This window comes from Nocardia miyunensis NBRC 108239, from assembly GCF_001613065.1.
In the GTDB taxonomy this organism is placed as follows: Bacteria; Actinomycetota; Actinomycetes; order Mycobacteriales; family Mycobacteriaceae; genus Nocardia; species Nocardia miyunensis.
This window is the reverse complement of sequence record NZ_BDBQ01000047.1, coordinates 1-112,828: the sequence shown is the minus strand read 5'-3', so window position 1 is coordinate 112,828 and position 112,828 is coordinate 1. Positions and strand designations below refer to the sequence as shown.

Sequence of the window (112,828 nt, the reverse complement as noted above, 5' to 3'; positions counted from 1 at the left end):
ACTTTCTCACCGGCGTCCTTCAGATTCGATTTGACCTGATCGCCTTTTCCCTCGTCCCGAGTCTCGCGATCGCCGGTCGCCTCGCCCACTTTTTCTTTCGCCTTGCCGGCCAGCTCGTCGACCTTGTTCTTCGCTTTGTCTGTGGCACTCATCGCGTACTCCTTTCCGGTTGGAGCGCTGCGGTATAGCGCTCCACCGCCGCTTACCCGGGTGCGCGCGACCGAAACGGAGCATGCCCCGAACGCGTGGATTCGGGGCATGCCACTATGCGCAGTGCGGATCCGGGCAACAGGCCGTGAACACCGCCGCGACCGTCATCGAGCGACTCCGAGACCCGCCGCCGCCGGGTCGTCGGGCGCCGGTATACGCCGACGGGTGCGTGGTCCGAAGACAGCGACCACGATTGCGCCGACCATCCACGTCGCGGCGATGAAGTAGAACACCGACCGGTATCCGCTCCAGTGGTAGAGGTGGACGATGATCAACGGTCCGAGCGCGTTGGACAGCCGCCCGAGCCCGTAGGACACGCCGGTTCCGATCGATCGCGCGCGAGTGTCGAACAGCTCCGGCGAGTAGGCGTAACCGAGGGCGGTGTAGCCGCGTTCGAAGAGGTTCACCAGGAAACCGAAGGCCACGATCATGATCGGCGTGAAGGTCAGCCCGTACAGCAGGCCGGATGCCGCGATGATCGTACCGAACACCACCAGGCACCATTTGCGTTCGAACCGGTCGGTGACCAAGGCCGCGAGGTACGAGCCGAGCGGCGCGCCGACTGTCGACAGCGCCACGTAGAGGGTCGAGCTCTGCACGCTGAAGCCCTCTTTCGCCAGCAGTGAGGGCGCCCAGCTGGAGTATCCGAAGAAGCCGATCGACTGGGTCACCCACAGCACCGTCAGCAGCAGCGTCGGCAGTAGATACCGCCTCTGCCGCAGTATCGAAAGCGAGGCTTTCGCGGGCGGCTCGACCGCCGTGGGCGGCGCGGGCTCGGCCAGCGGCCCGTGCTCGGCCGTCGCCTTCGCCTCGAGGGCGCACAGCACCGCGTCGGCGGCCTCGTACTCACCCCGATTCTCGTGCCACAGTGGGGATTCGACCAGATACCGGACGAAGAACAGCACCATCAGCCCGAGCGCGCCCCACAGATAGACCAGCCGCCAGGACCAGGGCGCGACGCCGACCACCAGGCTGGCGATCAGGTTGGTGACCGGAGTTCCGCAGATGCCGATGACGATGGCGTATGCCTGATATTTCCCGCGCACGGCCGCCGGAAATATCTCGCTGACGTAGATCACGGCGACGACCGTCATGGCCGACAACGCCGCCGAGGTCAGAATCCGGAAGACCGCGAGCGATGTGATGTCCCAGGAGAACACCGCGGCCAGCGAGAAAACCGAGAATCCGATCGTGGTCCAGATCAGGGCGCGCTTGCGACCCCAGCGGTCGGCCAGCCAACCGGCGATCACCGATCCGATGAACATGCCCACGAACGACAGCGAGGTCACCCACGCGATCTGATCGACGCTCACCCCCCACAGCTTGATCAGCCGCGGCGCGGTGATCGAAAAACTGTTGATATCGGCGAATTCGAAGAAGTAGGCGATCGCGACGGCGACCAGAGTGATTTTGTGGAAACGCGAGATCGGCAGCCGGTCGAGCCGGTTGGACGCATTGCAGCGTTGCATGGGCAGTCCTATCGAGCAGTACTTGGCGAGCGAGACGTCAGCTGGCTTCGTCGGGCCAGTACAGTCGCATCGGATTGGCGACCAGCAGCTTGTGCTGAAGTTCGGTGGTGGGAGCGATGTGCGGGATGTGGTCGACCAGCAGCCCGTCGTCGGGCATGTGATCGGTGAGGTTGGGGTGCGGCCAGTCCGTGCCCCACAGCACCCGGTCGGGGAATTCCTCGACCACGCGACGGGCGAAGGGCACGACATCGGTATAGGCGCGAGTTTCGCCGTCGAGGGCGGCCGGGCCGGTGACCGACAGCCGCTCCGGGCAGCTGACCTTCACCCACACGTCGTTGCGATCGGTGAAGCGTAGCAAGCGCGAGAATTCGGGCCCGTCCAGCGGCTGTGTGACATCGGGGCGGCCCATGTGGTCGACCACCAGCGGCGTCGGCAGCGTGGCGAAGAAGTCCTCCAGCTCCGCCAGGTCCGCGGCCTCGAAATAGATGACTATGTGCCAGCCCAGCGGGGCGATCTTCGCCGCTATGACGGCGAGGTCGTCCTTCGGCGCGGCGTCGACGAGTCGCTTGAGGAAGTTGAACCGCACCCCGCGCACTCCGGCCCGGTCCAACTCGCGCAGTTCCGCATCGGTGACATCGGGGCGCACGGTGGCGATACCGCGGGCGCGGCCCTGCGCGGCGCCCACCGCGTCGACCATGGCCCGGTTGTCCGCGCCGTGGCAGGTGGCCTGGACGATGACGTTGCGTTCGAGCCCGAGGTGGTCACGCAGCGCGAACAGCTGGTTCTTGCCCGCGTCGCACGGCGTGTACTTGCGTTCCGGCGCGTACGGGAACTCGGCGCCCGGTCCGAAGACGTGGCAGTGCGCGTCCACCGCACCGGCGGGCAGGGTGAATCGCGGCTTCGACGGATTCGGGTACCAGTCCAGCCAGCCCTCGGATTTCGTGAACGTCGTCATGGTCACCGGCTCCGCTCGGCCAGGCGTGCGCCCAGCCGCGAGTAGACGGCGCGAGCGTTGTGCTCCAACACCGCGGACAGGTCGTCGCCGGACAGACCCGCGGCCTCCACATAGCGACGGGTGTCGTCGAAGTAGTGGCCGGTGCGCGGGTCGATATCACGGACGGCGCCGATCATCTCCGACGCGAACAGCACGTTGCGGACCGGAATGACGTTCAGCAGCAGATCGATGCCCGGCTGATGGTAGACGCAGGTGTCGAAGAAGACGTTGTGCAGCAGATGTTCTTCCAGCTCCGGCTTTTTCAGGGCCATCGCGAGCCCGCGGAAGCGGCCCCAGTGATACGGCACCGCACCGCCGCCGTGCGGCAGCACGAACTTCAGTGTCGGGAAATCGGCGAACAGGTCGCCCTGCAGTAGCTGCATGAACGCGGTGGTGTCGGCATTGAGGTAATGCGCGCCGGTGGTGTGGAAGGCGGGGTTGCAGCTGGTCGACACGTGCACCATGGCCGGGATGTCGTATTCGACCATCTTCTCGTAGATCGGGTACCACGACCGATCGGTGAGCGGCGGCGACGTCCAGTGCCCGCCGGACGGATCCGGATTGAGATTGAGCGCGACCGCGCCGTACTCCTCCACACACCGAACCAATTCGGGAACGCAGGTGGCGGGGTCGACGCCGGGCGACTGCGGCAACATGGCGGCCACCGCAAAGCGATCGGGGAACATCTCACCGACCCGATAGCAGAGCTCGTTACAGATCGCCGCCCAGGTTGCCGAGGTCTGGAAGTCACCGATGTGATGGGCCATGAACGAGGCCCGCGGGGAGAACACGGTCAGGTCGATGCCGCGCTCGTCCATCAGTCGCAGCTGGTTGTCCTCGATGCTCGCGCGCAGTTCGTCATCGCCGATGACCAGGTCGGCCGGGCTCGGCGTCGCGCTCGGGTCGTCCAGTGCGGCGATCTGCCGGTTACGCCAGAACTCCAGCGCCCCAGGGGCTGTCGTGTAGTGGCCGTGGCAGTCGATGATCATCGAAGCTCCAGAGTTGCTGGGACTGTTACTCCGCTAACATAACAGTTGACACGATTGTTGACAATATCGTTGACATGCGCTGGCGAGCGGTCACGATCCGGTGGCCACGCACATCCGGCGGGCAACCGTTTACCCGTGCGGTGCGCGGGTAAGGGCGCAGGTATCCGGTTCGACGCACACTCGACAGGAGACCACGGCATGACCGACGAAACTGCGGGCCACCCCGGAAACGGTGGCGAAACCCATCAGCAGGCATCCGGCCAGGACACCCGACTCACCACACAGCAGGGCGTGGTGGTCGGCGACGACCAGAACACACTCCGCGCCGGACAGCGCGGCCCGGCGCTGCTGGAGGATTTCCATTTCCGCGAGAAGATCTTTCATTTCGACCACGAGCGAATCCCGGAACGGGTGGTCCACGCTCGCGGGTTCGGGGTGCACGGCTACTTCGAGAACTACGAGCCGCTGGACGAGTTGACCATCGCGGACCCGTTCCGCGAGGCAGGCCGCCGGACCGAGGTGTTCGTTCGATTCTCGACGGTCGCCGGGAACAAGGGATCGTCGGACCTGGCCCGCGACGTCCGCGGATTCGCCGTGAAAATGTATACCGGGGAAGGCAATTGGGATCTGGTCGGCAACAACATCCCGGTCTTCTTCATCCAGGACGCCATCAAATTCCCGGACGTGATCCACGCGGCCAAACAGGAACCCGACCGCGGATTCCCCCAGGCCCAGACCGCACACGACAATTTCTGGGATTTCGTCTCACTGACCCCCGAATCGACCCACATGCTGCTGTGGATCATGTCCGACCGTGCCATCCCCCGCTCGTTCCGGTTCATGGAGGGCTTCGGCGTGCACACCTTCCGGCTGGTGAACGCGGAGGGACGGTCGACCTTCGTCAAATTCCACTGGAAGCCGAAGCAGGGATTGCAGTCGGTGGTGTGGAACGAGGCGGTGAAGATCAATGGGGCCGACCCCGACTTCCATCGCCGTGACCTGTGGGACGCGATCGGCTCGGGCGATTTCCCCGAATGGGAACTCGGCATGCAACTGTTCGACGAGGACTTCGCCGATCGATTCGAATTCGACATCCTCGACCCCACGAAAATCGTTCCGGAGGAACAGGTTCCGGTACGACGTGTCGGCAAGCTCGTGCTGGACCGGGTGGTGGACAATTTCTTCGCCGAGACCGAGCAGGTCGCCTTCTGCACGCAGAACATCATTCCCGGAATCGACTTCACCGACGACCCACTGCTGCAGGGCAGGAACTTCTCCTATCTCGATACGCAGCTCAAACGCCTGGGCAGCCCGAATTTCACCCATCTGCCGGTGAACGCGCCCAAATGCCCGTTCGCGACATTCCAGCAGGACGGCCACATGGCGACGGTGAACCCGACGAACCGGGCCAACTACGAACCCAATTCATGGCCGTCGGATATCAAGGGGCCGCGCGAGGATCCCGACCGAGGATTCCGGACCGTCCCCGAGGAGGTGTCGGGCCCCAAACGCCGGCTGCGCTCGGACAGCTTCGCCGATCACTACAGTCAGGCCCGGCAGTTCTTCGCGAGCCAGACCCGCGTCGAACAGCAGCACATCATCGACAGCTTCGTCTTCGAGCTCAGCAAGTGCGATCGCGTCGAGATTCGCGCGCGGGTGGTGTCCGCACTGCGCAATGTCGACGAGGATCTGGCCGCGGGGGTCAGCGACGGTCTAGGACTCGCCGAACTCCCCGAGCCCGCGACCGCGGCCCGGACACCTCGCACCGACCTGCCCGAATCGCCCGCGCTGAGCATCCTGCGCAACGGCCCGAAGTCCTTCGCGGGCCGCAAGATCGGGGTGCTGGTCACCGACGGCGTGGACGCGAAGCAGCTGTCCGAGCTGCGTGCGGCGATCAGCGCCGAGCAGGCGACCATCGAGATCATCGCCCCGAAGGTCGGCGGTGTCGTCGCGGACAACGGTGAGCAGATCGAGGCCGACCAGAAGATCGACGGCGCGCCCTCGGTGCTCTACGACGCAGTGGCCGTACTCGCCACCGACGAGACCGTCGCACAACTCGCGGCGCTGCCTCCCGCCCGCGATTTCGTCAACGACGCATACGCGCACTGCAAGTTCGTCGCACATCGTGAGGCCGCGGCGCTTTTGGCCGCGGCGGGCCTGCATGAGAAGCTCGATGCAGGCTTCGTCGACCTGGCCGGATCCGGCGTCTCGGCCACGGACTTCGTCGACCGATGCCGTGAGGTCCGGTTCTGGTCCCGGTTCGCCGGGTAACCCGTTCGCCCTCCGGGGCGGGGAGGATGCCTGTGGAGCAGCGCGATGTGCACGACGAGGCGGCCTTCGACGCGATCATCGCGACGGCCGATTACCCGGTGATCATCGTGACGACCGCGTCGGGGCAGGACAAGGCGGGTTGTCTGGTCGGTTTCGCCGGCCAAGTGTCCATCGAGCCCCGCAGGTTCCTCGTCGGGCTGTCCCGGAGCAACCACACCTATGCCGTGGCGCAGCGGGCCGAGTATCTGGCGGTGCATCTGCCGGGCCGGGACAATGCGGCCCTGGCGGCGCTGTTCGGTTCCGAAACCGGTTCCGCCATCGACAAATTCGCACACTGCGACTGGCGCACCGGGCCGCACGGCCTGCCGATCCTGACCGCTGCCGCGGCATGGTTCACCGGCCCGATCCTGCAGCACCACGACTTCGGCGACCATGTGGGAATCCTGCTCGGGCTCAGCGCGGCCAGCGCGCCGCACCGCGCGGTCACCGCCTCGCGATACAGCGACGTCGCCGACCTCTCACCTGGTCACCCGGCATGAACACGTCGACATAGCGCCCTTCCGTCCGCAGCCGTGCCGGTCCGAGAGGATCGGCACGGCTGCCCGCTGTTCGCTCGAAAAGGCCGGATTCCCGATTGATTCGCCAAAAGCCGGGTATCGCAACGCAACTGGATCAATCCCGGCCGTCAGGAGTGAATATGCGTCCGATCCGAGCGGTGACCGTCCTCACCGCAACGCTGGCAGCCCTCGCCGCGGTGACCGGTTGCAGCGCAAGCGGTTTGAGCCCCACCTCCACTTCGCCGACCCCACCCCCGCAAGTCACCATCACCTTCACCTCGCCGTCCGAGACCTCGGAAATCCCCCACCCGGATCAGATCACCCCGGAAACGGCAAAGCAGTTGTGCGACATGATCTCTCCGAAAATCGACGACTGGCGCACCGACACCTCCACGACCGCTCGAGCGGACTTCAACCTCGTCGTACACGACTGGGCGGCCCGCAGCGGCGGGCTCAACACGAAGGTGCTCACGGACCGCGCCCTCGTGGACCGCGTCACCACCCAGACCTGCCCCGACACCCGCCAACAGGCACTCCAAGCCCTGAAGGTCGGCAACCTCGCCGACGACCTGGTCGGCTTCGGCAAATGAGACACTGAACCCAGATGCCGCTGCCCCGACAACACTCAGGAGGAGCATGAGCGCCGGGATGATCGTTCTGACCGTGCTCAACGGCGTGGTCTCGCTGATCAGCATCGGATTCGCCGTGGTAGCAGCCCTGCGTCCGTCGGCCCTGATTCACGAAGCGAAACCCACTGCGGGAGAACGCTTCTACGCGCGGATGTATGCGGCCAGAGCGATCCCGCTGGGACTCCTCGCGGGTTCGGCGCCGTTCTTCCCGCATGGCATCCTGAGCGCTCTCGTTCTCGTGGTCGCCGCGATCGCCCAGGCCGGAGACGCCGCGCTCGGCGCTCAGCGCAGAGAGCCGGTCATGGTCGCCGGGCCCTTGTTCGCCTGCGTAGTGCATGTCGTCACCGCGATCGCGGTCTCCTAGGATCGTGGACTCCACCGAGGCGCTCGACAGTCGCCACACCCGGTTACCTCTGCGGGTCGGCGACCACTAGGCTGTAGGTAAACTACACGGTCCAGTATAGTTGCGATGAAGGACGATTCGATTCGCGGTCGACGGGCGGGAGTAGGGGCTGTGACGGAGGGTGAGATGACCGAGACAACCGAGCAGGCGCAATCCGAGCGGCCCGCACCCCGCAGCAAACACGAGAAGGTACTCGACGCGGCGGTGGAACTCTTTCTGGCCGGCGGCTTCGACCAGACCTCGATGGACGCGGTGGCAGCCCGCGCCGGCGTCTCCAAGTCGACCGTCTACGCACACTTCGGCGACAAGGTGAAGCTCTTCCACGCCGTGACCGAACGTGGCGGCGCCGCTTTGGATCTGGACCTCGACCGGGCCATGCTCGACCCCGCCGACGACACCGAGGAACGGCTCGCGCATATCCTGCTCGAGGTGCTGAAGGCGACGAGCGGCGCCCAGTTCCTGGCCTTCCTCCGAATCATGATCGCCGAGTCGGTTCGACGCCCGGAACTCACCGAGGCCATTCGCTCCCTCGGTGCACCGCACGTCGTCGACCTGGTGACCGCGACACTGTGCGAGGACGCGAATCGGCACGGCTATGCCCTGCCGGACGCCGAAGTATACGCGGGGCTGTTCATTCAGATGGCGGTAGCGGGTCTCCAGATGGACGCACTGCTCGCCGTGGGCGGCGAACACGACCCCGCGTTTCTCGAGGCACAGGCTCGTTGGACCACAGCCGTGTTCCTGCGCGCGCTGCGCAACAAGGAAGCCGGAGACCTGCCCAACGCCCCTTCCGGCGCCGGGGTCGTCTTCTCGTGGGTACCGCGCGAGACGTCCACGCCGATCGGGGCGTCACCGGAACAGCTTCCGTGACGGCACGGAGCCTCGCGGTGACACAACCGAAGGCCGCCCCGATGGATCGGGGCGGCCTTGCGGCTTCAATTCAGTTGTCGCTGAAGGTCTTCCATTGCGGCGGGAACTTCGGTAGTAGGGCGGCCAGGACGACGGCGATCGCGGTCAGCGCGGTGATGGTGAGTACCGGTCCCGCGTAACTCCCCGTCGCCGCCTGCACCGCGCTGACCAGGAACGGCGCCAGGCCGAGCGACAGGGTGGAGATCGCCAGCGTCAATCCCTGCAACTGCGCGAACGAGACGAGGCCGAAGTACCGTGCGATGAGGTAGGGCCCCAGGGCCGACTCCGCACCGGTGGCGAAGCCGAGAAAGATCATCGACAGGAACAGCAGCGGCGTCGAACCATGATTCGTCAACGCGATCACGAGCCCCGCCGGTACCGCCGCCAGGATCGGGGCGACCACCAAGGGCCGGTCGGTCCGGTCCAGGATCACCCCGCCGAGCAGAAGCCCGACGATCGAGGCGATGAACAGCGCGGACAGCGACACCGAAACCGTCGCCGCCGAGAATCCGCGCTCGCCGAAGAAGCCGACCGCGTTCTGCCGCACGGCCATCGGGCCGGTCGACGCGAACGCGAGGAAGATCGCGATGAAGATCCAGGCGCGCGTCGGCAGCGCCTTGCGCAGCGGGATCCCCGGAAGACCGGCCGGAATATCCGGTGGACCCGGCCGGCGCGGTGCTTGTTCGTCATTCGTCGAGTGCGGAATCTTCGGCTCCGAGATCAGGAAGATCGCGGTCGGGATCGCTATGACCGCGATCGCCACGGCCACGAGGAGATAGGTGCCACCCCACCCCAGGCCCGTGAACACATTCGCCCCCACCGACGGTGCCGGGGCCAATGCCGCCGCGCCTCCCGCCCCCGGGGCGCTGCCACCCGCCGCCGGTTCGGGGACCGCGACATCACCGTTGATCAGCCACTGGAACAACGGTGACAACACCGCCGACGCGAGACTCGAAACAGCCCCGATGAGGGCGAATCCGATGCCCTTGTGCTGCGGCAACCAGGTCGAGACCACCTTGAACACCACTGCGAGAGTCGTCATGAACCCGCACACGGCCGCCAGGATCAACACGACCGCCAGCATCGGCACGCTGGACCCGCAGACCGGAACCAGGGCCGTGACCCCCACGTACAGGACCGCGGAGGGAATCGCGACCCGGCGTGCGCCCAGCCGATCCACCCAGCGGCCGGCGAAAGGCAGCACGACCGGTCCGACAAGCAGTGGGAGAGTGACGAATACGAGCAGACCGTCAGATACCGAAACCCTGGTGGCCCTGGCGTACGCCGGGACGATGAACGTCGTCATCGCCGAGAGGCCGGAGGGACTCACCACCATGAGCAGCAGACACCCGGCCAGTGCCGCTTTGGCGCGCGGTGGCGCCTGCCAGAGATCTACGAGGTAGGACCGCCAGCCCGCCTCGGGCGTCGGCGGGACCATGGCGGTCGCCGGCACGGAATTGGTCATAGGAAATCCTTCGAGACGGATGCGTCGCCAAATCCGTTGGCGCGACGCGATATTCAGTGGAGAGTCAGTTCACACGGAGCGGGGTACCGAGACCGCCGGGATGCCGTTGGGGGCCGGGTGCGCGGGTGTCTTCGCGGGGGGTGGTGAGCTGAGTGCGGCGATCACAGGCAGCGGTTCGAGCCCGAAGATGTCCCGGCCGTTGATCTCGGCCATCGGGTCGATCCGGAACGCGCCATGAGTCGCCAGCACATGCACGTCGCGCACGAACCGCTGGAGCGGGTTGGACAGACCGACGGTCGAGGAACCCAGCGCCAGCTGCAGCCCGTCGATGACCTGCAGACACTGGTGGATCTGGTGAACCAGGTCCATCGTGATCTCCGGTTCCTCCCACGGGTGAATGTCCTCACCCGCCAGCGCCCGCCGGTCGATCTCGTCGGCCTGCCGCTCGATCACCGCCGCCGCCGTGTTGACCACTGCCCTGGCCTTACCGGCCACGACCTGGGTCGAAGCCATGTCGGCCATGGTCGGATACGGCAGATTGAACGGCGCCCGCTTCTTGGCCTGCGTCACGAAGGCCTCCAGAGCGCCCTCGGTCATCCCCAGAGCCAGCGCCGCGAACGCCACCGTCGTGGCGACCATGGTCCCGATCCCCGAATGCATGAACCCGAGCCCCTGGTACTTGCCGCGCAGGGCATCGGTGCGCGCGGGCACCTCCGCGGTGTGCACGACCCGGTACTCCGGGACGAACACCTCTTCATCGGCCTGCACCGTGTTGCTCGCGGTCGCACTCATGCCCATGACGTGCCAGTCGTCCACGATCGTGTACTGATCACGGGTCAGCATCGCCATCGCACGCCGGCGTTGTCCGGTGTCGGGGTCGTCGTACTCGAATCCGACCGTGCCCCATTTGGCGATCTTGCTGCCGCTGCCGTACGGCCACCGGCCTTTCACCATCCAGCCGCCGTCGACCTTGCGTCCGTCACCGACCTTGGGCGCGAAGACGGTGGCGCCGAACAGCAGCGGTCCTTCCCAGGTCGTGACGTCGGCGAAGATCTCGTCGCGCACCCGTTCCCCGAATACGAGGGCGCTGCGGACCGCGCTGGACACGATCACCGTCCACCCGGCCGACCCGTCGACGCGTCCCAGGGCCCGCACCACCTCCATGGTGTCGTGCGCCCCCAGCGCGAATCCGCCCAGCTCCACCGGAATGGTTATCCGGAACACCCCGATCTCGTGCAGCACCGAGACCGTCTCGAGCGTGAGCACGCCCTGTTCCTCCCCTGCCCGGGCGCGCGCGGCCAGGCCCGGGGCCGCCGCGCGTATCGCATCACGCATGCGCCGACCCTCCTCGCTCAGATAGGGCGACTGCGGGAATCTGCTCGTCGTGGGCGATGTCATGAGTTCTCCGGCAGCAGCGGGGCGGCCATCTTCTGGAAGGTGCTCCAGTGTTCGGCGAGCTTGCCGTCGCGCACTCGGAACAGCGTGATCATGTACCAGTCGTACGTCTCGCCGGGACTGACCGGATCCGGCATCGGCATCTTCATCATCACGGTGCCCAGATCGCCGTCCAGCACGACGCTCACCACCGGTGGTGGCGTGCCGCGGCCGATCGGAACGCGGCGGAAGTGCTCGATGAGATTGTCCAGTCCGTGGCCGGGCGCGTTCGGGTCGTGCTGGATGTAGTCCTCCACCACATACCGTTTCATCACATCGACGACGTTCTCCTGGACCGTGTCGTCCCGCACCATGCGCCCGAGATCCGCCTCGAACTCGACCAGCAGACGCTTGATCGCGGTCCGCTCGGGCGTATCCGCCTGGGCGACAGCGGCTTTGTAATCCTCACGGTCCAGCCAGGTCTCGTACAGGGCCGGATCGTGAATCTGTGCGACGCCGTCGATAACACTGAAGTCGTTCATGCGCGGATGGTCTCCTTGTCTCGCGAGTTGTCCGATGAGCCGCGGCGTTCGGGCACGGCGCTGCCGAACATCGCGAAAGGGGGCAGGCCCAGGACGCGGCGCCCGTTCTGCTCCGCCAGCGGGTCGATGCGGATCGCGCCGTGCGAGGTGAGCACCCGGACGTCTCGGACGAACCGCTGGATCGGGTTCGACAGGCTCATCGTGGACGAGCCGATCGTCTTCTGCAGCAGGTTGATCGCGTCTTCGCACATATTCGCCGCGTACGCGATGGACAGGCTGATCTCGGACTCCTCCTCCGGGGTGAAATCGAGTCCCTGCGCCGTCCGCGCGTCGAGCTGGTCGGCCGTGCTTTCGATCGTCGAGGCGGCGAGGTTGATCATCGCGAGCGCCTTGCCGGCCGCGACCTGAGCCGACGCCATATCGCCGATCGTGGGATAGGGCAGGGTGAAGGGCTTGCGCTTGGCCGCCTGCTCGGCGAAACAGCTCAGCGCTCCCCGCGACATCCCCAGTGCGACAGCCATATTCGCGAGTGTCGCGCACAGCAGCAGGGCCAGGCCGCGCTGCGCGAAACCGGCGCCGGTGTACCGGTCGCGCACCTGCTGCAATCGCAGCGGGAATTCGGCCAGGTCGAGGAAGCGGTGCGCCGGGGCGAACACCTCCTCCTGCACGCGCAAGCTGTTACTGGCCGATCCCGACAGCCCCATGACGTTCCAGTCGTCGAGAATCTCGTACTGCTCCCGGCGCAGCGCGACGATGCCGCGTCCGGAGCCCTGCCCGGTCTCGCCGGGGTCGTATTCGACTCCCACCAGCGCCCACTGCGCGTGCTTGCAGCAGCTGCCGAATGCCCACTGCCCCTTCACCATCCACCCGCCATCGACAGCTCGGGCCATGCCGACCTTGGTCGCGAACACCGAAGCGCCCACGACTGCCGGCCCGACCCAGCCCTCGGCGTCGGCGCGCACCTCCTCGACCACCCGCGGATCCATCGCGAGCAGATTCTTCAGGCCCACCCCCACGAAACCGGCCCACCCGGCAGAGCCGTCCCCCTCACTCAGCGCGCTGATCACCTCGACCAAATCCCGTGCCCCCAGGCCGTATCCGCCCCATTCGACCGGCATGGACATGCGAAAGACGCCGGCGTCGTCGATCGCGGCGAGCACGTCGGGAGTCAACGCCGCGATCTCCTCCCCCGCACGCGCCCGAGACCGGATGAGCGGGATCAGCTCTCGCACCCGGTCACGTATCCGGAGCCCCTCATCACTGATCCACGGGGAGGCAACGGGTGCGGCGGGGACCGGCGGTTGCCCCGGCGGCATCTCGGACCGACCCGAATTCGGCGGGAGTGTTGTTGTCATCGAATCTCCATCGTTCTATCGCCGCACAACTTCGCTGCGGCGTGCACAGCAGTCGGCGAGCGCGTTCAGGCCAACAACTAGACTGTACCGTATAGTTCGATCAGACTGTACCGTGCAGTTCTATTGACTCAGTTGTGACGCGCGCTATGGAGTCCTACATCACAGAGCGAAGCAATCAATAGCAGGACTCGATAAGTCGAAGGTGGCCAACCATCGGTTGGCGCCGAAGCAGCCGTACCCGTCGTTTCGGGACTGCGGGCCCGCTCTGTCCTGCCCCTCCCTCATCCCCGTGCCGGAGTTCTCCCGGCATGCCCCGAGCTGGGCAGGAAGCCCAAGTCTGCCTGTCGTCGAGGACCGGCAGACCCGGAAGGAGATGCGAAACAATGTCCACCACAACACGATTCAGCGCAATCGCCGTCATGGCGATTGCCGCCACCGCACTCGCCGCCGGCCCAGCGGTGGCCGCCCCCTCCGACTCCCCCGCATCGGCCCCGAACGCTGCCGCGCCCGGCCCGGCGCAGCCCGACCCCAACGACCCGCAGGCACGCGAAGCCGCGATCGACGCCGCGGTGGCCAAGGTCGGCGCGGATGCCGGCGCAGCCATGGGAGACGGAATCAAGGTCGGAACCGCCCTCGGCCTCGTGGTCGGGTGCCCACTCGGCGCCATCACCGGCGGAACGCTGACCGCGCTGGTCTCGGCAGGCACCCTGACCCCGCTCGGCGCGATCGGCGGATGCCTCGTCGGCACCGGCGTCAGCGCCACCCTCGCCACTCTCGCCGGGGCGGCCACCGGAGTCCCGGCGCTGGTCCAGAGCGGCACACAGCAGTACCAGAAGCTGCACTCCGAGGGCTATGTCGCGGCACAGGTCACTCCCGCCGGTTCGAACCAGTAGCCCCGACCAGTCAAGCAGAAGGCCAATCCCCATGAAGCACAACACAACTCGCGCTGTCGCGGTGACGGCGCTGACCGTTGCCGCACTCACCACCATGGCCGGAACCGCCACCGCCGACACCGGTTCGGTCCCGGCCGCCACCGCCCCCGACGCGGTGACCGTACAGATCCTGCCCGGCGTGCAATTCACCGAAAGCCCCAGCACCGGACGCGCCACCTACCGCACCCCCATGGGCTCGGTCGATGTCGACAACGGAAAGATGCGCCTGGAGGACGCGCAAGGCCGGACGATCAACACGCCGTTGACGGCGTCCACGCCGAGCACCCCGGAGACGCGACCGACGATCGCCGCCGACTCCCCGGTAGCCGTAGCCGTAGCCGTAGCCGACCATCCGGCTGCCCTCGTCGCCACTTCTCCGGCACCCGCGGCCGCGCCGCTTCCCGCCGACCCGACGGGCGACGCCTACCGGGCGTGGCGGGCCGCCGGGCCCTACACCACCCTGGCGGGCACGGTCGGCGGAATGGTCGGCGGGGTCGGCGGGGTGGCGATCGGCTGCCCGTTCGGCGCCGTGACCGGCGGCACGCTGATGACGCTCGAATCGCTCGGGTCTCTGACCATTGCCGGTGCGATCGGCGGCTGCATCGTCGGCGCGGGCGTGCTGGGCGCCGCGGGAAGCGGAGCTCTCGGGCTGCTGACCGGCGTGCCGATCGGCGTCGCCGTCGCCATTCAGAAGTACAACGAGATGCAGGCGAAGCGGGCCCAGGGGATCGATCCGAGCGTCACCGCGCCCCTCCCGGATCCGGCCGCCGGCTGACGACCGGCGATCGCCGCTGTGCCCCGGTCCCGATGTATATACGGGACCGGGGCACAGTAGTTCGAATTCCTTCTAACCTCGCATCATGCCGGCATGCCGCGCACGTGACATTCGATGAATCTCGGTGGTGACCGGGACTCGGCGGTCGCTGTAATCGCGCAGGGCGGCGGGAATTGCGGCGGGTTCCACTCCCCGCAAGCATTCGGCCAGCACGACCGCGTCCTGGATGGCCTGGTTGGCTCCCTGGCCCTCGGAGGGCAGGAATGGATGCGCGGCATCCCCCAGGAGCGTGGCGCGGTTGCTCGTCCACTGGGTGATCGGTTCGCGATCGTAGACGCTGAAAGCGGAGACCTCGGTCTCCGCCATCCGGCGCACGATTTCCGGTACAGCGGGGTCGAAATTCAGCAGTTTTTCCACGAGGGCATCGCGAGCCATCGTGCCGCGCCACGACTCCTCACCGGCCCGGGCAACGGGAAGCAGGGCATCGAAACCCACATGGCTGCCCTTCCCCAGCGGCATCACGATGAACATGGTCATGGATTCCAATATCTGCCACGCACAGGGAAGACGCTGCGGCAGGAGATCGCGCACCCGCTCCATCGGCAGCACACCCCGATAGCTTTGCAATCCCGAATACACCGCATTGTCTCGGCGCCCGCGAATCAAGGTGCGGATAACCGAATGGATGCCGTCCGCACCGATAACGGCCGAGGCTAGCTCCGAACTGTCATCGGCGAAACGAATTTCCACATGGTCCCCGTGATCCACCACGGTGCGACACTTGCGAGAGAGCTGGATGTTCTCGGCCGGAATCTGGGCGGCCAGCAGATTATGGAGGTCGGCGCGATGGATGGAATCCGACCAGTTATCCGCCGGATCGTCGGTTTCACTGGGAAATGTGATGTCTCCCATGGGGTGCCCATTACGACCGTCGAGTCCGTGGACGGCATCGAAACGTGCGGCGTATCGGCTGTACTCGTCTCCCAGTCCCCAGCCGTACAGGATCCGGACCGTTCGCGGGCGCAGGCCGATACCGCCACCCAGTTCGCGCAAGCGAGGCGCCTGTTCGTATTCCCGGACGGGAAAACCCGCACGCCGCAAGGTGATCGCGGCCGACAATCCCCCGATTCCGGCTCCGACGACGGCGACCGGCAATGACTCGGGTGTACTCATAGGTCGATGTTCTCTTCCGTGATCGGATGCGGATAGTGATACGGGAGTTTGCGCTCCACGAAGGCGGCCGGGCCGAACGTCGAAGGCTCATCCGGCTCACCCAACGGCGGCATCAGGGTGGTCGTGTCGAACACGCCGTCATCCAGCCGTCCGGAGAAGGAGGGAAGCCACCGAAGCGTCCCGAACTTCCAGATGCCGTCTTCGCAGACGTACTCGTTCTCGTAAACCCCCTCGGCCCACATATTGAACGGATTCCCTTCCGGATCCCTGACCGCGATCATGGTGATTTCTCGCCATCGGCCGCGAGCCGTCTTCCCGGAAGGGTCCGGGTCTACCACCCCTTGCAGCTGCATATGATTGTTCAGCTGCCCCGCCGGACGCCCGGATCTTCCCCCGCCAAGAATATCGCGATAAAAGGTGAGAATGCGCTCTTTCCCGCGGTAGACCCCGTTGTTCGCGATCTCGACGGCCGCGCCTTCGTCAACGAAGAGTTCGGCGATCTGATCCCACAGCTTGTAATCCAGATAGTAGCCGTAAGCCCTTTGTAGCTTTTTGATCGTTTCGATACTCTCGAGCCGATTCAATCGGCTTTCCAATTGCTGGATTCGCGATTCCATGGCCTCATGAGAGCGCGCGCCATCGCCAGTTGTCATACGTTCGGTCATCCTTCCGGCTGATTATTGTTTATTTCGCCGACGCGAAGGCATCCGCGAGCAGAGCGAATGCGGACCGGGTGTACGACGCGGCCGGCCGACGCCGTTCGTCGTCGTTCCAGTGATCGAAAGCGATCCGTGTGGCGATCAATGCGGCGCCTGCGATCAACTCGGCCTGCATACGTGCCGTCGGATCGCCGCCGAGGCGAACCATGACGACCTCGACGAGCCGGCTCTCGAACCGCCGCAACTGACCGCCCTGCCGGGCCGCCAGTGTGGGGGTCTGCGCATGCAACAGCAGCAGCCGCGGCAGGTCAGGGGACTCGTGCTCGACGCGGTCGGCGTCCGCCGCGAACATCTCGGCGAGCTCGGTCCACAGTCCCGCCGCGCCGCGGCCACCCGCCATGCGGGCCAGCTCCTCGTCGCCGACCCTCGGCAGATCGAGGAGTGCGGCATCTTCCTTCGTCTCGAAGTAGTTGAAGAATGTGCGAGTGGAAACCCCTGCGCGCGTTGCGATCTCCTCGACGGGCACGGCGTCGAGTCCACGTTCCAGAGCGAGCTCCAGGGTGGCGGATCGCAGCGCCTCCCGAGTGGCGAGCTTTCGACGCGCGCGCCCGTCCATCGGCTTCGCCGTCGTCTCCGTACCCACCGTTGCCATGCGGACCATTGTTACACTGACCGCAAGTTGCATCAAGTGCAAACACAAGGAGGAATCGGCCGTGCCGAAACTACACGTCATCATCGGGAGCACACGTCCAGGTCGACTGGGCCTGCCCATCGGGAGCTGGGCCGCCGAGGCGGCCGAGCGACACGGCGGATTCGAGGTCGAGCTGGTCGACCTCGCCGACTTCGAATTGCCGGTCTTCGACGAGCCGACGCACCCGCGCATGGGCAAGTACACCCATGACCACACCATCCGGTGGAGCGAAAAGATCAAGGAGGCCGACGCGTTCGTCTTCGTGACCCCGGAGTACAACTATGCTCCGCCACCCAGCCTGATCAACGCCATCGACTACCTGCACAACGAGTGGCTCTACACGCCGGTCGCATTCGTCAGCTACGGCGGCGTGGCCGCCGGCACCCGAGCGGTGCAGGTCCTCAAGCAACTGGTGACCACGCTCAAGATGGTGCCGATTCCGGAGGCGGTGTCGATCCCGTTCGTCTTCCAGGCGATGCGCGACGGCCAGTACCATCCCGCCCCTGAATCGGACCAGGCGGCATCGGCGATGTTCGACGAATTGCTGCGCTGGGCAACAGCATTGGCCGATCTGCGCGCGAACCCACCCGCACCGGTCATGCCGCCCGCACCGGCAGCGGCGAAGTAGCCCGCAGCACGAACGAACCCAGTCCCCGGCCGGTGAAATCCGCCCGGGGCTGTCTCGTCCCCGGCCTGCCGCGCACGACGATCAGAGCTGATAGTCGTCGAAATCGGCGGTCGCGGGCGGTTCGCCGCCGGCGGCGCTGAACGCGGTCAGGGCTCGGATCATGCCGTCGCGATCGGCGGCGGGCATGCGCTGGACCACCGCCGCGATCTCCTCGCGACGACGGTCGGTCACCGCGGCGACCACCTCGCGCCCGCGCGGGGTCAGTTCGATGATCAGCTCGCGGCGCGATTCCGGGTTCTGCTTGCGATCGATCAGGCCCGCGAGCACCAACCGGTCGACCATGCGGGTCGCGGTCGAAGGCTGCACCTTCAGCTCGGCGGCCAACGTCGCGATCTTCGACGGGCCGCGGCTGGACAGGATCACCAGAGTACGGAACTGCGGAATGGTGATCGTCTCGTCGACGTGGGCGATCGACCGAGCCGACAGGGCGACCAGAAGTCGCGACGCGGTCAGCAGCGCGTCGGTGAGTTCGTCCACCGACGCCTCTGCCAGCTGGTGGCGAACCCTTCCCGCCATGTCGACCTCCGTTGCCGCATTCCGTTCCCCTGCCATCCTGCCGTCTCGGCCCGGCCGGACGAAACCGCACCTGCGGCCGACCGGACTCCGCTGGTGTGTTCCCCCGGCGATATCGCGCCACACCTGCCCGGCGACCACGTGCGCCAATGGCCGGTGTGCGGCAAGTCCCCCGGTTCGCGAGATAATTCGAGCCTTATGCAATAGTTGCACTGTGCATGTGTCCATGCGTGTCGGAGGCAAGAGTGATGAGGGATCGACGATGACCGCCATGCGAATTCGGGCCGAGAGGCCCACACGACAATGGTCGCTCCCCGTGGACCGGCTGCGTGACAGCAGCGGCGGACTGGTCGTGCTGGCCGTGGTCATCGGCGCGGGATCCGGCCTCGGAGCGATCGTGTTCCGTTGGCTGATAACGACTTTCACCCAGATCCTGTCCGGCCACGCGGACTACTCCGCGGCGGGCCGAGTCGCCAATCCGCACATCCCGGCGCTGGGCATCTGGTTCGTGGTGCTGGCACCGGTGGCGGCCGGGGCGATCTACGGTCCGCTGGTCACCAAGTTCGCACCCGAGGCACGCGGACACGGCGTACCGGAGGTGATGTACGCGGTCGCCGCGCGAGGCGGTCGCATTCCGCCGCAGGTGACGGTGATCAAGGCACTGGCCTCGGCGCTGTGCATCGGCGGAGGCGGATCCGTCGGCCGGGAGGGGCCGATCGTGCAGATCGGCTCGGCCTGGGGTTCGAGCGTGGGCCGGCTCACCCGGGTGCCGGAGCACCGGCTGCGGATTCTGGTCGCCTGCGGTGCGGCAGGAGGCATCGCCGCGACGTTCAACGCCCCGATCGCGGGACCGTTCTTCGCGATGGAGCTGATCCTGCGGGACTTCTCCGCCGAATCGTTCGGCGCGGTGGTCCTGTCCTCGGTGACCGCCAGCGTGATCGGCCGAACCGCCTTCGGGGACAACCCTTTTCTGGATCTACCCGCCTTCCGCCTCGGATCGGGACGGGAGTACCTGATCTTCGCCCTGCTGGGCATCGTCATCGGCGCGGTCGGCGTCGCGTTCACCCACATCCTGTACCGAATCGAGGACGCCTGCGACTGGGCGTGGCGCGGACCGGAATGGCTGCGGCCCGCCGTCGGCGGAGTGCTACTGGGCGGGCTGCTGCTGGCGCTGCCGCAGATGTACGGGGTCGGATATCCGGTGCTGGCGCACGCGATCGACGGCAGGTACGTCGTGTGGATGCTGCTGGCGCTGATGGCCGGGAAGATCGTCGCCACCAGTCTCACCATCGGAATCGGCGGGTCCGGCGGCGTGTTCGCACCCTCGCTGTTCATCGGCGCGATGGGCGGTACCGCGTTCGGAATCATTGTGCACCAACTATTTCCGTCCGCTACCGCAGCACCCGGTCTCTACGGGCTGATCGGCATGGGCGCGGCATTCGCCGGGGCCACCCGAGCGGCGATCACCGCCGTGGTCATCATCTTCGAACTCACCGGCGAGTACGGCGTCATCCTGCCGCTGATGCTCGCCGTCGTCGCGGCCACCCTGACCTCACGACAACTGTCCCGAGAGACGATCTACACCCTCAAGCTGACCCGACGGGGAGTGAATCTTGATGCGGCACAACATAGTTCGACAGTTCGAACACAGCTGCTCGACGAATGATCATGCCCGATAGCTGTTCTCGTTCTCGTCGCGGGCTCGTACCGATCGTCCGTGCAGGGCCGCGAGACGTGCGTTGTACGCGTCCAACGCCGCCTGCTCGTCATCGATATCGCCACCACCGGAAGCGAATTCCCCCAGAGTGGCGCGCCGCCGCACGCCGTCGAGCCATGGGCCGAAGCTGCGAGCGCTGTCACCCGAACGCACCCAGAGTCCCGCGACCACGACCATCAGCAGCATCATCAGCCCGTCGCCGCCCAGCCACATGATCACCCCGGCGGTGTTCTGATCGGTCAGCGCATCGGGGCCCCAGGTGCGCGAGGCCGCGTAGGCGGGGGCGAGCACCGTCGAGGACATCATCAGCGTCACCCCGACCAGCGTGTCCGGACCCACACAGACCGCCAGGACCAGCAACCGCAATCCGTACGGCCACGGCGGCTCCACCGTCAGCTCATCCCCCACCAGGGGCAGCAACAGCAGATATCCGCTCACGAGATACAGCAGCAACTCCGCGTCGTGAATCCACATGTTGGTGGCCATCGCCTGCTGGAACCCGGTCAGATGGGTCAGCACCAACACCGCGGCGTACAGCGGGACGGTGAACCGCGCCGACATCAGCGCCCGCCACGGCCACCGCAACCGCGCCCGGTCGATCACCGTCCGGGTACGTCGTCCACTCCCCCTGTACAGCAATCGAATCGGCTGCGCCCACACCAGCAATGCCGGAACCACCGTGATCATCATCAAATGAACCACCATGTGCACGGTGAACAACTGACGCGCGTAGATCGCCAACGCACTGTTCGCAACCAGCACCAGGCACGCCAGCCCCGCGTGCCAGCTCACCATCCGGACCACCGGCCACCGCTCACCCCGCCGCCGCAGGCGCATCACCACAGCGGCGTACCCGATCGCGGCCAGCACGATCACCGCATCCACGACCGGCGAGAACGTCCACGTGGTCAGCACGCCGGCGAGCATCGACGGCTCTGCGCTCATCGGCATACCCACAAGAGCATTATGCAATAGTTGCTCACTGCACTTATCAGGCGCGTCCACACCACCGTCCGGCCGCACGCCATGAACCGCGGGCACCACGGCGTTCTCGTTGTCCCGCAACAGCAATCGTCGCTCGCCCGGAGGATGCGTCACCCCGACGGCAGCATGCCTCGAGGTTGCTCGCGCGGAAGGCGCGACGCTGGGCGACGAGGTGCCGCAACGGGGTCGTGCTGCGATGCGGCCGAGCTCGTGGTTTCCCCGGCGCGATTCGTGCGCACCCACCGATGGCCCGGACGTCCCGGATATCACCGCGACGTACTGGTATGCATTGCATTGCCGTAGAACCCACTCGACACAGCAAAGGAGCCGGGATATGACCGACGAACACTCCCACGTCGAGCCCCATACCCACCCGCACAGTCACGGCGCCCTGACCCACACCCACGCTCACGACACGCACGAGCACGACCACATCGAACACGAACACACCCACACACATGAGGACGGGACCGAACACTCACATCCCCATGTGCATCAAAGCGATCTCCCCGGCGATCACTCACACACCCACGAGTGAGCCGAACTCATGACGCGCCGGTCGCGATACCGGCGCCGGCGATTCGGGACGGTCACGCCGGTCCGGCGACCGCCCGAGCCGGAATATCTCGAAACGTGCCCGAGCGCGGCACGGGCCGGTGCGGTCCGGCGAGCTTCGTGCAGGTGAACTGAACGACGTCGAGCCGGCCGCCGCGGAACTGATCGGCACACCCGGTCATCTGGCTGATGTAGGCGTTGTAGGTGTCGCGCCCGGCGAGGTCGATCGCGCGGTCGCGGTGCTCGTGCAGAGCGGAGGCCCAGCACTGCAATGTGGTGGTGTAGTGCTGGCCCAGTCGCTCGAGTCTGGTGATAGTGAATCCGGCATCTTCCGCGTACTCGGTGACCCCCTTGGGATTGTGGCCGGTCGGCGGCAGGAGCCGGTCGACCGGGAACATGGTCTCGGGCGCGGACCAATCGCCGGCCCCGAAACGGTTCCGGTCGGAACGATCCGTCGCGACGACGGTCTGGATCAACAGCACGCCGTCCTCGGGCAGGGTCTGGTAGGCGAAATCGAAGAAATCGGGGTAGCGCTGCGGGTGGAGGTGTTCCAGCCTGCCGATACACACGATGCGATCCGGGTGACGGTCGAATTCCTCCCAGCCTTGCCGACGTACCCCGCCGTAGGGGTGGCCGCGGATCAGCCGGTCCACGAGCCGGTCACGGACATACCGGTACTGGTGGCGGTTGCCGGTCAACCCGATCGCGTTCACCCCGTAGGTGTCCATGGCGCGCAGCATGGTCGACCCCCAGCCGCAGCCGACATCCAGCAAGGTCATCCCCGGCCGCAGATCGCACTTGTCCAAGGCGAGGTCGATCTTCGCGAACTGGGCTTGTTCCAGGGTGTCGTCCGGATGAGTCCACAGCGCGCAGCTGTAGGTGCGGGTCCTGTCCAGGAACAGGTCGAAGAATTGATCCGGAAGCTCGGCGCGAGATCGGACCGCACTATGAAAGGTTGTGGCAGCAACAGTCATGATGGCGAATCTTTCTTACACTCGAGCACTAGCGGGTGCAGGCGTTGATAGAGCCTCGATAGCGGCCGATATCCCGTCGGCGGGGTATCGCGTTACGTCGATAGTGCCTGGCCGGACGTGTCGCGATAAGGGGCAGAAGACCCCAATCACCGCGACCCGGTGCTTCTGCACGCGCACCCGTCGCGGCACGTGCGCGTCGCTCGATCCGAACCCGTATTACCGACGATAAGCTGTGCCGGGCGAATACCCGCTCGGGATGCGTTGAATCTTCCGCGGCAGAACGGAGCGACATGTCCGATGACAATCCTCACGAACCCGCGACGGTGAATCGGCGGACCGCGCTCGGAACCGGCGCGGCCGCGCTGGGTGGCGCGGCGCTCGGGGCAGGTCTGACCACGGCCGCGGCCTGTGCCGGCACAACACATACCGGGCTGCCGAGCGCGAGCGACGTCGACGCCAACCTCAACACCTCACCCCATCTGTTCCACCTCACCGCCGCCGACCCGGACCACTACCACGGCGGCACGCTACAAGGCGCACACGAACAGAACTTCCCCGTCCTGGCCGGACAGAACGGCGCGGCCTACTTCGTCCGGCTCGAACCCGGCGGCATCCGCGAACCCCACTGGCACCCCACCGCCTGGGAACTCAACTACCACATCTCCGGCACCGCGAAATGGACCCTGCTCGGCACCCACCCCGACGGCAGCTACCACACCGACGTATTCGAAGCACACGCCGGAGATCTGGTCTTCGCCCCACAAGGGTTCTTCCACTACTTCCAGAACGCCCGCACCGACGCACCACTGGAATTGCTCATCGTCTTCAACACCAGCGCCCCCGAGACCAGCGACGACATCGGCCTGCTCGCCGCCCTGAACTCCATCCCACGCGAAGTCACCGCCACCGTGCTCGGCGTCCCCGCCTCGGCACTGGCGGCAATTCCCACCGAGGTCAAACCCATCGTCATCACCAAACACAGCTAGCGATCACGGACCCGTCAGATCGAGCGTCTACGACGACCGGAGTCGATGACCGGGATGCGTCCGGTATCGGTAATCGCCGCGCGGTAACGGCGAAGGATCTCGACACCAGCCGCGCTATTCCGTTCCCGTGTAATGGCGGGTGATGACGACCGGTTTGATCTCGTCGGGGATCTGGTCGAATGCCGATACGGGGACGCCGAACGAGGCGGCGAGTACCGACCGGGGCAGGCTGTTGAGTGTGCCGACGATACCGATATCGTCGTTGGGTTCGCGAGTGCTGGTGTTGAATACTACGAGAACATCCAAACCCTCTGTCTCGCTGATATTTTCGAAGTAGTGGAAGAATCCCTGGGGCGCGAATACCAGGTCGCTCGGGCCGACCTCGAACAGGTCGTTGTGGTAGGCGCCGTCGGGGTGGGTTCCGAGCACGGTCCATCGGGCGTGTCCGGAGACGACGAAGTTGAACTCCCATGCCGAGGGGTGCCAGTGGGGTTCGCGGATTCCACCGGGATCGAGATGGATCAGGTACACCGATCCGCGCTGATTCTCCAGAATGGGAAAGTTCTGCTCGTGCGCGCCTCGGATGTGGCCGCCGTCCAATCTGTTCGGCTCGGCCTCCGAGAAATGGAAGACATAGGGGTGATCGGTTGTCATGCCGGGCTCCTCGCTCAGAGTGCGGCCTTCTCCGGTTGGGTGGTCACCACGATGACCGTGGTCAGTCTGGACTCCAGCGCGAGCCGGAATTCCTTCTCGAGATCTCCGGTGGCGGTGACATCCACGGCGTGGCAGCCCAATCCTCTTGCCACAGAGGCGATATCGAGGCCAGGGAGGTCGAGGCCGGGCACGCCCGGCGTGTGTTCCAGATCGGCGAAGGATTTGAGGATGGAGTACTCGTGATTGCGCATCACGACGTACACGATGGGCACCTCGTGCTGCACCGCGGTCCACAGCGACTGCACCGAGTACTGGAAGGACCCGTCCCCGATCAGAGCGATCACCGGACGCGTGACACCCTGGTCGCGGTCGCCCAGCGCGACGCCGACCGCGGCCGGTGCGGCCCAGCCGATACCGCCGCTCGCGGTCGCGAACATCGAATCCGGCTCGAGTGCGGGCAGCCATTCGGAGTGCTGGGACATGGTCGAGGTCGACTCGTTGACGAAGACCGCGTGCTCCGGCCGGACTTCGCTCAGCGCCGCGTAGACCTCCGCGGGCGTCGGCGGGCTGTTCGGAGTTCGCGGCAGCGTCCGGGGACGCCGCAGGGGCTGGGGCGACTCACGTCCTGCCCCGTCGCCGACCAGCCCGGTGAGCAGCTCGATCGACAATCGCGCATCACCGAGGAGGCTGTCACCGACACGGGCGGCCGCGGCAACCGCGGGGTCGTCGGTGATCTGCAGCAACTCGGTTCCGGCGGAAAGGATTTCGCCGGGCACGTAGGGGTAGTAGCGGAAGACCTCGGCCCCGATCACCACGACCAGATCGTGCCCGGCGAGCCGCTCGCCGATGGCCTTGACCGACATGCCGACCGACCCCTGGAAGAACGGGTGTTCCTCGGGGAAGGAGGCGCGATCCGGAAGCGGCGGGCAGTACACCGCGGCCCGCAATTTCTCCGCCAACGCGATGCCCGCGTCCCATCCGCGGGCGCGGTCCACGTCCGGTCCCAGGATCAGCGCCGGTCGCCGACTCATCGTGATGCGCTCGGCGAAGTGCCGCAGACGCTCCGGGTCGGGCGCAACAGTCGTGCTGACATCGCGCAGCACGGCGGGTCCCGCCAGCGGCTGATCCCAGTCGTCGAGCGGGACGGACAAGAACACCGGTCCGGCGGGAGGCTGCACCGCCATCGCGTAGGCGCGCATGAACGCTTCGGGAACCGCCTCGGCGCGTGCGGGCTCGTAGGACCACTTCACCCACGGCCTCGGCATCTGCACCGCGTCGCGGTTACTCAAGTATGGGTCGCCGATCAACAATTCGCGGTGCTGTTGTCCGGCCAGGACGATCAACGGGGTATGCCCGTGATAGGCCGCGACCAGGTTACCGATGCTGTTGCCCAGCCCCGCCGACGAATGCAGATTCACCAGTGCGGGCCGCCGGGTGGTCTGGGCGAAGGCATCGGCCATCGCGATGACCGATGCTTCCTGCAACCCCAATATGTAGGTGAAATCATCCGGGAAGTTCTTGAGGAATGTCTCCTCGGTCGAACCCGGATTACCGAAAACCGTTGTCAGGCGCAGCGATCTCAGCAAATCGTATGTGACGGTCTGTACGGACGATTTCTCGGTCATGATGAATCGGTCAGCTCCTTCGTCGGTCGGCATCCTCACCAGTTCGCGGGCAGGCGTCGAGCCCGCCATCGCCGGAACCGGGGCATCGTGGCCAGATCGAACAACGTCCACAGCGGCTCCACCGTGTCCGGGTGCGCCGAGTCCTGGCCCGGATCATCGGTTGGAACCAAGATGAGTTCGCTGGCCCAGTGCAGTCGTATCCTGCCGTCGGGCCAGAGCTTGAAAACGGTCAGCATCGGTGCGGGCGAGCCGTCCGCACCGTCGCCGCCGTAGTCACGACGGAAATTGCTGTTCGCCGCCGACAGCACCGGGGTGTTTCGCCACCCCCGCGCCTGCGCGAACGCCGCGACCCGCTCGATCGGAGCCTTCGCCACGATCGCCAAATTGCTGTCCGAACCGTCGAAATGGGGTCTCGTGGCGTCCCACATATCGATCAGCGCGGTGCACGACGGACACGGTCCTTCGCCGGTGGGCAATTCCGAGAAGATTCCCTTCGTCGGCCTCGGCCGATGATCCTCCGGGTGACGCGGAAACATGTAGTGATAAAGCATCAGCGTGTCGCTGTCGCCGAACAGCTCGGACATCCGCACCGTCGTGACGGCGCCGTCGTCACCGATTCGGTCGAACACGTAATCTTCCGGCACCTCGCTGCCGGGTGGTAACGATCTGCGTTGCGCCGCAACGGCTTCCATCCGCCGCCGGAGGTCGACCTCCTGTCGAAGCAGCACGTCGCGCGCTTCGCGATACTCCTGCGACTCACTCGGAAAAGTTATCGGCATACGGGCCTCCTCGACCGAACATGGGGTGACCCGCGGACACACTGATCCGCGGGTCACCAGAAGTCGGCTACTGGCGCTGCAGCCTCTCCTTGTTCGAATCCCGGTCCTTCATGTCGGACCGTGGCTGCTTCCCCTCACGCTTCATCCCGCCGACCAGCTCGTCCATATCCCGCCGCTGGTCGTCGATCATGCGATCTGAATCGCGCTCGATACGCTGGCCCTGGCTTTTCGCGCCTTTTTTGGCCTTTCCGGCCATCTGGCCGGATTTCCTGCTCCGATTGCGATCAGACATCTAAACCTCCACATCGGTAGGTCTCGTCCGAACTGCGATATCGGACGCGGAATGCGCTGCGTCCGCCGAATCCTCGAGCGCTGCCGAACGATCTCAGCCTCTCGGCGAGAACTGTCGACAACCACGTACTCGCCGGCAACTGTCAGGACAACAATCGCGGCTCTTTCATCCTGACGATGATCACTCACTGATGTCAACGCATTGGGCCAACTGGAAAGATTCAAACCTTGTCCACAGCACAGCAACTCGTCACTGCTCAGCCACGCCCACGGCCGCGACATGCCCTGAATCGAAGCATCGGCGTCCTTGCGTCAGCGGGTGCCGAAGCTCATGCTTTTCGAATAGGAACACCACGCACGCGCTGATACCCGAGGAGGGCCGCGTTCGGATAGCTCCCACCTGCCCGTCACCCCCTCGGGGAGTTACCGTCCAAGGCAAAGGAGCAACGATGTCCACCATCCACTTCAAGGAGACCACGACCTCGACACCGGAGCAGTTCGTGGCGGCGCTGACCGATTTCGGGCCGGGCCGCTCGGAATTATTCGGCAACAGCGCCGACAACTACCTCGAGGTGCATGACCGCGGCGAGCGAGATGCCGACGTCACGGAGGGCTCACGCGGCATCTGGGAACGCCTGCACTACGACTGGTCGAACCCCAACCGCGTCGTCATGACGACCACCGATTCGAACATATGGGGCGGCCACTCGGGTCACACCTACACCTTCACACGCCGAACCGACGGGAAGACCGACGTGGATGTCGTCGTGGTGCGCGAGGGCAAGAACCTCAAGGGACGCGTCCTCGGCGTCGTGGTCGGGACCGTCGGTAAGCGCGTCCTGAAACAAGCCCTCGACAAAACCGTGAAAGCTATCGAAACCCGCGACAGCGGCGGGGGAACCACACAACGCTGATGAGGGGATCAGCCTATCCCGCTCTCCCGCAACGCAAATCCGGGTAACTCAGTCCTGCCCGCCCGCCACGCCGATGTCGTCGGTGCGGATGAGCACGGCGGCCAGGACCGCGCCGATGAACGCGACGACCGCGGCGATGAGCAGCAGGAGGTCCAGTCCGGAGACATAGGACTCGAGCCCCGCGGCGACGAGTTTCGGCCGAACTGCCGGGGGCGCCTGACCGGAGGCCTCGCGGACGCGGCCGGATGCGATCGCCTTGGTGAGTCCCTGCATCGCACCCGGCGGCAACCGCGTTCCGACCACGTCGTCCAACCGTCCCCGCACGTGAGCCTGCAGGATCGCGCCGTAGGCCGCGATACCGGCGGCGATACCGACCTGCCGGAACGTGTTGTTGACGCCGGAAGCCATCCCGGATCGAGCGGGTTCCACCACGCCGACCGCGAGCGAGGCCAGCGGCGGATTGACCGCGCCCGCCCCGAGACCGGCGACGATGAGCCCGGCGAGCAGTGCGGTCCAACCGGATCCGACGTGCACCAGCCGCATCAGCAACAGGCCGATTCCCGCGACCGCCAACGCCGTCGAGATCAGCCAGCGGTAGGGAATCCGTCCGGCCAGTTTGCCCGCGGCCGGTGCGATCAGCAGCGTCGAGACGCTCAGCGCGATCATCCGCAGACCGGCTCCCAGCGCGCTGTATCCCAGCACATTCTGCAGATAGAACGTCAGGTACAGCAGCATCGCGAACAACGACGCCGAGACAGTGAATGCCGCCACCTGCGCGCCGGTGAACGAGGGCCGGGTGAACAGCGACAGGTCGAGCATCGGGTACGCCATCCGCAGTTCGATCACCACGAACGCGACAGCGAGGATCAGCGCACCCACGAGCACGGCGACGATCGACCCGCTCCCCCAGCCCCAATCGGTGCCGCGAATCAGCGCGAAGACCAGAAGGCCCAGTGCCGCACTGAAAGTCAGCACGCCGGGGATGTCTATCCGGTGGGCCTGCGGATCGGCCGACTCGCCGACCTTCCACCACGTGATGACGGCCGCCAGTACGCCGATCGGCACGTTGATGAAGAAGATCCAACGCCACGAGAGCCCCGTCACCAGCACGCCGCTCACCACCGGGCCGACCGCGACCGCGGCCCCGGCGGTAGCTCCCCACACGCCGAACGCGGTCCCCCTGGCCTTACCGCGATAGGTAGCCCCGAGGATCGCCAGCGAGGTCGCGAACATGACCGAGCCGCCCACCCCCTGTACGAGCCGAGAGACGTTGAGAAACAACACATTCGGGGCGAGGCCGCAGGCCAGCGACGCCGCGGTGAACACGAGCAGGCCCGCCATGAACACCTTGCGTCGTCCGATCCGATCGCCCAGCGTGCCGAAGGTCAGCAGCAGCGTCGCCACACCCAGCGTGTAGGCATCGATCACCCACTGCAGGGCATCGAAATCCGCACCGAGATCCGACTGAATGGCGGGCATCGCGACATTGACGACGGTGACGTCGATGAGAAGCATGCCGATGCCCGCGCAGATCGCCGCCAGCGGCCACCACGATGGGCTTTCCGCGGACCGCGGCGCGGGACTCTCGATCTGCCCGCTCGTGTCTCCTCGTCGCTGTTGTGTCACCTCACCATTCCTTTCGCGTTCTCGGTCGGCCGGCAGCGCGCCGACGCTCGTAGCGCCGGTCAGCGGTCGTCCGGGCTATCGCGCCATACCGTCTCGTGTTCGCCCGCCCGGCGCGTACCCGGGCGTTCCCACTTCAATCGACGCCGTCCGCCGCCGAATCACCCGTGCGGCGGCAGTGCGGCAGTCGACGACAAACGACGTGTCCCGGAATCGTCAGCCGGTGGAGGCGACCTATCCGGAGTCGGTCGACGCGCTCGGCGCACAAGAACCGTCCCGTTTCGTTACGTCGACGCACCATGCCCGGTAATTCGCCCCCGCCGGGATGTGTCGATCGACGGTGAGCGGGTATCGCGGCCCTAGTTCCGGGCAGGCCCGAACCACGGGCCCCGCTATGTGAGGAGGTACGTCATGCCCCAGGCGTGGACCGACAAACAGGAACGCGAATACCAGCACATCCTCGAATCGGAGAAATCCCGAGGAACCAGCACCCGACGCGCGAAAGAGATCGCCGCACGCACAGTGAACAAGAACCGCGCCCAATCCGGACAAACACGCACCGCCAGCCGCACCACGGTCAAGGACATCTCACCGCAGCGGCGCGGCGGGCAGCGATCCCACTCCGGAGCACAGGGACCCACCTACGACCAGCTGTACAACGAAGCGCGCCAACGCAAGATCGAAGGCCGCTCGAAGATGAACAAGTCCCAACTCGCCCACGCCCTGGGCCGGGACTGACCAGGAGCCCTGACCGCGGTCAGGTCCCCCAATTCCGTTGTCGCCGTGCCCGATTCAGCTTCGACACCGGGCACGGTGAGCCGTTGTGCAAGGACTCAGCCGCTGAGACGAGAAAGGAATCAAATGGGAAACGACACCGACGCGACAGTCATCGATCTCCTTCTGGAACAACATGCTCAGATCGAGCAGCTGCTCCACCGCGTCTCCTCGATCCAGAGCACCGCCAAGCGGGAACCGTTCGAAGACCTGGTCCGGTTACTGGCCGTACACGAGAGCGCCGAAGAGGAGATCCTGCACCCCTTCGCACGTCAGTCCGGCATCGATCAGGGCATCGTCGACAACCGCCTGGCCGAGGAGAACCAGGCCAAGCACGTCCTGTCGGACCTGTACGAACTGGGCGTGGAGAACGTCGAATTCGACACCAAATTCCAAGAATTCGCCCACAACGTCATCGAGCACGCACGCAACGAGGAGAAAGAGGAATTCAATCACCTCGCCGAACACTGCGACCGCACCGAACTCACCCGCCTGGCCACGCTCGTGCGCGCCGCGGAGGCCATAGCACCCACCCGCCCGCACCCCAGCAGCGGAGAAAGCGCAGCCGCCAACCTGCTGGCCGGCCCGCCCCTGGCGATCTTCGACCGGGTGCGCGACATGGTCCGCGACTGGAACCGCAAAGCCGGCAACTGAAATATAGGAGAAACTCATGACCACGGTCACCGAATCGGTCGACGTCCATGTTCCTGTGACGACCGCCTACAACCAGTGGACCCAGTTCGAATCGTTCCCCGAGTTCATGCAGGGCGTGAACCGGGTCGAGCAGCGCGACGACACCCACACCCACTGGACGATCGAGGTAGCCGGAGCGACACGGGAATTCGACGCCAGGATCACCGAACAGCACCCGGACGAACGCGTTTCGTGGACCACCGAAGCAGGCCCGCGGCACGCGGGAGTCATTACCTTCCACCGACTCGACGACACCACCACCCGGGTGACCGCGCAGATGGACATCGATCCCGAGGGTTTCCTGGAGAACGTCGCGGACAAGCTCGGCGTGCTGGACCGCCGGGTCAAGGGCGATCTGAATCGGTTCCGCGACTTCATCGAATCACGAGAAGGCGAAACCGGGGCCTGGCGCGGTGACATCGGCCGGCCACGCCCCTGAACACGAGCTCCGGACCACGCCATCACCCGAGAAAGGGAGAGGCACGATGACATCAACCAGCGTTCAACCCATGAGCGCATCCGGCCCCGACGCCGAGCCGTTCACCACGGTGAACCCGTACACCGGAGAAACACTCGCCGAACTGCCCTATCTGGAGACCGAGCAGCTCGACGCACTACTCGAACGCGCGCAGGACGCCTATCACTCATGGCGCCACGTCCCGGTGGACGAGCGCGCTCGCGTGATTACCGAGGCCGCGCGATTGATGCGTGACCGCAAAAGCGAACTCGCGCAGCTGATCACCCAGGAGATGGGCAAGCGGATATCGGAGAGCGAGTGGGAAGTCGATCTGTCCGCGAGCATCCTGGAGTTCTACGGCGAGAACGGGCCCCGAATCCTGCGACCCACCACACTCGACGTCGAGGAGGGCCAGGCACAGATCGTCAATGCGCCGCTGGGCGTATTGCTGGGTGTCGAGCCCTGGAACTTTCCGCTCTACCAGGTGGTGCGTTTCGCTGCGCCGAATCTGATCGTCGGCAATACCATTCTGCTCAAACACGCCAGGAGTTGCGCGTCGACCGCGTTGGAAATGCAGCGGATCTTCGCCGACGCGGGTACCCCCGAGGGCGTCTACAACAACGTCTTCCTGAAGATCAGCGACATCGAACATGTGCTGGCGCACCCCGCCGTGCAGGGCGTGTCGCTGACCGGTAGCAATGCCGCCGGAGCGTCGGTCGCCGAAATAGCCGGTCGCCATGTGAAGCAATGCGTGCTCGAGCTCGGCGGTAGCGACCCGTTCATCGTGCTCGACGCCCACGACCTCGACGAGACGGTGGATGCGGCGGTCGCCGGCCGGATAGCGAATACCGGTCAGAGCTGCGTAGCGGCCAAACGCATCATCGTGCCCGACACTCTGCACGACGAGTTCGTGGCCGCGCTGGCCGCGCGGTTCGCGGCGCTGCGTCCCGGCGATCCGGCCGATCCACAGACGACCCTCGGCCCGCTGTCCTCCGCGAAGGCCGCCGACGACCTGCTCGACCAGGTGCAGGACGCCCGTGCCAAGGGCGCACGGTTGGTCACCGGCGGCGGTCGGCCCGAGATACCGGCGCCGGGCGTCGCGGACGCCTTCGTCGAGCCGACGATCTTGACCGAGGTCACCCCCGACATGCGGGCCTTTTCCGAGGAACTGTTCGGGCCGGTGGCAGTGGTCTACCGCGTCTCGGACGAGCAGGAGGCGATCGACCTGGCCAACCGGTCGAAGTTCGGACTCGGCGCGACAGTATTCAGCAGCGACCCGGAACGAGCACGCGCGGTCGCCGAACAGATCGACAGCGGAATGGTGTGGATCAACGAGCCGACGTCCACGCGGGCGGACCTGCCCTTCGGCGGTGTCAAGCAATCCGGGTTCGGCCGAGAACTGTCCGAACTGGGCATGTTCGGATTCACCAACCGCAAACTCATCCGCACACTGCCCGCGAAGACCGCGAAGGCCGACGTCGCGGGCTGATGCGAATGCGGCGGTGACTCGATCACTCCAATGGGCGATCGATCGAATCATCATGTGGGAGAAGGGGTCCGAGGGGGCCGAGGTCGATGTTGAGGTCCTCTCGGCTGAGTCCGAAGTGGTCGCGTAGTTCGTCCATGCGTTGTTCGAGCAGCATCAGGGTCGTCCCGATGCGATCGATCTGGGCGTCGCTGAGGTCACCCACGTCCACGCGGCGCAATGCTTGCCGCTCCATCAGTTGCCGCAGCAGCTCCACCAGCGTGAGGACGAGGGTGACCAGCCCGCGCTCGACGGATTCCGGATCGGTGTCGATTCGTGGTGGGATGCCGCCGAATTCAGTCATCGCGCGTCCCGGTACCGACCGGCACGGACAGGGTGCTGATCGAGGAGATCAGGGCTCGCAGCGAGATCTGCACCAGGTCGACATCGGCGATGGCGAGTTTGACGTCGCCGGAAATGACCACGCCACCGGCCAGCACCCGGTCCAGCAGGTCGACCAGCGCGACACGGCGCTCGGTGTCGACGGCGCGAGTCATGTCGGCCCTCGCTCCACGCCCGCGAACGAATACGGCGGCCAGGGACCGGTGAGTTCGAGGCGGATGCCGGGGAATTCGGCGCCGAGCGTGGCGACGGTCGCGCGGAAGTCGTCGACGCGGTCGTCGTCCACGAGATACGTCCCGTTGAGCACCATCCAATCCCGGCGGCCGCTCACCACCGGGTCGGTCAACGGTTGACACCGTCCCGCCGCCGCGTGGCGAACCAGACGTGTGTGGATCTCCTCGGCGCGCTGTGCCGCATCGCGTTCCACGGTCTCCCGTGCGGACAATTGTGCGCGTCGCCGGGCCAGGTACGCACCACCCGGCGTCGCCGCGCTGCCGTCGTCGGCAGCCTCGGCCACGGCGGCGGTGAGGGCAGCGCGATCGCCATAGGCTCGCACACCCCACTCGGTACGGCCGCTCACCAGCGTCAGCGCCGCGTCGAAGTCCGCTTGCCGCTGGTCGAGCAGCTCGCGCACCCGGTTGTCGTCGTGGAAGACGGTGGCCAGCCGGAGCGGTACGGCCGCGGCTCGGCGCACCACGGCCGACACGACCGCATCGTGTGCCCGTGCCGTCGCCTCCAGCCAGTCCAGATCCTCGAAGTGTGCGCGCAATGGTTCCTCCCCGAAGACGTCCAGCGGCACCGACCCGACCACTGCCGTCAGGTCGCCCGAGACGACCGTCCGCAAAGGCTCACCCGCGACCCCGGTCAGTTCGCTCGGCTCCGGCGCGCCGTCGCGGCGGGAGGTCACCGCGTACAGCCAGACCCCGAGCCCACCGGTCACGATCGTTCCGTCTTCGGCTCGCGGCGGCCTTCGATGGGTTGACGGCGTTCGGTCGCCGCCTCCAGCTGGGCGATCCGATCGCGGAGTTCCCGGTTCTCCAGTTCGAGGTCCCGATCCGACCGTTCCAGCGTGCGGGCCTTGCTGTTCAGCCAGGGGTCGGTCTCCCACCAGTCGATGCCCACCGCCTTGGCCGTCTCCAAGGAGGCGACGACCAACCGCAGTTTGATCGTGAGCAGCTCGATGTCCAGCAGATTCACTTGGATATCGCCCGCGATCACCAAGCCCTTGTCGAGGACTCGTTCGAGGATGTCGGCGAGGTTCGTGGACTGGTGCCCGCCCCCATAAGGCTGCGGCGCGGACGAGCCACCTCCGACGACCGTCATCGCCGCTGCCTCGTGCCGATGTCGGTGCTGCCGCGGTTGTACCGCTTGATTCTGTGGTAGGCCAGCAGGTTCTCGTCGAAGTCGATCTCCACCTCGTAGAGCGCGAGGATGTCCGCCGACGAGGGGATGCGGCGATCCTCGAGTACCTCGAGCTCCACCAGCCAGCCGTCCTCGGTCGGTTCCAACGACGTGACGCCCTGTACGTCTTTCGACGTCAGTTCCACGAGGAGTTCGATCGCCACCGTGGCGGCTCTCGCCGCGGTCAGGCCCGGCTGTTCACCGGATTCGAAATGAGCGTTTTCGGAATCGTCGGAAATGGTGTTGCGGGCCACGTGAGTCACTCCTTCCGGACTATCGTGATCACGTCTTCCTGGTCATGCGATCCAGTACCGCTTGGCGCGCCTGGTCCGCCTCTTGCTCGGACAGGTCACCGGCGGCCGCGGCGCGGTCGATCTCCTCTAGTTCGCGCCGCAGGACCACGGGATCATGTAGCTGCCGTTCGACTTCTTCCTGGATCACTTCGCTCACCCAGATCACGCCGCGAACCGGCGCGAGGGGCAAGGTCAATATCGTTGAGAGCAGACCCATGTCTCACTCCTGTGGCGCTCGCTTCATCACGAAGTCGTAGGCCGCCATCGGCCCGAGCAGGGTCAGCTCCACCCGGCCGTCCCAGTCCGCCATCAGCTGGCGCAACGAATCTTCCAGCTCTTTCTGCCGGGCCGCTTCGACCAGCACCGCCACGTGGACAGCGTCCTCCTCGTCGCTGGGTTCACGCTGATTGGTCAGTGCGTCGAATTTCTCGAGTTCGGAGATCACCTTTCTGGTGTCCTCGGCTCGTTTCGCCTCGATGGCCTGATTGATCATTTCCCCCAACGCGATTCGGGCATCGCGGGTGGCATCCGCCGGTTTGCCGCGGATCTCGTCTCCGAGCCGGGCGGCCTCGGCGTTCTCGTCGAGCAGTTCCCGCAGAATCGTGTCTTCGACATAACGCCCTCTGATCACGAACTGAACCCGGCCTTCCAGTTCCTCCAGAGCAGCGCGGAATTCTTCCTCGTTCGCCCCGAGCAGTTCGTTCTCCACCGCCTCCGTGTCGGTCATGACCGCACCGAACCGCAGCGGCAACACCGGAGCGACGACGGCCGACCCGTCCAGCAGGTCCTCGTGCGCCGTGAGGTCCCCGGGTGTGCCCAGCTGCCGATCGGATTCGAGCGGGCTGACCAGCGCGGCGACCTGGCCGTGCCGCACCACCGCGACCTCACCGTCGCGGACACCGGTGGCGTGCGGCTCGGGTTCGACATCGGCGGGCACGATGCCATAGACATAAACGCCGGTTACGTTGGCAGCCATCATCGGTCCTCACGTTTCGATGACCGGCGCACCGTCTGACGCTTGTCCTCGACGTCGCCGAGAAAGTCCGACACCTTCTCGCTGGCCGCCTCGAGCGCCCCCTTCGTCTTGTGCTTCGCCGCGCCCTCGGTGACGTCGCCGACGATATCGGTCAGCCCCTTCGGCTCGCTGCTCGAGATCTCGAGCCGGTTGACCGCTTCGGCGAAACGCAGATACGTGTCGACACTGGCCACCACGACGCGCGCGTCGATGGTCACCAGCTCGATGCCGACCAGCGACACTCGCGCGAATGCGTCGATGACCAGGCCTTTGTCGAGAATGGTGTCGACGACATCGGCCAGGCTGGAAGAGTTGGGCCGAGCCAGCGTGCCGGCTCCGCCACCCCCCGCGGGTTCGATACTCATAGTCTTGCTCCTCGGCTCACACGCGACCGGCGGATTTTCGGGCTCTGGCGCCGGGCGGCCGTTCGGCTGCCGGACGGGGCGAACTCTTCCTCCTCGTCCGCATCGCGCTCCTCGTCGGCATCGCGCCGATCCTCATCCTGCTCGTCGTCTTCCTCGGACTCGTCCGGCTCTTCATCGGCGAACTCGTCTTCTTCCTCGGACTCGTCCGGTCCTTCGTCGGCGAATTCCTCGTCTTCTTCCTCGGCGGACGCTTCGTCTCGTTCGTGATCGGTGTCCGCTTGTTCCCTGCGTCGTGCGGTCTCGTCGTCCTCGACGACCTGGTTGTCGTGGATCTCGCCGTGCCAGCCCACGATGTCGTCGCGGTGCAGCACGGACTCGGTCATGACGTGACGCTGGAAGTGCTTGAGCTCCAACCGGCATCGGCGACCTGCCGCGCGCCAGAGATTGGCGGTCTTCTCGAATACTCCCTGCGGGTGGTACTCGAGCACCACGATGATGCGGGTGAGGTCCGGCGTGATTTCGTGGAAGCTGATGGCGCCGTCGATGTAACCCTTGGCGCCCTTGGAACGCCACACGATCCTCTCGAACGGCACCTGCTCGAGGATGGTGGACTCCCAGGTCCTTCGCGACCAGAACACTTTGCCGGTCCAACTGAGTTTCTCGTCGGAGACCTGCTCGACCTGCTCGAGCTTCTTGGTGAATTTCGGAAAGTCCGCGAACTGGGTCCACTGGTCGTAGGCCAGATCGATCGGCACGCCGACGTCGATCTGCTCGACGATATTGGTCAGCTTCAGCTTCTTCGATCCGCCTTTGCCTTTCCCCTGGAACAGCGAGTCCTTGACCGCCCCGAACTTCTCCCGGACCGTGTTCCCGAGCTTGCTCACCCCCGCGCTCATCGCCGCCTGGAACGGCGAGGAGCCACCGGCCAGTTTCTCCGCACCGGTCACCGCCGCCAGCAGATTCCCGCCTCCCCCTCCGGCGTATTCATTCAGCCGCCCAGCGGTTTTCGATACCTGGTTCGACAGCCCGGCTACCGCGCGTTCGGCCACGGTCCCGGCGAGGTTCTGCACGGATTGCTGCAATGCGCCGGTCGGGGTGGATGACCGAGCTGCTTTGCCACCGGCCGCCCCGGCACGGGTCACGGTTTCCGCGACCCGGCCGACAGCCTCGCCGGCCACCTTTCCGACCCCATCGGTCGTGTCGCGCAACGTCTTTGCCATCTATCTCACCTCCGCGTGCGGCGCACGGGCGCTTCTACGTCGGCGTCGGCTCGACTACGGCGTCGCGTGGCCGAGACAGGCTTACGCTCCGCGGGTGCGGACCTGCGATCGGAGCTCCGGGAGACGGCTGCTTTACGCGCGCGCGAGGTTGTCGGCCGGCCGGTCGGCGTCCGCCTGGCGGGCTGCCTTCGGTCGTCTTCGTCGCGGTCCGTTCCGGCACCGCGCTCCTCCTCGACATCCGCGTCCTCGCGGGCGGGCGCTTGCTCGTAGTCCTCGTGGTTCTCCTCTTCGGCCGTATCCGCTTCACGGGACCGACCTCGCCCCTCCTCCTCGACAAGCGTCGAGCCCTGCTGTAGCCGGGCATTCAACGCGTCGATGCGGTTGCTCGCAGCGGTCACCGCGGCCGACCGCACCGCACCCGCCAACTCGCCGCGAACACTATCGGTAAGCTGCGCCAACTCCGGTGACGACTTGAGCAACGAAGTCCCCCGCTCCAGCAACTCCCCAGGCATCCCCGACGACCGCCTGGCCATCGCCGCCCCCGCCAACGACAACGCGAACCGCATCTTGCGTGTGCGGCCCAACACGTAACCGATACCCACCCCTATCGCAATCCTCGTGCCACCTTTCATGGCTCACTTCCTTGATTGCCCGACTGCTGCTGCGCCGACACTGCCGCGGATTCGGTCGAGCGATGACACCTCAATCTGTGAGGTAGGCCATATTGTCAACAGCCACTTGTCAGCGTATACCCGCCACCGCCCTTGTCGGCGGGCGACCACTTGACTCCCGAGCCACTTCGGGGACGCCCCCCAGCGCCCGAGCGGGAGAACGCTTGGTTGTTGAGCTGCATAGTTCGGGCCGGCGGTGATGACCGCTGCTACCGCTGCCATGCCCCGGCACCGAAGCACGGTTGCCTCGGCTGCGCACCCCTCGAGGCTGGCCCCCTCGCTCCCCACTGGCCCGATGCCGAAGGTGTCAGGTGCCGCGCCGGTGACGGCCGCGATCATCTGCCTGACGGTCGCCGTGATGGCCCCTTGTCATCGACCAGCCTCGCCGGAGTGTCGCTTGCCACATGGCGGCGCTTCGAAAACGATCGAGTTCGTCGACGCTGTCCATCAGGTGCCAATCGCCGTTGTCAGGGCTTGTATGAATGCGTGCGTGCCCGCCAGTGTGTGCGCGGGCATCAGGATGTCGCAGTACGGCAGGGCCGCCGCCATCGCTCCGGTGGTCGGCTGGAATCGCGGGTCGCCCGCGCGGGGATCGAGCCAGATGACTCGCCAAGCCCGGCGTCGGATCCGGGCCATCGCACGGCCCAGAACATCGGGGGTGTCGCTGTCCCAGCCGTCCGATGCGATGACGACGACCGCGCCGCGCACCGCGTTGCCGGACGGCGTCGCGAGTAGCGTGCCGAGGCACCGTCCGATATGCGTGCCGCCGTAGCGGTCGACCACTTTGTCGTTGGCGCGGGCTACCGCGGCATCCGCGGAACGGTGCGCCAGCACCGAGGTCAGCCTGGTCAGCCGGGTGGAGAAGGCGAACACCTCGGGGCGATCGGGCGAACGGCGTTGCACAGCGGCCCGCATCAGGTGCAGGTAGATCGTCGAATACGGCTGCATCGAGCGGCTGACGTCGCAGATCATGACGATGCGGCGCGGGCGGTTTCGGGGACGGGTGCGGACCAGCACCGTCGACTCCCAGCCGGTGCGGCGCGAGTTCTTCATCGTCGCCCGCAGGTCGATCCGTTTGCCGTGCGGATGGTTCACGTGGCGGCGGCTGCTGCGCTGCGGCCAGCGTGCCGATGCCCGCTCCAGCCATGCGCCGATCGTCCGCAGATCGTCCGGATCGAACCGGTCGAACGGTTCCTGTGCTCGCGCCGCGAACCGGCTCGGCAGAACGTCCGGCAGCGCCGGGCCCTGGTCTATCGATCGGTCGGCGGTGGTCGCCGATTGCAGTGTCGCCCAAGGGACTTCACCAGCGTGCCGATGCTGCCCCCGACCCCGCGGGCCCGCGGGCGACGCGCGTTCGATCGGCAGTGCGTGCGTTCGGCTCGGCGGGTCGACGCCCAGCACCGCGTCGGCGAAAACTGTCGCGAAGACCGCGTCGAATGCGGCCAGATCCTGCATCCGATCCACGAGCGTGAGCCGCGCGGCCCAGTAGAGCTCGGTGCGCGACCGCGGCGCCATGTGGCCCAGGGCCTGCACGAACAGCGCGGGCCCGCTCGGCGCGACCGCGACACCGCCACGCCGCAACCGCGCGACCACCGCGACGGCGAATGCGGCCAGATCGACACCGCGCAGCATCATCGCTCGTGTCATGACTTCGCGCGCATCCGCTTGCGTACCAGGATGATTCCGAGTGCTGCGGCGACCAGCCCGAGCGCGATCGCGGGCGCATATTTCCCGAGCATCGCGGGCCTGAGCAGGTCGGCGAGGTCCAGCGGTGCCGGCTCGGGTTGTACGACCGGTTGCGTCCGCATCCCTCGGCTGTCAGGCCCGGCCTCGGTCTGCGCGGCGGCCGTGTCGCCCGCCGCGAGTTCGGCTTCGAGGGAGGTGACGAATTGATCGAGCAGTTTCTCCGACACCTGCTGCAACATCCCGCTGCCGAATTGAGCGAGTTTGCCGACGATCTTGAGGTCGGTGTCCACGATGACGCGGGTCCGGTCGCCGTCTTCGCGCAGTCGCGTGGTGATGGTCGCCGCCGCGTTTCCGGATCCGCGTGAATCCCGGCCGCTGCCGTTGATGACGGCGCGATGATCGTGTTCGTCGCGCTCGACGAAGTGCGCCTTCCCGGTGAATTCGCTGGTCACCGGGCCGAGTTTGACCTTCAGTGTGCCCAGGAAGTCCTCTCCGTCCCAGCCGGTCATGTGCGCGCCGGGCATGAGCGGGACCACCTGCTCGAGGTCGGTCAGCACCTCCCATGCCTGCTCGACGGGTGCGTTGACGGTGAACTCGTTGGCGATCTTCATCGGAACATCCCTCTCATCCGGTCGCGAGACTTCGGGTGTATTCGACGAACTCCGCGTGCACGGCGGTGCGGTCGTCGGGTGTCTTCGCCAGTGCGCTCAGCGCCGCGACCGCCGCCGGCGCGGTGAGATCGGCGACGTCGAGCGTCGCCAGTGCGGCGATCCAATCGATGGTCTCCGCGACGCCCGGCGGCTTGTCGAGGTCGAGATCGCGGGCGCGGCCGACGAATCGGGTGGCGTGCTCGATCAGAGCGTCGGTTGCCCCGGGCACCGTGCGTCGCACGATCGCCACCGCCCGGGTCGGCTCCGGGTAGTCGATCCAGTGGTAGAGGCAGCGCCGCCGCAGCGCGTCGTGCAGGTCGCGACTGCGGTTCGAGGTCAGCACCGCGAGCGGAGGATGCTCGGCCGCGAAGGTCCCGAGCTCGGGGACCGTCACCGCGGCCTCACCGAGGAATTCGAGCAGCAGCGCTTCGAATTCGTCATCGGCACGGTCGATTTCGTCGACCAACAGCACCGGGGGCGTCGGACCGCGATAGCGCACACAGCGCAGGATCGGGCGGGCCACGAGGAATGCCTCGGTGAACAGGTCGGCTTCGGTGAGATCGGCGCCGCGCGCCTCGGCGAGCCGGATACTCAGCAGTTGACGCTGGTAATTCCAGTCGTAGAGCGCTTCGCTCACGGTGAGGCCCTCGTAGCACTGCAGGCGGATCAGCGGTGCACCGAGCACGGTGGCCAAGGTCTTGGCCGCCGTCGTCTTGCCCACTCCCGGTTCGCCTTCCAGTAGCAGCGGCCGACCCAATGTGGTGGCCAGATAGACGGCGGCGGCGGTCCCGGTATCGAGTAGGTAATCCTCGGCGTCGAATCGCCGGACCACGTCCTCGATATCCTCGAACGCCGACATCATGGCGAGGCCGCGGCGAGCAGGCGCACGTAGTCGTCCCAGGTGTCCACATCCACGGGCACCGGCGCGTCGACGTCGACTCGTGCCACCGCGACGCGGCCGGACTCGATGATCTTCCACACACCTTTGTCGCCGTGCAATCGAGCCAACTCGCCGAATACGCTGCGCCCGAGCCAGAATGGATGTCCGACACCGTCGCGGTAGCGACAGACCGCGATCGCGCTGTAGGTTCCCTCGGCGATCAGTCGGTCGACGGTAGCTGCCGACAGACCCGGCTGATCACCGAGCATCAAGACGATTCCGGCGGCACGGGGGTCCACCGCACGCAGGGCCGAACGCAACGACGACGAACAACCCGAAGCGAAGTCCTCGGCGAAGGCCACCTCCAGCCCGGCGAGATCGACCCGCTGCCGGACCGCCGTCGCCGCGCCGCCGAGGGTGACGATGATCTGGTCGAAAGCACAGCTACGCACCACGTCGAGGGTGGCACCGAGAACGGTCGTATTCCGGTACGGCAGTAGCTGTTTCGGAGTTCCAAGACGCCGTGAGACTCCCGCGGCGAGTACCACTCCGGTGACGAACCCGGTCGTCATGAGCCCGCCTTCGCCGCGGCGAAACGGGTGTGACAGCCCGAGCCGCAGAACCAGTAGTCGACATCGTCGATTGTGAGATGGGGTGTGTCCGGCCCGACCGTCACGGTCATGCCGCACACCGGGTCGAGCGCCTCGACCGCGGCCTGCACCGGGCGCGGCGGCACGGCCAAGCCGCCTCGGCGGATCGCCTGGATCACTTGCGCGACAATCGAGACGGCGATCTCCGCGGAGGTTTTGGCGCCGATCGGCAACCCCACCGGGGTGCGCACCCGCGCTCGCTCGGCGTCGGTCAACTCCAGCCCCTCGAGAATCGACGCTCCCCGAACCTTGCTGGCCACCAACCCGATATATTCCACGCCCGCGTCGAGCGCGGCGCGGATCATCTCGGCTTCCGGACCACCGTGGCTGGCGATCACCACTGCCGTCGTATCGGCCGGCGAATCCGGTGAGTCGGCTTCGGCGGCGGTGCGTTGCACCTCGAATCCGACCAGCTCGCACATTTCGGCCAGGACATCCGCGATGGGCGTCGCGCCGCAGATGCGCACCAGCGGCGCCGGGATCTGCGGCTCGAGGAATATCTCCAACGCGCCGCCGGACAGGCAGGGATTCACCACGACCGTCGCGCCGGGCGCTTCGGGAAACTGCAGATCGCCGTCGGGAAGTACCCGCAGCAGCACACTCTCGTGCGACTGCAGCGCACCCAGTGCCGCCTTGCGGACCGAGTTCTGGGCGCACTGGCCGCCGACGAATCCTTCGATCGTCCCGTCCTGCAACAGGATCGCCTCGTCCCCGGCGTGCGCCGAGGTCGGCTGCTGCGCACGCACGACGGTGGCGTGCACGAACGGAGTCCGGGTGCGGACCAGTTGCAGTGCACGTTCGCTCATCTTCATCGGTGATCCCATCGCTCACACCCACCTCAGATGGGCGGTCGGGCCCGCCCCTGCATGGCCTCCCACACCCGCGACGGGGTCAGCGGCATGTCGGCGTGCCGAACTCCGAACGGCGCCAACGCATCCACCACCGCGTTGACCACCGCTGCCGGCGATCCGACCGTCGCCGATTCGCCGATGCCTTTGGCACCGATCGGGTGATGCGGTGACGGGGTGACCGTGTAGCCGGTCTCCAGATGCGGAACTTCCAGCGCCGTCGGGATGAGGTAATCCATCAGGGATCCGCCGAGGCAGTTGCCGTCCTCGTCGAAGGCCATGATCTCCATCAGCGCCATGCCGATGCCGTCGGTGATGCCGCCGTGCACCTGCCCCTCGATGATCATCGGATTGATCCGGGTGCCGCAGTCGTCGACGGCCAGGAAGCGCCGCACCTTCACCACGGCGGTCCCCGGGTCGATGTCGACGACGCAGAAGTACGCGCCATACGGGTAGGTGAGATTCTCCGGGTTGTAACAGATCTGCGCATCGAGTCCGCCCTCGATGCCCTCGGGCAGATCACCGGCGCCGTGTGCGCGCATCGCGATCTGCTGGATCGTCACGGCCGCGGACGGATCACCCCTGACGTGGAACGAGCCCTTCTCCCACTCGAGGTCGGCGACGGAGACCTCGAGCATGCCCGACGCGATGATCCGTGCCTTGTCGCGGACCTTCCGCGCCACCAGGGCGGCCGCGGCGCCCGAGACCGGTGTCGACCGGCTGCCATAGGTGCCCAGGCCGAACGGAGTCTGATCGGTATCGCCGTGCACCACGTCGATATCGTCGGGCGGTATGCCGAGTTCCTCGGCGACGATCTGGGCGAAGGTCGTCTCGTGCCCTTGCCCTTGGGTCTGAACTGCAAGGCGCACAACAGCTTTGCCGGTCGGGTGGACGCGCAGCTCGCAACCGTCGGCCATCCCGAGCCCGAGGATGTCCATATCCTTGCGCGGACCCGCGCCGACGGCCTCGGTGAAGAAGGACATCCCGATACCCATCAGCTCACCGCGGGCGCGCTTGTCCCGCTGCTCCTTTCGCAGGGCGGCGTAGCCGATCATGTCCATCGCCAGGCGCATGGTCTTCTCGTAGTCGCCGGAGTCGTAGACCCAGCCCGTCTTGCTGGTGTACGGGAACTGTTCGGGGCGAAGGAGATTGCGCAGCCGCAGCTCGGCCGGATCCATCTTCAGTTCATGGGCCAGGCAATCGACCAACCGCTCGACGAAGTAGACCGCCTCGGTGATCCGGAACGAGCACGCGTACGCGACGCCCCCGGGCGCTTTGTTCGTGTAGACCGCGGTCATCCTGCAGTAGGCGGCCTCGATGTCGTAGCTGCCGGTGAACACGCCGAAGAAGCCGGCCGGATACTTCAGCGGCGCCGCCGTCCCGTTGAACGCGCCATGGTCGGCGAGCACGGTCGACCGGATGGCCAGGATCTTGCCCTCGGCGGTGGCGGCGATCTCGCCGACCATGATGTAGTCGCGGGCGAACCCGGTACTGGTGAGGTTCTCGCTGCGATCCTCCATCCATTTCACCGGCTTGCCCAGCAGCAGCGACCCGACGATGGCGCAGACGTATCCCGGATAGATGGGCACCTTGTTGCCGAAACCACCGCCGATATCGGGTGAGATCACCCGGATCTTGTGCTCGGGCAGCCCGGCCACCAACGCGTAGAGCGTGCGGTGCGCGTGCGGCGCCTGGCTCGTCGACCACAGTGTGAGCTTGCCCGTCACGGGATCCAGATCCGCGACCGCACCGCAGGTCTCCATCGGGGCGGGATGCACTCGCGGATAGACGATCTCCTGCTCGACGACGACGTCGGCGCGCGCGAACACCGCCTCGGTGGCGGCGGCGTCGCCGGTCTCCCAGTCGAAACAGTGGTTGTTCTGCTTGCCGTCGAGATCGTCGCGGATCACCGGCATTCCGGGCGCCAGTGCGGTCCGGGCGTCGATCACCGGATCGAGCATCTCGTACTCGACGTTGATGAGCTCCAGCGCATCACGCGCCGAATAGCGATCCTCGGCGACGACGAAGGCCACCTCCTGGCCCTGGAACCGGACCTTGTCCGTCGCCAGCACCGCCTGCACATCGTTGGACAGCGTCGGCATCCAGGCCAGTCCCTTCGCCGCCAGATCCGCACCCGTGACAACCGCTCTGACCTTCGGATGCGCCTGCGCCGCAGAGACATCGACGTTCACGATCCGCGCGTGCGCGAACGGGGAGCGCAGGATCGCCATATGCAGCATGCCGGGCAGTGACACGTCGTCGACGTAATTGCCGTGCCCGCGAATGAACCGCGGATCCTCCTTGCGGAGCATCCTGCCGTGACCGCACGGCTTGTGGTCGTTGTCGACACGGTCTTTCGGCCGGGACTCGACGGTGCTCATCACGTTCTCCCTACCGGCGTCGGCGTGGCGGCCGGTTCGGGCTGCGCCGCTTCGCCTCGTTGCCTCGCAGCGGCCCATTGGATCGACCGCACGATGGTGGTGTATCCGGTGCAGCGGCAGATCTGGCCCGAGATCGCCTCCCGGATCGTCTGCTCGTCCGGATTCGGGTCGCGGTCGAGCAGGGCGCGGGCAGTGATCATCATTCCGGGCGTGCAGAATCCGCATTGCAGCCCGTGACACTGCATGAAGCCCTCCTGCACGGGATCGAGCCGGCCGTCCACCTCGAGCCCCTCGACGGTGCGCACCGCACGACCGCCGGCCATGACGGCCAGCATCGTGCACGACTTCACCGGTTCGCCGTCGACCTCCACCACGCAGGTGCCGCAGTTGCTGGTGTCACAGCCCCAGTGGGTTCCGGTGAGCCGCAACTGATCTCGCAGGAAATGCACGAGCAGGGTGCGTGGCTCGACCTCCGCGGTCACCGGCTCGCCGTTGACGGTCATGGTTACCTGCATGGCTAATTCCCTTCCAGCGCAGGGGCATCGAGTACTCGCTCGACCGCGCTGCGCAGCACGCGAATCGTCAGTTCGGACGCGAGATGGCGCTTGTAGTCCGCGCTGCCGCGCGCATCGGAGACCGGTGAGCACGCCGCGCTCGCGCGACGGCCCGCCTCCGCGAATATTTCTTCGGTGGGCCGCTCGCCGATGAGCACGTCCGCCGCGCCGGCCAGCGCCGCCGGATCCGGGCCGACCGCCGTCAGGCCGATCCGCGCGGCCGCTATCGCCTCGCCGCCCAGTGTCACCGTCGCGCCGGACGCCGCGATCGCCCAGTCGCCGACCCTGCGCTCCACCTTCGCGTAGGCGCTCGATGTCCGATGCCGCACCGGAATTCGGATCTCGAGCAGAAGTTCGTTGTGCGACATCGCGGTTTCGTACGGACCGACCAGGAAGTCGTCCATCGCTATCTCCCGGTCGCCGGACGGCCCGCGGACCAGGCAGGTGGCGCCCAGGACCGTGCAGACCGTGCAGAGATCCTCGGCGGGATCGGCCTGGCACAGCGAGCCGCCGATGGTGCCGCGATTGCGCACGACCGGGTCCGCGATCACGCGCTCGGCGTCACGGAAGATCGGGCACACCTCGGCGAGCTCGGCGGACTCGAGCACATGCCGATGCCGGACCATTGCCCCGATGCGCACCAGGGTCGGATCGGTGACGATGTAACCCAGTTCAGCGGCCAGGTCGTTGATGTCGATGAGATATTCCGGATTGGCCAGACGCAGCTTCATCATCGGCAGCAGGCTGTGCCCGCCCGCGACGATGCGCGCCTCCTCCCCCAACCGGTCCAGCAGTCCGATGGCGTGATCCACGCCCGTTGCGCGCTCGTATTCGAATGGCCCAGGAACTTGCATGTGATCGACCTCACATCAGCGGGAACAAGCCAAGCCTCTGCCGAGCCGACGCAGCCGTCAAGACCGATTCAAGGAATCGCTTAATTCGCTGTTCGCGCTGGTCGTGTGGTGAATCCGGCCGCCTGTTCGGGTCAGTGATGCGCCGTGTCCGCCCCAGCGTCGCGCGATGATCTCGGCCGCGATGGAAACCGCCGTCTCTTCCGGTGTCCGACCGCCCAGATCCAGCCCGATCGGGCTGGCGAGCCGGGCGAGTTGCTCCTCGGTGAGGCCCGCCCGTCGCAACCGGCCCAGCCGCTCGTCGTGCGTGCGGCGCGACCCCATGGCACCGACATAGCCGATCTCCGGCGCGCGCAGCGCCACCTCGAGCAGTGGAACGTCGAACTTGGGATCGTGGGTCAGCACGCAGACGACGGTCCGCGAGTCGACCGCGCCCGCCGCGATCTGCGCGGCCAGATAGCGGTGCGGCCAGTCGATGACGACCTCGTCGGCTGTCGGGAACCGGGCGGAAGTGGCGAAGATCGGCCGCGCGTCACACACCGTCACCCGGTACCCGAGGAACGATCCCTGCTGGGCGACGGCGGCCGCGAAATCGATCGCCCCGAACACCAGCATCCGCGGCTGCCGGGCGTAACTGGCGACGAAAACGCCCATGCCCGCACCGCGACGCTGCCCGTCCGGACCGTAGGACAGCACTTCGGTGCGCCCCGCCGCGAGCAGCCCGCGTGCGTCATCGGTGACCGCCTCGTCGGCGCGCGCCGACCCCAGCGTGCCCTGCGCACTGTCCGGCCGGATCAGCAGCCGTCGCCCTGTCCGGCCGGCGTCGGGGTGCTCGATAACGGTCGCGATCGCGACCGGCCGGTGATCGGCGATGTCCGCGGCGACTTCGCCGAGTTCGGGAAACGTCTCCCGCGAGATGGCCTCGACGAAGATGTCGACGATGCCGCCGCAGGTCAGACCGACGGCGAACGCGTCCTCATCGGAGAGCCCATACCGCTGCAGCACCGGAGAACCGGTCCGGATGACGTCGGTGGCGAGTTCGTAGACCGCGCCCTCCACGCACCCACCCGAGACCGAACCGCCGACCGTGCCGTCCGGGGCGACGACCATAGCGGCACCGGGCGGTCGCGGCGACGAGCGGAACGTCCGCACGACCGTCGCCACCCCTGCCGTGCCCCCGGCGTTCCATGTTGTCATCAGATCCGTGAGCACGTCCTGCATGATGCGTCCTCCAGACGCGATGCAGCCGTCGGCGCTGCGTACACCTCCAAAGTAGACTCGGATCGTGACGCCCGCCCAGCTTCGGGCCTACTCGACCGTGGTTCGGCTCGGCTCCGTCCGTGCGGCGGCCAGAGAGCTGGGGATGACCGACGCCGGTGTCTCGACACACATCGCCCAGCTGCGCAAGGAGCTCGACGACCCGCTGTTCACCCGCAGGGCGTCGGGTCTGGCCTTCACGCCCGGCGGGCTGCGCCTGGCCAGCCGGGCGATCGAGATTCTCGGATTGCAGAGCCAGACCGCCATCGAGGTGAGCGAGGCAGCGCACGGCCGGCGGTTGCTCCGCATCGCGGCATCGAATGCGTTCGCCGAACATGCCGCGCCCGGCCTCATCGACCTGTTCGCCGCGCGGGCCAAGGATCTGTCGGTCGAGCTGAGCGTGCATCCCACCAGCCGGTTCCACAGCTTGATCGAGAGCCGTGCGGTGGATATCGCGCTGGGGCCCGGACAGGACGCCACCGACACGGCCATCAGCGCTCAGCCGTTCCTGAAGTATCAGATCATTTCGGTCACGCGACCCGACAGCCCGCTGGCCTGCGCCGCACCGTATCCGGCGTTGCTGCGGGAGCAGCAGTGGATGCTCGGGCCCAGCGCCGGCAGTGTCGACGGACACATCGCGACGATGCTGCGGGAATTGGCCATTCCCGAATCACACCAGCGGATCTTCCAGAGCGATGCCGCCGCCCTCGAAGAGGTCCGCCATGTCGGGGGCATCACGCCGATAATCGGCTTCGCCGTCTCCTCCGACCTCGCGACCGGCCGGTTGAGCCACATCAAGGGGCCAGGCCTGCAGATCTCCGATGAGTGGTGCGCGACCACCCTGCCGCCCGATACCCGCCAGCCCGCGGTCTCGGAACTCTTGCGGTTCATCACCACCCCACGGTGCATCCAGGCGATGATCCGCGGATCCGGCGTCGGCGTCACCCGGTTCCGCCCGAAAGTGCATGTGACACTGTGGAGTTGAACGCGGGCACGTATTCCTGGTTCGCCATGGCAGATGCACCAGGCGAAATCCCAAGGGCGCGACTGCTCGTCCCCGGCGAGCATGCCGACACGAATCAGTGCACGCCGGCATCGTTGCCCGAATCGCCGTGGATCCGCTCGCCGGGTTGTGCGCCTAGGCCATCGTGAGCACGTCGTGGACCAGTTGGTCCGCGTAGTCCCGGTCGACGGACAGGCCGAAGACCACGTGGTGATACATCGGTGCGATCACATGATCGAGGACCTGCTGCTCGGTCGGCACCCGCTCCCCGCGCGCCCTCGCCCGGTCCAGCATCACCTCGGCCTGCGCGCGGCGCTGCTCCCAGCACGGGCAGGTGCCCACCTCGTCCCGGGCGGAGACCATGGCGCGCAGGTAACGGGTCCGGCGCGGTTGGGTGATGTCGTCGACCACGATCCGAGCCCACGCCGACAGGTCACCGCGCAGTGACCCGGTGTCCGGCGGTTCGTCGCCGTCCTTGGTGAGCGCGGCGACGGCGACCTCCTCCAGCAGCGTGTCCACATCGCCCCAGCGGCGATAGATGCTGGTGGGATTGATGCCCGCCCGGTTGGCCAGCAGCGGGATGGTGATGCGGTCCGCCTTGCCCTCACCCATGAGCTGGCCGACGGCGGTGTAGACCGCGTCCCGGACCTTCGCGCTGCGCCCGCCCGGACGCCGGGCTGGTGTGGTGGCCGACATACGACCATTATTGCAGAAGTCTTTGCTTTAACCTTCACCCCGTGTACCGTCCACTAAAGCAACAGTATTCGCTTTAAACGACGTGGGGGTTCTCCATGCTGATCGCTCCGGCCACCCGGCGCATATCGTCCGGGCTGGCCACCGCCCTGCCCGCGGCGACCATGCTGACGTTCCTCGCCGCGTCCAGCGCGCCGACCCCGCTCTACCGTGTCTACCAGGCGCGCTGGGCGTTCTCCTCGGGCATGCTGACAGTGATCTTCGGCGTCTACGCGGTGTGCCTGTTGCTGGCGCTGCTGACCGTCGGGTCCCTGTCCGACCACGTGGGACGCCGCCCGGTGATCCTCGCCGCCATCGCGCTCGACGCGGTGGCCATGCTGGTGTTCAGCACCGCGGACGGCGTTGCGTTGCTGATCGCGGCGCGCATGGTGCAGGGCATCGCGACCGGCGCGGCGACCGGTGCGCTGGCCGCCGCCATCCTGGACGCGGAGCGACCACACGGGCCGATCGTGAACAGCGTTGCTCCGGTGGCGGGTCTGGCAGTCGGCGGACTCGGTTCCGCGGCGCTGGTCCAATTCCTGCCATGGCCGCGCCAAACCGTGTATCTGGTGCTGATCGTGTTGTTCGCGGTCGAGGCGATCGGCACGATCATGGTGACCGAGACCTCGCCGATGATGCCCGGCGCACGGCAGGCGATCCGGCCGCATGTCGGCGTCCCGGCCGCAGCGCGGAACGCGTTCGCGGCCACCGCGCTGCTGGACATCGCGGCGTGGGCATTGAGCGGCTTCTACCTCTCCCTCGGCCCGAGCCTGGTCCGTGTGGTCACCGGCTCGAACTCGATCCTGCTCGGCGGGTTGCTGGTGTTCACACTGGCCGGGGTCGGTGCGGCGACGATCTGGCTGCTGCGCACGGTCGCGGCCACCCGGGTGATGCGCTTCGCAGCCGCCGCGCTGGCGATCGGTATCGCGGTGACCATCGCGGCCATCCAAGCCGGGTCACCGACGCTGCTGTTCGCGGGCACCGTGATCGCCGGGATCGGCTTCGGCGCCAGCTTTCAAGGCATTACCCGCACCGTCTTCCCGCTCGCACCGGCCACCGAACGCGGCAAACTCGTCGCCGCGTTCTACGTGCTCAGCTACCTCGCATTCTGCATCCCGGCCGTCGCGGCGGGCGTCATCGCGACCAGCATCGGCCTGCTGACCACCGCGACCGGCTACGGCGTCATGCTGATCGCGCTCGCGGTCACCGCACTGGTTCCCCGGCGGTCGCGGTGATGAAGGCCAGGGCCCGCGGCTACCGGCGCGGACGTGTGCCAAGGTGAGACAAGGCTCGTCGCCGAGATCTCCACGCGCGTTCTCGGACTGGCGATTTCGCTGGCCGAAGTGACCGTAGGAGGTTCGTTTCAGGACCGAAGGCTCCTCAGGCCGGTGCGGATTTCGCTGACCAGGATTTCGGGCTGCTCGAAGGCTGCGAAATGTCCGCCCTTGTCGGCCTCGCCGTAGTGAATCAAGTCGGCATAGGTGTCTTCGATCCAGCTTCGCGGCAGGCGCGGGATGTCCCGTGGGAACACAGTCACCGCAACCGGCAGCGTGAGCTTCGGCCCGGCGAGGCTGGCCGACTTGTTCTCCCAGTAGATGCGGGCGGATGAGGCGGCACTGTTCGTAAACCAGTAGAGCGAAATTGCGTCCAGCATCTCATCGGTGCTGAGAGTGTCCTCGGCGAGTCCGTGATTGTCCGTCTTGGATTGAAACTTTTCGTAGATCCAGACGGCCTGGCCTGCCGGAGAGTCTGCCAGAGCGAATCCGACGGTCTCCGGCTTCGTGGCCTGAAGGTGGTTCGATCCGCCGAGTTCACCGGTGTAGAGGGCGAGGGTGTCGACGGCGTAGCGCTCTTCGGGCGACAACCTGTCGGGTACCTGTGCGGGAAAAGCGTATTGAGTGTTCAAGTGAATTCCGATAAGTCCCTCGGGCCGCAGGACCCCGAGGGCAGAAGTGACGACGGCACCCCAATCACCACCTTGAGCGGCCCAGTTATCGTAGCCGAGACGCGTCATGAGTTCCGCCCAAGCGGCTGCGATGCGGGAGACAGTCCACCCCGTCTCGGTCGGCTTCTGGGAAAAACCGAATCCGGGCAGCGACGGGACGACCACGTCGAAGGAATCTTCGACGTTTCCTCCGAATGCCACCGGGTCGGTCAGCGGGCCGATCAGTTTCAGGAATTCGACGATCGAACCCGGCCATCCGTGCGTCAAGATGAGGGGCATCGCATTCGGATTCTCGGACTTGACATGGATGAAGTGAATATCGAGCCCATCGATCGTGGTCAGGAAATGCGGGAAACGATTGAGTTCCGACTCGAATCGCCGCCAGTCGTACTCTCGCTGCCAGTAGTCGATCAGCGATTTGGCATTCTCCAAGCGGACACCTTGCGACCAGTCCGGGACGGTTTCCGGGTTCGGCCATCGCGTTCTGGCCAGTCGCTGCTTCAAGTCTTCGATCTCGGAGTCGGAGATCGCGACGGTGAATGGGCGGACGAGGCTTGGGGGTGCGGGCGTCGATGCGGTCATTGGCCTGTTCTCCAGAACTCTTGCTTCACGGTGCGGCGATCCGCTGCACACGAGTGTGTAATGCACACCGGTGTGCAATCTACTTCATTGCACACTGTTGTGCAATGATTGGAAGGTGCAGATCGAATCCGCCCGGGCGCGCTCCATGAACGACACGCGGAGTCTCATCCTCGACGTCGCACTCGAGGTCTTGGGGCAGAACCCGGACGCCGGCATGGGCGACATCGCCTCCGCCGCCGGCGTGGTCCGCCGCACCGTCTACGGCCACTTCCCCACCCGCGCCGACCTCGTGCGGAACCTCGCGCAACGGGCGGTAAACGAGATCGTCGCCGTGCTCACCGAGGTCAACGCGTCCGACGGAGGAGTCGAGGCGGCATGGGTCGATTTCATCGCCCGCGTGTGGCCCTTGACGCACCGGTACCGAGTGCTTCTGGCGCTTCGGCGTGGCGAGTACGGCGAGGAGATCCACGCCCTACTGGGACCGGTCGACAAGATCCTTGCCGACCTCGTGCAACGAGGCCAGGACACCGAAGTATTCGGACGACACCTGCCCGCGGACATTCTCAGCCAACTCGCCTATGCCGCTGTGTTCGCCATCGCGGACAACCACCGTTCCAATGAGACCCTCGACGCCGGCGCGGCAACAATTACCAGCCTGCTCATGCTGGGAGTTCCCGAGCCACGCGCACAAGCTCTCGTGGGCGGACAGCCGTGACGCGCAGCATCTTCCGGAGATGATGCCGTCACGCGGCACCCACACCTTGTCCCCGGCTTTCGCATCAAACATCGTTACCCCGAAACGGTCTACCGCATGAGGACGGAGATGCGCTGGTGGCAGTTCCCAGCTTGGAAGATGTCGATTTTGTCCTGCTCGGTGAGGAAGTCCAGCTCCGAGATCACCGGCACCAGATGAATATCAACCGCCACCGTGGATCTGCGGACGTACCCGGTCAGCATCGACGGCGGCGCCGTACATGTGGAAATCCCGGACTCGATACCGGCCGCATCGTCTCTCGCCGAGGACCGGATGAGTGACTAGCACGGGCGCACTCCCCCGCGCTCAGCTGCTCACCTGCCCCACAGTGACAGCGGATGGTTCTACTCGTCATCGGTGTTGGAGTCGGCGAGCCTTTTGTCCGGCAACACGAACGCCAGCACCAACCCGATGACGAAAAGCGGTGCCATGTAGAGAAAAATCGGGATCAGGGCGTCGTGGTAGGCGTCGATCACGATCCTCCGCAGGCGTGCGGGAAGCCCGTGAACCAGCGCCGGGGTGACGGCTTCGATCGGGCCGACAAGACTTCGGTCGCCTACCGACAGTCGGTGGCCCAGGTGCTCGACGACCCGGCTGGTGAAGGCCGCGCCGACGGCCGCGACGCCGATGGTCGCGCCGATCTCCCGGAAGAAGCTGTTGGCGGCCGTGGCTGTGCCCACCAGGGAATAGCCGAACGCGTTCTGCACGGCGAGCACCAACGTCTGGAACAGCAATCCCGCACCCACCCCGAGCACCAACAGGTAGAGACAGAAAACCGAAATCGGAGTTGTCGTCCGCAACGACGCGAACAGCAATGACGCAATCAACACGAACGCGGATCCGAGAATCGGGAACGGTTTGTATCGCCCGGTGCGGCTCATCAACGTCGCCGAGAGAGAGCTGGCGCCGAAGATGCCGGCGACCATCGGCAGCATGAGCAATCCCGAACGCGACGCGCTGTATCCGTACACCATCTGCATATATGTCGGCGAGTAGCTGATCGCGGCAAATGTGCCGACGCCGACGCAGATCATGCCGATGAGGGTCGCGATATCGAAAATGCGATTGGTGAACAGCCGCAAGGGAACTATGGGTTCCACCGCGCGACTCTGTGACCAGAGGAACGCGATCCATCCGGCCACCGCACCCGCGATCAGACCGAGGATCAGCGCCGAGGACCACGGATGGGCGGTGCCGCCCCAATCGGCTACCAGCACCGTGCATACGACGGCGATGGCCATCAGCACGATGCCCGAATAGTCGACGCGGACTCTCCCCGACCTGCGCGGAAGCTCGAGGGCGAAGACGCATACGGCCAGCGCCAGCAGGCAGCCCGGCACGTTGATCCAGAAACACCAGCGCCACCCGATGCCGTCGGTGAACCACCCGCCGAGCAACGGACCCGCGACGGTGGAAATGCCGAAGAGGGCCCCGACCGGCGCCAGATAGGTCGCACGCTTGCGCGGCGGCACGAGGTCCGCAACGATCGCCTGCGCGGTGATCATCAGCCCGCCACCGCCGGCGCCCTGCACCACCCGGCCGGCAATGAGCACAGCCATATTCGGCGCCGCGGCGGCCACCACGGAACCGACGAGGAAGATGGCGATGGCCCCGGCGAAGACGCTCTTGCGGCCGATCAGGTCGCCGAGCCGGCCGTAGACCGGCATCACGATCGTCACAGCGAGGATGTAAGCCGTTGTCACCCAAGACATCTGGTCGATACCGTGGAGATCGCCGACGATCGTCGGCAACGCCGTGCTGACGATCGTCTGATCGAGCGATGACAACAGCATCACCAGCAGGATCCCGGCGTAGGTCAACCGAAACCGGTTCGGCGCGACCGTCGGCTCCGCCGCCGCGCGTGTGTCTTGTATGTCTTCACTCATCCGGACTCCACCTCATCGACCCCTCGGAACCCAGCTGGTCCACACGCTCGATCCCGGTCCGCGACGGTAGTGCGCCGCGCATTGTTCGGACAGCGGGCCATCCCGCCGGACGGAACCGTGTTTCGTCGGCTGCCCTACGTCATCACGTTGGGACGCAACGTCTCTCGGGTCGGACAGACAGCGGCTATCGCTTCGGCAGCGGTGCTCTCACGTCCGCTCACCGAACCTGGCGGCGAGCTGGCTCAGCGCGGTCTCGACGTCGTGTGTCGCGCCGGCGCGCGCCGCTTCCTCGATCTCATCGGGCAGCACGAGCATGACCTCGTACCGGACGGTGCTGCCGCCGTCGTCGGGGGTGACCACGAAGGTCGCGGCCATCTCGGTGGACGGCACCGGTTGGCCCGGCAACGGTGAGTACGCATAGGTGCGTGCGCTGTCATCGCGGCTGACGACGCGGTCCAGGATCGTGCGCCCGCTCGTGAAATTCACCTCCCGCACCCCGTCGTCACCGACCCGCACCGACCCGATATGCGGTTGCCATTCGGCGTATCTCGAGAAGTCGCTCACGAACTCCCACACCACATCCGCGTCCGCGCTCAGCGAAAGAGCGCGCTCGACTCGTACCCGTCCCATCCGGCTCTCGGCTCCTTCATGTATCGGTTGTCCATCTCTGCCGGATCAGACCGGGTCCGACCCGAAGTAGACGCTCGCGAAAACGCGCGAGGCGGTGGTCGCCCTCGGGAACACGTTGGTGCGCGCCATCGAGAAGTCCCGGTAGTAGCGCTGCATGCGCGAGCCGTTCCGCGGGCCCTCACTGCTGCCCGCGGTACTGAAGAGCAATTCGACTGCGTCCCACGCGAGTTCGAAGATCACGAAGTGCGTCGACAGATCCAGGCGCGCCAATCGTTCGGGCCAGTCGCCGTCCGGATTCTCGACGCAGTCGCGGCAGCACTCGGCGAACTTCGCCGCGCCCGCCAGCAAGATGTCCTCGGCGGCATCGATCTTGGCGATCGCCTCGGCGAACCAGCGCTGGTATTGCTCGGCGGTGTGCCGCGGTCGCGGATTGGGACCGGCCGTCTTCTTCTCCCGCAGGAGGCGCTCGTACTCGTCGGCGGCGGCGCGGGCCGTGCCGACGAGGATCGCGCCGATCTCGAGCACTCCGTAACCGTCGGTGATACCGGCATACAACGGGTTGCCGTGCAGCTGATAGCCCGGCGAGTCACGTCCGGTGGGCACATCGCGGATCGATCCCGGCACCAGGAACTCGTCGGGGATCACGGCGCCTTCGACGGAAATGCTGTTCGACCCGCTCCCGGACATGCCGAGTACGGAAGCGGCCCAATCGTCGACGAGGGTCCACTGATCGCGCGGGATGACGACCGTACCCACGGGTGCGGTCGGATCGTCCGTTCCGATCCGCACGCCGAGCATCGCGTGCGTCGCGTACGGCGCGCCCGAGCAGTAGTCCCATCGACCCGAAACAGACCAGCCGTCGGCCACAGGTGTTGCCGTACCCATCGGAATGGGACGCAATGGTGCGGCGAAGTGACCCGAACCGTAGACCGCGTCCTGAGCCGCCCGAGAGAAGAAGCTCGCCATCTCGATGTGGTGTCCGGCGGCCAGGCACAGACACCACCCCGTGCCAGGACAGCCGCGGGCGATCTCGACGATCACCTTCAGGAACGAGGCGACGTCGAACTCGTAGCCGCCGTAGGCGCGCGGCTGCTGCATGCGGTAGAAGCCGGCCTTCGCGAACAGATCATGCGTCCGCGGCGAGTAGGTGCCGCGCGCCTCGGTCGCCGCCTGTTCGTCGCGAAGCGTGCCGCGCAGCGCACGGGCGCGTTCGATCATGACCGCCGCCGTCACGTCCGGCTCGGGCGTGGTGTGCGCCGCGACCGCCGAGATGTTCACGCCGACTCACGTGCGGCGGCGAGGTTCCCGTAACGGCCGCGGAAGAAGATGAGCGGTACCGCCTCCTCGGCGGCCTCCAAACCGAGTACCCGAGCCACGGCGATGGTGTGGTCACCGCCGTCGTATTCGGTCTCGAGCTCCACGTCGATCCATGCCACGGCCTCGTCGAGCCCGGGTCCGCCGATGCGTTCGTGCCAGCCCACGCCGTTGAATCGGTCGCCCTTACCGGCGAACTGCCGACTCAGCGGCTCGTGATGTTCGGCCAGCACGTTCACGCACAGCCGACCGGCCGCACGCAGGTCCGGCCAGGTCGAGGACGAACGCGCGGGACAGAACAGGATCAGGGCCGGGTCGAGGGACAGCGAGGTCACGCTGTTGGCCGCCATACCGATGGGCCCCTCGTCGCCGCGTGCGGTCAGCACGGTGACCCCGGTCGGCAGGTGGCCGAGGACTCGGCGATAGAGCTCGGGTCGAATATCCACTTTCGCGAATTCCGAAGGTGATCGGAGGTCCCGGTCAGGCAGAGACGGAGTGGGAGCGCTCATGGTGAAACCTTTCGTTTTCGTTGCGTCGGATCACGCCACCGCGGCCGTCGGTGCGTCCGCGGTGGCGGGCGAAGCACACGTCAGAACCCAGCCAGAGATCGTCGATGCCACCGTGTATCCGCGGTCGCTCAGCGATCGGGTGACAGCCTCGAGCAACGCGGGGTCCTCCGCGTGAGTCGAGTCGACCAACAGCAGGCCGTCGGCGATGTTCAGCAACCGCATGTCGGCGGCGAGACTCGCCACGGCTCTGGGGATCGCGCGAACGGTGACTCCCTCGGGGCGATCCGTTCGCACCTTGCCGATCAGCGAGACCCGCAGCAGCAGCTTGACGCTGTCGCCGTACTCTCCGCGCAACTGGCGGGACGCCTTCTGCGCGGCCGCGAGGTCGGGACAATCGAGGATCACCGGGCCGAGGTCGCCGCTCTCGGCCGTCGCCGGTACGAACGTGCTACGACGCGAACCGCGCATGAGGTAGATGTCAATCTCCATGGGAGCCTCCAATTCTCGGCATTCTCGATGTGATCACCGACGAGCCCGCGACCTGGCCAGCGCGAAAACCGGCTCGACCGAGTCCAGCTTCTCGGCCCGGCGGACCAGGTCGACCACCTCGTCGAGGGTCTCCTCGCCGCCGGGTAGGCCATCCGCTCCGCCGCGCAATCGCTCGGCCAGGACGTCGAATGTCCAGAGCATGTCGGCATAGTCGAGTGAGTCGGTGTACATGTGGCCGTCGAGCGTCTCCACCTCGATGGTCGGGGAGAACATCGGCTGTCCGTGCACCCCGATCAAGGTGAATCGCGTGAGATAGTCGAGAATCGTTGTGTCAGAAGCTATCCCGGCGCGCGACTGGCCCACGATCGGGTAGTCGCCGCTGAGCAGCACGTGCGCGACGTAGTACGGCGTGGAACCGATCCGCGGCGCGGAGACGTTCGCGATCTTCGGGAAAGCCGGGCTCGGATAGAGCGTCTCGAGATAGTTGAGGCGAATGGTCACCGACCGCACGTCCGTCGCGCTGAGTTCGTACTTCTGCTTCATCGCGCGGATCAGCTCGATGGGGCCCTGGTTGTAGCCCGAGCAGGCGTAGAGCCGGTACATCACCTGCAGGAGACGGTAATCGCGACCCAATCCGTCGGTGAGGCTCGCGAGATCGAGGGACAGCGGGCCGTCGAACACGTACGACAGCCGCCCGTCCCGGCTGCCGGCGAAGCCGTTGAGGAATCCGGCATCGCCTTCGATGACGGTCTCGGATCCCTTGATATCCCCGAGCGCCGCGGTCATGGCGGCGAAGGTGCCCTGCCGTGCCGCAACGGCCTCGTGGATGACCCGTTCGCCGCCGCCCGCACGGCCGTCCTCGTTGAGTCCGCCCGCACAGTTCGCCGCGATCGCGATCGCGGCCACCAGTCCGTCCTCGTCGAGGTCGAGCAACTTACCGGAGACCATCGCCGCACCCATGGTCGAGAACACCGGCGACGGCCGGAAACCGTGCGCGGACACGGTCGGGATGAAGTCGTGGGCGAGGCGGCATTCGAACTCGTAGCCGACCGCCAGCGCGGTGATGACGTCCCGCATGCCCTTTCCGGACAGCTCGGCGTTGGTGAGCGCGGCCGCGATCAGGGACGGGCCGGGGTGGGTCAACATGCGGTACGAGTCGTAGAGCCCCGCGCAGTGGAACAGCTCGCAGTTGGCGAACACCGCCCCGCCGCGGGTCACGGGCACCGAACGGCCGAAGACCGACGCCCCGCCGGGATGGTGTTCCTCGACCTCGATCTGCCGCACCAACGCCGTCCCGTGCTCGTCGGCCTGTCCGTGCAGACCGGCGACGAGATGTAACAGTATGAGCGACTTGATCTTTGCGACGACCTCGGACGGCAGGTCATCGAATGTGGTGGTGGCGGCCCAGCGGGCGAACTGCCGGCTGATCGACGCAACGGGCATCTCGAATTCTCCTATCCCGCAAGACTGTCCAGTGGCTCGTAGCCGTCGAGCCGCAGCCAGGACTGGATACGGCAGATGTCGGGCGTGCCGAATTCGTGCAGATGCCCCCACGCGCTGCGGATGTAGCCCTCGATCGGCAGGTCCTTCAATGCCCCTCGGCCGCCCCATATCTCGGCGGCGCGAGCGGCCGTGCCCGTCTGCACATCGTGTGCGGCCATGGCGCACAGGTTCACCCCGAGGGTGTCGAAGACCACCTTGCCGGTCTTGGCCGCCTCGTCGACCTCCCATGCCGTCCGGTACACCTTGAGCCGCAGGTCCTCGATCATCGAATGCATCTCGGCGAGTTTCATGCCGACGTTCGAGTGCTCATAGATGGGCTTGCCGCCCTGCACGCGCCGCTTCGCCTCGGCCTTGGTGAGCTCGTAGATCTTCTGGGCCTCGCCGACGACGCTCGCGGGCCACAGCAGGTTGTACACCGAACGGCCTTCCCAGATGAGGAAGCCCTTGTTCTCCTCACCCAGGAGATTGGCAACCGGAACACGCACATCATCGAAGAGGGGGTCTCCGTTGGGCCGCAGCCCCTCGGTCATGAATTCGTTGAAACGCTGTACGGAGTAGCCCTCGGTGGTCGTGGGCACCATGATGCAGCTCATCGAGCGGGACAGCGGTCCGCGCTTGTCGGTGCGCAGCCAGACGAACAGCAGGTTGGTCGTGACACTGCCGATGAAGCACTTCTCGCCGTTGATGACGTACTCGTCGCCGTCTCGGAAGGCGAATGTCGCCAGACCCGATCCCGGCGCGTCGTTCGCCAGCCGGGGATCGACGCCGTGACCGGGCTCGGTGCACGCCGAACCCATCAGGAATCCCGGGTCGCTCGCGAGCGTCGAGAAGATCCACTCCTTCTGCTGTTCGGTGCCGAACGCCGCCAGGTCACCGCACAGTTTCCACGACGACTGGAGGAACGCCGCCGCGACGCTCGCGTACTGTGCGATGGCCTCGGTCGCGACACATTGCGTCAGCAGATCGGCTCCGCCGCCGCCGTACTCCTCGGGCACCACCAGCGTCTTGAGACCGATGTCGAGGAGCTTGCGCATGAAGCCCTGCTCCCGCGCGTACGGCACCCGGTCGAGCGCGGGACGGCCCATGATCTCCCGGACGAACTTCTCGGTGACCTCGCGCTTGCCGAAGTCCTTGATCACCCCGACGAGATCCGACTGTTCTTCGCTCAGCCGAAAATCCATGTGCCCGTTCCTCTATCCCTCGATCGGCCGGTCGATCTTCGACAGCCAGCCGGTCACCACGTCCAGTACCTCGTCGTTGTTGCGCTCGAGCATCATCAGATGCCCGTTGCCGCGCACACCGTGGTCGGGCAGGAACAGATGATCGACCCTGCCGCAACCGGCCTGACGGAGATATTCGACGGTGCCCACGTCGGTCGCCGTCTGCGGCGAGCACTCACTGGTCACCACCGCCATCGGGATGTCGGCGAGGTTCGGCAGCCGTCGAGGCGGATCCGCCTGCATCCGGACGACCGCTCCCCCGATCGTCCGCTCGACGATGACGAGCTCGGCCGGATCGGATACCGGCGGATCGTAGGTGATCGGCGAACTGGTCAGCCCCCAGGCGAGCGGAGCACGGCCGCTCGGGCCGACGGGCTCGAGACCCACGAGCGCGCGGACCAGGTCCGGACGCTCGTCGGCCATCAGCCATCCCACCGGACCACCCGCGGAGTTCGTGATCACGATCGCGGGGCCGATCCGGTCCAGCAGTTCCGCGGCGCGCTCGCGCATCACCGCGTAGTGCGAATCGCGGTCGAACGGCGTCTGGCGTTGCGAGGCGAGCACTTGCGCGAGGGCTGGATCGTCGAGCTCTCCCGTGCCGGGCCACTGGGTGTGGGCGGCATCGTCACGTCCCGCGAACGCCATGCCGATGAATTCCGCCGCCGGAAGCGGTCCCGGCGGCCCTGCCGACTCTGCCTCGAATACGCTGCGCGGCGAGCGTCCGTGACCGACGCGGTCGACCAGATACACCGTGTATCCGCGCTGCAGCAGCAGCGTGCGCCACCCCGGTCGGCCGTCCGGTGTACTGATCCAGTCGACCGCCTGCCCCCCGCCGCCGTGCACCAGGACGATGGGGTACGGCTGCGTCTGTTCCTCGGGCACCTGATACTCGACGTACATCTGCGTGCCGTCGGCGATGGTCTGGCCGTCCTTCGACGTGTAATGCACGCCGACCCAGAAACACCCCTGATCGGCGAGACGCACCCCGGTCCCGGTCACGCTGTGTCCGCTGGGCACGACCGGGGGGCCTACGTGGTTACGCTCCGCTGCCGCCTCCGGCCCCGACCCGGTCATGCGGTGTCCGCTGGGCACGACCGGGGGGCCTGCGTGGTTACGCTCCGCTGCCGCCTCCGGCCCTGACCCGGTCATGCTGCGCTTTTCGGGCATGACCGGGGGGCCTACGTGGTTACGCTCCGCTGCCGCCTCCGGCCCTGACCCGGTCATGCCGGGACCCCGGTCGGCGCCACCGTGGTCGCGGAGTTCCGCTCGCGAAGGACCGGCATGACCTCCTGCGCGAACAGCCTCGACTCTTCGTCGGAGAAGCATTCGATGAGCAGGCGGCGGGTACCGGTCTCGTCGATGATGCCCTGCAGGTTCTCGATGATCTCGTCCGGAGTGCCCATGATGGCCAATTCGGGCAATGCGTTGTCCTGCTTGCTCATTGCCACTTCGCCGTCGGTTTGCGACAGCTTCCGGCCGTTCTTCTCGTACTGCCCGCGGAATCGCCCGAGGGCGCCGGCGAAACGGTCCAGGCGCTCCTTGATCTCGGCGCGTGTCTCCCCGATCGCGACGAACCGCTCGATCATGACGTTCGCACCGGAAAGGCTGTGCCCGTGGGCGATTCCCTCGGCGATATAGGTCTTGACCGCCGCGGCGTGCTGATCGTTGCTGCCGCTGTTGCGCATGACGTTCCAGCCGTAGCGAGCGGCCATCTTCATGGTCTCGTCGCTCGTTCCACCGACCCACACGGGCAGTGGTTCCTGCAGTGGCCGGGTCGCGATCGTGGTCGGGGTGTCGACCGAGTAGAACTCGCCGTCGTAGGTGACGTCGCGTTCGGTGAGCAGCAACCAGATCAGCTCGGCGGCTTCCAGCCATGCCCGCCGGCCCTCGTCGGGAGGTAGGTCGCGACCCGTCTGCGCGGCCCACTCACGGGGCGTGCCCCGGCCGATGCCCAATTCGAATCGGCCATTGCTGAGCAAGTCCAGCGTCCCGGCCTCTTCCGCCGCACGGATCGGCCGGTGCAATGGCACCACGGTGACCGCGGTGCCCAACCGGATCGAACTCGTCTTCACCGCCGCTGCGGCGAGCAGCATGTTCGGTGACGGACACACCATGCTCGGCGCATGATGCTCGGTGACGGTGAGACCGTCGTACCCGAGTTCCTCTGCCAGCCCCGCGAATTCGACGAAATTGTCGATCTGCCGTTGCTGCCAGCGGGGATCGTACACGTCGTAGTCCGGCTCCTGTGTGTGCAGGCCGACCGCGTAGGTGTGAATGAATTTGAGCTTTTCCGGCTCGTCGCTGATCGCGCTCATCGTGCTGCCCTGTCTCTGCCTAGACACCCTTGACAGCGGGTGTGTATTTACCGTTGATCTGCGGCGTCTGCCCCTCGAGTCCCTGCTGTTTGCGCTGGGCCCTGGACTCGCGCTTCCACTCGCGCTCGAGGTCGTCGCGCACCCTGACCTTCAGCCGTCCGAGCCCGGCGCATTCGAGCTCGATCACGTCGCCGTTCTGGAAGGGATTCAGGCCGCCGTGGTTGGTGCCGGTGGCGAGGATGTCGCCGGGCTCGAGCGGATGGATGGAGCTCACCCATTCGATGCACTTGGCGATGCTGTACGCCATGTCGTCGGTGTTGAAGTCCTGGAACAACGTCCCGTTGTTCCAGAGTTTGACGTCGACGTTCTGCGGGTCCGGAATCTCGTCCGCGGTGACCAGGTAGGGGCCGATCGGCGCGAACGTCTCGCGGGACTTGCGCCGGTAGATCTGGCTGCGCGGACCGCCCAACCCGCGGGCGGAACCATCGATGAAGTTGAGGTAACCGAACACGTGGTCCAGCGCGTCGGCCTCGGAGACGTGCGAGGCGGGCTTGCCGATGACCACGGCGAGCTCGGCCTCACCCTCGAATATCGTGAGGGGTTCGTCCGGCATGACCATCGTGTCGCCGTGTCCGATGATGGTGTTCGCCGATCTGAGGAAGGCATCGATCCGCGGCGGTTCGGGCCGGGTGCCGTATTCCAGGTAATTGGCGTGCATGCACACGAAGTTCGCCGGACGCGGCAGCGGGGGACGAACGCGGACCGATTCCAGGGGCACGCCGCTGCTGCGCGCGACGAACTCCTCGATCGGAGCTCGCAACTGCGCGAACTGCTCGATGACGCCGACGATCACGTCCTCGCGCCTGGCCCGCGGCACGGACGCCACGACGTCGTCGATGTCGACCACGGAGTCGCCATCCTTCAGGACGCCGAGCCGGAAGTCGTCGAAATACAGGAGCTTCATCGTTCCCCAATCCATCGGATGAGTTGTTGTGTGGATCTGATGCGGTTCATGCGAGCGCCCCGGTGAGTTCGTCGGAGTTCTTGATGCCGAGGGAAAGATCGGCGTAGGCCTGCGCTCGGGACTCCCAGTGCATCGATGCCTGCGCCAATGCCGTGTGGACGTCCCGCATCGCGCGCTGCAGCGGATGGGTGTCGAAAATGCCACTGGCCCCGACCGCGCCGTGCAGGCGGTCGATGCACTGCCGGGCCAGGCGCCCGACGTAGGCGGCGTCTCGCGTGAGACGCACCTGCAATTCGACCGGGATCGGCTCGGCGTCGCGGGCGTGCCGCATCACCGCCCGGGTATCGGTCTCCATCATGTAGCGCGCGGCGTCGGCCTCGGCCGCCGATTCCGCGAGAGCGAGCTTGACGGCCTCCGATTGAGCTACCCGGCCGCTCTTGCGGCGCAGGTCGCGAGCGACGTCCTCGAAGGTGTCGACCGCGCCCAACGCCATCCCGATCGTCGGCGCCGAGTTCACGAACGGGGCGACCTGCGACCGGGGCGCGCGCAGCAGGTCGAAAGCCGGGTGCAGCGCGATGCCCTCCCCGCGCGCCTCGTAGAGGTCGGTTCGTTTCATCACGCGATGGGCAGGGACGAAGACGTCCGACGCGACATAGGTATTGCTGCCCGTGCCGCGCAATCCGAGCACGAACCAGTCGTCGATCATCTCCAACTCGCTCTTGCGCACCAGGAGCAGATGCGGCTCCGCGGGCCCGTCGCCGCTGTGCGGCGGAACCATTGCTCCCAGGAGCAGCCACTGCGCATGGTCCGAGCCGCTCGCGAAGCCGAATCGGCCGGAGATGCGATATCCGCCGGACACTCGCGCCACCTGGCTCTTGGCGGGGTTCGCGGCCAGGCTGCCTGCGGCAACTGCGTGCGAGTTCTCGCCCCACACCTCTTCTTGGGCCTCGGCGGGATACATGGAGATGAACCAGCAGTGCTCGCTCAGGACCGAGTAGATCCAGCCCGTCGACGCGCAGCCGCGCGAGAGCTCCATGCCGATCTGGGTGTACTCGTAGAGGCCCAGCTCGAAACCCCCGTATCGGCGGGGCTTGAGGGTGTGGAACAACCCCGCGTCCTGAATCGCGTCGAACGACGCGTCGGGTACCCGTCGCGTGCGGTCCGTTTCGGCCGCGCGCTCTTTCAAGGCGGGGGCCAGCGCACGGGCCGCAGCGATGACGTCGTCGCTGCCGAGTTCCCGTGGCCCCGGCGTCATGTCGGCCCGGTCCGACCCAGTTGTGTTGTGACCCTGCATGTTTCGGCGCTTCCATTCCTTCTCGGCCGAGGAGGGCGGCTCGACCCGGCCTCATGTCAACACTGAAAAGTCGAATTAGTTTCCGTACAGTGGAAGGTATCGTCGAGCCCGGTGAAGTGTCAAGAACAATCCATCAAACGCAATGATATTCCTTCTAGTGGAATCTAGGGGTTATCATGCAGCGTCTCTAACTCACGAAAAAGGAGCTGCGATGGCCAAGATCAGCGGCCTGGGGCACGTCGGCCTCTACGTGCACGACATGCCCGCGATGCTCGAGTTCTACACCGAGGTCCTCGGCCTGACGGTGACCGACTGCGACCACGATGCAGGCGTCAGCTACCTCAGCCCGCGCCCGAAGGAGAAGCACACCGAGCTCGCGTTCATCCAGTCCGACGACCAGGAGACGCAGGCGGGCCAGGTCTCTTTCCACGTCGCGAGCCTCGACGATCTCAAGACGCTCTACCGCAAGGTGCGAGACCGCGGCTGCACGTTCGATCGAATCGTGAACCACGGCATCGCGCTGGGCGCGTACTTCCGCGACCTCGAGAACAATCGCGTCGAGATCTACTGGTCCACCGGCATCGACTACCCCCAGCCGTTCGCCATCCACATCGACCTCGACGCCCCCGATGAGGAGTTGCTGCAGCAACTCGACGAACTGCCCCCGCGAGAGGGTACCGGCCCGCACCTCTATGGCCGCGATGTCGGCAAGCGCATCCGGGCCGACGTCGCCACCGAAGCCTGACGAACGGAAGAGAGCTATGTCTGACAACGCACGGGTGATTTCCCTGGGCCATGTGGGTATCGGCGTCAAGGACCTGCCGATGATGATCGACTTCTACACCGAAGTCCTCGGTTTGACCGTCACCGATGGCGGCGCGCCCGGCGGGCACAACGTGTTCATGAGCGCCGATCCGCACAACGAGCACCATCAATTCGTCATGAGCATGCGGGGAGTCCAGGCGAATGCCCAGCCGGTGTCGTTCACCACCGACACCCTCGACGATCTGCGCGATCTGTACCACGCGGTGCGCGATCACGGTGGTTGCACGGACGTTCAGGTTGTCAACCACGGGATCTCCATCAGCTTCTATTTCCTGGACCCCGAGGGAAACCGCATGCAGGTGTACTGGCCGACCGGTGTGGACCATGTCCAGCCCGAATCCGTGGTGATCGACCTCGACCAGAGCAACGACGCGATCCTGAATGCCGTCCGGGCACTGCCGCCACGGGAGACCAGCACGGCGCACCACTACGGCGCCGATGCGGGCAAGCGCCTCGTCTCTGCCGGATAATTGCCCGCCACGAACACCGGTCCGGGCATCCCCGGACCGGTGTTCGTACTGCCGTATGCTTGCTGCACACAGGGAGATCAAGACTTTGCCACGACTGGTTGTGAGATGACGACGAAAAGACCGCACGTCCTGAACGGCGCACGCGTTGCCGCCGAAGGCGATTCGGCCACTCGCGTGCGGGCGGTCGAGCGTGCCGGCCAGATTGTCACGGCACTCGCCGAACACCCCTACCCGATGGGCATCGTCGAACTCGCACATCGGGTGCAGCTGTCCCCCGGCAGTGTGCACCGGCTGCTCGCGACGCTGATCCGAATCGGCTGGGTGGAACAGAACCTGCGAACAGCCAAGTACCGCTTGGGCACTCGCATGCTCGGTATCGGTACCACAGCGCTCATCACCAATCCGGTGATCCAGCACGGCAAGACCTATATCGCACAGCTGTCCGCCTCGACCGGCCACGACGCCCTGCTGAGCACTCTGGTCGGCCTCCGCGCCGTATACCTGGCACGGACCGCGGGCGTACACGGGCGTCTGGAGTTCGAACCCGGCGTCTCCCAGCCGGCTCACGCGATGGCCGACGGCAAGATGCTGCTGACCTATCTGCCCGAAGAGGAGCGGCGGTATCTGTACGGAACCGAGGGACTGCGGCGCTACACCGACCGCACGATCACCGACCCGGAAGAACTCGAGAAGGAACTCGACAAGATCCGGAAGCAGGGCTACGCGACCGATGACAGCGAGCGCATCGACGGTGTGCGCAGCGTGGCGGTGCCGGTGCTCGACCATGACGGACGGGCCACCCTCGCCATGCTTTCGCTCGTCACGGCCGATACTCCTCCGGAAGAGGACGTCGCACTCGCGAAACGGATGCTGACGATGGCGCGCGAATTCTCCGATCAGCTACAGATGATCGGAGATATGCCGATGCCGGCGGTCGACTTCGCGCGCTACAACCTCGAGTAGTCCCCCGAGGGGGGCCGCGGCTACTGCCGCGACCGGAAACCCTGCTCTGCTCGCTCGAGCATGTACTTACCCAGGTAAGGCCCCCCGTTCACGTCGATCACCGACCCGGTGACGTAGGCGGCCGCGGACGAGGCCAGATAAGCCACGGCATACCCCGTGTCCTCGGCGCGGCCGACTCGTGGCAGGAGTGAACCATAGTCCTGCTGCCAGGTCTGCGAATCGACGCCCTGAAGCGTGCCGGTCGTCGAGATGCCAGCGGGCAGAACCGCATTGACCCGGACATCGTGCGGCGCCATGAGCACCGACAGCGACTGCGTGAGACTGATCATGCCCGCCTTCGCCGCACCGTAGGCCACGTTGTAGGCGGTCGGATGCGTGCCCGCGCCGGACGCGATGTTGATGATGGACCCCTTCTTCTGTTCGATCATCAGGTTGCCGACATCCCGGCAGCACAGGAAGGCCGACTTGAGGGTGAGATCGATGACCGAATCCCAGGCGCGTTCGTCCATCTCCATCATCGACTGTTCGCCACCGGGCATTCCGCCGACGTTGTTGACCAGGACGTCGACCTTCCCGAACTTCTCGACGGTCCGGTCGACCATGCTGCGCACCTGGTCGCCGTTCGTGACGTCGACGCTCAACGGCAACGCCTCGCGCCCGAGTTCGTGGATCCGCTCGACAGCCGCGCCGCAAGCGGAATCGTCGAGATCGACGACGACCACATCCGCACCGGCGGCCGCGACGACGGCGGCGATGCCCTGGCCGATGCCGGATCCGGCCCCGGTCACGATCACGGTCATCCCCGCCAGGGACAGGTCCGAAGAATAAGTCGTCACTGCGCTCGATACCCCTCTGCGTAGCGGGCGGGTGAGGCCGGCCGGAAGACGCCCTGCTCGATCCCCTTCGGCCGTTCGCCGTCGATACTCGCCGCCTCGGCGACCGCCGCGAGTCCCAGGGCGTCGAGGGAGCCGTCCAGGCCGGGCAGCGCGCCGACCCAGGTGAGCCCCGGACTCGTCTCAGCTGCCGCATCCGCGTGACCGGATCGTTCGACGAAGACCACGCGCAGCAGTTCATCGTCGACGGTCAGGAAGACTTCGGGGTCGACGCCCTCGAAGAAGTTTCGTGACCAGTCCACGATGTACGGCCGGTACCCGGCCCACCCCCAGCCGGAAAGGTATTCGGGAGTGGTCAGCGCCTCGGGTGAATCCAGCGCGTACAGCGCGAGGTAGGTCACGCCGTCGGTGGCGCTCACTGCCGAGAAGCGCTGTCCGGCAATGAATCCGGGGCGAGAAAGCAGCCAGTCCTGCTTCTCGCCGCTGTACCAGTGCTCCCAGTCCGCGAGAACAGCTGGGTTCGAGAAGTTACATCGCACGGTGTACAGGCAGGTCATCTCAGCGACTCCCGACCGTTGCCGGAGCCGACTGCGAAGCCGCCTGATTCTCGGCCGCGATCGATTCCGCGGCGATCAGACCCAGCTCGATCGCGACCGCGAGGCCACCGACGTATCCGCCGTGCGGCCCGCCGTGCGCACCACCGGCCGCGCTCCCCACCGCGTACAGGCCGCGGATCGGAAGACCATCGGGCGTAACGACTTTCGAGTTCGCGTCGATCTTCGCGCCGCCCATCGTGAAGGTGACACCAGGCACGACCTTCGCGGCGTGGTAGGGCGTTGTCGCTATCTGCTTGTGTCCGGGGACGGCATTGTGCGCGGCGATCGCCTCCTCCAGCGAGATCGGCGGGACACCAAGTGCCACGGCGAGGTCCGCAAGGGTGTCGGCCGACACGAAATGCCCGCCCCGATCGACGAGGTCGGGATTGGGTACGGCGGTGTTGTACGGGTTGTCCTTGCCTGCGGTCTGCCACAGCTCGTCGTCGAATACCGCGGTGTACCCACGCGGGTCCTCAGCCCGGGCGAGCAGCGTCACCAGCTCCACGCCGGTCGTCGCGGTGTGTGCGAGCAGCCCGCCACTCCGGTCGATCAGCGCACCCTGCAGGCACAGTTTGTCCACCGCCGGATAGGGCCAGAACTCGTCGTCGTCCAGCGCGTTCACCGACACCATGTGCCCGTAGACGCGGCCGAGACCGACTGCACCGGCACCCTGTTCCAACAACATCTTCAGTCCGTCACCGGTCGCCGTCGCCATCGCACGCAGCGCACAGAGTCCCGCGTTGGGACCCACATATCGGCTCAACAGCTCGGAATTGGCCTGGAAGCCGCCGTCTGCGACGACGACGGTGCTCGTCCCGGCCTCGTGAACCGCGCCGCTGGGATCTCGATAGGTCACCAGCCACGTGCCGTGCTCATCGCGGGAGAGACCGGTCGCCGGCGAGCCCAGCAGAACCGTGCCGCCCGCATCGCGGAAGTTCGTGTAGAGCGTCGTGATCATCTTGTCGGGGCCGAACTCCGGCCGGATCCGGCGACCCGTACCCGGACGGTGTGGATACAAGGCGTGCTTCTGGTAAACGACATCGCCTTTCGGGCGGGTTTCGACCCCCTCCCCCGTCAGCCAATCGATCGACTCGCGCGCCTTGGCAGCAAGGGCATCGGCCAACGCCGGGTCGATCTCACCATCGGTCTCCGAGTCGAGCTTGGCCCGCAGATTCTCCACCGTGTCGTCCATCGCCGCCCACGCGAGGTGGACGAGCCCGCCAGAGATCCGGGCGTTGTTGAGCCCTCCGTCGACGTCGCCCTTCTCCAGAACCAACGGCTCGAGCCCGAGTTCTTGCATGCGCCGGGCAGCAGTCATGCCGCCGAGACCGCCGCCGATCACAACACAGTCGACCATGTCGGAAATCTCCTCCTCGATATTGCCTTTTCAGAATTTCATTCCATAGTATGGAAAAAACTTCCTCGGATGGGAAGTCCCAATCTCATCCGACGCGACTCTCGACACCTCTGCGACCACATCCAGATCCCTCTGAGGAGGACGAATGACCGGACATCAGACGACCGGGCCCCTCGCCGGACTACGCGTCGTGGACATGACGACGTCCTACGCCGGGCCGACCGCGGCCATGTACCTGGCCGATCTCGGTGCCGATGTCATCAAGGTCGAGCGGCCTCCGTACGGCGACGACGCACGAGCCTGGGGTCCCCCGTTCGTCGGAGACGACTCCGCGTGGTTCCTGTCGGCCAATCGCAACAAGCGGTCGGCCTCCCTCGACATCACCGAGCCGACCGGACGCGCGGCGCTGGAACAACTGCTCGAGCACGCCGACGTCTTCATTCAGAACCTCAATCCGTCCAAGCTGGAGCGGCTGGGCATCGACGGGCCGACCCTGCGTCACAGATATCCCCGGCTCATCCACTGCTCGCTGTCGGGCTTCGGCGCCGACGGACCGGCGGCCGACAAACCGGGTTACGACCTCGTCGCTCAGGCACGCTCCGGGCTGATGTCGGTCACCGGCCAGAAGGGCGGCACACCCCAGCGCGTCTCCACCGCCCTGTCCGATATCACCACCGGAATGTGTGCCGCACTTGCGATCTGCGCCGCAGTGGTCCGGCAACGGACCACCGGCGAGGGGGACCTCGTAGATGTCTCGCTGCTCGACTCCGACCTCGCGCTCATGGCACCGCGGATCGCCGCATATGTCGCCGGCGAACCCGAACCGGCGCCCAGCGGCGGCACCGACTCGGTCCTCGCGGTCTATCAGGTCTTCCCCACCGCCGACCGCGAACTCGTCGTCGCCATCGGCAACGACGTTCTGTGGCAACGCTTCTGCGACATCATCGGGCTCGCGGATCTCGGCCGTGATGCCACCCTCGCGGACAACGCGGGCCGCCGGGCACAGCGTTCTCGCCTGACCGAGGCGATCTCTGCCGTCCTCGTCACGCGTCCCGCGGACGACTGGGTGGCCGTCTTCGGCGAGGCCAAGATTCCTTGCTCGCTCGTCGCGCGACTCTCTGAAGTCGTGGCCGATCCGCAGGTGCGATCCCGACGAAGCCTGCTTCCGGTCCCCGGCACCAATGACGCTGTCTCCGTCCACAGCCCGTTCCGACTGGCGTCGATCGCCACACCGCGCAACGACGCCGCCCCCGCTCTGGGCGAACACACTCGTGAGGTTCTCCTCGAAGCAGGTCTGTCCACCGAACAAGTCGACGAACTGCTCCGGGCGGTGGCGTCATGACAACGCCGGAACTCGTACTGGAATACCCCCAAGACCGCGTCGCGACGATCCGGATCAACCGGCCCTCGGTCTACAACGCCCTGCACAGCAAGCTCATCGCCGAAATCGCAAGCGCGGTGGCCGATCTGGCGGCCGACACCATGATCGGCGCGATCGTGATCACCGGTACCGGCGAGAAAGCCTTCAGCGCCGGAGCGGATCTCGACGAGCTCACCGGGCTCGACGAACAGGCCGCCACCGAGATCCTGGCGAGCGGGCAGGCATGCTTGCGCGCCATCGAGCAGTGCGGCGTCCCGGTCATCGCGGCGGTCAACGGCCTCGCACTCGGTGGCGGGCTCGAACTGGTGCTCTGCTGCTCGTTCGCCGTGCTGTCCGAGCGCGCATCGCTCGGCCTTCCCGAAACAGGTCTCGGACTCATCCCCGGATACGGTGGCACACAACGACTCACCCGCGTCGCCGGTCCCGCGGTCGCCCGTTTCGCGATGCTCACCGGCCGCCGGCTCAGCGCCGAGCAGGCCTACCTGTGGGGAATCACCCCGGTGCCTCCGGTACCGGCGGACGAACTCATCGGTCGCGCGACGGAATTCGCTGGCGACATCGCCGCGCGCGGTCCGCGGGCAGCGGCCGCCGTGCTCCGGCTGACGGGGCTCGCCGGTGACCGGCCACTCGACGAGATGCTGATCGCGGAGACCGCGGCAGCCGCCGCGGCGGTCGGCTCGGACGAAGGCGCCGAAGGCATCGCAGCGTTCACGACGAAACGCGCACCGATGTTCGGCGGGGCACGATGACGAGCGCGGATCCGGGTCCGTTGTCCATGGACGTCGATGCGGACAGCTGGGTCGAGTTCTGGAACCGCCTCGACGAACCCCCCGCCGACGCCCTCACCGACGCTCGGGAGCAAGCCGTGCGGGCCCACGTCCGAGAAGTCGTCGGTCGCGATGTCGCACCGCGTGCCTCGCGCGCCGACCTCGAACACCGCTTCGTCGACGAGAGCATCGCGGCGCTCGCGCGGGCAGGGCTCACCGGTCTGCTCATCCCCGAGGAGTATGGGGGGACCGACGATTCCCACGTGTCCTACGCGCTCGCCGTCGAGGAGATCGCGCTCGGCTGTGGGGCCACCAGCCTGGTCTACATGACGCAGATGCACGCCGCCTATCCCATCCTCAGCGCGGGTTCGACCGAACTGGCCAAGCAATACGTCCCCGGCCTCGTCACCTGCGAAACCTACGGGTCGTTGGGGATCACCGAACCGGACGCGGGCAGCGACGCCGCCTCGCTCCGCACACGTGCGACGCCGAGTCCCGACGGCAGCCGCTATCAGATCCGGGGATCGAAGATCTTCATCACCACCGGCGACCGCGCGGACGTGATCATCTGCTTCGCGACCGTCGATCCCGCCGCGGGACACCGCGGCATCACCGCCTTCGTGATGACGGGTGATTCCCCGGGGCTGCGCGCCGGTGAACCACTGCGGAAGATGGGCATGCACGGCTCCTCGACCGCCGAGTTGTTCTTCGACGACGTCGACGTACCATCCGATCACCGGCTCGGAGCCGAAGGCGAGGCCTGGTCGATCCTCATGCGCTCGGTGGTCAAGTCGCGGATCAGCGCGGCTGCCCAAGGGGTCGGGCTCGCTCGCGCGGCATACGGCCGTGCGCTCGCGACACTGCGCCTCCTGCACGGGCGGTCGATCCCGCAGGACGCGCAGTTCGCCCTCGCCGACCTGCGCGGCCGGATTCTCCAGGGGCGCCTGCTGCTGCTGTCGGTCGCCCGCCGGATCGACACGACCGGAACCGCATCGACCGGGCAGGTCGGAATGATGAAGCAGCACTGCACCGATCTCGGCTGGCACGCCGCCGTCGAGGCCGTCCGCCTGCTCGGTCCGCACGGCGACCTCGTCGATCTGGGCGTCGAACGCTGCCTGCGCGACGTCAAGGTGACCCAGATCTACGACGGCACCAACGAGGTGCAGCGGCTGCTCATCGCTCGCGACACCGAACACACCATGAAGGAACTCCGATGACGAGCAAGCTGGACGGCAAGGTGGCGATCGTGACCGGGGCCGGCCGGGGCCTGGGCCGGGCGATGGCCCAGGCGTTGTGCGAGGCCGGGGCCGCAGTCACCGTCGCATCGCGGACGTCGGCCGATCTCGACGAATTCGTTGCCGCGCAAAAGGATTCTGGCCGCAGCGCACTCGCGTGCGCCACCGACGTCACGGACGAGCAGGCGGTCGAGTCGCTGATCGCCTCGACCGTCGAGAGGTTCGGCCGGCTGGACATCCTGGTGAACAACTCGGGCATCGTCGCCACCCGCCCGCTGCTCGACCAGGAGCCCGACGAATGGGATCGCGTCCTCGCCACGAACCTGCGCGGCACCTACCTGACCACGCGCGCGGCCGGACGACATCTGGTCGCGCAACGTTCCGGCAAGGTCATCAACATCGCATCGAACTTCGCGTTCCAGGGCGTGGCCAACCATGCGGCGTACTCGTCGTCGAAGGCCGCCGTCGTCGGCTTCACCCGGTCGATGGCGATCGAGTGGGCGCGCTACGGCGTGCAGGTGAACGCCATCGCGCCAGGCTATTTCGCCACATCGCTCAACGCCGAACTGCGTGGCGATGCCGACGCGGTGCACAAGGTCACCCGAGCCATCCCCGCGCGCCGATTCGGCGAGCCCACCGAACTCGCACCCTGGCTGCTGCTGCTCGCGGGCCCGGAGTCCGACTTCATGACCGGTGAAGTGATCGTGATCGACGGCGGGCAGACCGTCCGCTGACGGAAAAGGAGAAGAACATGAGCGACAAGATCGTGGCCGTTGTCGGAGCCGGCACCATGGGTTCCGGCATCGCCATCGTCATGGCTCGGAGCGGATACCGGACCATCCTCAACGACGTCGACGCCGACCGCGTCGAGAACGGCCTGGCAACCGTGCGCGATTTCCTCGCCCACAGCGCCGAACTCGGGAAGATGAGCCGACCGGAGGCCGATGCCGCCGCCGATCGCCTCGAGGGTTCGACGGACCTCGGTGATCTGGCCCCGGCCGACGTGGTCGTCGAAGCCGTCTTCGAGAACCTCGAGGTGAAGCAGGATCTGTTCGCGAAACTCGACTCGATAGTTTCCGGCCGAACGCTGTTGCACACCAACACCTCCACCCTGTCGGTCACCGGAATCGCTTCGGGCTCTTCACATTCCGAACGGGTGGTCGGCACACACTACTGCAACCCCGCACCTCTGATGAAACTGGTCGAGGTCGCCCCCGGGCGGCACACGGCCGACTGGGCGCTCGAGGCGACCCGAGAGTTCTTGACCTCCCTGAACAAGACATCGGTTGTCACCAAGGACCGTCCGGGTTTCATCGTCAATCGATTCCTCATCCCGTGGGAGAACAGTGTCATCGCGGCGCTCGACGCCGGGCTGGGCACCGTCGAATCGATCGATGCCGCGGTCACCGGAGCACTAGGCCATCCGATGGGGCCGTTCCGGCTGCTGGACATCGTCGGTCTCGACATTCACCAGCAGGTGGCGATGCGACTCTACGAGCAACTGCGCGACCCGAAGTTCTATCCGCCCCCGATGGTGGACCGGATGGTCGCCGCCGGTGATCTCGGCCGCAAGGTCGGGCGCGGTTTCTACGACTACGCCGACTCTCGGCAGCTGTTCGGCAGCTGACCCGAGCGGAAAGGAAATTCGATGGATCACGGTTTCAAGCGTGTCGCCGTGCTCGGCATGGGCACGATGGGCGCGGGTATCACACAGGTCATCGCGCAGGCCGGTTACGACGTCACCGCGCTCGAGGCGGACAGGGCCCGCGCGGACGCGGGCGTGGCACGCGTGCGCGCCTTCCTCGACGAGGGCGTGTCACGCGGCAAGGTCACCCCGGAGGAACGGGATACGACTCTCGCACGACTCACGATGGTCACCGACCCGGCGGATCTCGGCGAAGCCGACCTCGTCATCGAGGCGGTGTTCGAGGACCGCGACGTCAAATTCGCTCTGCTGCAAAGTGTTTGCGAAGCGATCGGCCCGGACGCGGTCATCGTCACCAACACATCCGCACTGTCGGTGTCGGATCTGGCCACCGCGGTACCGGCGACGACCGGCTTCGCGGGCCTGCACTTCTTCAACCCGGCGCCGCTGATGAAGGTCATCGAGGTGGTGCGCGGCCTGCAGACCGCCGACACGCTGGTCCACCGCTTGATCGCGTTCGTCGAATCACTCGGCAAAACCCCTGTCGTCGTGAAGGACCGGCCAGGTTTCCTGGTCAATCACCTGCTCATCCCCTACCTCAACGATGTGATCCAGGAGTACGACGACGAGCTGGCCTCCGCCGAGGACCTGGACACCGCGATCAGGCTCGGCCTCGGACACAAGCTGGGCCCACTCGAATTGCTCGACCTGATCGGCCTCGACGTACACCTGCACGCCACCGAAAGTGCCTATGCCGCAACGCATGACATCCGATTCGCAGCGCCACCGCTGTTGCGGAGCATGGTCGCCGCCGGACGTCTGGGCAGCAAATCCGGTTCAGGTTTCCGCACCGACGAGGAGACGGCTTCGTGACAACGACATACGACGACATCATCGTCGAGCACATCGATGAGACAGCGGTCATCACGATCAACCGCCCCGAGGCGGGCAACAAGTTCCGCCACCGGACATGCCTCGAACTCCTCGGCGCCCTACAGGATTTCCGGCTCGATCCCGTGCTGCGCGTCGCGATACTGACCGGCGCCGGCGAGAAGTTCTTCTGCATCGGCGGAGAACACGATCCGGCGACGTCACTCGACCAATCCCAGGTGTTGCCGATCGTCGACGTCTATCAGGCGATCGACACGATCGCGAAACCGATCATCGCGGCCGTCAACGGGTTCGCGGTGGGCGGCGGCAATGTGCTGCACACCGTCTGCGATTTGACGATCGCCTCGGACAACGCGGTGTTCCGCCAAGTAGGGCCCCTGGTCGGCAGTTTCGACGCCGGATACGGCACCTGGTACCTCGAAGACACCATCGGCCGCAAACGCGCGAAGGAGATGTGGTACCTCAACCGCAAGTACACCGCTGCCGAGGCGCTGGCGCGGGGTCTGGTCAACGAGGTCGTCGAACCCGACCAGCTGCGCGACCGCGCGCTGGAGGTCGCCCGCGAGATCGCCACCCGCAGCCCGCAAGCGCTGGGCGCGCTGAAGGCGGCCTTCTCCGCCCGGCACAACGGCGTGTCCGGCCAGGCACGAATGGCCCACGACCAGCAGCTGAGTCTCTACCTCACCACCCGTGAGGCCCACGAGGTGAGCGCCGCGTTCAACGAGCGCCGCGCACCCGATGAGAAGAAGTTCTGGACATGAGTCTGTGGGGTCGGACGCTACCGGCGGAACTCGCCCCGGTGATCGAGGTGCTCGACCAGGTCGCCGAGATCGATGACCGGCCGCTCCCGGATCTCGACGATGCCCAAAGCCACTCGCTGCGAGCGCAACTCGGTCGCCTCGGCCTGTGGACCGTCGGCTCGGACGAGTTGCTCGGCGGCGGCGGTGATCCCGTCGCCGCCGCGGCCGTCGTACGCCGGCTCGCCCACCGTTCCGCGGGCCTGGCGTGGGGGGCGGTCCAGGCGCATGCCGCCATCGGACTGCTCGGCCGCAACCCTCGGTGGACGCGCCTGCTGGACGACATCCACACGGGCACAGTGGGAGTGGCCGTCACGTCATTCGGCGTCACAGCACACGACTCGCCGGCATCCGCCCAATCAGGAGTGACGTTCGACGTAGCAACGCCCGCCGAGCCAGCACTCGCGCGATTCGAGCGGATCGACGGATGCGGGACAGAGCCATGGGTCCTCGCCCTCGACGGCGAAAACACCGCGTGGGTGATCCCACCCGAATCGATCGATTTCGACACTGTGCGCCGAACGGGCTTCTGCGGCACCGGAACCGGCCGGGCGACGCTCCGGCAGGCGCTGTCGACCGACAATCTGCTCGGCGACGTGGACGTCGAAGCGACGACGACCCTGCGGCTCGGGGCGGCGGCGATCGCGGTGGGGCTCGCGGAGGCAGGCGTTGCGGCGGCGTGGCGTTATTGCCGCGCCCGCACGCAGTTCGGTGCGCCCCTGACAGATCTGGTGGCCGTGCGGGAGTCGCTCTATCGCAATGCGCGAGACGCAGGGCTGCTCGACGTCACGAGCCTCGACCCCCGGGGAGTTGACGTCCGCCGCGCCGCGGCCCTTGCCGACGCGGCCTGCGAGGCAGCGGTCGATGTGACCGCGGGCGCGATCCAAATGCACGGGGGCTACGGATATCTCGTCGAATACGGAGTCGAGCGACTGTTTCGCGACGCCGTATCGCTCAGGGCCGCAATCGATATCCCCGCCACTCGGCGGCAGACGGCTCGCGCGCTCGTTGCCGGATGAGCGGCCCCGGCTCGAGCCACGGTGAGCCGGTGAGCGGACTCATCTCAAATGACAAGGAGAGGCACGCTGTGTCAGCTTCAACATCCGTGATCGGCGATCAGTACACGCCGATCAGTGCGGCCGAGGTCTCGGCATATCGCAGCGCGGGCCATTGGCAGGGAAAAACCTTGCGATCGCTCCTGTCCGAGGCCGCTGCCGCCGTGCCCGATCGGACCGCGGTCCGCGGTTATTCGAAGGGCGCCGAACCGATGCACCGCACCTACGCTCAACTCGAGACCGAGACACACCGGCTCGCGGTCGGTCTCGCCGGTCTCGGTGTCGGCCCGGGTGACGTCGTCGCGGTGATGATGGCGAACCGCGTCGAGTACACCGCCACCGCGTTCGCCATCAACGAGGTCGGTGCGATCTACACCGGCATACCGGTCGCCTACGGCGAACTCCAGGCTCGGGCGATCCTCGAGCAGAGCGGCGCCAAAGTGCTTGTGGTCCAAGCGAATTGGGGTTCGACCGACCTGCTCGACCAGTCGCGACGATTGCGGCAACACCTGCCCGCACTCGACACGATCGTCGTCGTCGACGCCGCCGGTATCGAGCTCACCGCGAACGAGGTCCCGTGGCCGGACCTCGCCCGCGAAGCCGACGGGGAGCTGCCCGAGCTGCATGCCGGGGATGTGTGCTACCTCGGATTCACCTCGGGCACAACGGGTGCGCCCAAAGGCGCGATGCACTCGCACGAGACATTGCACTACACCGCGGTGGCGATGGCGGACCACCTCGGGGCTCGGCTGTTCGGCGATCCGATGATCCAACTCGTCGCGTCGCCGATGGGTCACCACACCGGATACGCCTGGGGCATCATGTTCACCGCGCTGCTGCGCGGCACCGCCGTCCTCGTCGACCGGTGGGACCCGCAGTGGGCGACGGAGGTGATCCGCACCGAGAGCGTGACCGCATTCTTCGGCGCACCGACCTTCACCCAGGACCTCCTGCGCACCGACCTCGCCGGAGATCAGCGGTGTCCACTGTCGTGCATCGTCATCGCCGGGTCCACCGTGCCGCGCACCCTGCCGGGTCGCGCCGCGACGGCTTTCGGGGCGTACGTCGCGCCCGCATGGGGCATGACCGAGTGCGGAATCCTCACCTCGTGTACGCCATCCGAGGACGACGCGATCCTGCACACGGACGGCGCACCGTTCGAAGCATCCGCGGTCCGCGTCGTCGACGAGGACCTGCACGACCTGCCACCCGGCGAAGTCGGGGACCTGCTGATGCGCGGGCCCGGAGTCTCGCTCGGGTACTTCAACCGCGCCGAGGCAACGAAAGACGCTTTCGCCGAAGGTCTTTGGTTCAACACCGGCGACACCGCGACACTCGACGAGAACGGCTGGGTGACCATCCGCGGACGGACTCGCGACATCATCATCCGGGGCGGCGAGAACATTCCCGTCACCGATGTCGAGACGCTGCTGTTCGACCACCCCGATGTCATCGACGCCGCGCTGGTGGCCTACCCGGACGACCGGCTCGGGGAACGCGCGTGCGCGGTAGTGACCCTTCGTGAGAACGCCACACTGGCCTTGCCCGAACTCTGCGCCTACCTGACGGAATCGGGACTGTCCCGGCACTTCCTCCCGGAACGGCTACTGGTCCTCGATCGGATGCCGACCACCCAGAGCGGGAAGATCCAGAAGTTCGTCCTCCGGGACTTGGTGGTGGCGCAGTCATGACTGCCCCGCTTCCGCTCGAAGGCATCCGCGTCCTGGACCTGTCCACGCTGCTCCCCGGTCCCTTGGCCACGTTGACGCTGGCCGATGCCGGCGCCGACGTCGTGCGCATCGAACGTCCCCCCGTCGGCGACGAAATGCGCACCTACGAACCGAAACTCGGCCCGACGAGCGCGAATTACGCGATCCTCAACCGCGGTAAGCGCGCGTTCGCCGCCGACCTGAAAGATGCGCGGTCGCTGGAACGGGTACGTGCAATGGCGGCCGTCGCCGATGTGGTCGTCGAACAATTCCGGCCGGGCGTCGCGACGAGGCTCGGACTCGGTCCCGACGAGGTACGACGCCGCAACCCCGGCGTCGTCTACTGCTCGATCAGCGGATACGGACAGACCTCGCCCCAAGCCGCGAAGGCCGGGCACGATCTGAACTATCTGGCCGAATCCGGACTGCTCGACGTCGTACGGGACAGGACGGGAAGCCCGGCCCTGCCACCGAGCGTGCTCGCCGACATCGCCGGCGGCACCTACCCTGCGGTGGTCAACATCCTGCTCGCGCTGCATCAGCGGGACCGGACCGGTCACGGCGCCCATCTCGACATCTCGATGGCCCACAACCTCCAAGTGCTGGCCTACGGCTACTTCGCGACGTTCCAGGCATCCGGACGATGGCCACGTCCGGGCGGCGAACTGCTCACCGGCGGGAGCCCCCGCTACCGCATCTACCCCACGTCCGATGGCCGGCATCTGGCGGTGGCGGCGCTGGAAGATCGCTTCTGGCAACGGTTTCTGCAATTGGTCGACGCACCGGCCGACTGCTTCGACGACGCGGGCAACGAGAAGGCCGTCATCGAGACGCTGAGCAAGATCATCGAAATGCGCACCGCTGCCGAATGGCATGCGGTCTTCGACGGTCAGGATGTATGCGCATCCGTCGTCGCGACATTTTCCGAAGCCGTGACACAGCAGCTCGTCAGCACCGATTCGCCGCACCGCGTGACCGGTCCGGGTGTCGACATCGGCGCACTCCACAGTCCCATCGCCGCAGCGCTTCGTCCTGCGTCGTCGTCGGGTGCGATCCCCGGACTGTCGCCGCTGCCCGAGACAGCGGCCGACAATCCGTGGCCGTGAGGCGTTCCCGCCCGGCCGAGTGGCCCGTGCGACGGGCGATCACTCGGCCGGGTCGGGAGCGAATCGAACAAGAGCGCCCTTCCCGTCGTCCGTCGGATGGAAGACGACGTGTACCGGCAGCCCGCACCGGAGATCCGCTTCGGCGCAATCGACGACGTTCGTCATGACCCGGGGCCCCTCGGCGAGTTCGACATAGGCGAGCACCACCTCGGGGGCCTCGGCGAACGCCGGGTTGTGTGCACGGCCCCGGCGGCTGATCGTGTAGCTGTACACGACGCCTCGCCCCGAGGCCTCGAACCACTCGACGTCGGTGGCCTGGCACTCCGGACAGAAACCTCTCGGGTACCAGATGACGGTCGAACAACTCCCGCATCGGGGCAGCGTCAATTGGCCGGCGGCGGCGGCCTCCCAGTAGGGACGGGTCTCCTCGGTTATCGCGGGCGCGGGGGACGGCAGTGTCGTGGTCATCAGGCGTCCTCTCCGGCGAGGATGGCGGTCGCGCCGACATGGCGGCTACCGAGTCGGCCGCCGCTGCCGTGGACCAGTGCCAGTCCGCAATCCGGCACTTGTACCTGCGGGGCCGCTTCGCCCCGCAACTGACGCGTCGCCTCGACGATCTTGCTCATGCCGCCCATACCCGGATGGTTGTTGCACAGGCCGCCCCCATCGGTGTTGACGGGAAGGCGTCCGTACGGCGCCCGCAGCGCGCCGTCGGCCACGAATTTGCCGCCCTGGCCTTTCGCGCAGAAACCGAGATCTTCGATCGTCTCGAGCACGGTGATGGTGAACGAGTCGTAGATGGAGGCATAGTCGATATCGCCCGGCGCGACACCGGCCTCGTCGAATGCCCGCGGACCGGTCGATGACGCGGCCGTGGTGGTCAGATCAATTCTCCCGTTGTCGGTGTGCCGCACCGTTTCCGCGGCGCCGAGCAGCCGCACACTCCGGCGCGGCAGATCACGGGCGAGCTCCGGGCTCACCAGCACGACCGCACCTCCGCCATCGGATACGACGCAGCAATCCAGCCGGTGCAGCGGATCACTGACCATCGGTGACATGAGCACCTCGTCGACCGTCACCGGATTCCGCAGCAACGCATGCGGGTTGTGCTGCGCGTGGTGCGCCGCCGCCACCTTGATCTCCGCCAATTGCGCACCGGTGGTACCGAATTCGTACATGTGCCGCTGCGCGGCGAGTGCGTAGAGGGCGGTCGTCTTGCTCCCGTAGGGCTGTTCGAACGGGATGTCGGGCACATCGGCGCCATCGGCCAGGGCCTTCGCCGAGCGCGGCCGGTTGGCCAGCGTGAGGAGTGCGACCCGGCATCGCCCCGTGGCGATCGCCATCGCCGCGTGACCGAGCATGGCGACCGGTGACGAGCCACCGGTCATCGTGGTGTCGATATGACGCAGTTCGGTCAGGCCGAGGTACTCGGCGAGTGCCATGCCGGGCATTCGCATGTCGCCGCCGACCGCGAACAGCCCGTCGACCTCCGACATCGGCAGTCCGGCGTCGGCGAGCGCACCGTGGCACGCCTCGGCGTGGATCTGCGCGACGCTCTTGCCGGGCATCTTTCTGCCCGGATGTTCGAATGCCCCGACGATGCGGGCGGTGTCCTTGATGCTCATTCCGCCGGCTCCATCTCGACGACATCCGGGGAGACGCGGACATCCATGTCGGTGAGCGACAGGACTTCCTCGGGCGTGAAGCCGGGAGCGACCTCGTCGAGCCAGAATTCGCCATCCCTGCGGACGAGCAACGCCAGATCGGTCACCACCACGTCGACGCAGTGCGCGCCGGTGAGCGGATAGTCGCAGTGCCGCACCAATTTCGGCCGTCCCCTGCTGTCCTGGTGTTCCATCACGATGATCAGCTGCTTCGCGCCGCTGACCAGGTCCATCGCCCCGCCGATGCCGCCACCCGACTGCGCCGGGGTGGTCCAGTTCGCCAGATTGGCGTCCTGATCCACCTGGTAGGCGCCCAGGACCACCGCGTCGAGCTTGCCCGACCGCGCCATCTCGAACGACTCCACGCTGTCGAAGAAGCTGGCCCCCGAGTTCACCGCGACGAACTGGCTGGCCGCGTTGTAGACGTCGGGATCGATGTCATCCCCGGAGACCAGCCCGCCGTAGCCGAGAAAACCGTTCTCCGCGTGCAGGGTGACGTCTCGCCCATGGAGATGGTTGGACACCATCGTGGGCATCCCCGTCCCGAGGTTGGCGTACGCGCCTTCGTGTAGCAGCCGAGCGGCCCGACGGGCGATCCCCTCGCGAGTGAGCGCCGTCTTGTCGAAGTAGACCCTGGCCGAATCCGGCGCCCGGCGCCGGGCGGCGGCGCCTGCCGCGAGCTCCGCCACCGAAACCCGTTCGGTGGCACGTACGACGCGCGACACCCAGATCCCCGGCAGATCGATGTCTCCGGGGGCCAGCTCCCCCGGCTCGACGATATCCTCCACCTCGACGATCGCGCATTCCGCGGCCTTGGCGAAGCTCGGATTGAGATTCTGCGCGGCTCCCCGGAAGACCACGTTGCCCGCGGTGTCGGCCTTCCATCCGCGCAGCAGGGCGTAGTCCAGCGGCAGCGCGGTCTCGAGTACGTGGGGCCGGTCCCCGAACGAGCGCGTCTCCTTGCCTTCGGCCAGAACCGTGTCGGCGCCGACCGCGGTGAAGAAGGCGGGCACGCCCGCGGCGGCGGCCCGGCACCGCTCGACGAGGATGCCCTGGGGCACGAGCTCGACGTCGAGCTTGCCGGCGTCGATCAGGTCCTCGGCCACCGACCGTTGCCCCGGTCTCGACGAGAAGGCCGCGATGAGCTTGCTGACCTGGCCTTCCTCGATCAACTCCATCCGGACGTCCCGGCCCGCGCCCAGCGAGTTGCACACCAGCGTGAGTTCACGGCTCCCGCGACGCCGCAACGCGTGCAGGAGGCTCACGGGATAGCCGTGCAACAACCCGAAACCGGCGAAACCGACCACCGACCCATCGCCGATGTCCGCGACAGCCTCATCCAGCGAGGCGACAACCTTGTCCATCCCGTGCACAACCTTCCACAGTTCCGGAATGAGATTCCTCCTAGTAGAATACACATGTGATCCACGATGCCCAGTGGACAAGTCGGCCGTCTTGCCGGGTGAATGTCTTACATTTGATTTGGAGCTGTTGACATGCAGATCTTCCGGGTCTAAGAAGTGGAAGTATTACAAATCTCGCCTTCGGCCATTCCAGTCTCACGACTTCGACGTGAAGTCATAGATCCAGCCCAGTCTCGAAGGAGATGCCCGTGGGAGAACTTCTCGCGTTCGCATTCAACGGGTCGGCCAGCGGTGCCCTCATCGCAGGGCTCGCGCTCGGTGTCGTCCTCAACTACCGCGGATGCGGTGCCATCAACGTGGGCCTCGGAGCCGTCGCCACGTTGAGCGCGTACTTCTTCTACGGGCTACGCGGTCAGGGCGTGATCTTCCTGCCGCCCATCGCGGGCTTCGACCACATAAAACTCGGAGGTCCATGGGGGCTCGTCCCCGCGCTCGTCGTGACGCTCCTGTTCTGCGCGGCGATCGGCGCCCTGTTCGACGTGATCATCTTCCGTCCGCTGCGGAACGCACCGGCCATGAGCAAGCTCATCGCGACGGTGGGCATGATGGTGGCGATCCAGGCGCTCGTAGTTCTGCACTTCGGTTCGACCGCGCAGCTGGGAACGCCCGTCCTTCCCGGAATCGATCATTCGGTGACGATCGGGGACACCCCGGTCTCCATCAACCGATTCATCCTGCTGGGCATCGTCGCCGCGGTCACCGTGCCGCTGATCGTGATCTACCGGCGGACACGGTTCGGACTCGCGACACGCGCGGCAGCCGAGAACGAGCAATCAGCCCTGCTCCACGGCCACTCGCCCAACCGCCTGTCGCTCATCAACACGACTCTGGCGTTCACGCTCGTCGGCTTCCTCGGCATCATCGTCGCGCCGCTGATCAAACTCGACTCGAGCACCATCACCCTGTCGATCGTCCCGGCTCTCGCGGCGGCCCTCATCGCGGGCTTCACGTCGTTCGGCGTAGCGGCCACGGCCGGTGTGCTCATCGGCATGGGCGAGTCGATCATCACCTACCTGCAGACCATGACGTGGTTCCCGACCTCGCACGGCGTCCCGATCCAAGGCATCGCGGACGTGCTGATCCTCCTCGTCATCATCGTCACGCTCCTGACGCGCGGAAAGAGTCTGCCCCAACGCGGCGCACTGATCGCCGAGCGACTGCCGCGCTCCCCCCTGCCGAAAAACGCGGGACGGACCGCGCTGATCGCCGCGGTCGCGGTCGTCCTGCTCCTCACATTCGTCGTCGGCGCCCGCCAATCCCTGATCACCTCGGTGATCGCCTTCGTGACGGTCCTGCCGTTCACCATCCTCGTCGGCTATGTCGGCCAACTCTCGGTGGCTCAGCTCGCATTCGCCGGAATCTCCGGCCTGATCACCAGCCGGGTCTGTGTCGAGTGGGGCCTGGGTTTCCCGTTCGGGCCGATCATCGCCGTCATCGTCGCGACCGTGGTGGGCACGCTGCTCGCTGTCCCGGCGCTGCGCGTCCGAGGGGTCAACCTGGCAATCCTGACCATCGCCGTCGCCGTCGCCATCGGCAATTTCGGCTTCGGGAACTCCGCGTGGGGCGCCAGGCCCCAGGGTGACCCGGTCGAGCAGCCGTCGCTGTTCGGCATCCACTTCGGGACCAACGCTTCGTTCCCGATCGGCGACGGCAAACCCCCGAGCCCGGTCTTCGGCTTCTTCTGTGTGGTCGTCGCGCTCGTCGTGGGCCTGCTGGTGGTCAACTTGAGACGCAGTCACCTGGGCAAATGGATGCTCGCGGTCCGCGGCAACGAACGTGCGGCGGCATCGGCGACCCTCAGCGTCCCCGCGGTGAAGATCACCGCGTTCGCGTTGTCGGCAGCGGTCGCGGGCATCGCCGGCGTGCTCTACGCATACAACTTCAGTTCGGTGTCCACGGAACGATATGAGCTGGCCAGCGGCCTGAGCTTCCTGGCCTTCGCCTACATCGCGGGTGTCGGCAGCGTCGGTGGCGCGCTCATGGCCGCGGTGATGGCCGTGAGCGGAATCGGCTTCCTGGTAGTGAACCTGGTCATCCCCGTCTCGGACACCTGGCAAGCCGCCGTCGGCGGGCTGCTGCTGATGCTGATGGTCACCAAGACACCCGACGGCATCGTCAACGCTCCGGGCTCCAAGAAGATCCCGCCGCCGTTCAACTGGATCTTCGACGGCGCGGTCTGGGCCTACCACAGGTGGCGTCCCGATCGGCCCGCCGAACCCGAAGCCGAGCCGAGCAAGCAGGAAGTAGTGGCCCGATGAGTGTATTGACCGCCCAAGGCCTCTCGGTGAATTACGGAGGAGTCCACGCCCTGTCGGACGTCAGCTTCGACATCGGCCCCGGCGAACTGGTCGGCCTGATCGGCCCCAACGGCGCCGGCAAGACGACGTGCATCGATGCGCTGACCGGCTTCACCCGCAGCAAAGGCGAGGTGTTTCTCGGCGGCAAGAACATCTCCGGACTGTCCCCCCATCGGCGGGCCCGCGCCGGCATGGCGCGAACATTCCAGTCGGCCGAACTGTTCGTGGACCTCACCGTCCAGGAGAACGTCGCCGTACCGCTCGGGCAGACCGCTCTCTCGATGGGCAAGGAGCTGTTCACCGGGATCCCCGCCAAGGACGGCGCGGCCGAGGAGATCCTCGAGATGCTCGGCATCGGCCACCTCGCGGCCCTCATGCCCGACCAGCTCACGCTCGGGCAGCGCAAGCTCGTGGGCGTCGCCCGCGCGCTGGTGCGCTCCCCCGCGGTCGTATGTCTCGATGAACCGGCCGCCGGCCTGGACACCAGCGAGAGCGAGAAATTCGGCAAACAGATTTCTCGGCTCGCCGAAGCGGGCCAGTCGATGCTCCTGGTCGATCACGACATGGGCCTGGTCATGTCGGTGTGCGACAAGATCGTCGTGCTGAACTTCGGCCAGGTGATCGCGGTCGGCACCCCGGACGAGATCAAGAACGATCCCGGCGTGATGGAGGCCTACTTGGGCACCTCCACTCAGGAGCCGGACGACGCCGAGGCCCCGGCCGAGTCGGCACAGACGGTGGTGAGCGTCTCGTCGACCACCCCAGAAGCCGCGAAACAGACTGTGCTGCTGGAACTCTCGAATCTCAGTGCCGGATACAACGGTTATGCGGCGGTGCGCAACGTCGACCTCGAGGTGCGCAGCGGCGAGGTCGTGGCCCTGCTCGGACCGAACGGCGCCGGAAAGACCACCACCCTGCGGGCCGTGTCACGTCTCATCGGCGCACTCGACGGACAGGTGCGGTTCCTCGGCGAGCCGATCCACGAGGCGCAGCCGCATCATCTGCCCCAGCGTGGACTCCTGCATGTGCCCGAGGACCGTGGGGTCTTCTTCGCGCTCACGGTTGCCGAGCACTTCCGCAGCACGCCCGGCAAGACATCCGACATCGACGTCGCGTTCGCCTACTTCCCCGCCCTGACCCGGCTGAAAGACCGCAAGGCAGGCCTGCTCTCGGGCGGGGAGCAACAGATGCTCGCGGTGTCGCTGGCCCTGAGCAGAAAGCCGAAGGTCCTGCTCCTGGACGAATTGAGCCACGGCCTCGCCCCGGTGATCGTCCAGGAACTGCTACCCGTCATCCGCACCTACGCCGAGGAGACCGGCGCCGGCGTCCTGCTCGTCGAGCAGCACGTTCCCCTCGCCCTCCAGATCTCCGACCGCGCCTACGTCCTCGCGCACGGCGAGCCGATCCTCAGTGGCACCGCCGCCCAGTTGCGTGCGGACGAGCGGCTGCTGATGGCGAGCTATCTCGGCGAGCGAAGCACCGACGCCGCCGTGCTCTAGCTCGAAACGAGCGTGCACCGGTACCCGAACCATCGAAACAGGAAGTAGAAAAGCAGTGATCAAACGACCAAGGATCGCCGCCCTCGCGGCGATCGCGGCACTGGCGGCAACGCTCGCCGCGTGCGGCTCCGACGGCGGCAGTTCCTCGGCGGCCGCCCCGGCGCTGACCGACGCCAACCTGTCCGGCGCCCTCGCCTACGTGGGCGCCAAGGCCGGTCCGGCCGACAACTCGTTGAGCCCGATCAGCATCGGCTGGGTCAACCAGGAGGGTGGTGCGACCTCTCTTCCGGAAGCGACATCGGGCTTCAACGCGGCGGTGAAGCTGGTCAACGAGCATCTCGGTGGTGTCAACGGGCATCCGCTCGAGGTCGTCTCCTGCACTGTCGCGAGTACCGAGGAGCAGGGACTCACCTGTGCTCAGAAGATGCGCAACACCGAGGGCATCAGCATCGTGCTGACGGGTTCGGCCGGTCCCGCCGGGGCGCCGCTGCACCAACTCCTCGCGGACTCGGTTCCGATTCTCGGTGGAGTTCCCGCGTCCGCCGAGGACACGACTGCGAAGAACGCCTTCTACACGACCGCGGGCCCACTCGGGCAACCGGCGATCGTGAACTATCTGACCGGCGACATCAAGGCGAAGAAAATCGCCTTCATCGCTCCGGACAACCCCTACAACACCTCGGCGTACGGACAGATCAAGAGCGCTGCCGAGAAGGCCGGTGCCACGGTCACCGCGGGGATCTACCAGCCGGGTTCTGCCGACCTGTCCTCCGCTGTGCTCGCATCGCAGGCCCTGAAGGCGGATGCCATCCTGCTCGAGGAGAACTCGACGTCCGGCTGCGCGACAGTCGCGCAGGCGCTGCAACAGTACGGCGTCAAGGCGCCCGTGGTCAGTCTGTCCGGCTGCATCGACCCTTCGGTCAAGGCGGCCCTGGGTGACCTGCCGAAGTGGACGTACGCACTGACCACCCTCATGCCCGCGGCGAACGTCGACCCGCCCAGTGACGAGACGAAGGCCTACCTCGCCGCGATGTCGGCCTACGAGCCCAAGTCGACCGTGTTCGGCACCGCCGCGACGACCTTCGGAAACCTGCTCTTCGCGGTCAAGTCGATGAACAAGATCGGCGCCGCCGGCCTCGACGCGAAGTCCATCTCACAGGCTCTCGCCACCTCCCAGGGCCCGGTGTTCATGGCCGCTCCGACGCTGAAATTCGATGCCGCGTCGGCCGCTCCGGCCGTCGGTTCGAGCGCGTGGGTCTTCTACGACTACAAGGGCCAGGACGAGTGGACCGCAGCAGCAGGCGGCAAGTGGGTGTCGTAGTCACCTCGCGAATGTCCGACTTTTACCAAATAGATATATGTAACACATTGGCAGCGGCTCCGGCCCTGCCTGATCGGAAGGATCGAAACCGATGACCATCACCGCACCGGCTGCCCCACCCGCAGAGGACGCGGCAACGCGAGCAGCGACGGACGCGCTGATCGCACGTGCTCAGGAGTTGGCTCCGACCCTACGTGCGCGCGCGGCGGACGCCGAGGCCCTGCGTCACATGCCGAAGGACCTCATTCCGGAGGTCGAGAGCCTGATTACCGCTCTCGTGCCGAAGAAGTGGGGCGGTCAGGGGCTCGGCATCCGGGCCCTGGCCGAGGTGGCCCGCGAACTCGCCCACGGTGACGCCTCGATGGCGTGGACGATCGCGTTCCTCATGGATCACAGCTGGCTGGTGTGCCGCATGTCGATGGAGTGCCAGGAAGAGCTCTTCGCCGACCGGAACTATGTACTCGCCGCCGCGCCACTCTCCCCCGCCGGCCATGCCGAACGGGTCGAGGGCGGTTTCAAGGTCTGGGGCACCTTCCGGTACGCCTCGTGCGCCTGGAACTCGGACTGGACTACGGCGACCGCCCCGGTCGAGGAGAACGGAGAGCAGGTCCCGTACATCTTCCTGCTGCCGATCTCGGACGTCGAACTCAACGACGACTGGAAGATGTCGGGCATGTCGGCGACGGGCAGCTCGAGCGTGACCCTGGACGGTGTCTTCGTCTCGGACAAGTACTCGCTGCTGTGGGAGGACTTCATCTCCCACGACCGCCACGGCGGCGTGAGCCACGTCGAATCCTTCTTCCGGTATCCGGTGTACGCCAGCCTGCCGAACATGATGACGGGCATCGCGCTGGGCTGCGCCGAGGCGACGGTCGAGATCATCCGCGATCAGTTCCAATCCAGCACAGCGTCGTTCGGTGCCTTGCGCCGAGTGGATTTCCCACTGTCCCGGGCACGCTGGGGCGAGGCGCTGCAGAAGGTCCGGACAGCTCAGCTCCTCTGGCGCGAGACCATCAGCCAGTCCATCGAGAAGTCGGAAGCCGGCGCGCTCTGGAGCCTCGAGGAGATCGGTCAGATCGAACTCGACCACGTCACCATCGTGCGTCTGGCCCAGGAAGCCATCACCATCCTGTGCACCAGCATGGGCTCGAGCATGTATCAGACCAGTAATGCGCTGCAACGGTATCGGCGCGACATCGACGTCCTGGCCAGCCACGCCCTGATGGACCAGGACACCACGATGGAGCGCTCGACGCGGTTGATCCTCGGCATGGGCTACGGCCCCACCGATCCGCCGTTCCTCGGCTCGCTCTACAAGGAAGACGACAAGAAGAACGACAACGCGGAGGCCGGAAACCGATGAAGGCTGCGCTCCTCAACGAAGTAGGCGGTGTCCCCAGCGTCGGCGAGTTCGACGAGCCGGTCGCCGCCGACGGCGAAACCGTTGCCGACGTTCTCGTCGCCGCACTCAACCCCATCGACCGCCTGCTGGCGGCAGGTGGTCCGTACGGTGCTCCCCCGATCCCGTCGATCGTCGGACGCGAAGGGGTGGCCAGGCTGGGCGACGGAACTCGGGTCTATTTCAAGGACGTGCGGGCGCCGTACGGCTCGATCGCGGAACGTGCGCCGTTCAACGCGGCCGCGGCGATTCCGATCCCGGACGGTGTGGACGAGGCCGCGGCGGTCGCCGCCGGGATCGCGGGCACGACCGCATACGGCGCACTGAAGCATCGGGCTGCCCTGCAGCCCGATGAGACGGTTCTGGTTCTGGGCGCGAGCGGCGCCGCCGGCGGTATCGCGGTACAGGTCGCGAAGTTGCTGGGGGCCAAGCGCGTCGTCGCGGCAGCCCGCCACACCCCAGCGCTCGAAGCGTTGCGCGACCGCGGCGTCGCCGACGAGATCGTCACTCTGACCGGTGATGACGCGCAGGCCCTGAAGGCCGCGTCCGACGGTGGGTACGACGTCGTCATCGACCCGCTGTTCGGACAGCAGACACCGGCCGCGCTCGCCGCGACGAAGATGAACGGCCGCTGCGTGGTGTTCGGTTCTCTCGCCGGACGCCAGAGCACGGTGTCATACGGCGAGATCCTCGGAAAGAGCCTGCTGGGCTTCGTCGGCGCCCAGGTACCGCCCGAAGGACAGCGTGCGGGCTACCTCCAACTGCTCGACTGGATCGCCTCCGGTGACCTGGTGGTATCCACCCGACGACTGCCCATCGAACAGGTGTCGGACGCTTGGGAGGCTCTTGCGGCCTCCCCCCACCACAAGCTCGTCATCGAGCCGTGAGTTGACGCGGGTGGCCTGGGCCGTCGAACGGCGGCCCAGGCCACCCGCGGACGCACTCGCTCCCAACACAATTCAGGTTGCCATGCTTCGATTGATAGATTTATGACATGCGGCTGAAAGTCATACCGGTTGACCGCCCGCGCCAACAGGTCGAGCAACAGCTGCGAGAGGCGATCCTGACCTCGGTACTGCCTGCGGGAACGCGATTGCCCAGCGAAACCGAGCTAGCCAAGGAGTTTCACGTCAGTCGCCCGACCGTGCGTGAAGCCCTGCGAGCGCTCGCTGCCGACGGACTCATCTCCACACAACGCGGCGCGGGCGGCGGCAGCTTCGTCGGAACCGTCGACCACAAGTCGTTCGCCGCGACTCTCTCCGATTCGATGAACGCGATTCTCAAGCTCGGCCGGGTGACTCACGAGGAAGTCGGGAGCGTTCGCGAAATGCTCGAGGTGCCGGCCGCACGCCTCGCCGCGTCGCACGCGACACCCGACCAGATCGCCGAGCTGCAACGGATATACGAGAGTGAAACCGAGTTCGGACTCGAGGAGAGCCGACTGCTGCTCCTCGACGTGCAGTTCCACCAGTTGATCAGCGACGCGACTGGCAACCGGGTGCTGTCGGCTCTGTTCAGCGCACTCGTGCAGATTCCCAACGAGCCCACCCTCCTGGACTTCGCCCAGAAAGGACCCGACGTCCAGGCGAACCTGCACGCGCAGCACGAAGCCCTGCTGGCCGCGCTCCGAGCGCAGGACCCCGAGGCAGCCGAGAGAGCGATGGCCGAACATATCGCGTACTTCCATTCGGTGGTGCGCGGACCCGTGCCGGCGCACCTCGGCGCGAAGTTGGAGTCCGGCATCGCATCGGTCGAGGATCATTGATCTCGTCCATGACACTGCGCACGTACCGGACGGATGTGGCGCCGTGACCGTCGGTGAGGAGTATGACAACACCGACGGTGCGGCAGTCCAGAAGGACTCCGCTGTCGAGAAGGTCACCAGGCTGCTCGACGCCTTCATGGATTCGCGAACCCTGCACGGGGTCAGCGAACTCGCCGGGCGATCGGGCCTTTCGCGCTCGACGACACACCGCATCCTCGGTGAACTCGTGAAGAGCGGTTTCGTCGGCCACAGCGAAAACCGCTACTACCTGACACCGCGCATGTTCGAAGTCGGCAACTACACGATCGTGTCGCGCCCCAGAGGCCTGCGGGACATCGCACTCCCCTACATGGCGGAGTTGTTCGCGGACATCCGTCAGGTCATCCATCTGGCCGTGCTCGACGGAACGGACGTACTGCACGTCGAGAAGGTGCACGGCCTCAGTCGTCTGCCGTGTTCGACGGCGGTGGGCACCCGCCAGCCCGCGTACGCGACCGCGCTCGGCAAGGCGCTGTTGGCGTTCTCCGACCGATACACGGTGGACAAAGTGCTCGCACTTCACCGGACCGCGTTCACCGAGCACACCCTCACCGACCGACATCGGATCGAACACGTACTGCAACGCGTCTCCGACGAGGGGTACGCCACGAGCATCCAGGAGTCCGCACTCGGCCAACGGTGCATCGCCGTGCCGGTGCTCGGCCCGGACGGCCACGCGGTCGTCGCCCTCTCCATCTGCTGTCCCAGTGGACGTTTCGACCTCGGCTGGGTCAGGCCCCTGCAGAAGGTGGGCGGACAACTCGCACGCGAGTTGTCCCGCAAGCCGATCGGTCCTCCGCGTCCCAGCTGACGCCCGGACCCACGCGCACAGCACGATTCCGTCCGACGGGAAAGATGCTGTCCCTGCCTCGCCTCCGGATTGAAGGATGAGCCCATCGGTTCGACCTTCAAAGGAGACGGCATGGTTGATCACAAGGTGGCCGGCCTGGGCTACGTGGCGATCGAGGCAACTGATCTCGATGCGTGGCAAGCGTTCGGCACGGATCTGCTCGGATTCGAGGTCGCGGAGCGTTCCGACGACCGTCTGCGCCTGCGTCTGGACGGCAAATCCTACCGCTTCGACATCCGCAAGGGACCGACCGACCGGGTCAGCACCCTTGGTTGGGAAGCGCGGTCACCGCAGGCGCTGAGCGAGCTCACCGAACAACTGCTGGACGCCGGTTACGACGTGGATTCCGACACGGCGGAGCTGGCTTCCGAACGGCTCGTCACGGAACTCGTCACGTTCCGGGACCCGAGCGGGCTCGCCATCGAGGTCTTCTACGGCCTGACGAAGGAACAGCGGCAGTTCGTCTCACCGACCAGTGCCCGCTTCGTGACGGGTAACTGCGGGCTCGGCCATGCGCTGCAACTGGTCACCGATGTCGACGCGACGCAGCATCTGTACGCCGACATCTTCGGGTTCGAGCTCAGCGACCACGTCCTCGCGCCCGACGGATCGACGGCCACCTTCCTGCACTGCAATCCGCGTCATCACTCCTACGCCTTCGGCGGTGTCGGTCCGTTCTCCCCCGGCGTCGGCCACCTGATGGTCGAGGTCGACGAACTCGACATCGTGGGACGTGCCTACGACAAGGTGCTCGCCGGCGCCGCGCCGCTGTCGATGACCCTCGGGCGGCACACCAACGACGAGATGTTCTCGTTCTACGTTCGCACACCCTCGGGCTTCGAACTCGAATACGGCTACGGCGGAAGGCTTCTCGGCGACGACCACTGCCCCGATCGCTTCGCCGAGGCCAGCTGTTGGGGCCATCAGTGGGTCGGATCCGGACCCGCGCCGGCCTGAGATCCGACGACCACCGCACCCGAGCACAACCATGACCGGAAAGTGAATCCCGATGACAGAGGGCATCAAGGTCGCCAAGAACAGCGACATACCGGAAGGTGAAGGTCTCGCGATCCCGCGATCGATCACCGGCACCGACGATGACATCGCAATCCTGCACGACACCGACGGCACGTTCTGGGCTCTGAACGACACCTGCACCCACCAGGTCGCCTCGCTCGCCGAGGGCTGGGTGGAAGACGGCACGGTCGAATGCCCGATCCACGCGAGCAGGTTCTGCCTGAAGAGCGGCCGGGTCTCCGGGCTCCCGGCGACGCGGGGCGCGGTGTGTCACCGCGTCGAGGTGCGCGGCGAGGACATCTGGCTGTTCCCCGGCGAATCCCCGGCGGTGTGATCATGACCCACGTTCCTTCCTCGGTCGTGATCATCGGCGGTGGCGTGGGCGGCGTCGGGACCGCTGCCGCACTCCGCGCCGGCGGCTTCGCGGGAGAACTCACCCTCGTCGAAGCCGCCGAGGTTCCCTACGACCGGCCTCCGCTGTCCAAGGCGTACCTCGCCGGTGAACAGGACCTCGCGGACATCGCCCTGCAGCCACCCGACTGGTACGACGATCAGGGCGTGCGCCTCGTCACCGGCGAGACGGTGACCGCCCTGCGACCCGACGAGCGGCTCGTCGAACTCTCCACGGGACGCACCCTCGCTGCCGACACGCTCGTGCTCGCCACCGGTGGCCACGCCGCGCGGCCGCCGCTGCCGGGCGTCGACTCGCCCCTGGTCCATGTGCTGCGCGACCACGACGAAGCCGACAGATTGCGGTCCGCGCTCGTGCTGGGCGCACGCCTGCTGGTCGTCGGCGGTGGACTCATCGGCGCAGAGGCGGCGTCCACTGCCGCCGAGCTCGGCGTCGAGGTCACCCTGATCGATCCGGCGCCGATTCCGCTCGAACTCGCGGTGGGCGCCGAGGTGGGTGCGTGGCTGCACGCACGTCACGCCGAGCACGGCATCTCGACGAAACAGGCTGCACTGGTTTCGATCGAGGACAAGGGGACGGTCGTGCTGGCGACGATCCAGGACGATCCCGAACCGCTCGAGTTCGACGCCGTCCTGCTCGGTGTGGGGATGCGCCCGGAAACGACGCTCGCCGAGACGATCGGCCTGGAGGTCGACCGCGGCATCATCGTCGACGCCGAGCAACGAACGTCGCACCCGTGGGTGCTCGCCGTCGGGGACGCGACCCGCCGCCGGAGCAACGGCGTGCTGAGACCGCGCGCCGAACACTGGGAGGCCGCCCAGCACGACGGGCAGCGCGCGGCCGCGACCCTGCTCGGCACGGCACAGCCCACTCCGACCGCGCCATGGTTCTGGACCGACCGCCACGGTCTGCACATCGAGAGCGTCGGCCATATGAACGAGGCGACCGATCGCGTGCTGCGCGGCACCCCGGGCGACGGCCCTTTCTCGGCTTGGGGCCTGCGCGACGGCACGGTGGTCGCGGCGGTCTCCGTCGACGACCCCAACGCCGTGCGCGCCGCGCGCCGCATGATCGACCGCGGCGTCACCGTGTCCGCGACGGCACTGGCCGACGTGTCCACCGACCTGAAACACCTGCTGAGAACCTCGCGCTGACCCGGCGCGAGATCGGTTCCGCCCCACGGGACGAGGGGTCCCGATCGGGCTGGCCGCCGACCTACGTTCGAAGCACGCCGCATCGGCAAGTTGACAATTGGAGGTCGACGATGACAGCACCCTTGGGCTTCGGCCGGTTACATTCGATCGGCGTCGTGGTACACGACCTCGAGGCCGCCACACGAAAGTACGCCGAGCTCTTCGGAATCGACGAATGGGACGTCCGGGAGACCGACTATCGCGAGATCGGCCGGGAGGACGGCGCATTCACCCTGCGCACCGCGACGGGCGCCACGACTCCGGCCGCCGACGTCGTCGAACTCGGGCCCATGCAGATCCACACCAACCCGGTCCCGTTCGAATTGATCGAACCGCGGTCCGGCTCCAGCGAATTCCATTCGTACCTCGAGTCGCGCGGCGGAAGTATCTGCTCACTGCGCCTCGCATCCGTGGCACAACCCGAGTTCGACGACCTCCGAAACGCGCTCGCCGCACTGGATATCACGCTCGCCGGGTCGTACACCGGCGGCGCGGCTCAGCGCCACCTGTTCGACACTCGACAGCAGCTCGGCGGCTACTTCGTCGAGATCGAAGTCGTCTCCGGCACGGACGCACCGGCACCCGCCGACGTCCGCTGGAACCATCACGGCACCTACGAGCGTCCCGCCGGCGTCGGGCCGATCGCAGTCCAGAAGCTGCATCACTTCGGCATCGTCGTGGACGAGGTGATGGCGACCATCGAGAACTACCACCGGGTGTTCGGGATCGAGCAATGGCAGGTGACCGACTTCCACACGGCCACAGGCACATTGGAGAACCCCTACTTCCGGGGCGAAGCCGTCGATCACCGCTACGTCTCGGCGCTGGCGCCGTTCGCCGACTTCGGCCTCGAGATCATCACGCCGACGCGCGGGCCCAGCAGCTATGACGTCGATTTCTACGATCGCTACGGCCAGGGCATCCACCACATGCTGGTCACCATCTCCGCCGACGAGGCCACCTGGGATGCGCAGCAGAAGTGGTTGGGCTCGATCGGCGTGGAGACCGTGATGGGCGCCGACTTCCACCACAGGGCCTCGTCCTTCTGCTACCTCGACACCGCTCGCGACCTCGGCGGCTACGTCGTCGAAGGACTGCTCATCCGAGACCTCGATTTCGTCCCGACACCGGAGCGCGTCATCGACTTCTCGAACATCAACTCGGCGCTGTGAGCCACCGGCTCGGCCTGCGCGACGACGCACGGAGAAAACCATGACCAACGATTTACGCGAATACGTGGACCCGGACGAAGGGTGGCTCCGCGGCGAGATCTTCACCAACGAGGAGATCTACCAACGTGAGCTGAAGGAGGTGTTCGGACGTTCGTGGCTGTTCCTGGCCCACGACTCCATGCTCCGCAAGCCCGGCGATTTCCTGCAGACCTACATGGGCGAGGATCCCGTCGTCGTGGTACGCCAAAAGGACTGCAGCATAAAGGCTTTCCTGAATCAGTGCCGACACCGCGGGATGCGCATCTGCCGGGCCGACCGAGGCCGCGCGAAGACGTTCATGTGCTCGTTTCACGGCTGGGCGTACGACCTCGCGGGAAAGCTGATCAACGTCGCCGAGGAAGAGGCCTACTACCCGCAGGGCATCGACAAGGATGCCTGGAGCGCGGTCGCCGTGCCGCGGATCGAGGAGTACAAGGGTTTCTATTTCGGCACCTGGGATGAGACGGCGCCCTCGCTCGTCGACTATCTCGGCGACATGGCGTGGTACTTCGACGCCTATGTCGATCGATACCCCGGCGGGCTGGAGTCCGTCGCACAACACAAGTGGGTGATCGGGGCCAACTGGAAACTCAACGCGGAACAGCCTGCGAGCGACGCCCTGCACGGCCTCATCACGCACGCGTCGGTACTCACCGTGCGGGGTCGCCGCGCCGCACGCGAGGCCGGACTCGAAGGCGACGCCGCGAACCTCGCTCCCCCCGTCATCACCGGCTACCAGTACTCCGACCCCTTCGGGCACGGCACCGGATTCAGCGAAGAACAGCCGGGGATGACGAAAGAGCTACGGGCCTGGGAGGATTCGATCCGCGATCAGATTCTCGAACGGGTGGGCCAGAAGCGCTGCGACGGCGTCAAGGGACACGGGAACATCTTTCCCAATTTCATGATCCTCGACAACGGCACGATGCGCGTCACCCACCCGCGCGGCCCGAACGAGTTCGAAATCTGGGCGTGGACCTTCGTGCCCGCCGAGGCGCCCGAGGAGGTCAAGGAGAGCATCCGCATCGATGTCCTGCGCACCTTCAGCCCCGGGGGCATGTTCGAGCAGGATGACGCCGAGAACTGGATCGAGGAACAGCGCATCATGCGCGGTTTCAAGGCGCGCCAGTCGCCGCTCGCCTACCAGTCGCGCATCGGCGACGCGCGAATGAACGCACCGGACTATCCCGGCCTGACATCGCCGCACATCTTCAGCGACGAAGCAGCTCGAGGGATGTACCGCCACTGGCTGCGCATGATGGAAGGCACGTCCTGGGACGAACTGCTCGAGCTGAAGAAACACCGATCAGCGGAACCACTCGCCGAGGATCGCGCCCATGTCCGATAAAACCCTTGGGCCGGTTGCCATCTCGCCGCAAACGCATCTCGCCCTCAGCGACTTCCTGTTCGCCGAGGCAGATCTGCTCGACGCCTGGAAGTTCGAAGACTGGCTCGAACTGCTCGCCCCGGACATCCACTACTGGGCCCCGGTGCGCGAGAATCGCGTGTTTCGCGAACGCTCGCAGGAGATTTCGCCGCCGGGCACATCGGCGTACTTCGAGGAGAACTACGACGATCTCGCCCAGCGAGTGGAGCGGCTCTACACCCACATGGCATGGGCCGAGGAACCGCCGACACGAACTCGGCACCTGATTTCGAACATCCGGGTATCGCCGAGTTCGACCGAGGACGGCGCGTTCGACGTCCAGTCCTCGTTCTATGTCCATCGGACGCGGCTCGAGCGCGACCACGACTGGATGGTCGGGGTGCGTTCCGACGTCATCCGGCCGGCCGACACCCGTGGCGGATTCCAGATCGCCAAGCGCGAGATCCTCTTCGACGTCTCCACATTCCTCGCCAAGAACCTCAGTTCGTTCTACTGAGAAGGGAGCAGAGTCATGACACTGACCGCTGAAGGACTGGCTCCGACCGAAGGCCTGCTGAGCCGCTGGGTCAGGTTGCCCTCGGGCGTCAAAGCGCACTACGTCACTGCCGGTGAGACCGGACCGGCCGTCGTGCTGCTGCACGGCGGGCTACCGGGATCCTCGGGCGCGGCGGGGTGGACGCCGACCGCACTTCACTTGGCCCGCAACGGATTTCGCGTCTACGCGCCAGACATGCCAGCGTTCGGGCTCACCGAGGACGACGGCGGGTTCTACCAGCCGGGCCCCAGTGGGCACGACGACTTCATCCACGACCTGACGACCGCGCTGTGCCTGGATCGGTTCTTCCTCGCCGGCAACTCCATGGGCACCCGCAATGCGGTGAATTACCTACTGGCGCACCCCGAACGCGTGGAACGCTTCGTGCTCGTCGCGGGGCCCGTCGGAGACATCGTCAGCGAAGAGGCGTCCAAGAAGGCTCTCGACGAATTGGGGTGGCAGCCTCCACCGATGATCCCCTTCGAAGGGACCGAGGAGTCGATGGAAAAGCTCATCCGGAGCATCACCTACAACAAGACCACCCTCGACCCCGATGTGATCGCCATGCGCACCTTCGCGGCCAACCGCACGGCCGATGCGCACAAACGCCACACCGCAGCGAGTTTCGGCACTCCTTCGCCGGAGGAGAGCGCCCGGTTCCGGACAGCCGGGCGCCTCGATCACGTGACGATTCCGGGCATCTATCTCTACGGCGTCGAGGACACCCTGCTGCCGGTTCAGATCGGCTACCTGCAGGAGGACGCGCTTCCGAACATCCAGTTCTTCTATCCCGAGCGATGTGGCCATCAGGGGCAGACGGACCGGCCCGAGGTGTTCAATGCGATTCTCACGGAATACTTCCGGGACGGCGTGGTGAGCAGCTCGACCGCCGAGCTCGCCGGAGTGTCCAAGCGCCGTCCTGTATTGCCCGCGGTGAGCCGGAAGGAGAAATGACCGTGTCCATCAGGGTCATCCGTCATCTGCCCGATACCTCCGACCTCGAGCGGTTGGTCGAATATGCCACGATCACACGCAAACTCGGCGCAGTCGAAGAATCCGAGGTGTACGTCTCCATCGGAGGTGATACACATTCATGCCTTGTCGAACTGTGGGAGGACGAGAATGCGCTCACCGAACACTGGAACGACAACGCGGAGTTGCTGCTGCAACCGCGCAATGTCCGGGACGCCCCGCGGGTGGAGTTCTACCGACAGCAGTATTTCGGGCTCGCAAGCGGCACATGGGTTCCGGAGGGCGCCGGTGAATCCGAAGGCCTCGTCCACTGGCCGGCCCGCGGCGCCGTTCGCGTCATCGCACAGGGCAGTGAGGGCGATCCCGAAGCCGCACAGGATTTTCTGCTCGCCGACGTCGACAGCACCCGCCGCGAAATCGGCTGCATCGAATACACCCGGTACAGCGGAGTCGAGCACCCACAGCACCAGCTCCTCCTGGAGCTCTGGGAGAACCAGCGCGTCTACGACGCGCACTGGAACCTGCGGACACTGACTTTCAAGGGTGGCGATGGTCCCAATTTCGTCCCCCGCGCATATGGCACCAACGGCATCGAATTCTACCGTGCAAGCGTTTTCGAGCATCACTATGGTCGTTGGCTGCCCAGCCAGGCCGAGGAACGGTCGATCGCCATTGCTTGGCCGCAATAGCACCGCCCCGGCGACGCCGGGAAAATCGGTCTCCGAAAACCCTGTGCGCGCGAAGATCACTGTGTAACAATTGAATCGAGTAATTCTGTTGGGGTGAGGCGGCGACCACGAGACTTTCTCCAACTAGAGCAGCGTCCGAGCTTTCCCCCTCACTGAGCTCGGCCGCTGCTCACTCATGTCCGGAGCATATCCGATCACGATCCGAAATCCCGGATGGCCATGCTTCGGCATTGCGAGTCGATAGGTTTCACCCGTCCGGCCATTCGATTCAGCGATAAGCGGAACCCTCGCGTGACCGATCTAATCCGCGCCATTTTCCGACATCCCGGTGGACGGTGATGATGACCGGGTCAGCAATTGTCGCTCATTGCCAACCGGATTGCCGTTCGTCTCAACGCAATCGCACGACAGCCACGATCACGTACTGTCTGCGTGATGACCACAGTATGAATGTGCCAGCGGCAATCGAGCCGTGGTCTCACCGAACGCCGTAAAGCGGAACTCGCTGTGCGAGTTCCGCTTTACCGTGCGCCCTGGCCGTCAGCCGAGGCTGAACGGCTGGCCGTAGAGAGTGATGATGTCGTCGGCGTTGGGGTTGTAGACCATGACGTTGACGAACGATCGAGCCTGGGCGTAGCCCGCACACCCGACCACCGAGAGTGTGGTGTTGACGTAGTTGAGTTTCGCGTGGTCGGTGTTCAGATAGGGCGCGAACGGAAGGTGTTGTTGCGCACCGAAATCGTCTTGGCGTTCCCAGTCGGTGACGAAGTAATCCTTGGCCTGTCCCGGCCCGATGCTGAGCGTTTCGCCGACGCTGGCCCCCGTCACCGAGGTACTGCCGCTGCTGTCGGTCGAGGTGCTGCCGGAACTGGAATTGGTGAGGCTACCAACGGAAACCTGGCAGCCCACGACATATCCAGCCTGGATCAGCATCGATGGTGTCGGGCGACTGAGTTGCACGTTGTAGCGGCCCGAGACGAAGGCATTGCGGTGCAAGGGCGTAGCACCGAGAGAGCCTGTGATAGTGGCGCTTTCGTCTGTGCGCTGGACAGTGACCACTGTGCCATCGGCCATTGTTTTGGTCAGGGTCTGCGAGGGGAGCGGTACGAAGGCGTCCGCGCTGGCCGGTGCCTGAACACCCACCAGGAGCGAGAGCACGGCTCCGGCAATCGCTCCGGCCAGGATGGTGCGCTTGCCGGCATGCGTGATGCTAGTCATCGTGATATTGATCCTTTGTGTCTACGTCTGGTCGGGTCAGCCGATGGAGAACGGCTGGCTGTAGACGATGAGCTTCTGGTGACTGTTGCCTGTTGTTTCGACTGCGGCGTAGATGCGCGCCTGCGCATAACCGCCACAGCCCTGGACGCTGACTTCGAAGGCGTTGAAGCTGATGTGGTAGGTGCCCGGTTTATCGATGTTCATCCGGTCCAATACCCCGTAGGAAACTCCACCCGGGCTCAGCGGAATGCTCAGCGAACCGCTGAGCCCCAACGCACTGCTGGACAGGCTCCCGGTGCCGCCGAGCGAGAGGTCTCCGACGGAGACCTGGCAGCCGACGACGAAGCCCGCATGCGCGATCGCCGCGCCTCCGTTGAACTCCAGATCATTTGTGCCGGGAAGTTTGTCCTCACCGCTCGGCCCATTGTTCGGGCCGCGGCGCCGGACATCGATATGGGGGGCGTCGATCGTTATATCGCCACCGATCCAGGCATTACGACCGGCTCCGTTGGCCGCCAACGATGGGGAGATCAGCGCTGATTGATTTCGGGCGACGATACTGAGTCCGTCGTCCCCGTTCGCACTGACATCCGGCAATCGAACAAGAGCGTCTGCATTCGCCTGGGTGGCCAGTACGGAGGTCAACGCCATCGCTCCCGCGATGGTGGCAATTGTTCGGACTTTCCGTTTCAATGAGTTCTTCATGAACTTCCTTGCGTTTCAAGTGTTCTCAAATGGGCTTGCGTTCTCACCCTGCTCAGGTTTCAAGAATTGCCGTCAGACTCTTTTCCTCTTCTGCACGGGATTGCGTTGACCAACGCTCCGGATACCGCCGGGACGACACCGGAGTGCGGACGTCGAGTTGCAATCAGATCTCCCGGACTTAGGCTGCGGTCCGGCAGGAATTTCGATCGTGAGACAACTGCATTCGTCTTCGGGGATCGCGCCTCTCACCCCGAATGAGAGTCCAGTTGTAAAGCGGACTTTGTGTCAGCCAGGATGAGCGTGTGCCGAATTACCGTCGGCGAGCGACTCGCAATGAATGCACAACATCGACCGGAACTGTTCGAGCCGCAGTAGGGGTCGACTACCAGGCCGGTTCAGTGGCGGTCCACCGACGCTCGAGCTGTATGACACGTCTACCCTTCCCGCGAGCCAATCATTGATCGCCAGCCAAGCTTGACAGCGACCCACTACCGGCGTCTTGCACAAAATCACCAACACTGAGCACAAAATGCGCACCCGCACTCGCTTCGAATCACCGCCTGGACCGGGCACGGCACGACTGCGTCCAGGCAGTCACCCAGAGGGCCGTTGATTCCGCAGCCTTGACGGGGTCTGCGGCCGGGAGCGGTCCGGGTTGGCTACGCAAGGCTGCCGCGCGACTCCCCCACGTTCGGCGCGGCCGCGGGTGGCGGTGCCCTCGTGAGCCGACTTCGCCGTCAGCCACCCGATCTCACTGCCCGCCTCGACTTTCGACGGATTCGGACCGGCCGCCTCGGCCGCCAGCACATTCGGCGCAACGACATCGGGCGACACCACGAACCGACCTGTGGATCGGTCTTGCTCGAGTCCAGCGGGTAGGGATGCTCGACCCGAGCTCACGACCGCCACGTCGACACGACAGGACTCCGGACGACACGGCAACGTCAGTGTTACCCCCGGCACATATTGACACCGACTGTGATCCAGATTACCTTGCATTCCGCATGACGAAATTAGATTCACGGATGCCCGACCGTATTGCACTCGTGCGAAACGAGCCGGGACCGGTAAGGGAGGCGCACCGTGCCCGAGCTTGGGTTGGCCGACACGAACGGCATTCTGAAGCAGCCGTGGATCCGCCCCGTACGCACCAGCGCCGGGCTCGGCTGGGAGCAGGTCTACGTCTCGGCGCAGGCCGAAAGCCCCTATCGCGCAACGTTCGAGGCCGCGCGGACCCATCAACTCATCCTGCATCTCGACGGTCCCGTGGATGTGCGCCGAGGGCAGCACACGCTCGGCGCGGCGCGCAAAGTACCCAGGGGCGGCATGTTCCTGCATCCAGCCGGACGAGACCTCTCCGTGGAACTGGGCGGACACCTGAAAACCATCCACGTCTACCTCGACGACCGAGCGGTTCAGGACGCCGAAGAAACCGATGGTGCAGAGTTGGCCGAGGAGCTGGGCCGGACCGACCCGCTCGTCGAGCAGCTCGTCTTGAGCCTCGACTGCGCCGTACGCGCGTGGGAGCCAACCGCATTGACGTATGTGGATCAACTGTCCGCCGTGCTCGGGGCACATCTGCGGCGCCACCACAGCACCCGTGCTACGACGAATTCGGCACCGAGGTCGCAGGGGCTCACCAAGCGCCAGATGGCGACCATCCGCGAACTCATGGACGCCCGCATGGCAGAAGCCATTCCGCTCGCCGACCTCGCGGCCACCGTGACCCTCTCGGTCAGTCAATTCATCCGGCAGTTCAAGGCGACGACCGGCGAGACACCACATCACTACCTGATGGGATTGAGAGTCGAGCACGCCAGCCGCCTCCTGCGGACGACATCCACGCCGATCGCACAGGTCGCGGTAAGCTGCGGCTTCTCCCACCAAGAACATCTGACGCGCGTGCTCAAAGCTCGATTGAACAAGACACCCGCCGCACTACGCCGCGAACACTGAAGCACGGCCACCACCACGGTGGTCTCATCCCCCCGCTCGATCAGCCCGCACTGGCACCGACGATTCGCCGGGCCTTCGGCCGAGCCCCTCGGGCCCGCGGCTCGATTGATCGTTCGCTCCGCCAGTGCACAATCCGGCCATCCGGGCGCACACCTGATGCCGCGATGCCACATCACATACGCGACAAAGGAATTCGCTACGGCTTGCAAGCCATGCGTGAAGGCGGCAGCGATGCCGATACCACCGATGGCACCCGCCCGAACACGCGCTCGTGACGACCGGAATTCTCCGGCGAATCCGGGCGTGAGGCCGGAATGAACTCCGATTATTCGCACGGGTCGGCGCGGTCGAGTTCGTGGGCGAGCGCCTGCCGAATGGCGCTGTACGCCAGCTCCGCGGCTGTCTCCCAGGGCATTCCGACATCGGTGATCACGGCGGCGGTGAAGTGGGCGCTCAGATGTGCGCTCACGGAGCCCCGACAGTCGACCGCCGCGCGTGACATAGCCGAACTGGTCTGACCACTTGACCTCTGACCACTGTGGGCCTACTGTCCGGATGTGGCATTGCGACGGATCGATCGAAGGACCGTGCCCGATTCGGTGTACGACCAACTCCTGAGCGAGATGCTCGACGGTGAATTGCCGCCCGGAGCGGCGCTCCCGGCCGAGCGTCAACTGGCTGAGGCATTGGGGGTGTCCCGGCCGACAGTGCGGGAGGCCATGCAACGGCTGGCACACAGCGGGCTGGTGGAGGTGCGCCAGGGCGGAGCGACCATCGTGCGCGACTTCCGCCGCGCTGCCGGACTCGATCTGCTGCCCCGGCTGATCCTGCGGGACGGCCACCTCGATCACGATGTGCTGCGCAGCATCCTCGAGGCACGGTTGACGATGGGCCGCGAAGTCGCCGGATTGGCCGCCGAACGCGGTGGCGCCGACGTGGCCGGAGTGCTGAACGGTGCCGTGGAATCGCTTGCCGCGCAATCCGATCCGCTCGCTCGACAGTTGGAGGCCCTCGCCTTCTGGGATCACGTGGTCGATACCGCGGATTCGATCGTGTACCGGCTGCTGTTCAACGATCTGCGTGCCGTCTACGAACCTGCCATGGTGGCCTTGGCGCAGGTGATGGCGGCCGAGGTCGGCCGGATCGACCGGTATCGCGCCCTGGCCGAGGCGATCATCGCCGGTGACGCGGTAGCCGCCCGCCAGGCGGCCGCGCAGCTCTTGGCCACGGCGACAACAGAATTCGACACGTTGATGCGTCACCTCGAGGAGAACACACAATGAACGCCACCGCGCGGATCCACAGCGCAAAGGATGACGACAGCCGTCACCACTCTCGGCCCGCCGTCCACACGACCGAAACCCATGGCCGCCGACGGGAATTCACCCTGATCGCAGCCGCTCGCGAATTCGCGCGCCACCCGTCACCGTGGATCATCGCGGGACTGCTGGTATCCGCCGCGGCGGCCCGTATCATCATCGGCGACTGGCAGTACACAGACGCCGTCGTGCCCGCTGTCATGCTCGCGCTGTTCCCGTTCACCGAGTGGGTGATCCACGTCTGCGTGCTGCACTGGCGGCCACGCCGGATCGGCAGGCTCACTCTGGATTCGCTGCTGGCCCGCAAACACCGTGCGCATCATGCCGATCCGCGCGAGGTGGGGCTGATCTTCATCCCGTGGCAGACCTTTCTGTGGCTGCTGCCCACACTGCTCGCCATCGCGCTGCTGGCCTTTCCACGGCCGGGCTCCGGCCTGATCTTCCTGACCACGGTCGGGGTGCTCGGCTCGAGCTACGAGTGGACCCACTACCTGATCCACACCGATTACCAGCCGCGAACCCGAATCTTCAAGGCGGTCAGACGGAATCATCGCCTGCACCACTTCAAGAACGAGCACTATTGGTTCACCGTCACCACTTCCGGCACCGCTGACCGTGTCCTGGGCACCCACCCCGACCCCGCGGAAATCCCGAAATCCCCCACAGCGCAATCCTTACACGCGCCGCGAGCCGCCTGACGGACCGATCGGTAGGCTCGCGGACCTGATCGCACCCACCGGTCCGTCCGGCTTTCTGGCGCCTCTGACCGTGATCGAGCGGTCGCCGGGCACGGTGCGGTCTTATGCGTTCGATCTGCGTGACTCTGGTAAGTCATCGGAAAGGGGGTTGGTAAGGGGGGTTCGCGAGGCTTGGTCCGTGGCGGCGATGAAATCGTCGCAGTCGCGCGCGGAATTCATCTCGTTCGGATCGGAGTTGACAAGCAATGAATCAGCGATCGGCCAAAGCCCTGAGCGTTGCCGCCCTCGGCATCGCGGCCACCGGACTGTTCATCCCTCAGGCTGCCGCCCAGTCGGCCCCCAACCTCGCACCGGGCCTCGATTGCGAAGGGCTCCAGTGCACCAACAACTCCAACAACACCTACATCATCAATTTCGACGCGGTCTGTCTCAATCCCGGAGACGAACAGCCGACGTCGGTGACCAAGGACATCGACCAGATATCCCCGCACCAGCGAAAGACCCTGGACAAGAACTGTCCGGCCCATCGCGCTGGCGGTAAGCACCATGACGAACTCGTGAACGGCGACGTCATCGATGCGTATTACACGGGTGCGACGGTCATACCGGCACGCCGACCGGGGACCGGCTCGGCTGGCTGATCCCGCCGGATCACCTTCGAACCCGTCGCCGACCACGCCGGCATTGCACGCTCCTGGCTCTACAACCACACTGACTTCGAGGACGAGATCCGGCGCCTGCGCGGTGGGGTCTATCTCGCTAACGGTGTTTCCGGCGTTGTCTCTCAGTAGGTTTGGGCGTTGGGCCAGCGGTCGGCGAAGGTGATCGCGAAAGCGTTGACCGCGGGCTTCCAGCGCACCATCCATCGTGCCCGTCCCTGGCCGGTCGGGTCGAGGGATCGGGTCACCAGATACAAGCATTTCAGGGCGGCTTGTTCGGTGGGGAAATGCCCTCGGGCCTTGATCGCGCGCCGGTAGCGGGCGTTCAACGACTCGATCGCGTTCGTGCTGCAGATGACGCGTCGTATCTCCACGTCGTAGTCCAGGAACGGAATGAACTCCTCCCACGCGTTGTTCCAAAGACGAACGATCGCACCATATTTCGTGCCCCACCGCTCGGTCAGCTCGTCCAGCGCCGCCCGCGCGGCATCGGCGTTGACCGCGGTGTAGATCGGTTTCACATCACGGCGCAACGCATCCCAGTGCTGGCGGCCGGCGAGCCGGAACGTGTTGCGGATCAAATGGATGATGCAGGTTTGGACCGTGGCCAGCGGCCACACGTTCCCGACCACCTCGGGCAGGCCCTTCAAACCGTCACAGACCAGGAAGAACACGTCCTTGACCCCGCGGTTGCGGATGTCGGTGAGCACGCTCATCCAGAACTTCGCGCCCTCGCCGCCGACCCCGGCCCACAAGCCCAGGATGTCCTTCTCACCCGAGACGTTGACCCCGATCGCCGCGTAGACCGGCCGGTTGGCGACCTGACCATCGCGGACCTTCACCACGATCGCATCGATGAAGACCGCCACGTAAACCTCGTCCAGGGGCCGGCTCGCCCATTCCTGCATCTCCGCGACCACTTTGTCGGTGATCCGCGAGACCGTCTCCTTGGACACCGAGGCACCGTAGATCTCGGCGAAATGCGCCGAAATCTCGCCGGTGGTCAAGCCTTTGGCATACAACGACAACACGACCTCATCCACCCCGGTCAACCGGCGCTGCCGCTTCTTGACAATCTGCGGCTCGAAACTGCCCTCGCGGTCGCGGGGCACCTCGATCTGCACGTGACCGGTCGTCTCGGTCAGGACCGTCTTGGATCGGGTTCCGTTGCGCACGTTGGTGGTTTCCCGATCCTCGGGCGCCTCGTGCTTGTCGAAGCCGAGGTGATCGGTCATCTCCTCGTTCAACGCGGTCTCGAGGACGGTCTTGGTGAACTGTTTGAGCAACCCGTCCGGCCCGGTCAGGGACAAACCCTGTTCCCTGGCCATCCGCACCAGCTCCTGGGCGGCCAACGTCTCCGCGGAAGCCTCGACCGGCTTCTTCTTCCTCGTCACCGCATCAAGTGTCGTCATGGTGGCACCTTCCCGCCGAACTTCGTTCAGCGAATCAGGCCGGAACCACCGTTAGCTCCACAGTCCCGCGCGGTGCGCGGTAGTCGCTCAGACGGGCGGCAGAGTGACGTCGTTCAAGGTGACCATGGACAGGTTGCGCTGTTTGATGACGTCCACCAACTGGTTGTAGCAGTGGGTGACGGCCGGGTGGTTGGCATGGCCGATGACTATTGCCTGCGGGTTGAAGTACTTGTGCGCCATCTGGATCAGATACTGCTCGGTGACGATCGAGGAGTCGGCCAGGGAGCCGTACCAGAGGGTGGGCACCGTGTAACCGTGTTCGGCGGCGACGCGGTCCACGGTCGCGTTGCGGAAACCGTACGGCGGGCGGTAGAAGGGCGTGCCGTCGACGCCGAACGTTTTGCGCAGAAAGGTTTTCGTGCGTTCGAGCTGATCGGCCACCCTGGCGGCGGAGAGTTTGGTGAGCGCCGGATGATTCCAGGTGTGGTTGCCGAGCTGGATCTGACCCGATTCGACCAGCGGGCGCAACGCGTCGCGGTGCACGGTCCAGGAACTGTAGGCGGCGGTGACGAAGAAGGTGAAGCGCGCTCCGGTGTCCCGGGCGAATTTGATGTACGCGCCAACAACATCGGCGTCGGCGCCGTCGTCGACGGTGAGCGCGAGAGTGTTGCCCTTACCGGGCAGTGTGGTGATGGCGCGGCGCGGCAGCCGCGTCTTCGGACCGCCGGGCGGCGCCGGGAGCAGCGGGACCGCGACCCGCGTCGTCGGAAGTACGGGCGACGACGGAGCCGCCACCATGCGCTTGGCCAGGTGATTCGGCGCAGCGCCGGAAATCGCGGCAGGGTGTGTCGCATCGCAGCCCGACAATGCGGCGGCTGTCCCAGCCGCGAGCAGCGTCAACCATTGCCTGCGGTTCATCATCGAACTCATATTCGCAGAACCACTTCGTGCCGGAGAACACTGACCCCGGAAACCTACCGCAGCCCGTCCACCCCCGCTCTCCGGCTCTCCGCGACTTCAGCGTCTCCTCGGATGCCGAAGAACTACCCTGTCGGGCCGGTGGTTGGGAACGTTGTCGGGACTGGGGCAGCGTGCTTCGCCTGCATTGCGTTGGCCTGCGGTATTGATCAGGCTGTGTGCGGGTTCGCACAATGGCGGTCATGGTGTCGGCGTGGTCGAAAACGCTGGCGTGACAATGCCTCCAGAGAACACCCGGCAGGTCACTACTGTTGCTTTCGGTGTCTGCCGCCACTCGCGATCGGCCCGGTCCCGCCCCAGCCGCCTGTGTAACGACGTAACTCCGCGGTCGGGTTCTCGACGCTGGCGCGTAGCCGCGCGCAGAATGCATCCAGTGACCCGTATCGTGCCTCGATCGCCGCCGCCAGATATGACGCCGCCGTGTCCTGGACCATCGAATCCTCCGTAAAAGGCAACCAGCGATCGTGGCCGCGTGAGTTGTGCACGCCGAGTCCGACGGCCCCGCCCGAACGCGCAGGCATGCCTTGACCATGCGTAGTCGAACGGGGCCCACCCTCGCGGCGACGATCCATGCCATCCCGGTGCCGCTACGGCGCCCGCTACGCTACCCACACACCCCACAGTTTCAGCAAACTCCTGGCGAGTCGCGCGGCGTGCCGTACCGATATCGGATTATCCGGACAGCAACTCAGTAGCGACGCCGCCGGTGCCCACGAGAAACCTCGGCCCCAACCGAACTGTGCCGCCCTGATCGAGCGGGTGGGATCGTGGTGCTGGCCTTTACCGCACGCACGCCTCGAGCACGGGCACGGCCAGGCCGGTGAATCCACCACCGCGCCGACCACCGACCACGACCGCCGCTGTGCCGACCCCCCATCATCAACGCGACCACCACCCCCACCAGCAACAGCATTACCACCGCGGATCCGGTCAGCACCTCCGACCGTGAATAGTCCGGAATACGATCACCGACGGCCCCCAGGCTCGACACGAGCCCAGCGCCCAGCACAAGCCAACCCGCCCACATGCATCGCACCACCGCCCTTCGCCTCGCGACGTCACGACGAACACTGCCCGGACATTCCGACACACCCACGATAGCGCTCACGACCCGGTCCGATGACCAGGCAAGACACGTCGAAAGAGCCCGTCGAGAGAACCTTCACGACACGACGGACCGGCACGCCGGGCCGGGATGACGAGGTGTCCATTCGACGACGCACGAGGCTCTCGTGCGGTCACACTGTCACGCACTCGATGGCTGTTCACCGACCAATCGCTCTACCCCACCCGACTTATCGAAATGCGGTAGCCGCATTGCTGTGTGCCATGCGAACGACTCGAAAGACACTGCGCAGCTTGGGCTTCGGTGTGCTCACCGTGCTAGCGGCGGCATCCTGCCCGACTTCGCACTCGACGACGCCCGCATCGACCATGCTGGACACCGGATTCGGCACGGGCGGAAAGGTTTCCACCGACTTCGGCGCACGCACCGACCACGGGCGAGCGGCCGCAGTACAGCCGGACGGCAAGATCGTCGTCGCCGCCCCAGGATCCCACGCAGGGCAACAACTTCGCCGCCGTCCGCTACCACCCCGACGGAAAGCGGGTGGCCTGGCTGAATCGTCAGCCAGCCGTAGGTCGGTCGGTCGCTTCGACATAGGAGGCCAGGTTGGCCAGTGAGGAGGCGATCCCGGTCTCGTGGGCCGCTTGGTCGATGCCCGGTGGCACGTCCGTGGCGGTGACGGTGACCTCGGTCCCCTCCCCCGTGGCGGTGATCTGCCAGGTCATCGTCATGGTGCCCGCGTACGAGGGGTCCTGGGCCTCGAACACCGCCCGTTGCACCACGCGCTCGGGCGGTACCAGCTCGGCGAACTCGACGTCGACGACATCGGTCGCATCGGACGACTTGCCGGGGGCCTCGACGGGATCGAGGTAGGTCAGGACCATCCGGAACCCGCCGCCGGGCCTGGGATCCCACCGCTGGATCCGACCGCTCATACCGTCGGGCGGCAACCACGCCTCAACGGATTCCCGGTCCACCAAAGCCCTGTAGACAATCTCCGGTGATGCCGCGATGCCCCGGCTGGCGCGGTCGATCCTGCTCATGGCCCGAGTCTAGATAGGGTCTGCCGAGCGAGGAGAAAAACTCACTGTTCGCGGGAACTCCGCCAGCACGCCGCGCCGGATTTCCCTTCCGCTGGACCCGTGTGTTTCGTGAATGCCCTTGCGGCGCTGGATAATTGATCACGCTTCCTGGCCGCCGCCTCCACTGGCTCAACACCGGGTTCAGCAGCACGGCTCGCCCCGGGCAACTTGGACTTCCGCAGTCATCGCCGGGCTGTCGCGGGAATGGCGTTGTCGATGAGGACGGCGGCGATCGCGGCGGCGGTAGGGAGGGCTTCGGTGTTGAGGACTCGGCTGCGGGCTCAACGCCAGGCCGAGACGCCGGGCGCAGTCCAACAGTCCGACACCTTGTGATCGGGCGCGGGGTGGGTTGAAAGGTTCTCGCCGGCGTGATCGAATTGAAGCACGACGGATGGCTGGTCGTGGCAGATGCCGGGCTCTTTCGAGGTGTCTTTGCGCAGGCTGCCGCGGGATATACGGTGCGGACACACCGCCGTTGGCGCGGTGGAGCCCAGGTTCACCCACCGATTACGCGATCCATGACCGCCACGCCCGCCGACGTCGCACACAACGGTTCGATACGCGGCTCTTATCTGGCGAAAGAGGAGAAAGATGTCTGAGCCGAACTACACGACCGATGCCGCCGGAATTCCGGCACCGAGTGATGAGCATTCCTTGACAATCGGCCCGGATGGCCCGATCCTGCTGAACGACGCGTACCTGATCGAAAAGATAGCGTCGTTCAATCGTGAACGCCTGCCCGAACGGCAACCGCACGCCAAAGGCGGCGGGGCGTTCGGCACGTTCGAAGTAACCCACGATGTCAGCGCCTACACCATGGCTGACGTGTTCCAGCCCGGCAAGCGGACCGAAGTGCTGGCACGGTTCTCCGCCGTCGCCGGCGAGCAGGGATACCCCGATACCGTGCGGGATCTGCGAGGCTTCGCCGTGAAATTCTATACCGAACAGGGCAATTTCGACCTGGTCGGCAACAATACACCCGTCTTTTTCGTGCGGGATCCCATGAAGTTCCAGGATTTCATCCGGTCACAGAAACGCCGCGCCGACAACAATCTGCGCGACAACGACATGCAATGGG

The 112,828-nt window shown here is 66.1% G+C and carries 117 protein-coding genes (1 of these 117 cut by a window edge); 53 read left to right on the top strand and 64 right to left on the bottom strand.

Annotated elements, in window-relative coordinates:
- From NM2_RS20580 to NM2_RS20565, 4 genes are all read right to left on the bottom strand, one after another.
- Positions 1–152, bottom strand: partial view of a CsbD family protein gene (locus tag NM2_RS20580; RefSeq protein WP_067671113.1) — the 5' portion only. It extends 22 nt beyond the left edge of the window; 152 of the gene's 174 nt are visible here — the first part of the coding sequence; the start codon lies at positions 150–152; its stop codon lies off the left edge, out of view.
- A 162-nt stretch (positions 153–314) separates the two neighbouring features.
- Complete coding sequence (locus NM2_RS20575; RefSeq protein WP_067671111.1) at positions 315–1,679, bottom strand: MFS transporter; 1,365 nt, start codon at positions 1,677–1,679, stop codon at positions 315–317.
- A gap of 37 nt (positions 1,680–1,716) precedes the next feature.
- Complete coding sequence (locus tag NM2_RS20570) at positions 1,717–2,634, bottom strand: amidohydrolase family protein (protein WP_067671109.1); 918 nt, start codon at positions 2,632–2,634, stop codon at positions 1,717–1,719.
- 2 nt (positions 2,635–2,636) lie between these two features.
- Positions 2,637–3,662 (bottom strand): amidohydrolase family protein, encoded by a 1,026-nt coding sequence (locus NM2_RS20565; protein ID WP_067671106.1) that lies wholly within the window; start codon positions 3,660–3,662, stop codon positions 2,637–2,639.
- A 198-nt stretch (positions 3,663–3,860) separates the two neighbouring features.
- Between NM2_RS20565 and NM2_RS20560 the strand changes: the two genes are divergently transcribed.
- The 5 genes from NM2_RS20560 to NM2_RS20540 all read left to right on the top strand — a co-directional run bounded on the left by NM2_RS20560 (position 3,861) and on the right by NM2_RS20540 (position 8,392).
- Complete coding sequence (locus tag NM2_RS20560) at positions 3,861–5,933, top strand: catalase (RefSeq protein WP_067671103.1); 2,073 nt, start codon at positions 3,861–3,863, stop codon at positions 5,931–5,933.
- 26 nt (positions 5,934–5,959) lie between these two features.
- Positions 5,960–6,472, top strand: a complete 513-nt coding sequence (locus tag NM2_RS20555; RefSeq protein WP_067671097.1) for a flavin reductase family protein — start codon at positions 5,960–5,962, stop codon at positions 6,470–6,472.
- Between the two features lie 158 nt (positions 6,473–6,630).
- Positions 6,631–7,080 carry a hypothetical protein gene (locus NM2_RS51715; protein ID WP_067671228.1) on the top strand — a complete coding sequence of 150 codons (450 nt, stop codon included), beginning with the start codon at positions 6,631–6,633 and terminating at the stop codon, positions 7,078–7,080.
- Positions 7,081–7,126: 46 nt separating this feature from the next.
- Positions 7,127–7,483: a hypothetical protein gene (locus NM2_RS20545; RefSeq protein WP_084531328.1), complete on the top strand. Its 357-nt coding sequence runs from the start codon at positions 7,127–7,129 to the stop codon at positions 7,481–7,483.
- 165 nt (positions 7,484–7,648) lie between these two features.
- Positions 7,649–8,392, top strand: a complete 744-nt coding sequence (locus NM2_RS20540; protein WP_084531349.1) for a TetR/AcrR family transcriptional regulator — start codon at positions 7,649–7,651, stop codon at positions 8,390–8,392.
- Positions 8,393–8,462: 70 nt separating this feature from the next.
- Here the strand turns inward: NM2_RS20540 and NM2_RS20535 are convergent, their stop codons facing one another.
- The 4 genes from NM2_RS20535 to NM2_RS20520 form a co-directional block, all read right to left on the bottom strand.
- Positions 8,463–9,896, bottom strand: a complete 1,434-nt coding sequence (locus NM2_RS20535) for an MFS transporter (protein ID WP_067671092.1) — start codon at positions 9,894–9,896, stop codon at positions 8,463–8,465.
- A gap of 69 nt (positions 9,897–9,965) precedes the next feature.
- Positions 9,966–11,294: an acyl-CoA dehydrogenase family protein gene (locus NM2_RS20530; RefSeq protein WP_084531326.1), complete on the bottom strand. Its 1,329-nt coding sequence runs from the start codon at positions 11,292–11,294 to the stop codon at positions 9,966–9,968.
- A complete protein-coding gene (locus NM2_RS20525; protein ID WP_067671086.1) occupies positions 11,291–11,812 on the bottom strand; it encodes a nuclear transport factor 2 family protein in 522 nt (173 codons plus the stop codon). The genes NM2_RS20530 and NM2_RS20525 overlap by 4 nt, the downstream gene beginning before the upstream one ends.
- Positions 11,809–13,167 carry an acyl-CoA dehydrogenase family protein gene (locus NM2_RS20520; RefSeq protein WP_218025956.1) on the bottom strand — a complete coding sequence of 453 codons (1,359 nt, stop codon included), beginning with the start codon at positions 13,165–13,167 and terminating at the stop codon, positions 11,809–11,811. Before NM2_RS20520 ends, NM2_RS20525 begins: the two co-directional genes overlap by 4 nt.
- Before the next feature lie 383 nt (positions 13,168–13,550).
- Between NM2_RS20520 and NM2_RS20515 the strand changes: the two genes are divergently transcribed.
- Complete coding sequence (locus NM2_RS20515) at positions 13,551–14,060, top strand: hypothetical protein (RefSeq protein WP_067671080.1); 510 nt, start codon at positions 13,551–13,553, stop codon at positions 14,058–14,060.
- A gap of 31 nt (positions 14,061–14,091) precedes the next feature.
- Positions 14,092–14,874 (top strand): hypothetical protein, encoded by a 783-nt coding sequence (locus NM2_RS20510; protein ID WP_067671078.1) that lies wholly within the window; start codon positions 14,092–14,094, stop codon positions 14,872–14,874.
- A gap of 72 nt (positions 14,875–14,946) precedes the next feature.
- Here the strand turns inward: NM2_RS20510 and NM2_RS20505 are convergent, their stop codons facing one another.
- Genes NM2_RS20505 through NM2_RS20495 form a run of 3 tightly spaced genes read right to left on the bottom strand, consistent with a single transcriptional unit; the run spans position 14,947 to position 17,358 of the window.
- Positions 14,947–16,047, bottom strand: a complete 1,101-nt coding sequence (locus tag NM2_RS20505) for an FAD-dependent monooxygenase (RefSeq protein WP_067671077.1) — start codon at positions 16,045–16,047, stop codon at positions 14,947–14,949.
- Positions 16,044–16,700, bottom strand: a complete 657-nt coding sequence (locus NM2_RS20500) for a nuclear transport factor 2 family protein (RefSeq protein WP_067671222.1) — start codon at positions 16,698–16,700, stop codon at positions 16,044–16,046. The genes NM2_RS20505 and NM2_RS20500 overlap by 4 nt, the downstream gene beginning before the upstream one ends.
- Before the next feature lie 31 nt (positions 16,701–16,731).
- Positions 16,732–17,358, bottom strand: a complete 627-nt coding sequence (locus NM2_RS20495) for a TetR/AcrR family transcriptional regulator (protein ID WP_067671076.1) — start codon at positions 17,356–17,358, stop codon at positions 16,732–16,734.
- Positions 17,359–17,419: 61 nt separating this feature from the next.
- Here NM2_RS20495 and NM2_RS20490 point away from each other — a divergent pair, with 61 nt between their 5' ends.
- Positions 17,420–18,025: an NADPH-dependent FMN reductase gene (locus tag NM2_RS20490; RefSeq protein WP_067671219.1), complete on the top strand. Its 606-nt coding sequence runs from the start codon at positions 17,420–17,422 to the stop codon at positions 18,023–18,025.
- A gap of 81 nt (positions 18,026–18,106) precedes the next feature.
- Here the strand turns inward: NM2_RS20490 and NM2_RS20485 are convergent, their stop codons facing one another.
- Positions 18,107–18,601, bottom strand: coding sequence for a MarR family winged helix-turn-helix transcriptional regulator (locus NM2_RS20485; RefSeq protein WP_067671216.1), 495 nt, complete (start codon positions 18,599–18,601; stop codon positions 18,107–18,109).
- Positions 18,602–18,860: 259 nt separating this feature from the next.
- Between NM2_RS20485 and NM2_RS20480 the strand changes: the two genes are divergently transcribed.
- Positions 18,861–20,264: a chloride channel protein gene (locus NM2_RS20480; RefSeq protein WP_084531343.1), complete on the top strand. Its 1,404-nt coding sequence runs from the start codon at positions 18,861–18,863 to the stop codon at positions 20,262–20,264.
- On the opposite strand, the gene NM2_RS20475 is transcribed toward NM2_RS20480, so the two are convergent.
- Complete coding sequence (locus NM2_RS20475; protein WP_245718134.1) at positions 20,265–21,260, bottom strand: cytochrome c oxidase assembly protein; 996 nt, start codon at positions 21,258–21,260, stop codon at positions 20,265–20,267. It abuts the gene before it with no gap.
- A gap of 373 nt (positions 21,261–21,633) precedes the next feature.
- Here NM2_RS20475 and NM2_RS20470 point away from each other — a divergent pair, with 373 nt between their 5' ends.
- Positions 21,634–21,837, top strand: coding sequence for a zinc transporter Slc39a7 (locus NM2_RS20470; RefSeq protein WP_067671071.1), 204 nt, complete (start codon positions 21,634–21,636; stop codon positions 21,835–21,837).
- A 52-nt stretch (positions 21,838–21,889) separates the two neighbouring features.
- Here the strand turns inward: NM2_RS20470 and NM2_RS20465 are convergent, their stop codons facing one another.
- Complete coding sequence (locus NM2_RS20465; protein WP_067671068.1) at positions 21,890–22,828, bottom strand: class I SAM-dependent methyltransferase; 939 nt, start codon at positions 22,826–22,828, stop codon at positions 21,890–21,892.
- Positions 22,829–23,118: 290 nt separating this feature from the next.
- On the opposite strand from NM2_RS20465, the gene NM2_RS20460 reads away from it, so the two are divergent.
- On the top strand, positions 23,119–23,814 hold the full coding sequence (locus tag NM2_RS20460; protein WP_067671066.1) for a cupin domain-containing protein: 696 nt from the start codon (positions 23,119–23,121) through the stop codon (positions 23,812–23,814).
- A gap of 114 nt (positions 23,815–23,928) precedes the next feature.
- On the opposite strand, the gene NM2_RS20455 is transcribed toward NM2_RS20460, so the two are convergent.
- The 4 genes from NM2_RS20455 to NM2_RS20440 all read right to left on the bottom strand — a co-directional run bounded on the left by NM2_RS20455 (position 23,929) and on the right by NM2_RS20440 (position 27,164).
- The gene (locus NM2_RS20455) at positions 23,929–24,468 is read right to left on the bottom strand and encodes a cupin domain-containing protein (protein ID WP_067671064.1); all 540 of its coding nucleotides are present in this window, start codon (positions 24,466–24,468) and stop codon (positions 23,929–23,931) included.
- Between the two features lie 14 nt (positions 24,469–24,482).
- Entirely contained in the window at positions 24,483–26,093 is a 1,611-nt protein-coding gene (mdlC, locus tag NM2_RS20450) for a benzoylformate decarboxylase (protein ID WP_067671210.1), read from the bottom strand.
- Positions 26,094–26,128: 35 nt separating this feature from the next.
- Positions 26,129–26,872, bottom strand: coding sequence for a DUF899 family protein (locus NM2_RS20445; RefSeq protein ID WP_067671061.1), 744 nt, complete (start codon positions 26,870–26,872; stop codon positions 26,129–26,131).
- Between the two features lie 67 nt (positions 26,873–26,939).
- The gene (locus NM2_RS20440) at positions 26,940–27,164 is read right to left on the bottom strand and encodes a hypothetical protein (protein WP_157121200.1); all 225 of its coding nucleotides are present in this window, start codon (positions 27,162–27,164) and stop codon (positions 26,940–26,942) included.
- A 448-nt stretch (positions 27,165–27,612) separates the two neighbouring features.
- Between NM2_RS20440 and NM2_RS20435 the strand changes: the two genes are divergently transcribed.
- Complete coding sequence (locus NM2_RS20435) at positions 27,613–28,077, top strand: hypothetical protein (RefSeq protein ID WP_067671053.1); 465 nt, start codon at positions 27,613–27,615, stop codon at positions 28,075–28,077.
- A gap of 48 nt (positions 28,078–28,125) precedes the next feature.
- Here the strand turns inward: NM2_RS20435 and NM2_RS20430 are convergent, their stop codons facing one another.
- On the bottom strand, positions 28,126–29,703 hold the full coding sequence (locus tag NM2_RS20430) for an MFS transporter (RefSeq protein ID WP_218025954.1): 1,578 nt from the start codon (positions 29,701–29,703) through the stop codon (positions 28,126–28,128).
- 408 nt (positions 29,704–30,111) lie between these two features.
- On the opposite strand from NM2_RS20430, the gene NM2_RS20425 reads away from it, so the two are divergent.
- The 4 genes from NM2_RS20425 (at position 30,112) to NM2_RS20410 (ending at position 33,113) form a co-directional block, all read left to right on the top strand.
- Positions 30,112–30,438, top strand: a complete 327-nt coding sequence (locus NM2_RS20425; RefSeq protein ID WP_067671050.1) for a plasmid stabilization protein — start codon at positions 30,112–30,114, stop codon at positions 30,436–30,438.
- Positions 30,439–30,561: 123 nt separating this feature from the next.
- Positions 30,562–31,128: a hemerythrin domain-containing protein gene (locus NM2_RS20420; RefSeq protein WP_067671047.1), complete on the top strand. Its 567-nt coding sequence runs from the start codon at positions 30,562–30,564 to the stop codon at positions 31,126–31,128.
- Positions 31,129–31,144: 16 nt separating this feature from the next.
- A complete protein-coding gene (locus NM2_RS20415; RefSeq protein ID WP_067671041.1) occupies positions 31,145–31,606 on the top strand; it encodes an SRPBCC family protein in 462 nt (153 codons plus the stop codon).
- A gap of 70 nt (positions 31,607–31,676) precedes the next feature.
- Positions 31,677–33,113 (top strand): NAD-dependent succinate-semialdehyde dehydrogenase, encoded by a 1,437-nt coding sequence (locus NM2_RS20410; protein WP_067671038.1) that lies wholly within the window; start codon positions 31,677–31,679, stop codon positions 33,111–33,113.
- A 22-nt stretch (positions 33,114–33,135) separates the two neighbouring features.
- On the opposite strand, the gene NM2_RS20405 is transcribed toward NM2_RS20410, so the two are convergent.
- The 19 genes from NM2_RS20405 to NM2_RS20315 form a co-directional block, all read right to left on the bottom strand.
- On the bottom strand, positions 33,136–33,453 hold the full coding sequence (locus NM2_RS20405) for a gas vesicle protein K (RefSeq protein WP_067671035.1): 318 nt from the start codon (positions 33,451–33,453) through the stop codon (positions 33,136–33,138).
- The gene (locus tag NM2_RS20400) at positions 33,446–33,646 is read right to left on the bottom strand and encodes a gas vesicle protein (protein WP_067671032.1); all 201 of its coding nucleotides are present in this window, start codon (positions 33,644–33,646) and stop codon (positions 33,446–33,448) included. Before NM2_RS20400 ends, NM2_RS20405 begins: the two co-directional genes overlap by 8 nt.
- Positions 33,643–34,431 carry a GvpL/GvpF family gas vesicle protein gene (locus tag NM2_RS20395; protein WP_067671030.1) on the bottom strand — a complete coding sequence of 263 codons (789 nt, stop codon included), beginning with the start codon at positions 34,429–34,431 and terminating at the stop codon, positions 33,643–33,645. Before NM2_RS20395 ends, NM2_RS20400 begins: the two co-directional genes overlap by 4 nt.
- Entirely contained in the window at positions 34,428–34,814 is a 387-nt protein-coding gene (locus NM2_RS20390) for a gas vesicle protein (protein ID WP_067671028.1), read from the bottom strand. Before NM2_RS20390 ends, NM2_RS20395 begins: the two co-directional genes overlap by 4 nt.
- On the bottom strand, positions 34,811–35,146 hold the full coding sequence (locus NM2_RS20385; RefSeq protein WP_281182454.1) for a gas vesicle protein GvpO: 336 nt from the start codon (positions 35,144–35,146) through the stop codon (positions 34,811–34,813). The genes NM2_RS20390 and NM2_RS20385 overlap by 4 nt, the downstream gene beginning before the upstream one ends.
- A gap of 28 nt (positions 35,147–35,174) precedes the next feature.
- A complete protein-coding gene (locus tag NM2_RS20380; RefSeq protein WP_067671026.1) occupies positions 35,175–35,402 on the bottom strand; it encodes a gas vesicle protein GvpG in 228 nt (75 codons plus the stop codon).
- A gap of 3 nt (positions 35,403–35,405) precedes the next feature.
- Positions 35,406–36,161, bottom strand: coding sequence for a GvpL/GvpF family gas vesicle protein (locus tag NM2_RS20375; protein ID WP_245718133.1), 756 nt, complete (start codon positions 36,159–36,161; stop codon positions 35,406–35,408).
- Entirely contained in the window at positions 36,161–36,565 is a 405-nt protein-coding gene (gene gvpJ / locus NM2_RS20370) for a gas vesicle protein GvpJ (RefSeq protein ID WP_067671016.1), read from the bottom strand. Before gvpJ ends, NM2_RS20375 begins: the two co-directional genes overlap by 1 nt.
- Entirely contained in the window at positions 36,562–37,785 is a 1,224-nt protein-coding gene (locus tag NM2_RS20365; RefSeq protein ID WP_067671009.1) for an SRPBCC family protein, read from the bottom strand. The genes gvpJ and NM2_RS20365 overlap by 4 nt, the downstream gene beginning before the upstream one ends.
- A 5-nt stretch (positions 37,786–37,790) precedes the next feature.
- The gene (locus tag NM2_RS20360) at positions 37,791–38,417 is read right to left on the bottom strand and encodes a hypothetical protein (RefSeq protein WP_067671007.1); all 627 of its coding nucleotides are present in this window, start codon (positions 38,415–38,417) and stop codon (positions 37,791–37,793) included.
- A gap of 486 nt (positions 38,418–38,903) precedes the next feature.
- On the bottom strand, positions 38,904–40,103 hold the full coding sequence (locus NM2_RS20355; RefSeq protein WP_067671003.1) for a vWA domain-containing protein: 1,200 nt from the start codon (positions 40,101–40,103) through the stop codon (positions 38,904–38,906).
- Positions 40,100–40,753, bottom strand: a complete 654-nt coding sequence (locus tag NM2_RS20350; RefSeq protein ID WP_067671000.1) for an SRPBCC family protein — start codon at positions 40,751–40,753, stop codon at positions 40,100–40,102. The genes NM2_RS20355 and NM2_RS20350 overlap by 4 nt, the downstream gene beginning before the upstream one ends.
- A gap of 13 nt (positions 40,754–40,766) precedes the next feature.
- Positions 40,767–41,654 carry an AAA family ATPase gene (locus NM2_RS20345; RefSeq protein WP_067670997.1) on the bottom strand — a complete coding sequence of 296 codons (888 nt, stop codon included), beginning with the start codon at positions 41,652–41,654 and terminating at the stop codon, positions 40,767–40,769.
- Positions 41,651–42,244: a nucleotidyltransferase family protein gene (locus NM2_RS20340; RefSeq protein WP_067670994.1), complete on the bottom strand. Its 594-nt coding sequence runs from the start codon at positions 42,242–42,244 to the stop codon at positions 41,651–41,653. The genes NM2_RS20345 and NM2_RS20340 overlap by 4 nt, the downstream gene beginning before the upstream one ends.
- On the bottom strand, positions 42,241–43,134 hold the full coding sequence (locus NM2_RS20335) for an XdhC family protein (protein ID WP_067671201.1): 894 nt from the start codon (positions 43,132–43,134) through the stop codon (positions 42,241–42,243). Before NM2_RS20335 ends, NM2_RS20340 begins: the two co-directional genes overlap by 4 nt.
- A 26-nt stretch (positions 43,135–43,160) precedes the next feature.
- A complete protein-coding gene (locus NM2_RS20330; RefSeq protein ID WP_067670986.1) occupies positions 43,161–45,551 on the bottom strand; it encodes an aerobic carbon-monoxide dehydrogenase large subunit in 2,391 nt (796 codons plus the stop codon).
- Complete coding sequence (locus tag NM2_RS20325) at positions 45,551–46,066, bottom strand: (2Fe-2S)-binding protein (RefSeq protein ID WP_067670983.1); 516 nt, start codon at positions 46,064–46,066, stop codon at positions 45,551–45,553. Before NM2_RS20325 ends, NM2_RS20330 begins: the two co-directional genes overlap by 1 nt.
- A 2-nt stretch (positions 46,067–46,068) precedes the next feature.
- Positions 46,069–46,959, bottom strand: a complete 891-nt coding sequence (locus tag NM2_RS20320) for an FAD binding domain-containing protein (protein ID WP_067670980.1) — start codon at positions 46,957–46,959, stop codon at positions 46,069–46,071.
- A gap of 57 nt (positions 46,960–47,016) precedes the next feature.
- Positions 47,017–48,177, bottom strand: a complete 1,161-nt coding sequence (locus tag NM2_RS20315) for an XdhC family protein (protein WP_067670968.1) — start codon at positions 48,175–48,177, stop codon at positions 47,017–47,019.
- Positions 48,178–48,241: 64 nt separating this feature from the next.
- On the opposite strand from NM2_RS20315, the gene NM2_RS20310 reads away from it, so the two are divergent.
- On the top strand, positions 48,242–49,198 hold the full coding sequence (locus NM2_RS20310) for a LysR family transcriptional regulator (RefSeq protein ID WP_067670959.1): 957 nt from the start codon (positions 48,242–48,244) through the stop codon (positions 49,196–49,198).
- A 153-nt stretch (positions 49,199–49,351) separates the two neighbouring features.
- Here the strand turns inward: NM2_RS20310 and NM2_RS20305 are convergent, their stop codons facing one another.
- The gene (locus tag NM2_RS20305) at positions 49,352–49,912 is read right to left on the bottom strand and encodes a TetR/AcrR family transcriptional regulator (RefSeq protein ID WP_067670956.1); all 561 of its coding nucleotides are present in this window, start codon (positions 49,910–49,912) and stop codon (positions 49,352–49,354) included.
- A gap of 95 nt (positions 49,913–50,007) precedes the next feature.
- On the opposite strand from NM2_RS20305, the gene NM2_RS20300 reads away from it, so the two are divergent.
- Positions 50,008–51,183, top strand: coding sequence for an MFS transporter (locus NM2_RS20300; RefSeq protein WP_157121198.1), 1,176 nt, complete (start codon positions 50,008–50,010; stop codon positions 51,181–51,183).
- 128 nt (positions 51,184–51,311) lie between these two features.
- Here NM2_RS20300 and NM2_RS20295 read toward each other — a convergent pair whose 3' ends face one another.
- The gene (locus tag NM2_RS20295) at positions 51,312–52,475 is read right to left on the bottom strand and encodes an epoxide hydrolase family protein (RefSeq protein WP_067670953.1); all 1,164 of its coding nucleotides are present in this window, start codon (positions 52,473–52,475) and stop codon (positions 51,312–51,314) included.
- A 115-nt stretch (positions 52,476–52,590) separates the two neighbouring features.
- Here NM2_RS20295 and NM2_RS20290 point away from each other — a divergent pair, with 115 nt between their 5' ends.
- Positions 52,591–53,190, top strand: a complete 600-nt coding sequence (locus NM2_RS20290) for a TetR/AcrR family transcriptional regulator (RefSeq protein WP_157121197.1) — start codon at positions 52,591–52,593, stop codon at positions 53,188–53,190.
- A gap of 89 nt (positions 53,191–53,279) precedes the next feature.
- Here the strand turns inward: NM2_RS20290 and NM2_RS49160 are convergent, their stop codons facing one another.
- From NM2_RS49160 to NM2_RS20235, 12 genes are all read right to left on the bottom strand, one after another.
- Positions 53,280–53,432, bottom strand: coding sequence for a hypothetical protein (locus tag NM2_RS49160; protein ID WP_157121196.1), 153 nt, complete (start codon positions 53,430–53,432; stop codon positions 53,280–53,282).
- Between the two features lie 141 nt (positions 53,433–53,573).
- Entirely contained in the window at positions 53,574–55,115 is a 1,542-nt protein-coding gene (locus tag NM2_RS20285) for an MDR family MFS transporter (protein ID WP_157121195.1), read from the bottom strand.
- A 207-nt stretch (positions 55,116–55,322) separates the two neighbouring features.
- Positions 55,323–55,745: an SRPBCC family protein gene (locus NM2_RS20280; protein WP_067670947.1), complete on the bottom strand. Its 423-nt coding sequence runs from the start codon at positions 55,743–55,745 to the stop codon at positions 55,323–55,325.
- A gap of 45 nt (positions 55,746–55,790) precedes the next feature.
- Positions 55,791–57,023, bottom strand: a complete 1,233-nt coding sequence (locus NM2_RS20275) for an acyl-CoA dehydrogenase family protein (protein ID WP_067670941.1) — start codon at positions 57,021–57,023, stop codon at positions 55,791–55,793.
- Positions 57,020–57,505 carry a flavin reductase family protein gene (locus NM2_RS20270; protein WP_067670938.1) on the bottom strand — a complete coding sequence of 162 codons (486 nt, stop codon included), beginning with the start codon at positions 57,503–57,505 and terminating at the stop codon, positions 57,020–57,022. The genes NM2_RS20275 and NM2_RS20270 overlap by 4 nt, the downstream gene beginning before the upstream one ends.
- Positions 57,506–57,598: 93 nt before the next feature.
- Entirely contained in the window at positions 57,599–58,057 is a 459-nt protein-coding gene (locus NM2_RS20265; protein ID WP_067670935.1) for a hypothetical protein, read from the bottom strand.
- Positions 58,058–58,090: 33 nt separating this feature from the next.
- Entirely contained in the window at positions 58,091–59,500 is a 1,410-nt protein-coding gene (locus NM2_RS20260; protein ID WP_067670932.1) for an MmgE/PrpD family protein, read from the bottom strand.
- An 11-nt stretch (positions 59,501–59,511) separates the two neighbouring features.
- On the bottom strand, positions 59,512–60,741 hold the full coding sequence (locus NM2_RS20255) for an acyl-CoA dehydrogenase family protein (protein ID WP_067670929.1): 1,230 nt from the start codon (positions 60,739–60,741) through the stop codon (positions 59,512–59,514).
- A gap of 12 nt (positions 60,742–60,753) precedes the next feature.
- Entirely contained in the window at positions 60,754–61,779 is a 1,026-nt protein-coding gene (locus tag NM2_RS20250) for an alpha/beta hydrolase (protein WP_169816203.1), read from the bottom strand.
- A 221-nt stretch (positions 61,780–62,000) separates the two neighbouring features.
- Positions 62,001–63,095: an LLM class flavin-dependent oxidoreductase gene (locus NM2_RS20245; RefSeq protein WP_067670923.1), complete on the bottom strand. Its 1,095-nt coding sequence runs from the start codon at positions 63,093–63,095 to the stop codon at positions 62,001–62,003.
- 19 nt (positions 63,096–63,114) lie between these two features.
- Positions 63,115–64,059 carry a fumarylacetoacetate hydrolase family protein gene (locus NM2_RS20240; protein ID WP_067670920.1) on the bottom strand — a complete coding sequence of 315 codons (945 nt, stop codon included), beginning with the start codon at positions 64,057–64,059 and terminating at the stop codon, positions 63,115–63,117.
- A gap of 46 nt (positions 64,060–64,105) precedes the next feature.
- The gene (locus NM2_RS20235; protein ID WP_067670917.1) at positions 64,106–65,314 is read right to left on the bottom strand and encodes an acyl-CoA dehydrogenase family protein; all 1,209 of its coding nucleotides are present in this window, start codon (positions 65,312–65,314) and stop codon (positions 64,106–64,108) included.
- A gap of 250 nt (positions 65,315–65,564) precedes the next feature.
- Here NM2_RS20235 and NM2_RS20230 point away from each other — a divergent pair, with 250 nt between their 5' ends.
- The 3 genes from NM2_RS20230 to NM2_RS20220 all read left to right on the top strand — a co-directional run bounded on the left by NM2_RS20230 (position 65,565) and on the right by NM2_RS20220 (position 67,611).
- Complete coding sequence (locus NM2_RS20230) at positions 65,565–66,098, top strand: VOC family protein (protein ID WP_067670914.1); 534 nt, start codon at positions 65,565–65,567, stop codon at positions 66,096–66,098.
- 16 nt (positions 66,099–66,114) lie between these two features.
- The gene (locus NM2_RS20225) at positions 66,115–66,648 is read left to right on the top strand and encodes a VOC family protein (RefSeq protein ID WP_067670911.1); all 534 of its coding nucleotides are present in this window, start codon (positions 66,115–66,117) and stop codon (positions 66,646–66,648) included.
- 105 nt (positions 66,649–66,753) lie between these two features.
- A complete protein-coding gene (locus tag NM2_RS20220) occupies positions 66,754–67,611 on the top strand; it encodes an IclR family transcriptional regulator (RefSeq protein WP_067670909.1) in 858 nt (285 codons plus the stop codon).
- Between the two features lie 20 nt (positions 67,612–67,631).
- On the opposite strand, the gene NM2_RS20215 is transcribed toward NM2_RS20220, so the two are convergent.
- The 3 genes from NM2_RS20215 to NM2_RS20205 are packed head-to-tail and all read right to left on the bottom strand — an operon-like array spanning position 67,632 to position 70,397.
- Positions 67,632–68,447 carry an SDR family NAD(P)-dependent oxidoreductase gene (locus NM2_RS20215; RefSeq protein WP_157121194.1) on the bottom strand — a complete coding sequence of 272 codons (816 nt, stop codon included), beginning with the start codon at positions 68,445–68,447 and terminating at the stop codon, positions 67,632–67,634.
- Positions 68,444–69,001 (bottom strand): hypothetical protein, encoded by a 558-nt coding sequence (locus NM2_RS20210; protein ID WP_067670903.1) that lies wholly within the window; start codon positions 68,999–69,001, stop codon positions 68,444–68,446. Before NM2_RS20210 ends, NM2_RS20215 begins: the two co-directional genes overlap by 4 nt.
- A 1-nt stretch (position 69,002) precedes the next feature.
- On the bottom strand, positions 69,003–70,397 hold the full coding sequence (locus NM2_RS20205) for an FAD-dependent oxidoreductase (RefSeq protein ID WP_067670901.1): 1,395 nt from the start codon (positions 70,395–70,397) through the stop codon (positions 69,003–69,005).
- 145 nt (positions 70,398–70,542) lie between these two features.
- Between NM2_RS20205 and NM2_RS20200 the strand changes: the two genes are divergently transcribed.
- The 10 genes from NM2_RS20200 to NM2_RS20155 all read left to right on the top strand — a co-directional run bounded on the left by NM2_RS20200 (position 70,543) and on the right by NM2_RS20155 (position 80,983).
- Positions 70,543–71,739 (top strand): CaiB/BaiF CoA transferase family protein, encoded by a 1,197-nt coding sequence (locus NM2_RS20200; RefSeq protein WP_067670899.1) that lies wholly within the window; start codon positions 70,543–70,545, stop codon positions 71,737–71,739.
- On the top strand, positions 71,736–72,527 hold the full coding sequence (locus NM2_RS20195; protein WP_067670896.1) for an enoyl-CoA hydratase/isomerase family protein: 792 nt from the start codon (positions 71,736–71,738) through the stop codon (positions 72,525–72,527). The genes NM2_RS20200 and NM2_RS20195 overlap by 4 nt, the downstream gene beginning before the upstream one ends.
- Positions 72,524–73,762, top strand: coding sequence for an acyl-CoA dehydrogenase family protein (locus NM2_RS20190; RefSeq protein ID WP_067670893.1), 1,239 nt, complete (start codon positions 72,524–72,526; stop codon positions 73,760–73,762). The genes NM2_RS20195 and NM2_RS20190 overlap by 4 nt, the downstream gene beginning before the upstream one ends.
- Positions 73,759–74,514, top strand: a complete 756-nt coding sequence (locus NM2_RS20185; protein ID WP_067670891.1) for an SDR family NAD(P)-dependent oxidoreductase — start codon at positions 73,759–73,761, stop codon at positions 74,512–74,514. Before NM2_RS20190 ends, NM2_RS20185 begins: the two co-directional genes overlap by 4 nt.
- 17 nt (positions 74,515–74,531) lie before the next feature.
- Complete coding sequence (locus NM2_RS20180; RefSeq protein ID WP_067670889.1) at positions 74,532–75,407, top strand: 3-hydroxyacyl-CoA dehydrogenase family protein; 876 nt, start codon at positions 74,532–74,534, stop codon at positions 75,405–75,407.
- Positions 75,408–75,428: 21 nt separating this feature from the next.
- Positions 75,429–76,298, top strand: coding sequence for a 3-hydroxyacyl-CoA dehydrogenase family protein (locus tag NM2_RS20175; protein WP_067670887.1), 870 nt, complete (start codon positions 75,429–75,431; stop codon positions 76,296–76,298).
- Positions 76,295–77,077 (top strand): enoyl-CoA hydratase-related protein, encoded by a 783-nt coding sequence (locus NM2_RS20170; RefSeq protein WP_067670885.1) that lies wholly within the window; start codon positions 76,295–76,297, stop codon positions 77,075–77,077. Before NM2_RS20175 ends, NM2_RS20170 begins: the two co-directional genes overlap by 4 nt.
- Complete coding sequence (locus tag NM2_RS20165; RefSeq protein WP_067670883.1) at positions 77,074–78,132, top strand: acyl-CoA dehydrogenase family protein; 1,059 nt, start codon at positions 77,074–77,076, stop codon at positions 78,130–78,132. Before NM2_RS20170 ends, NM2_RS20165 begins: the two co-directional genes overlap by 4 nt.
- A gap of 68 nt (positions 78,133–78,200) precedes the next feature.
- The gene (locus NM2_RS20160; protein ID WP_067670882.1) at positions 78,201–79,859 is read left to right on the top strand and encodes an AMP-binding protein; all 1,659 of its coding nucleotides are present in this window, start codon (positions 78,201–78,203) and stop codon (positions 79,857–79,859) included.
- Positions 79,856–80,983 (top strand): CaiB/BaiF CoA transferase family protein, encoded by a 1,128-nt coding sequence (locus NM2_RS20155; RefSeq protein WP_067670880.1) that lies wholly within the window; start codon positions 79,856–79,858, stop codon positions 80,981–80,983. Before NM2_RS20160 ends, NM2_RS20155 begins: the two co-directional genes overlap by 4 nt.
- A gap of 39 nt (positions 80,984–81,022) precedes the next feature.
- On the opposite strand, the gene NM2_RS20150 is transcribed toward NM2_RS20155, so the two are convergent.
- From NM2_RS20150 to NM2_RS47630, 3 genes are read right to left on the bottom strand one after another with little or no spacing between them, the layout of a single operon-like run.
- Positions 81,023–81,451 carry a Zn-ribbon domain-containing OB-fold protein gene (locus NM2_RS20150; RefSeq protein WP_067670878.1) on the bottom strand — a complete coding sequence of 143 codons (429 nt, stop codon included), beginning with the start codon at positions 81,449–81,451 and terminating at the stop codon, positions 81,023–81,025.
- Entirely contained in the window at positions 81,451–82,608 is a 1,158-nt protein-coding gene (locus tag NM2_RS20145) for a thiolase domain-containing protein (RefSeq protein ID WP_067670876.1), read from the bottom strand. The genes NM2_RS20150 and NM2_RS20145 overlap by 1 nt, the downstream gene beginning before the upstream one ends.
- Complete coding sequence (locus NM2_RS47630) at positions 82,605–84,011, bottom strand: 3-oxoacid CoA-transferase (protein ID WP_084531311.1); 1,407 nt, start codon at positions 84,009–84,011, stop codon at positions 82,605–82,607. The genes NM2_RS20145 and NM2_RS47630 overlap by 4 nt, the downstream gene beginning before the upstream one ends.
- 248 nt (positions 84,012–84,259) lie before the next feature.
- Between NM2_RS47630 and NM2_RS20135 the strand changes: the two genes are divergently transcribed.
- The 15 genes from NM2_RS20135 (at position 84,260) to NM2_RS20065 (ending at position 100,657) form a co-directional block, all read left to right on the top strand.
- Entirely contained in the window at positions 84,260–86,329 is a 2,070-nt protein-coding gene (locus tag NM2_RS20135; protein ID WP_169816202.1) for an ABC transporter permease, read from the top strand.
- Positions 86,326–87,867, top strand: a complete 1,542-nt coding sequence (locus NM2_RS51710; protein ID WP_067670872.1) for an ATP-binding cassette domain-containing protein — start codon at positions 86,326–86,328, stop codon at positions 87,865–87,867. Before NM2_RS20135 ends, NM2_RS51710 begins: the two co-directional genes overlap by 4 nt.
- 55 nt (positions 87,868–87,922) lie before the next feature.
- Positions 87,923–89,188, top strand: a complete 1,266-nt coding sequence (locus NM2_RS20125) for an ABC transporter substrate-binding protein (RefSeq protein WP_067670870.1) — start codon at positions 87,923–87,925, stop codon at positions 89,186–89,188.
- A gap of 91 nt (positions 89,189–89,279) precedes the next feature.
- Positions 89,280–90,551, top strand: a complete 1,272-nt coding sequence (locus tag NM2_RS20120; protein ID WP_067670868.1) for an acyl-CoA dehydrogenase family protein — start codon at positions 89,280–89,282, stop codon at positions 90,549–90,551.
- Positions 90,548–91,474, top strand: a complete 927-nt coding sequence (locus NM2_RS20115) for a quinone oxidoreductase family protein (RefSeq protein WP_067670866.1) — start codon at positions 90,548–90,550, stop codon at positions 91,472–91,474. The genes NM2_RS20120 and NM2_RS20115 overlap by 4 nt, the downstream gene beginning before the upstream one ends.
- Before the next feature lie 107 nt (positions 91,475–91,581).
- Positions 91,582–92,352 carry a FadR/GntR family transcriptional regulator gene (locus NM2_RS20110; protein WP_067670864.1) on the top strand — a complete coding sequence of 257 codons (771 nt, stop codon included), beginning with the start codon at positions 91,582–91,584 and terminating at the stop codon, positions 92,350–92,352.
- A gap of 43 nt (positions 92,353–92,395) precedes the next feature.
- Entirely contained in the window at positions 92,396–93,202 is an 807-nt protein-coding gene (locus tag NM2_RS20105; RefSeq protein ID WP_067670862.1) for an IclR family transcriptional regulator, read from the top strand.
- Positions 93,203–93,313: 111 nt separating this feature from the next.
- Positions 93,314–94,198 (top strand): VOC family protein, encoded by an 885-nt coding sequence (locus tag NM2_RS20100; protein ID WP_067670860.1) that lies wholly within the window; start codon positions 93,314–93,316, stop codon positions 94,196–94,198.
- Between the two features lie 52 nt (positions 94,199–94,250).
- Complete coding sequence (locus tag NM2_RS20095; RefSeq protein WP_067670858.1) at positions 94,251–94,592, top strand: non-heme iron oxygenase ferredoxin subunit; 342 nt, start codon at positions 94,251–94,253, stop codon at positions 94,590–94,592.
- A gap of 2 nt (positions 94,593–94,594) precedes the next feature.
- On the top strand, positions 94,595–95,824 hold the full coding sequence (locus tag NM2_RS20090; RefSeq protein ID WP_067670856.1) for an NAD(P)/FAD-dependent oxidoreductase: 1,230 nt from the start codon (positions 94,595–94,597) through the stop codon (positions 95,822–95,824).
- Positions 95,825–95,934: 110 nt separating this feature from the next.
- Positions 95,935–97,035: a VOC family protein gene (locus tag NM2_RS20085; RefSeq protein ID WP_084531307.1), complete on the top strand. Its 1,101-nt coding sequence runs from the start codon at positions 95,935–95,937 to the stop codon at positions 97,033–97,035.
- A gap of 40 nt (positions 97,036–97,075) precedes the next feature.
- Positions 97,076–98,422, top strand: coding sequence for an aromatic ring-hydroxylating oxygenase subunit alpha (locus NM2_RS20080; protein WP_067670852.1), 1,347 nt, complete (start codon positions 97,076–97,078; stop codon positions 98,420–98,422).
- Positions 98,412–98,957, top strand: a complete 546-nt coding sequence (locus tag NM2_RS20075) for an aromatic-ring-hydroxylating dioxygenase subunit beta (RefSeq protein WP_067670850.1) — start codon at positions 98,412–98,414, stop codon at positions 98,955–98,957. The genes NM2_RS20080 and NM2_RS20075 overlap by 11 nt, the downstream gene beginning before the upstream one ends.
- 15 nt (positions 98,958–98,972) lie before the next feature.
- On the top strand, positions 98,973–99,950 hold the full coding sequence (locus NM2_RS20070; RefSeq protein WP_067670848.1) for an alpha/beta fold hydrolase: 978 nt from the start codon (positions 98,973–98,975) through the stop codon (positions 99,948–99,950).
- Positions 99,951–100,057: 107 nt separating this feature from the next.
- Positions 100,058–100,657, top strand: coding sequence for a putative quinol monooxygenase (locus NM2_RS20065; RefSeq protein ID WP_169816201.1), 600 nt, complete (start codon positions 100,058–100,060; stop codon positions 100,655–100,657).
- A 540-nt stretch (positions 100,658–101,197) separates the two neighbouring features.
- Here the strand turns inward: NM2_RS20065 and NM2_RS20060 are convergent.
- Positions 101,198–101,875, bottom strand: coding sequence for an MspA family porin (locus tag NM2_RS20060; protein ID WP_067670844.1), 678 nt, complete (start codon positions 101,873–101,875; stop codon positions 101,198–101,200).
- A gap of 36 nt (positions 101,876–101,911) precedes the next feature.
- Positions 101,912–102,580 (bottom strand): MspA family porin, encoded by a 669-nt coding sequence (locus NM2_RS20055; protein ID WP_067670842.1) that lies wholly within the window; start codon positions 102,578–102,580, stop codon positions 101,912–101,914.
- A 1,083-nt stretch (positions 102,581–103,663) separates the two neighbouring features.
- Here NM2_RS20055 and NM2_RS20050 point away from each other — a divergent pair.
- Entirely contained in the window at positions 103,664–104,536 is an 873-nt protein-coding gene (locus tag NM2_RS20050) for an AraC family transcriptional regulator (protein ID WP_067670840.1), read from the top strand.
- 325 nt (positions 104,537–104,861) lie between these two features.
- Here NM2_RS20050 and NM2_RS49155 read toward each other — a convergent pair whose 3' ends face one another.
- A complete protein-coding gene (locus NM2_RS49155) occupies positions 104,862–105,005 on the bottom strand; it encodes a hypothetical protein (protein ID WP_157121191.1) in 144 nt (47 codons plus the stop codon).
- A gap of 88 nt (positions 105,006–105,093) precedes the next feature.
- On the opposite strand from NM2_RS49155, the gene NM2_RS20045 reads away from it, so the two are divergent.
- From NM2_RS20045 to NM2_RS20035, 3 genes are all read left to right on the top strand, one after another.
- Entirely contained in the window at positions 105,094–105,819 is a 726-nt protein-coding gene (locus NM2_RS20045) for a FadR/GntR family transcriptional regulator (RefSeq protein WP_067670838.1), read from the top strand.
- Positions 105,816–106,553 carry a sterol desaturase family protein gene (locus NM2_RS20040; RefSeq protein ID WP_084531305.1) on the top strand — a complete coding sequence of 246 codons (738 nt, stop codon included), beginning with the start codon at positions 105,816–105,818 and terminating at the stop codon, positions 106,551–106,553. The genes NM2_RS20045 and NM2_RS20040 overlap by 4 nt, the downstream gene beginning before the upstream one ends.
- 245 nt (positions 106,554–106,798) lie before the next feature.
- Entirely contained in the window at positions 106,799–107,194 is a 396-nt protein-coding gene (locus NM2_RS20035; protein ID WP_067670836.1) for a hypothetical protein, read from the top strand.
- A 143-nt stretch (positions 107,195–107,337) separates the two neighbouring features.
- Here the strand turns inward: NM2_RS20035 and NM2_RS20030 are convergent, their stop codons facing one another.
- From NM2_RS20030 to NM2_RS20015, 3 genes are all read right to left on the bottom strand, one after another.
- Positions 107,338–108,624: an IS256 family transposase gene (locus tag NM2_RS20030; protein ID WP_067670834.1), complete on the bottom strand. Its 1,287-nt coding sequence runs from the start codon at positions 108,622–108,624 to the stop codon at positions 107,338–107,340.
- Between the two features lie 87 nt (positions 108,625–108,711).
- Positions 108,712–109,545: a polysaccharide deacetylase family protein gene (locus NM2_RS20025; protein WP_439956896.1), complete on the bottom strand. Its 834-nt coding sequence runs from the start codon at positions 109,543–109,545 to the stop codon at positions 108,712–108,714.
- Between the two features lie 1,683 nt (positions 109,546–111,228).
- On the bottom strand, positions 111,229–111,711 hold the full coding sequence (locus NM2_RS20015; protein ID WP_067670829.1) for an SRPBCC family protein: 483 nt from the start codon (positions 111,709–111,711) through the stop codon (positions 111,229–111,231).
- A 407-nt stretch (positions 111,712–112,118) separates the two neighbouring features.
- On the opposite strand from NM2_RS20015, the gene NM2_RS49145 reads away from it, so the two are divergent.
- Both NM2_RS49145 and NM2_RS20010 read left to right on the top strand, forming a co-directional pair.
- A complete protein-coding gene (locus NM2_RS49145) occupies positions 112,119–112,349 on the top strand; it encodes a hypothetical protein (protein WP_157121190.1) in 231 nt (76 codons plus the stop codon).
- On the top strand, positions 112,342–112,828 hold a 487-nt coding region (locus NM2_RS20010), incomplete at its 3' end, for a catalase (RefSeq protein WP_157121189.1). The genes NM2_RS49145 and NM2_RS20010, both read left to right, overlap by 8 nt.

Bases quoted from the DNA above. Each gene is read 5' to 3' on its own strand.
- NM2_RS20575 (WP_067671111.1), bottom strand. From the start codon at position 1,679: ATGCAACGCTGCAATGCGTCCAACCGGCTCGACCGGCTGCCGATCTCG.
- NM2_RS20570 (WP_067671109.1), bottom strand. From the start codon at position 2,634: ATGACGACGTTCACGAAATCCGAGGGCTGGCTGGACTGGTACCCGAAT.
- NM2_RS20565 (WP_067671106.1), bottom strand. From the start codon at position 3,662: ATGATCATCGACTGCCACGGCCACTACACGACAGCCCCTGGGGCGCTG.
- NM2_RS20560 (WP_067671103.1), top strand. From the start codon at position 3,861: ATGACCGACGAAACTGCGGGCCACCCCGGAAACGGTGGCGAAACCCAT.
- NM2_RS20555 (WP_067671097.1), top strand. From the start codon at position 5,960: ATGCCTGTGGAGCAGCGCGATGTGCACGACGAGGCGGCCTTCGACGCG.
- NM2_RS51715 (WP_067671228.1), top strand. From the start codon at position 6,631: ATGCGTCCGATCCGAGCGGTGACCGTCCTCACCGCAACGCTGGCAGCC.
- NM2_RS20545 (WP_084531328.1), top strand. From the start codon at position 7,127: ATGAGCGCCGGGATGATCGTTCTGACCGTGCTCAACGGCGTGGTCTCG.
- NM2_RS20540 (WP_084531349.1), top strand. From the start codon at position 7,649: ATGACCGAGACAACCGAGCAGGCGCAATCCGAGCGGCCCGCACCCCGC.
- NM2_RS20535 (WP_067671092.1), bottom strand. From the start codon at position 9,896: ATGACCAATTCCGTGCCGGCGACCGCCATGGTCCCGCCGACGCCCGAG.
- NM2_RS20530 (WP_084531326.1), bottom strand. From the start codon at position 11,294: ATGACATCGCCCACGACGAGCAGATTCCCGCAGTCGCCCTATCTGAGC.
- NM2_RS20525 (WP_067671086.1), bottom strand. From the start codon at position 11,812: ATGAACGACTTCAGTGTTATCGACGGCGTCGCACAGATTCACGATCCG.
- NM2_RS20520 (WP_218025956.1), bottom strand. From the start codon at position 13,167: ATGACAACAACACTCCCGCCGAATTCGGGTCGGTCCGAGATGCCGCCG.
- NM2_RS20515 (WP_067671080.1), top strand. From the start codon at position 13,551: ATGTCCACCACAACACGATTCAGCGCAATCGCCGTCATGGCGATTGCC.
- NM2_RS20510 (WP_067671078.1), top strand. From the start codon at position 14,092: ATGAAGCACAACACAACTCGCGCTGTCGCGGTGACGGCGCTGACCGTT.
- NM2_RS20505 (WP_067671077.1), bottom strand. From the start codon at position 16,047: ATGAGTACACCCGAGTCATTGCCGGTCGCCGTCGTCGGAGCCGGAATC.
- NM2_RS20500 (WP_067671222.1), bottom strand. From the start codon at position 16,700: ATGACAACTGGCGATGGCGCGCGCTCTCATGAGGCCATGGAATCGCGA.
- NM2_RS20495 (WP_067671076.1), bottom strand. From the start codon at position 17,358: ATGGCAACGGTGGGTACGGAGACGACGGCGAAGCCGATGGACGGGCGC.
- NM2_RS20485 (WP_067671216.1), bottom strand. From the start codon at position 18,601: ATGGCGGGAAGGGTTCGCCACCAGCTGGCAGAGGCGTCGGTGGACGAA.
- NM2_RS20480 (WP_084531343.1), top strand. From the start codon at position 18,861: ATGACCGCCATGCGAATTCGGGCCGAGAGGCCCACACGACAATGGTCG.
- NM2_RS20475 (WP_245718134.1), bottom strand. From the start codon at position 21,260: ATGAGCGCAGAGCCGTCGATGCTCGCCGGCGTGCTGACCACGTGGACG.
- NM2_RS20470 (WP_067671071.1), top strand. From the start codon at position 21,634: ATGACCGACGAACACTCCCACGTCGAGCCCCATACCCACCCGCACAGT.
- NM2_RS20465 (WP_067671068.1), bottom strand. From the start codon at position 22,828: ATGACTGTTGCTGCCACAACCTTTCATAGTGCGGTCCGATCTCGCGCC.
- NM2_RS20460 (WP_067671066.1), top strand. From the start codon at position 23,119: ATGTCCGATGACAATCCTCACGAACCCGCGACGGTGAATCGGCGGACC.
- NM2_RS20455 (WP_067671064.1), bottom strand. From the start codon at position 24,468: ATGACAACCGATCACCCCTATGTCTTCCATTTCTCGGAGGCCGAGCCG.
- mdlC (WP_067671210.1), bottom strand. From the start codon at position 26,093: ATGACCGAGAAATCGTCCGTACAGACCGTCACATACGATTTGCTGAGA.
- NM2_RS20445 (WP_067671061.1), bottom strand. From the start codon at position 26,872: ATGCCGATAACTTTTCCGAGTGAGTCGCAGGAGTATCGCGAAGCGCGC.
- NM2_RS20440 (WP_157121200.1), bottom strand. From the start codon at position 27,164: ATGTCTGATCGCAATCGGAGCAGGAAATCCGGCCAGATGGCCGGAAAG.
- NM2_RS20435 (WP_067671053.1), top strand. From the start codon at position 27,613: ATGTCCACCATCCACTTCAAGGAGACCACGACCTCGACACCGGAGCAG.
- NM2_RS20425 (WP_067671050.1), top strand. From the start codon at position 30,112: ATGCCCCAGGCGTGGACCGACAAACAGGAACGCGAATACCAGCACATC.
- NM2_RS20420 (WP_067671047.1), top strand. From the start codon at position 30,562: ATGGGAAACGACACCGACGCGACAGTCATCGATCTCCTTCTGGAACAA.
- NM2_RS20415 (WP_067671041.1), top strand. From the start codon at position 31,145: ATGACCACGGTCACCGAATCGGTCGACGTCCATGTTCCTGTGACGACC.
- NM2_RS20410 (WP_067671038.1), top strand. From the start codon at position 31,677: ATGAGCGCATCCGGCCCCGACGCCGAGCCGTTCACCACGGTGAACCCG.
- NM2_RS20405 (WP_067671035.1), bottom strand. From the start codon at position 33,453: ATGACTGAATTCGGCGGCATCCCACCACGAATCGACACCGATCCGGAA.
- NM2_RS20400 (WP_067671032.1), bottom strand. From the start codon at position 33,646: ATGACTCGCGCCGTCGACACCGAGCGCCGTGTCGCGCTGGTCGACCTG.
- NM2_RS20390 (WP_067671028.1), bottom strand. From the start codon at position 34,814: ATGACGGTCGTCGGAGGTGGCTCGTCCGCGCCGCAGCCTTATGGGGGC.
- NM2_RS20380 (WP_067671026.1), bottom strand. From the start codon at position 35,402: ATGGGTCTGCTCTCAACGATATTGACCTTGCCCCTCGCGCCGGTTCGC.
- NM2_RS20375 (WP_245718133.1), bottom strand. From the start codon at position 36,161: ATGGCTGCCAACGTAACCGGCGTTTATGTCTATGGCATCGTGCCCGCC.
- gvpJ (WP_067671016.1), bottom strand. From the start codon at position 36,565: ATGAGTATCGAACCCGCGGGGGGTGGCGGAGCCGGCACGCTGGCTCGG.
- NM2_RS20365 (WP_067671009.1), bottom strand. From the start codon at position 37,785: ATGGCAAAGACGTTGCGCGACACGACCGATGGGGTCGGAAAGGTGGCC.
- NM2_RS20360 (WP_067671007.1), bottom strand. From the start codon at position 38,417: ATGAAAGGTGGCACGAGGATTGCGATAGGGGTGGGTATCGGTTACGTG.
- NM2_RS20355 (WP_067671003.1), bottom strand. From the start codon at position 40,103: ATGACACGAGCGATGATGCTGCGCGGTGTCGATCTGGCCGCATTCGCC.
- NM2_RS20350 (WP_067671000.1), bottom strand. From the start codon at position 40,753: ATGAAGATCGCCAACGAGTTCACCGTCAACGCACCCGTCGAGCAGGCA.
- NM2_RS20345 (WP_067670997.1), bottom strand. From the start codon at position 41,654: ATGATGTCGGCGTTCGAGGATATCGAGGACGTGGTCCGGCGATTCGAC.
- NM2_RS20340 (WP_067670994.1), bottom strand. From the start codon at position 42,244: ATGACGACCGGGTTCGTCACCGGAGTGGTACTCGCCGCGGGAGTCTCA.
- NM2_RS20335 (WP_067671201.1), bottom strand. From the start codon at position 43,134: ATGAAGATGAGCGAACGTGCACTGCAACTGGTCCGCACCCGGACTCCG.
- NM2_RS20330 (WP_067670986.1), bottom strand. From the start codon at position 45,551: ATGAGCACCGTCGAGTCCCGGCCGAAAGACCGTGTCGACAACGACCAC.
- NM2_RS20325 (WP_067670983.1), bottom strand. From the start codon at position 46,066: ATGCAGGTAACCATGACCGTCAACGGCGAGCCGGTGACCGCGGAGGTC.
- NM2_RS20320 (WP_067670980.1), bottom strand. From the start codon at position 46,959: ATGCAAGTTCCTGGGCCATTCGAATACGAGCGCGCAACGGGCGTGGAT.
- NM2_RS20315 (WP_067670968.1), bottom strand. From the start codon at position 48,177: ATGCAGGACGTGCTCACGGATCTGATGACAACATGGAACGCCGGGGGC.
- NM2_RS20305 (WP_067670956.1), bottom strand. From the start codon at position 49,912: ATGTCGGCCACCACACCAGCCCGGCGTCCGGGCGGGCGCAGCGCGAAG.
- NM2_RS20300 (WP_157121198.1), top strand. From the start codon at position 50,008: ATGCTGATCGCTCCGGCCACCCGGCGCATATCGTCCGGGCTGGCCACC.
- NM2_RS20295 (WP_067670953.1), bottom strand. From the start codon at position 52,475: ATGACCGCATCGACGCCCGCACCCCCAAGCCTCGTCCGCCCATTCACC.
- NM2_RS49160 (WP_157121196.1), bottom strand. From the start codon at position 53,432: ATGCTGACCGGGTACGTCCGCAGATCCACGGTGGCGGTTGATATTCAT.
- NM2_RS20285 (WP_157121195.1), bottom strand. From the start codon at position 55,115: ATGAGTGAAGACATACAAGACACACGCGCGGCGGCGGAGCCGACGGTC.
- NM2_RS20280 (WP_067670947.1), bottom strand. From the start codon at position 55,745: ATGGGACGGGTACGAGTCGAGCGCGCTCTTTCGCTGAGCGCGGACGCG.
- NM2_RS20265 (WP_067670935.1), bottom strand. From the start codon at position 58,057: ATGGAGATTGACATCTACCTCATGCGCGGTTCGCGTCGTAGCACGTTC.
- NM2_RS20260 (WP_067670932.1), bottom strand. From the start codon at position 59,500: ATGCCCGTTGCGTCGATCAGCCGGCAGTTCGCCCGCTGGGCCGCCACC.
- NM2_RS20255 (WP_067670929.1), bottom strand. From the start codon at position 60,741: ATGGATTTTCGGCTGAGCGAAGAACAGTCGGATCTCGTCGGGGTGATC.
- NM2_RS20245 (WP_067670923.1), bottom strand. From the start codon at position 63,095: ATGAGCGCGATCAGCGACGAGCCGGAAAAGCTCAAATTCATTCACACC.
- NM2_RS20240 (WP_067670920.1), bottom strand. From the start codon at position 64,059: ATGAAGCTCCTGTATTTCGACGACTTCCGGCTCGGCGTCCTGAAGGAT.
- NM2_RS20235 (WP_067670917.1), bottom strand. From the start codon at position 65,314: ATGACGCCGGGGCCACGGGAACTCGGCAGCGACGACGTCATCGCTGCG.
- NM2_RS20230 (WP_067670914.1), top strand. From the start codon at position 65,565: ATGGCCAAGATCAGCGGCCTGGGGCACGTCGGCCTCTACGTGCACGAC.
- NM2_RS20225 (WP_067670911.1), top strand. From the start codon at position 66,115: ATGTCTGACAACGCACGGGTGATTTCCCTGGGCCATGTGGGTATCGGC.
- NM2_RS20220 (WP_067670909.1), top strand. From the start codon at position 66,754: ATGACGACGAAAAGACCGCACGTCCTGAACGGCGCACGCGTTGCCGCC.
- NM2_RS20210 (WP_067670903.1), bottom strand. From the start codon at position 69,001: ATGACCTGCCTGTACACCGTGCGATGTAACTTCTCGAACCCAGCTGTT.
- NM2_RS20205 (WP_067670901.1), bottom strand. From the start codon at position 70,397: ATGGTCGACTGTGTTGTGATCGGCGGCGGTCTCGGCGGCATGACTGCT.
- NM2_RS20200 (WP_067670899.1), top strand. From the start codon at position 70,543: ATGACCGGACATCAGACGACCGGGCCCCTCGCCGGACTACGCGTCGTG.
- NM2_RS20195 (WP_067670896.1), top strand. From the start codon at position 71,736: ATGACAACGCCGGAACTCGTACTGGAATACCCCCAAGACCGCGTCGCG.
- NM2_RS20190 (WP_067670893.1), top strand. From the start codon at position 72,524: ATGACGAGCGCGGATCCGGGTCCGTTGTCCATGGACGTCGATGCGGAC.
- NM2_RS20185 (WP_067670891.1), top strand. From the start codon at position 73,759: ATGACGAGCAAGCTGGACGGCAAGGTGGCGATCGTGACCGGGGCCGGC.
- NM2_RS20180 (WP_067670889.1), top strand. From the start codon at position 74,532: ATGAGCGACAAGATCGTGGCCGTTGTCGGAGCCGGCACCATGGGTTCC.
- NM2_RS20175 (WP_067670887.1), top strand. From the start codon at position 75,429: ATGGATCACGGTTTCAAGCGTGTCGCCGTGCTCGGCATGGGCACGATG.
- NM2_RS20165 (WP_067670883.1), top strand. From the start codon at position 77,074: ATGAGTCTGTGGGGTCGGACGCTACCGGCGGAACTCGCCCCGGTGATC.
- NM2_RS20155 (WP_067670880.1), top strand. From the start codon at position 79,856: ATGACTGCCCCGCTTCCGCTCGAAGGCATCCGCGTCCTGGACCTGTCC.
- NM2_RS20150 (WP_067670878.1), bottom strand. From the start codon at position 81,451: ATGACCACGACACTGCCGTCCCCCGCGCCCGCGATAACCGAGGAGACC.
- NM2_RS20145 (WP_067670876.1), bottom strand. From the start codon at position 82,608: ATGAGCATCAAGGACACCGCCCGCATCGTCGGGGCATTCGAACATCCG.
- NM2_RS47630 (WP_084531311.1), bottom strand. From the start codon at position 84,011: ATGGACAAGGTTGTCGCCTCGCTGGATGAGGCTGTCGCGGACATCGGC.
- NM2_RS51710 (WP_067670872.1), top strand. From the start codon at position 86,326: ATGAGTGTATTGACCGCCCAAGGCCTCTCGGTGAATTACGGAGGAGTC.
- NM2_RS20120 (WP_067670868.1), top strand. From the start codon at position 89,280: ATGACCATCACCGCACCGGCTGCCCCACCCGCAGAGGACGCGGCAACG.
- NM2_RS20115 (WP_067670866.1), top strand. From the start codon at position 90,548: ATGAAGGCTGCGCTCCTCAACGAAGTAGGCGGTGTCCCCAGCGTCGGC.
- NM2_RS20110 (WP_067670864.1), top strand. From the start codon at position 91,582: ATGCGGCTGAAAGTCATACCGGTTGACCGCCCGCGCCAACAGGTCGAG.
- NM2_RS20100 (WP_067670860.1), top strand. From the start codon at position 93,314: ATGGTTGATCACAAGGTGGCCGGCCTGGGCTACGTGGCGATCGAGGCA.
- NM2_RS20095 (WP_067670858.1), top strand. From the start codon at position 94,251: ATGACAGAGGGCATCAAGGTCGCCAAGAACAGCGACATACCGGAAGGT.
- NM2_RS20090 (WP_067670856.1), top strand. From the start codon at position 94,595: ATGACCCACGTTCCTTCCTCGGTCGTGATCATCGGCGGTGGCGTGGGC.
- NM2_RS20085 (WP_084531307.1), top strand. From the start codon at position 95,935: ATGACAGCACCCTTGGGCTTCGGCCGGTTACATTCGATCGGCGTCGTG.
- NM2_RS20080 (WP_067670852.1), top strand. From the start codon at position 97,076: ATGACCAACGATTTACGCGAATACGTGGACCCGGACGAAGGGTGGCTC.
- NM2_RS20075 (WP_067670850.1), top strand. From the start codon at position 98,412: ATGTCCGATAAAACCCTTGGGCCGGTTGCCATCTCGCCGCAAACGCAT.
- NM2_RS20070 (WP_067670848.1), top strand. From the start codon at position 98,973: ATGACACTGACCGCTGAAGGACTGGCTCCGACCGAAGGCCTGCTGAGC.
- NM2_RS20060 (WP_067670844.1), bottom strand. From the start codon at position 101,875: ATGACTAGCATCACGCATGCCGGCAAGCGCACCATCCTGGCCGGAGCG.
- NM2_RS20055 (WP_067670842.1), bottom strand. From the start codon at position 102,580: ATGAAGAACTCATTGAAACGGAAAGTCCGAACAATTGCCACCATCGCG.
- NM2_RS20040 (WP_084531305.1), top strand. From the start codon at position 105,816: ATGAACGCCACCGCGCGGATCCACAGCGCAAAGGATGACGACAGCCGT.
- NM2_RS20035 (WP_067670836.1), top strand. From the start codon at position 106,799: ATGAATCAGCGATCGGCCAAAGCCCTGAGCGTTGCCGCCCTCGGCATC.
- NM2_RS20030 (WP_067670834.1), bottom strand. From the start codon at position 108,624: ATGACGACACTTGATGCGGTGACGAGGAAGAAGAAGCCGGTCGAGGCT.
- NM2_RS20025 (WP_439956896.1), bottom strand. From the start codon at position 109,545: ATGATGAACCGCAGGCAATGGTTGACGCTGCTCGCGGCTGGGACAGCC.
- NM2_RS20015 (WP_067670829.1), bottom strand. From the start codon at position 111,711: ATGAGCAGGATCGACCGCGCCAGCCGGGGCATCGCGGCATCACCGGAG.